Below are 111617 nucleotides of genomic sequence, written 5' to 3'. Positions count from 1 at the left end.
TTTGCGGGGCGGCTTTATCCAGATGCCAACGCAGGCTCGCTCGCCTACAAGCCCGCCGACGACATGCCGCCGCGCGTGGACATGGCGTCGGTGCAGCGGGACTGGCCATCCAGCCTTGGCGACCCGGGCGAGGGCAACCGCCTGATCGCCTATCACCGGGATATGCGCGGCAAGTCGCCCGCGCCATCCTCTGCCGCCGCCGCTACCCCTGCGGCGGCGCCAGTCGACCTTGGCACATTGCTCGCCAGCGCGGATGCGAATGCTGGCAAGGCGAAGACGCAGCTTTGCGCCAGTTGCCACGACTTTGGCCAGGGAGGACCAAACCGCATCGGGCCTAATCTGTGGGGCGTGGTAGGGCGGCCGGTCGCCAGCCATGCGGGCTTTGCCTATTCCCCTGCGATGAAAGCGCATGGGGGCAGTTGGACCTACGACCAGCTATTCGCGTTCCTCGCCTCGCCAATGCGGGATGTGCCGGGAACGAAGATGAGCTTTGCAGGGCTTCGCCGTCCGGAAGATCGGGCGGCTGTCATCAAATATCTGGCGACGTTGGGAGGCGGAGCGCCACCCTTGCCGAAACCGGCCGCCCAAGCCGGTCAATGACCTGTCCGACACCCGCTCCCGAAAAGTGGAGCAGGTGTCGTCAGCGCAACCTCAGCGCACGACCGCGCGCGTGTAGAGATGCCAGGTCGAATATCCCAGCAGCGGCAGCACGACGGCCAGTCCGACGAGCCCCGGCAATGCGCCCAGGATCAGTAGCCCCACCACGATCAGCCCCCAGGCTGCTACGGTCACGGGACTGGCCCGAGCCACCCGAACCGAAGTCCGCAGCGCGTTGCCCCAACTGACCTTTTTATCGATGATCATCGGGAAGGACACCACGCTGACCGCCAGCGTGACGATGGCAAAACACAGGCCGACAAGATTGCCGACGATGATCATCTGCCAGCCTTCGGCGGTTCCGAACACCGCGCTCACAAAGGCCCCGAAGGATGAAACGACTTCAGGTCCGAACCTGCCAACGGTCGAATTATAGATGAACCAGGCGGCGGCCAGCCACCCCAGGAACAGCAAGGCCGTAATGCTGGTGAGGTCGAACAGCGACGGTGCCGACGGCCCCCGGACCACGTCCAGGAAATGGCGCCAGCGGGAATCCAGTCCATGTTCCCGGCGCCGGGCGAGTTCATAAAAGCCGCTGGCCAAGGCAGGGCTGAACAGGACGGAGCCCGCCAGCAGGGGAAACAGCAGCGGCAGGATCGACACGCGGCTGGCGATCAGAATGGCGAACAGCACGACAACCGGATAGATCAGCCCAATGAACACCAGATCGCCGCGCTTGGCCTGGAAATCTTCCCAGCCCTGTCGCAGCGAGATACGCAGATCATCAAAGCCGATCTTGCGGATTTCATAATCGTCCCGATTGGAAGCCAGATCAGCTGGATGCGTAATCGCCATGGTCGCTCTCCCTTCGCGAAGTCACCATGACGGACGCTCAACCTTCAATCCTCAGTCGGGACCGGTGACGGGGGCAGCCTTTCGACCTGCGCAGCGCATCGTCTCGGCATGAGGGACGCCTCATGGCCAACAGCGGCAGATTACACCAAAGCGTAATGGAGCGGAACCAAAAAGCAGTCTATCCTGCCCTGGGAGCCGTCCTGACGAGCCTTCAGTGATCGCTTTTATCGATCATCATGACCAATCTTAATCGCTTCCTTAGCTAGCAGGCCGGGTTTAGCCTGCCCTCTGTACTCAAAGGAGCCAAAATCATGGACGCGAAAACTGGTGGAAGCCCGCTGGGCTGCCCGATGAAGGAGCCAGCTGCGCTGCGGTCATTGCTGGGGCGCACCAACCGCGACTGGTGGCCCAATCAATTGTCCCTCGAAATCCTTCATCAAGATGGCGCGCACGCCAATCCGATGGGCGAGTCCTTCGACTATGCGAAGGAATTCGCATCGCTCGACCTGGAAGCGGTCAAGAAAGACCTCCACGCCCTGATGACCGACAGCCAGCCCTGGTGGCCCGCTGATTATGGGCATTATGGCCCTTTCTTCATCCGCATGGCCTGGCACAGCGCGGGCACCTATCGCACGGGCGACGGGCGCGGCGGCGCATCTTCGGGCGGGCAGCGTTTCGCGCCGCTCAACAGCTGGCCTGACAATGCCAATCTGGACAAGGCGCGCCGCCTGCTGTGGCCGATTAAGCAGAAATATGGCCGCAAACTGTCCTGGGCGGACCTGATGATCCTGACCGGCAACGTCGCCATTGAGTCGATGGGCGGTCCCGTCTTCGGCTTCGGCGGCGGGCGCGAGGATGTGTGGGAACCGGAAAAGGACATCTACTGGGGCACGGAAGAACAGTGGGTCGGCAATCCCGACAACCAGACCCGCATCCAGCCCGACAAGGAAATGGCGCTGGAAAATCCCCTCGCGGCGATCCAGATGGGCCTCATCTACGTTAATCCAGAAGGACCGGGCGGCAACCCCGATCCGCTCCAATCCGCGCGCGACATCCGCGAAACCTTTGCGCGCATGGGTATGAATGACGAAGAGACGCTGGCGCTGACCGCTGGCGGCCACACCTTCGGCAAGGCGCATGGCGCGGGCGATGCGTCGAAGATCGGGGCAGAGCCCGAAGGCGCGGACATCGCGCAGCAGGGCCTTGGCTGGCAGAGCGGACATGAAAGCGGCGTTGGCGATCATACGATCACCAGCGGCATCGAGGGCGCGTGGACGCCCACCCCGATCCAGTGGGACATGAGCTTCTTCCACATGCTGCTCGACTATGACTATGAGCTGGTGAAGAGCCCGGCGGGCGCGCATCAGTGGCAGCCCATCAATCAGAAGCCGGAGGATATGGCGCCGGGCGCGCACAGCCCCGACAGGCGGCTGCCGACGATGATGACCACGGCGGACATGGCGTTCAAGGAAGACCCGGAATATCGCAAGATCGCCGAACGCTTCCGCCATGATCCGGACGCTTTCGCCGACGCCTTCGCGCGCGCCTGGTTCAAGCTGTGCCATCGCGATATGGGACCCAAGAGCCGCTACCTCGGGAGCGATGTTCCTGCCGAGGACCTGATCTGGCAGGACCCGATCCCGGCGGCGGACTATGCCCAGATCGAGGAAGCCGACATCGCCGCGCTGAAGCAGGAGATCGCGTCGTCCGGGCTGACCGTATCGGAACTGGTGCAGACGGCATGGGCGTCGGCATCCACTTTCCGGGGATCGGACAAGCGCGGCGGCGCCAATGGCGGACGCATCCGGCTCGCGCCGCAGAAGAATTGGGAGGTGAACCAGCCCGATCAGTTGGCCCGGGTGCTGGGTGTGATGGAAGGTATCAAGGCTAGGTTCGATGGCGCAGCTTCCGGCGGCAAGAAGGTCAGCATCGCCGACCTCATCGTGCTGGGCGGCTCTGTCGGCATCGAAAAGGCGGCGAAGGATGCGGGGCATGATGTGACCGTGCCCTTCACGCCGGGCCGCACCGACGCATTGCAAGAGCAGACCGATGTCGATGGCTTTGCCGTGCTGGAACCGAAGGTGGACGGGTTCCGCAACTATCTGCCAGTCAGCTATCGCGTGCCGGTGGAGGAACTGCTGATCGACCGCGCCAACCTGCTGCGGCTCAGCGCGCCACAAATGACGGTGCTGGTCGGCGGGTTGCGGGTGCTGGGCGTCAATCATGGCGGATCGAAGCATGGCGTATTCACTGATCGGCCGGGACAGCTCACCAACGACTTCTTCGTCAACCTGCTCGATATGGGCACGGCGTGGAAGGCAGAAAGCGATAAGGGCGACGTGTTCGTCGGCAGCTGCCGCAAATCTGGCGAACGGAAGTGGACGGGCACGCGCGTCGATCTGGTCTTTGGATCGAACTCACAGCTTCGCGCGCTGTCGGAAGTATATGCGTCGGCCGATGCAGGGCGCAAGTTCGTCGATGACTTCGTCGCGGCATGGGTCAAGGTGATGGACGCCGACCGGTTCGACCTGAAACGATCGGCACTAACCGCCACCGCCTGAACACAAGGCCGCCGCAGCTTTCATGAGGAAGCTGCGGCGGCCAATTTCATCTAACCTCAGTGAAGGTCGCGGCGGCCATAATCCGTGTCGCCAAAGCGGCTGGGCCGCGTCATGTGGGACATGCCGTCAGGTTCGCCAGGTTCGTGCACCAGTTCTTCGAAGAGAGCGCGATAATGGATCATCGCCTGACGCAGATCCTCGGTATCGGCTTCTCCGCGGGCGTGACGTATGGCGATGTCATGGGCCGAGCGATAATTCTGCACGACTTCCGGGTGATAAACGGACAAGTCGGCTGAACGCCTGTCGAAATCGACGATGGGATAGCCGCGCGCCTCCATTACTTCGGTCAGCAGCACGTCAGCGCGTGACACCGCACCTTGAGGATCATCAACGAACTGGTTCTGGACCTTCATCCAGCCATCGGTGAACATGTCGGTTTGCTGCGGGGAAAGTCGGCGCAGCGAAAAGCTGGCCACACGCTTTTCCCGTTCCTGCAATTCTGCTTCCGCCTTGCGGGAGCTGCCCGCCTCCTCGACGGTGCGGTCATATTCAGACCCGAATTTCGATCGCAGATTGGCATGCTGCCGGTTGCGCATGATCAGCACGGCTAATCCGGCCAGCAGGACAAGGACGACCAGCCCAAGGCCGATCTCCAGCGGAGTGAGCGTCACCATGACATCTCCTTGGCCTGTTTTTAAGGCCGTTTATGACGCCCGCCGCCGATGTTGTTAACCGGGGTGAAGGGGCTTTGTTCCCGCAGGACGAAGACGAGGAAATCGAAGCGGAGGGAACGATGCGCCGCGCCACCGGTTGCCCTCACTCCCTGTCAGGAGTGGCTCCCATGCATATCGAAACCCGCGAAGGTCATGTCATCCATGTGAAGGACATGGGGTCGGGCCACCCGGTGATCCTGATCCACGGCTGGCCCCTGACCGGCGACATGTGGGAATATCAGACGCTTGCGCTGCTGGAGTCGGGCTATCGCGTGATCACTTACGATCGTCGCGGTTTCGGGCAATCGGGTCATCCCGCCGATGGCTATAATTACGATGTTTTCGCGGATGATCTCGCGGCCGTCATTGATAGGGTGGGCGCGGCCAAGGTCTCCCTCGTCGGATTTTCCATGGGAGGCGGCGAAATCGCCCGATACTTGTCGCGCTATGGTTCGGCGAAGGTGGACCGGGTAGCGCTGATCAGCTCTGTCGTGCCGTATCTTCTGAAGGATGACAGCAATCCCGACGGTGTCGACGAATCGGCACTGGACCAGATGCAGGCGCAGGTGCGCGAAGACCGTTTCGCTTTCCTGCAGAGCTTCGCCAAGACCTTCTACGGCATTGGCCTCGTTTCCAAACCCGTCAGCAGCGCGCTGCTCGATTGGACCTTCATGCTGGCGATCATGGCGAGCCCCAAGGCGACGATCGATTGCATCCACGCCTTTGGCCGAACCGATTTCCGGCCCGACCTGGGCGCGTTCACCATACCGACGCTGATCATCCACGGGACGAGCGACAAGACGGTGCCGATCGATCCGACCGGGCGAGCGGCGGCCGCTGCGATACCGGGGGCGCAGCTCATCGAATATGATGGCGAACCGCATGGCCTGTTCGCCACTGCGCCGGATCGGTTGAACGCCGATCTGCTGAGCTTCCTCGCGCAATAACTGCAGCGCTCGTCATGCAGAAGATAAATCCGTTCGGCCTTATCATGGACAGCTGGCAACTGGGGCTGGAGGCCTGGACCGTGATCGGCCTCAGGATACCCAGGCTGCTGGCAGGCAACCCGGCCGCAGCGCGGGAAGCGCATCTCATGATCGCAGAGAAGATCGAAGCGATAGGCGTGCTGCAATGGAGGGCGATGACTGGCGATCTGGGGACCAGCCCCGATGCCGCGATGCGCAGCGCGGTCGCCCATTATCGCAAGGCCGTTGGCCGCAATCGACGACGTCTCGCCCGGCGGAGAAAATGACCCAGCCAAGCCTGTTCGACGCGCCCCTGATCCCCGGACTGGATTATCGCGAGGATATGCTGACCCGCGATGAGGAAGCGATGCTCATCATGAAGATGGACGCGCTGCCCCTGTCGCCGTTTCGTTTTCAAGGATGGACCGGAAAGCGGCTGACGCTATCGCTCGGGTGGACTTATGATTTTGACAATGGCCGCTTTGGCCCAAGCGACCCTATTCCGCCATGGCTTCAACCAATCAAGGCGCGCGCTGCCCGGTTTGCGGGCGTGGCAGATGCCGACCTGGTGCAGGCATTGTTGATCCGATACGATCCAGGGGCGGGCATAGGCTGGCACAGGGACCGGCCGGTCTTCGAACATGTTGTCGGGATTTCATTGGGCAGTCCCACGACATTGCGCTTTCGCAGACTCACGGCGAAGGGGTTCGACCGCCTGTCCGTCCCCGTTGCCGCTCGATCCATCTATCATCTGTCCGGCGAAGCCCGGCATGAATGGGAGCATAGCATCGCGGGCGTGGACGCACCCCGCTGGTCAATCACTTTCCGTTCGCTGTCCGCCAAGGGCGCTGAGATGGCGCGCGCCGGAACCACCCGGACGGCCTTTTGATTGGACGAGTTTTTGGAAACCCTCGAACCAATCGGGTCGCGAAACGTCTTGTGAAAAGCCATGAGGATCGCGACCTATAATGTGAATGGCGTGAACGGGCGCCTACCGGTGCTGCTGCGGTGGCTGGAGCAGGCTGAGCCCGACATTATATGCTTGCAGGAGTTGAAGGCTCCGCAGGAGAATTTTCCCGAGCGCGCCATCCGGGACGCGGGATATGACGCAGTTTGGCACGGGCAGAGCCGGTGGAATGGCGTCGCTATCCTGAGCCGGGTTGGCGCCATCCATGAAACCCGGCGCGGATTGCCCGGCGATCCGAATGATGTGCAGAGCCGCTATATCGAAGCGGCGGTGAACGGGATCCTGATAGCCTGCCTCTACCTTCCCAACGGCAACCCCCATCCCGGCCCCAAGTTCGACTTCAAGCTCCGCTGGTTCGATCGGCTGCACGCGCATATGGCCTCGCTCATCGACGTGGACGCGCCGGTGATCGTCGCGGGCGACTATAATGTGATGCCGACCGACCTTGACGTGTATGCGCCCGACCGGTGGCGCGACGATGCCCTGTTCGCGCCCGAGGTTCGCGCCGCCTACCAGCGCCTCCTCGATCAGGGATGGAGCGACGCGATCCGGCAGCTGCATCCCGATGAGGTGATCTACAGCTTCTGGAAATATTGGCGTGGCGCCTTTGAGCGCAATGCCGGTCTACGGATCGATCATGCGCTGCTGAACCCGGTTGCAGCTGCCAAGCTGATCGCCGCGGAGGTCGACACCCGGCCCCGCGCCTGGGAGAAGACCAGCGATCACGCGCCGGTCGTCGTCACGCTCGACTTGGGCGGAGCGAAGCCATGACGCAGGCCGAAGACCCCAAGGCTATGATCCTGCCTCTGCCGATGGAGGCGCGGCTCGTGTCCGAACTGCCATCACCACCGGGATGGCAATATGAGCCCAAATGGGACGGCTTCCGCGCCGTCGTGGGCCGCGATGGAGCGCGAGCCGACATCCGATCCAAATCCGGCAAGTCGCTGGCGCGCTTCTTTCCGGATATCATGGATGCACTGCTCGCAACGACCGAGCGCCGCTATGTGCTGGACGGCGAGTTGATCCTGCCATTGAACGGCGCGCTGTCCTTCGATGCGTTGCAACAGCGGCTGCATCCGGCGGAAAGCAGAATAGCGCGCCTGTCCCGCGAAACCCCCACGCAGTTGATGCTCTTCGACTGCCTCTCACTCGGTAAGCGCGAGTTGATGGACGCGCCGTTGCGGGAACGGCGAAAGGCACTGGAGCGCTTTCACGCGAAGGATGGGACCGAGACGCTGCTCCTGTCCCCTGCCAGCGAGCGGATAGAGGATGCCGACCGCTGGCTGGAAGGCAGCGGCGGCGCACTCGACGGGATCATCGCCAAACAACTGGACCTTCCCTATCGATCCGGCGAGCGCGCGATGATGAAGATGAAAAATTATCGCAGCGCGGACTGTGTGGTTGGTGGTTTCCGCCGCACGGCTGATGGGCACGGCGCTGCATCCTTGCTGCTGGGCCTGTATGATGAGGCGGGCAAGCTCAACCATGTGGGCTTCACCTCCGGGTTCAAGGCGGATGAGCGGCCTCTTCTGTTGCAACGCCTTGAGCCGATTGCGGGAGGCTCCGGCTTCACCGGCAAGGCGCCGGGTGGGCCAAGCCGCTGGAACAAGGGCGAGGAAAGCGTCTGGGAGCCTCTAGCTCCGAAACTAGTTATGGAAGTGATCTATGATCAGGTGACCTGCGGGCGCTTTCGCCATGGCACGCGCTTTTTGCGCTGGCGGCCCGACAAGGCGCCGCACCAATGCACATGTGATCAGTTGCAGATGGAGCTGCGCCCGGCCGAGATCGATCAATTGCTTGGCGGTTGAGTGAACTGCCAAAACCCCGGTCGACGCGCTTTTGTCCCAGTAAACACCCTCATACTGATCCCTGTTAGGCATTTTTGAGGGAACGCCGCGCTCTCCCCCGAATTGAACAGGGGTACAATCAGGAGAGTATTTTCCGTGGCTACCCGTTTCGTCGCACCCGAGTGCGCATCGCAATTTCTTCAACAAAGTTTTCAGGAACGCCTCAGTCATTGGAACCGGCAACGTCTTGCCCCCTCCTATCCGGAGGATTGGGAAAGCCGGTTCCGCCAGGACGAAGCCATGCTGCGGCTGGAGCATGGCTTTGTGGAAGAACTGCGCGCCATGGTGCGCGACCGCGCGGCGCAGGCGCCAACCGATCCCGAAGGCTTCATCCAATGGTTCGAGGCGCTGGAGCAGACTGGCCCCGGCCAGCATGACGCGCTGTTTCCCTGGCTCGCCGACCATGCGTCGCGGGACGAAATACGCTGGTTCCTGACGCAGGAAGCGGCCGGTGAAGCTGGCTTTGACGATCTCGTCGCCCTGACGCAGGTGAAGCTCCCCGACTCCGCCAAGCTGGAGCTTGCGCGCAACTATTGGGACGAGATGGGGCGCGGCCAGGAAAAGGGCATGCATGGCCCCATGCTGGCGCAGTTGGTCACGACGTTGGAACTGACGCCGACTATCGAGACCACTGTCTGGGAAAGCCTGGCGCTCGCCAACGCCATGACCGCGATGGCGACGCAGCGCTGCTATGCCTGGCACAGCGTCGGCGCGTTGGGCGCGATCGAACTGACCGCGCCGGGCCGATCGGCGCACACCGCGCGCGCCTTGCGACGAATTGGGCTCAGCCAGTCGGAGCGACGATATTTTGATCTGCATGCGGTGCTGGACGTCAAACATAGCCGCGACTGGAACGAGCTGGCGATCAAGCCGCTGGTGGCGGAGGACCCTCGCCGCGCCGTCGCAATCGCGGAAGGCGCGTTGATGCGCCTTAGCTGCGGCGAGCGCTGCTTCAACCGCTATCGAAGCCATTTCGGGCTGGAGCAAGGATAATGGCGCGATCCAACGGCCGCATCCTGATTGTTGAGGACGACCCGCTGCTGGCTGGCATGATGGTCGATTTGCTGCTGGCGGAAGATTACGAAGTGGACGGCCCCCACGCCAGCATCAGCGACGGCATGGCCGCGCTAGCCACGCATATGCCCGATGGCGCGGTGGTTGATCTGCATCATCCCAGCCGTAGCGTGAGCCTCTTGAAGGACGATCTTGAGACCTATGCCATCCCGTTGCTGGAAGGAGAGGATAGCGAGGTTCAGGATCTTCAAAGACGCTTGCTACCTTGGCTTCGGCATATGCGGCATTGAGGACGCGCGGGATAAGCAACTCTTGTCCCGCGCCATATCGCGGCTATGACCCTGCATCGTGATCGAAGCAGGAGAAGGCATGGGTCCCATCATCGGGAAAGTCATTCGTGGAGCGGGCATCGGGCTGCTGTTTCTCGTAATCGCCTTGTGCCTTGCGATCACGATCATCCCGCCTTTTCTCGACCGCATCTATTATGACGGGCCGGTCAGCGGCCATTATGACGGCGAGCACTTCTTCAATCCCGATGGCGAGATCGAGTTTTCCGGTCCTCCGGGGACGAACCGCCGGGGCTTTCTCCTTCGCTGGTTGACGGGGCAGGACGAGCGCCCCGAATGGCCGCTGACGGTTGCAGTAAAGCCCACCCGCCCGCCAGCCTTCGCCGCGCCGCGCGGCATGGTGGCGACATGGGTCGGCCATGCCACGGTGCTGGTGCAGGCAGCGGGGGTCAATATCCTTACCGACCCCACCTGGTCCGACTATGCGAGCCCCTTCCCACCTTTAGGACCAAAGCGGGTCGCGCAGCCGGGAATCCGGATGGATGATCTGCCGAAGATCGACCTGATCATCGTCAGCCACAATCATTATGACCATATGGACATCCCCACGCTCAAGAAGCTGTGGGAACGAGATCGGCCCAAGATCATCGTCAGCCTGGGCAATGAGCGCATCCTGAAGGACAATGGCATTCCGGCGATCGCGCTGGATTGGGGCCAATCCGTGACGGGGGCTGCCCTCAACAATCTGGGGACCCAAACGGTCATCCAGTGTGAAAATTACGAACATTGCCCAGACTATCGCGTCCATGTGCTGCGCAATCATCATTGGAGCAGCCGGTGGGGCACTGATCGCAACCGCGCATTATGGTCGAGTTTCCTCATCGAAACGCGCGCGGGCAACATCTTCTTCGCGGGCGACACGGGGGCTGGCGACATGGCATGGCCCACCGAAGCGGCGCGGTTCGGCCCGATCCGGCTCGCGATGATCCCGATCGGCGCCTTCCGCTTCTGGCCGGGGCAGATGGAGGCGGACTCCCACATCGGGCCGCAGCGCGCGGTCGAGGTGTTCGAAAAGCTCAAGGCATCGACTGCCATCCCCATCCATTGGGGCACATTCCGGCTGTCTTATGAAAAATGGGACACACCGCCCCGCATGCTGGAGCTTTTCCTGAAATGCGAAGGCATAGAGCGACAGCACTTTGCACCATTGCGGATCGGCCAGTCTGTCCAGGTGCCCGCCTATTCCGCCGTGCCGCATAGTCCAAAACGATGCGACCAACGCGCCATCCGGGCATTGCAATAGGTCAGGCGGGAGGCCCTGCTTCCAGCATCGCGCACCAATTGTCCGTCGTCATCGCCGTGAGATATTCGGCCTGCATATCGGCCGTCAGCATCTCCACCATCTGCCGCCCTTCGATCCACAATTCGATCACGCCGAACACGCCGCCACGCTTGCGATATTTGGCGGGCCAGCCTTCGCGCTCCGCGATCGCCATGATCTCTTCGCGGGACAGGGGCGTGGCCAGCGCGGCATGTGTCGCGGTGTAACGGGTTTCGCCCGTTCGTTCCCCGAAGCCATCGGCGTCGCCTTCCTCCTCGCGCAAGACGGTGTCGATCGGATAGACCTCTATGGCGGTGCCCCGGTCATCGCCAGCCATGGCGATCCAACTTCCCGGCGTCACGGGCGGGAAATAGAGCGCCTCGCCGCGCCACATTTCAGCAATAACCTCCGCAACATGCTTTGGATCATGCGCGGCAATCGAAAGATGAAAGAGCATGTCTCGACTCTCCGACATTCTGATGGATGCCGGGCGCGACAATGGCACAGAATCCCGTCGTCAGCATTGGAGATTCCGGACAGGAGACCCTCCGCTGGCAGGCAGCGGAGGGTTTCTTAAGACAGGCTGTTCAGGCCTTGCTGCACTCTCCGGTGCGTTTGCCGGTTACGTCATGGGTGGTGCGCAATACGGGGCTACCTGCGGCGGTCTTCGTCATGGTGCTGCCCAGCGTCAGCGTATCGGCGGTGTAGTTGCCCTCCAGCACGATTTCCGATGTCGCCCCGCCGGACTTGCAGGACAAGGTCGCGATCAACCGCCCTTTGCGCAGCAGCTTGTCCTTATAGGTGCAATCCTTGCCCTCATCCCCTGCCAGGGCATCGGCATCGGGTGCCCCCTTGGCATCGACGGCGATGCACAGCTTTTCCTCGTCAACCTGTTTCAGCGCGACCTGATATTGTTCGGGCGTGACAGTCGGCGTGTTGTAGCCCGTGGTCTTGCGGGTGATCGTCCATTCGCCCCCCTTCATCACGATCGGCGCTTCGACCGCTTCGGGTGCAGGCGCCTCATTGCCGCATCCGGCCAAGCCAAGCGTCATCGCCAGCGGCAACGCCGCGATTATCGTCTTTCGCATATCCTCTTCCCCTGTTCTCTTACGGAACAGGCAGAGGCTCGCTTGGCGCGCGGCGAAGCGCAAGAGAAAAAAGCGACGCTAGCGTTTCCTGTAGGTCGGCGCGTGGAAGTCGGGCGGCTTGGCCGCGACCCAGCCGAGAAAGCGGGCGATGCCGGGATGCGCGCGAAGGGCGGCGGGATCGCCCCGCGTTCGGGCAAGCTCCACATTGCTGAGCTGCGCATGGATGGCCCGATGACAGATTGGATGGACGGGCACCGTTTCGCGCCCGCCTCGGCTTTTCGGCACCGGATGATGCCATTCAACCCGTTTGCTTAAAGGACGCGCGCAGAGCCAGCAAAAGCCCTCCGCGCCCTCCATCATATCAGGAAGCGGCGCAGTCCGCGCCAATCCACTTGCCCGTGGTCTTCGCCTTCATGCTCATGTTCATGCCGTTGGGCGCGCCGCTCATCTTCATGTCCATGTGCATTTCATAGCTTTCCGGCGCGTAGTCGCCAGACATGACGGCGTTCATCGTGCCATTTTCCGACTTGCAGGCGATCTCACCCTTCACCGACCCGCCGCTGACGTCGAAGCCCTTGTACGTGCAATCCTTGTTTTCCTGACCCGAGAACATCTTGCCGCTGGGGTTCGCCGCTTCTTCGGGAGAGACGCAATATTTGATCGATGTGCGGCTCATCATCTTCTTCATCTGCTCTTTCATCTGATCGCCACCGCCGGGCATGTTCGGCATGTCGATATCCTCGAGCGTATAGGCGCCTTCCCACTGGCCGGGCTTCAGCTGCACCTTCTGAACTTGGGCTTTCACTTCCTCGCGCGTCTGCGGTTCGCCAGAAGGCTTGTCGCCGCAGCTGGCGAGCAACAGCGTGGCAGGAATAATGACGGCCAAGGCTTTAAGCATGATCTTCCCCCGTTGATGCCGGAATGACCCGGCCTGTCTAACCATCAGCATATCAGGACAGGCATAGAATGAAAAATGGTCCTGCGGGCTATTGAGCCAGCGCCGCAGCTTCCTGCGCGCAATCGGGCGCTGTTTCCAAGGGTTTGCCGCGCAACGCCGCGACTTCCTTGCGCGCGGCGGCAAGATCGGCGGCGAAGGCGGGTTCGGCGTTGAGACGCATCACGGTGGCGGAGGCGATGACCCGCCCTTCTTCGATATCGCTCAGCCAATGCACATTGCAGATGCGGCGGCTGTCCCCAAAGGCGCGACCCCGCGCCACCAGCCTTGCCGCGCGATCGGGCATCACTTCTGCCAGGATAAGGCCATAGCCATAGCCGATGGCGCTGTGACCCGAGGGATAGGAGCCATCACGGCGCAGAAACTTTTCCCAATCCGGCGTACAGCTTGGCTTGCCATTATCCATAAAAGGTCGGGACCGCATGTATCGCTTCTTAACGTCGGCGGTGGACATGCCGAGGTCCCCCATCGCACGGGTCAGGAGGCGCGTCAGCGCGGGTGCATGGGCCTGATCGATCAGGAAGCCCGCCGCGCAGGAAAAGGCGGTCGCCGCATGGCCGGGGCGCAGGTCCGCATCGGCCTTGGCGAAATCCCAACGTGCGCTACCCTGCATCGCGACCGCTGCGGCCGCCCCTTCCCTATCGCGCGCCTCGGTCACTGATCCTGCGGCTGGCGGTGGCGGGGAGAGCAACAGGCTGTCAGGAAGCGCGCCGCCGCCAAGATAACCGCTGCCCAGTGGGTTCTTTCCCTGCATGGCCGATGGCGGCGTCTGCGCCGAACCGGCTCCGCCGGTCGTCGTCGCGCATGCCTGCAACATGGCCAGCGTGGTGAACAGGAAAATGGCCTTGCGCATCGGGTCCTCCACTATCGTCATGTGGGATGCCTGCCCCACATTGCTGTGGTGCGGGACCATGCCCATATTGCCCCGCATGTCCATTCAGATTCGCACCACGCTGGACGAGCCCGAGACCGGCGAAGGCTTCGTCCCCCACCGTCCTGCACGCCCGGAAAAGAGCGAGGGCGGCAGGCCGTTCAAGCTGGTTTCCGACTATGAACCATCGGGCGACCAGCCCACCGCCATCGCCGAACTGGTCGAACAGGCAAGGGCGGGTGAAAAGGATCAGGTGCTGTTGGGTGTCACCGGCTCTGGCAAGACCTTCACCATGGCCAAGGTGATCGAGGCGATGCAGCGGCCCGCGCTGATCCTTGCTCCCAACAAGATTCTCGCAGCGCAGCTTTACGGTGAGTTCAAGAGCTTCTTCCCGGAGAATGCGGTCGAATATTTCGTCAGCTATTACGACTATTATCAGCCCGAAGCCTATGTGGCGCGATCCGACACCTATATCGAGAAGGAGTCGAGCGTTAACGAGGCGATCGACCGGATGCGCCACTCGGCGACACGCGCTCTGCTGGAGCGGGACGATGTGATCATCGTCGCGTCGGTGTCCTGCCTCTATGGCATCGGCTCGGTCGAGACTTATTCGGCCATGACCTTCTCGATGAAGAAGGGCGGGATCGAGGATCAGCGGGAGATCATCCGCAAGCTGGTGGCGTTGCAATATAAGCGCAATGACGCGGCCTTCGCGCGCGGCAATTTCCGGGTGAAAGGGGATAATCTGGAGATTTTTCCGTCCCACTATGAGGACACAGCCTGGCGCGTCAGCTTCTTTGGCAATGAGATCGAGGAGATTGTCGAATTCGATCCGCTGACGGGCAAGAAGATCGCGACCCTCGAATATGTGAAGGTCTTTCCCAACAGCCACCATGTCACGCCGGGGCCGACGCTGAAGCAGGCGATGGAAGCGATCCGTTTCGAGCTGACCGAGCGGCTGAAAGAGTTGCAGGCCGAAGGCAAGCTTCTGGAGGCGCAGCGGCTGGAGCAGCGCACCAATTTCGATCTGGAGATGATCGCGGCCACGGGCTCGTGCGCGGGGATCGAGAATTATTCGCGCTTCCTGACAGGCCGCCTGCCCGGCGAGCCGCCGCCGACCTTGTTCGAATATCTCCCGGAAAACGCGCTACTATTCGTGGACGAAAGCCACCAGACCGTGCCGCAAATCGGTGCGATGGCGCGGGGCGACCATCGGCGCAAGATCACGCTCGCCGAATATGGCTTCCGCCTGCCAAGCTGCATCGACAACCGCCCGCTGCGTTTCAACGAATGGGATGCGATGCGGCCGCAGACGGTCAGCGTATCCGCCACGCCGGGACCATGGGAAATGGAGCAGACCGGCGGCACCTTCTCCGAACAGGTCATCCGCCCTACTGGCCTCATCGACCCGCCGGTCGAGATCAAGCCGGTGGAGGATCAGGTGGACGACCTGATCAACGAATGCCGAAAGGTGGCCGCGCAGGGCTATCGCACCCTCGTCACCACGCTGACCAAGCGCATGGCCGAGGATTTGACCGAGTTCATGCATGAGGCGGGGATCAAGGTCCGCTACATGCACAGCGACGTCGAGACGCTGGAGCGTATCGAGTTGATCCGCGACCTGCGGCTGGGTGTCTACGACGTGCTGATCGGCATCAACCTGCTACGCGAAGGTCTCGACATTCCGGAATGTGGCTTGGTCGCGATCCTCGATGCGGACAAGGAAGGCTTCCTGCGATCGGAAACATCGCTGATCCAGACCATTGGCCGCGCCGCGCGCAACGTGGATGGGCGTGTCATCCTCTACGCCGATCGCATCACCGGCAGCATGGAGCGCGCGCTCAACGAGACCAGCCGACGCCGTGAAAAGCAGCAGGCGTATAATCTGGAACATGGCATCACGCCGACCACGATCAAGCGCAACATCGGCGACATCATCGCCCATGTCGCGAGCAAGGATCAGGTCACGGTCGATACCGGGCTGGACGACCGCCCACACCTCGTCGGCCATAACCTCCGCGCCTATATCGAGGATCTCGAAAAGAAGATGCGCGCGGCCGCAGCCGACCTCGAATTCGAGGAAGCAGGCCGCATCCGCGACGAAATCCGCAAGCTGGAGGCCGAGGAGTTGGGTCTGCCCGCCGACGAGCAGGTCGCGGCGCCGCGTGGGCGGGCGACGGAAGGCAAGCCGGGGACGCGCAAGCTGCGATACGGCAAGACCCAGCGGAAGTTCGGCCGCTGACGCAAGTTCAGCATGACGAAAGGTTCGGGGCCGTTTAAGCGGGCATCATGAAGAACTTGCCTCTCGCCCGCGCTATCGCGCTTGCCGTGCCGCTGCTGCTGCTGGGCGGCGCCTACGCTTCGCAATATGTAGGCGGCCTGCATCCGTGCGAGATGTGCTGGTGGCAGCGTTATCCGCATATGGCGGCGATCCCGCTCGCGCTGATCGCCTACGCCGTGAAAAGGCGGCCCTGCGTCAGTGCGCTGTTCGCGGGGCTGGCCGGGCTGGCGATCGGAATCAGCGGCGGCATTGGCCTCTTTCATGCGGGGGTCGAATATGGCTGGTGGCAGGGGCTGACCGCCTGCTCGACCACTCCCGCGGCGGGCAACCCTGCGGACATATTGAACCAGATCATGGCGACCCCGATCACCCGTTGCGACGTCGCGCCCTGGACACTCTTCGGCATTTCGCTCGCAGGCTTCAATGGGCTCTTGTCCGGAGCCAGCGCGCTCGCCATCTTGGCCCTGCTGATCAAGTCGAGGAAAGAGGCATGAACGCGCCCAGGGATTTCCCCCGCCCCGGCCGGAAAGTGACGGCCGATGATCGCGCGGCGATGCTGCGCGTCGATCAGGCGGGCGAGTTCGGCGCGACGCGCATTTATGCCGGGCAGCTTGCCGTCCTTGGCGATCGCCACCCCGACGCGCGCGTCATCGCGGGCATGGCGGCGCAGGAAGAACGGCATCGCAAGATATTTGACGCGATGATCGCACGGCGCGGCGTCAGGCCGACCGCGCTTCGGCCGATCTGGAACGCCGCGGGCTTTGCGCTGGGCGCGGTGACCGCCGCGATCGGCCCACGCGCCGCCATGGCCTGCACCGCCGCGATCGAGACGGAGATCGACCGTCATTATGGCCAGCAGTTGACGGAATTGGCGGGCGATGACCCGGAACTTGCCGCCACCATCACGGATTTTCAGGCGGAAGAAGTCGAACATCGCGAAACCGCGATCGCCCGTGGAGCGGAGCAGGCCCCCGCCTATCCGCTGCTTTCGGGCGTCATTCGCCTGGGGTGCCGGGCTGCAATCGCGCTGTCGAAGCGGATCTGAGGAGATAAGAACGATGATGAAGACCGCGACAGCCGCTATGCTGCTGATGGCCGCGAGCACCCTGCCCGCCATGGCGCAGCAGCAGGCCGGACCCGCGCAGGAGCAGGCACCGACCGCCGCCGCCGGCACGACGGGATCGGAGCGCGTCAATCTGGTCATCGTCTATGGCGACGACGCGTGCCCGCAAAGCGCTGGCACCGACATTGTCGTTTGCGCGCGCAAGGGCGAGGAAGAACGCTACCGCATTCCCGAACCGCTGCGCGGCGATCCCAACAAGCCGAGCAATCAGGCATGGGGCGAGCGCGTGCGGTCCATGGAATATGTCGGCCGCACCGGCACGGAAAGCTGCTCGGCCACTGGCCCCGGCGGTTTCACCGGCTGCTTCAACCAGTTGGCAAGGCTTGCCAAGGCGGAACGGCAGGCGGCGGACAATGCCAGCTGGAAGGACTTGGTCGCCGCAGAGCGGGCGCGGCGGCTTTCCACCATCGATGCTGATAGCAAGGCGATCGAAGCGCGAGCCGTAGCGGAGGAAAAGGCGCAGGCCAGCCAACCGCAGCAGACTACACCGACGCAGCCCTGACGGTTGCTCCGGGCGCTTGGCGTCTGGGTAAGGCTGGCGGAATTGGGCACTCCGCCGGTGGACAGGGGCGAAAAGAGGATATCACCTATGCGCTTCCCGGTTCATGCCTTCCTCGCCATGGCCGCGCTTGCACCCATAGCCTTACTCGCCCCAGCCTGGGCCGAGCCGCCACAGCGCGTGTTCAACCTGATCGTCTATGGGAACGACCCCTGTCCCAAAGGCGAAGGCGACGAGATCGTCGTTTGCGCGCGCAAGCCTGAGTCCGAACGCTACCGCATCCCGAAGAAATTGCGCGAAAAGCCCGCCCCGTCCGGTGGGCCGGGCTGGGGTAGCCAAGTGGCCACCATGGAAGAAGTACAGCGCCAGAATCTTCCCGGCAGCTGCTCGGCGATCGGCAGCAACGGCTTCACCGGCTGCACCGCCAAGATGCTGGAACAATGGTTTGCCGAACGGCGGATGCAGGAGTCCAAGGGCGAGCCTTGAGCTTTTGATGCTCGACGATCGCCCATCCCCCTTCACCATCTGAATTTCAGATTGCGAAACTATCCGTAGCGCGGATCAGGGCATCGAGGATGCCAGGTTCATTATAGGCGTGCCCAGCGCCCTCGATCATCTCGAACCGGGCCTCAGGCCATGCCTTGTGCAGCGCCCAGGCGGTCTCGACGGGACAGGCCATGTCCTGGCGACCCTGAACGATCACGCCGGGAATGTCGCGGAGCTTGCCCGCATCACGGATGAGCTGGCCTTCCTCCAGCCAGCCGCGATGCACGAAATAATGATTTTCGATCCGCGCGAAGGCGAGTGCGAACGCATCATCCTCATGCGTGGCTGACAGTGCAGCGTCTGGCAGCAAACGGATGGTTTCGCCTTCCCATACGCTCCACGCCTTGGCCGCCGCGACTTGCGCCAAGCGATCTTCGCCCGTCAGGATACGGTGATAGGCATGAAGCAAGTCGCCACGATCCTCCTCCGCTATGGGCGCAAGGAAGCGTTCCCACTTATCTGGATAGATGCGGCTGGCACCTTCCTGATAATACCAATCGACCTCCTGCTGGCGGAGCGTGAAGACGCCGCGCAGGATCAATTCGCTGACATGGGCAGGATGGCTCTGCGCATAGGCAAGCGCCAGCGCCGATCCCCAGCTACCGCCGAAGACAAGCCATTGACCAACGCCCATCAACTCCCGCAAGCGCTCTATGTCCGCTACGAGATGCCAGGTCGTATTCGCTTCCAGCGAGGCATGCGGCGTTGAATGGCCGCAACCGCGCTGGTCGAAGAGCAAAAGATCGTAGCGATCCGGATCGAACAGGCGGCGGTGATCAGGCGAGATGCCGCCGCCCGGCCCGCCGTGGAGAAAGACCGCAGGCTTTGCCCCCGGCGTGCCGACGCGCTCCCAATAGACGGAATGATCATCGCCAACGTCGAGGTGGCCGTGAGCGTATGGGTCGATGGCAGGGTACAAAGTGCGCATGCTCTCAGCCTAGGCGAGCCGATGAGTGAAGGGAACCGCAGTGCGTGAGGGCGTCTGCTACAATTTGCGACAAATTCGCCTTGGCCTTGCCAAGATTTTGAGACAGTTCGCCCCTAGTGACGGACCATCAAGAGTTCGCTTTTTCCAAAAGGGGTATGTTCGTGCGCCGACCGGCTTCGCTGATGCTGTTTTTCATGATGGGCGCATCGCCCGCTGCGCTGATGGCGCAGACTTCAGCCCAGGAGCCGCCTGCGCAGATGGACGAAGGCGACGAGATCATCGTCACCGGCCAGCCGCAGCGGGGCGCGGTGCTGGGCAATATCAAGCCTGAGCAGCAGCTTTCCTCCGCCGACATCCGCGCGTTAGGCGTCACCTCCATTTCGGAAATGATCACCGAATTGTCGGCACAAACGAACGGGACCCCGGTCGTGCTGCTCAACGGAAAGCGGATTTCCAGCTTTTCCGAAATCCAGGATATCCCGTCCGAGGCCGTGGCACGTGTCGACATCCTACCGGAACAGGTCGCCCTGTCCTATGGCTATGCACCAACGCAAAAGGTGGCGAACATCGTCCTGCGCCAGCGTTTTCGGGCGGAGCTAGCCGATCTGCGGGCGGCCACGACGACCGATGGCGGACGGGAAAGCGGGTCGGCCGAGGCGGGCCTGCTGCGCATCCGGGGCGACAATCGCTTTACGTTGAACGTCAAATATAATGCCGCTGCTTCACTACTGGAAAGCGAACGCGGGATCGAACGGACGGCGATCAGTCCGGCATTGATCGACGTCACCCGCTTTCGCACGTTGAGCCCAGCGACCGAGAGCGTGTCCGCGAACGCCACCTATGCGCGCGCGCTCGGCGGCGTATCGATGACCATGAACGGCCGGGTGGAGCTGTCGGACAATGACTCGCTGCAAGGACTGTCTGCCGCCGCACTTGCGGCGCCGATCGGCAACGGGCCGCTCTATGCCGAATTTCTGCGGGACAACCGGCTCGATCAGCAGATTCGCGGAACGACCGGCCATCTGGGCCTGACCTTCAACGGGCTGCTCGGCAAGGGGTGGCAATGGTCCTTCACTGGCAATGGCGACCTGTCGGATACGCGCACGCGAACCGACCGATCGACATCGACCGACCGGGCGAGCGCGCGGTCGCAGGCGGTGACGGGCGACCTGCTCCTATCAGGCCCCGTCTTTGACCTGCCTGCGGGTGCCGTCACAAGCTCCGTCCGGGTGGGGGCGTCGGCCAATGGGTTTGAGGGCTGGTCGATCCGAAACGGGTTCGAACAGGACATCGACTATGACCGGCAGATCGCCAGCGGGCAGGTCACTCTCGATGTGCCGATCACCAGCAAGGCGAGAGGCGTCCTGGGCGCGGTCGGCGATATCGGCGTCAATGTGAATGCGGCGGCGCAAGAGCTTTCGGACTTCGGCACGCTCTCCACGCTTGGCTACGGCCTGCGCTGGCGGCCGATCCCTGCAGTGCAACTGCTGGTATCCGCGAACCAGGACCGGGCCGCGCCGACGGGGAACCAGCTAAGCGATCCCGAAGTCAGAACAGAGAATGTACCCGTCTTTGATTATCAAAGCGGCCAGACCGTCTTCGTCACGCGGGTGACGGGGGGCAACGCGCAGTTGAAGGAAAGCGTGCGCGACCAGTTCCGGCTGAGCGCAACGGTGAAACCTTTCGACAAGCCCAACCTGACCCTGACAGCGACCTACCTCAACAGCCGGACGAGTAATCCGATCGCGGCTTTCCCGGAACCTACCCCCGCGATCGAGGATGCCTTCGGTAGCCGCTTTACTCGCGTCGGAGGTTTGCTGACCGAAATCGATGCGACGCCGATCAATTATCTGCGCTCGCAAAGCGAACAACTGCGCTGGGGCTTCGACCTCTCCTTCCCGCTGAAGTCGCGCATCCAGAAGTTGGCAGAGGCCTGGCGCGCCGCCGGTGCAAAGCCTGAGGATCGGCCCAAGGAGTTGCAGGATATGCGCGCACTGTTCGGCAATCGCGGCGGACGGGGCGGAGAGCGTGGCGCGCAAGCGGGTCAGGATGGCGCTCCGCCGCCTCACGGACAGGAGGGCGGAGACCGACCGCGCGGTGAGGGCGGCTTTGGCGGCCCCGGAGGCGGCGGACGGCCAGGCGGCGGTTTTGGCGGGCCGGGCGGCATGGGTGGCGGACGTGGAGGCGGAGGCGGGCGCCTCAGCTTCAGCCTCTACCACACATGGCATTTTACCGAGAGCATCCTGATCGCCCCCGGCGTGCCGGAACTCGATCTGCTGAACGGCGACGCGACGGGATCATCGGGTGGCCAGCCAAGGCATGAGGTGGAGGCGCGCGTCGGCTATACCAATAATGGCCTTGGTGCGCGGCTGGGCATCGATTGGGAAAGCGGCACGCATGTCGATGGCGCGCTAGGCGGCACTTCCCGGCTCAATTTCGACAGTCTGGCGACCGCTAACCTGCGACTATTCGCCAATCTGGGGCAGATGCCTTCGCTTGTGAAGAATCATCCCTTTCTGCGGGGCTCGCGGGTATCGATCGGGATCAACAATATCTTCAACACGCGCCGCGATGTGACGGACGCGACCGGAGGAACCCCGCTGCGCTACCAGCAGGGCTATCTCGATCCGCTGGGCCGTACGATCAGCATTTCCTTCCGGAAACTGTTCTTCTGACTCTTGCCTAAAACTCTCCATTTTCCGTCCGTTATGACCTTTGAAAACAAGGGTCGGAGGAATGCATGGCAAAGCCGATACGGATCGTGGTGGTCGATGACTCGCTGACCATTCGCGCCATGATCGAGACGCTGCTGGAACGCGATTGCCGGTTCGATGTCGTGGGCATCGCCCGCAACGGCGAAGAGGCGATCGACCTCATCCGCATGGAAAAGCCCGATGTGGTGACGATGGACATCGCCATGCCGGGCCGGGATGGGCTCAGCATTCTTGACGAGATTATGGACATCGATCCCTGCCCCGTCATCATGCTGTCCAGCCTGATGCGCGACGGAGCGCCGATCATGGCCGAAGCGCTCGACCGGGGTGCGGCCGCCTGCTTCAACAAGGCGATGATCGCTCGGGAAGCCGGACGCTTCATCGCACTGGTCAAAGATGTCGCGCGTGGCCTTGTTCAGGCTGAACAGGTAGCGATCGCCGCCTGAAACTTCCGTCACGTACAACAAAAGGAGCTGTCATCCGGCAGCTCCTTTTTTATGCGCTTGCGGGCGTCGCCGCCCGAACGGATCAGGTCAAGATGCCAAGGATCGAGGCAGAGCGCAGGCAGCGGCAATGTCGATGGCGCTGGTAAATTCAACGCCCATCCGATCCTCGCGGGACCAGCGAACCACAGCGCTCACATTCTGACTGTCACTGAACTCGATCGACAACTGGGTGCCTTGGGGCACATGCCACAGCCCCTCGATCATCGCACCGGTGGAGGAGATGTTGCGGATGCGCCCGGTATAGGCGTGACCATCGGCCTGCACCGCGATCGTCCGCAGCATCGTCTTGCGCTCAGGGCGGCTGGACTGAAAGCCCTCCACCAGCGCCACCGTGCCGTGCGCATGGTGCCGGGCCAGCACGTCGCTGGCAACAAGCGGGCGGCCATAGACATAGCCCTGTATATGGCTGCACCCCAGATCGCGGATCAGCGCCAGTTCGTCCTGCGTCTCCGCGCCCTCCGCCGTGGTGTCCATGCCCAGCGCCTCGGCCAGGCTGACGATTGCCTTGATGATCGCGCTGTTGCGGCTGCCGGTCATCACCGCGCCGCGCACAAAGCTCTGGTCGATCTTGATCTTGTCGAAGGGCGCTTTCTTCAAATAGCCAAGCGAGGAGTAACCTGTGCCGAAATCGTCGAGCGCCAAACGAATGCCAATCCCTTTAAGCCGGGCGAACATCGAATCCGTTCCGTCATTGTCGTTCAGGAACACGCTTTCGGTGATCTCCAACTCCAGCCGGTGGGGCGCGAGTTGGGAAGCGGCGAGCGCACTCATGACCGTGGCGGGCAATCCGGGATTGGCGAACTGGATCGGCGAGACATTGACGGCGACGCGAATATCTTCGTCCCAATCCGAAGCGTCGCGGCAGGCAGTGCGTAATACCCAGTCACCGATCGGGCCGATAAGTCCTGTCTCCTCGGCGATGGGCACGAAAATGGATGGCGAAATCTCGCCACGTACGGGATGGGTCCAGCGAAGCAGCGCCTCATAACCAGTGACCCTCTCCGTCCTTGAAGACACGACCGGCTGATAGACAAGGTGCAGCCCGCCCGAAGCCAGCGCGTGGCGAAGATCCTCCTCCAACTGCCGACGCCCCTCTGCATCGGCGTGCATTTCGGACGAATAGAAACGATGGACGCCGCGCCCGTCGCCTTTTGCAGCATAGAGCGCGAGATCAGCGTTGCGGATCAGCGCATCGGCCGTGTCGCCATCATGCGGGCAACAGGAAATCCCGATGGACACGCCGATGACGACCGCCTTCCCCTCAATCATATAAGGTTGCGACAGCGTGTTGATGATCATCGTAGATAGTTGGGACAGCAACGCACGATCATGTCTGCCGGGCAGCAGCACCTTGAATTCGTCACCGCCCTGCCGCCCTACAAGCCCGCGATCGCCCGCGACACGTTGAAGACGCTGGCTCACCTGCCGCAGCAGCGCGTCCCCGGCGGGGTGGCCGAGCGTATCGTTGACGGTCTTGAAGCGATCCAGGTCCAGCATCAGCAGCGCGCAATCGCCCGACTTGCCGGGGGAGCCAGCCAGGGCATCTTCCAGCGCCCGCAGCATCTGTACGCGATTGGCAAGGCCAGTCAGCGAATCGAACTGGGCAAGCCGCTTCACCTCCGCCTGGCTCCGGCGGATTTCGGTAAGGTCGGCGCCGCTCCCGCGGAAGCCGTGGAACTGGCCAAATTCGTTGAAAACCGGCTGGCCGGATATCGACCACCAGCGCTCGTCGCGGGTAGCCGCGGCTCGAACATGGATGTCCGAAAAGCCGGTGCGCGTCGATAAATGGAAGCCGAGCGTGCGCTCACCCCCGCCATTTTTATGATCACCCGCAGAGACAATGTCGGTAATCAGTCGACCGACAAGTTCATCCTCCGCAATATCCAGTGTTCGCGCGAGCGTTTCTGATAGGTAGGTTAAGCAGCCTTGCCGGTCGGTTTCCCAGAACCAGCCCTGCCCCGACTGCTCATATTCCTGCAGCAGGCGGTCGGATCGTTGAGCACGCAAATCCTGCTGATGTTGCGCGATTGCCCGTTCGAAGTCAGACGTTGCTTGGCGCACCGCAGCGATCATCATGACCGCGATGCAACTTACCAACAAACCCAGCTGCGCAAAGCCCGCTTCCTGAAACGCTGAAACGATCAATGTGCCCAGAAAATAACTGACGCCCAGCAACCGCCGGTCGCCGAATATAGACACGGCGATCAACGCCATCGCGACTTCTGCCGCGAGAGAAATCGACAATGGTCCTGCAAATTGCGCCGGACCCAGCAGCATGCTGAAGCTCATGCTCGACAGCAATACCATCGGCAGCATCAGCCATTTCTGCACATGCGGCCGTAGATTCTGGAATCGTTCCGCGCGCGGAGCGGCGATCAGCATGCCATCTGTCAGCAACATCGTTAGGAATGTGAGGAAGTGGAGAATGTGGCCAAAGGTAAACAGAGGCACATGGAGCAGCGTGATGGTGCACAGCTTGCCCAGCAGCACCAGCGGCCAGAGGCGGGCGATATGGGCGAAGGCTCCGGATATCCAGAAGGCCGACGCCTGCGTCCCGCCCTCAGCCAGACCCAGCGCGACCGCAAGATCGGCGGGTCGATACGATGTATCGTTCAGCTTGGTGCGCGACGGGGCCATATGACGTGCGTAACGCACAGATGTTGAAAGAAACTTACCCGACCGGCTGGCAAAGCATAACGGGATTGGAACGCCCCGCTCGCGACGCCAAACGGCCCCGGCGTCCGTCCACAGACGCTTAGACAGATTGAGCAGGAAAGGAGCGGCCCCGCAAAACCGCTCACCCTTCTCTCAACTAGACGCGCATCGGCATCAGGACATAGAGCGCAGGGCTGCGATCATTTTCCCGGATCAGCGTCGGCGCTGCCGCGTCGGCAAGGTGCAGTTCGACCGTTTCGCTGTCGATCTGGCCCAGAATGTCGAGCAGGTAGCGCGCGTTGAAGCCGATATCGAAGCCCTCGCCCTGAAACGCACCCGGCACTTCTTCGGCCGCCGTGCCGTTTTCGGGGCTGGTGACCGACAGGGTGATCTTGTCGCGATCGAGCGTCATCTTGACCGCCCGAGTCTTTTCCGTAGCGATCGTGGCGACGCGGTCCACGCCTTCCTCGAAGCTGCGCGGGTCGATCTTGAGCAGCTTGTCGTTCGCGGTGGGAATGACGCGGCTGTAATCGGGGAAAGTGCCGTCGATCAGCTTGCTGGTGAGGATCGCGCTGCCAAGCCCGAAGCGGATCTTGCTCGCCGACAGGGTGATCTGCACCGATCCTTCGACCTCATCGAGCAGCTTGCGCAGTTCGCCGATGCACTTGCGCGGAATGATGATGCCCGGCATGCCATCGGCGCCATCCGGACGCGGCACGGTGACGCGAGCGAGGCGGTGGCCGTCGGTGGCCGCGGCCTTCAGGACCGGCTGACCATCATCCGACACGTGGAAATAAATGCCGTTCAGATAATAGCGCGTCTCTTCGGTCGAGATGGCGAAGCGCGTCTTGTCGATGATTTGCTTCAGCGTCTCTGCGGGCAGTTCGAAGCTGGTCGGCAGGTCGCCTTCCGCGATCACCGGGAAGTCGTCGCGCGGCAGGGTCGACAGGTTGAAGCGAGCGCGGCCCGCCTGGATCAGCATCTTGCCTTCCGCCGCTTGCAGCGACACCTGCGACCCTTCGGGCAGCTTGCGGGCGATGTCGAACAGGGTGTGGGCCGAAATGGTCGTCGCGCCGGGCTGTTCCACCTGCGCGGACACGCTTTCGACGATCTGGAGGTCGAGGTCGGTCGCCATCAGCTTGATCGCGCCATCGGCAGACGCTTCGATCAGCACGTTGGACAGGATCGGAATCGTATTGCGCCGCTCGACCACCGACTGGACGTGGCTGAGGCTCTTGAGGAGCGTGGCGCGTTCGATGGTGGCCTTCATGTCCCTGTTTGTCCGTTTCTTTTCTGCGCAAAGCCCGGATGCGGTCGAATCCGGGCGACAATGATGGATGATCCTTCATAACCACTGTTGCGGCGGCGGCAAGCACCTGCTGATCGTTTCGTGACGGCAAGGGTTGCAAAAGAGGACATGATGGGCTTTGCCAGCGTCATGAAGCGCTCCTGGTTCCTGCTCCTGCTGATCGCGACGCCGGCATTCGCCAAGGATTCGCTCGGCATGTTCGAAGCTTGGGGGGCGTTCCGTGACCCGGCGGCACCGCGTTGCTATGCCATCTCCAAACCCGTGAGCCGCGCTGGCAATGGTTTCGCCGCCGTTGGGAACTGGCCGCGCCAGCGCGTACGCGGACAGGTGCATTTCCGGCTGAGCCGGGTGCGGGCGGATGGTTCTCCCGTTATCCTGAATGTTGGGGAGAGACGCTTCCCGTTGGTCGCGGGACAGGCTGATGCGTGGGCGCCCGACCCTCGCGCGGACGCGGCCATCATTGCGGCCATGCGATCAGCAGGCAGCATGAGCGTACAGACGCAGGGCGCAAATGGGCGCGGTTTCGCGGACACCTATACGCTGCGCGGCGCCGCAACAGCGATCGACGCGGCGGCTCTGGGCTGCGCACGGCTGCGGTGACAGGCGGGCGCTCGACGCTCCCTTTATAATTTTCGAAAAATCCGCTATGGGCGCTGCCATGCATTCATCCGCCAGCCCCTTGATGCCGATTCCCGGCGCTATCGACCCTGTGCCCGTCCCGCGCGCGGTGACGCCTCGCGAAGATGGGCGCACCGACCTGATGGGCCTGTCGCGCCCGCAAATCAAAAGCGCGCTGGAGGAAGCAGGGCTGGATGCCAAGCAGGCAAAGCTGCGGTCGAAGCAGCTGTTCCACTGGCTCTACCATCGCGGCGAAACCGATTTCGATGCGATGACCGACCTTGCCAAGCCGATGCGCGGCTGGATGGCGGAACGCTTCATCGTGGGACGTCCCGAGGTCGTCGAAGCGCAGGTGTCGAGCGACGGCACCCGCAAATGGCTGCTCCGGTCGGACGACGGGCAGGATTATGAGATGGTGTTCATCCCGGACGCCGATCGCGGAACCCTCTGCGTATCGAGCCAGGTGGGCTGCACGCTCAACTGCCGTTTCTGCCATACGGGCACGATGCGCCTCGTGCGCAACCTGACGCCGGGCGAAATTGTCGGGCAGGTCATGCTGGCCCGCGATGCGCTGGGCGAATGGCCCAAGGGCAGCATGGCGTCCGCCAACGATGACGAAGCGGACGATAGTTCGCAATATAGCCCCGATGGACGCATGCTGACCAACATCGTGATGATGGGCATGGGCGAGCCGCTCTATAATTTCGATCATGTACGCGACGCGCTGAAGGTCGTCATGGACGGCGACGGCCTCGCTCTGTCGAAGCGGCGGATCACCCTCTCCACGTCCGGCGTAGTGCCGATGATGGCGCGCGCGGGGGAAGAGATTGGCGTCAACCTCGCCGTGTCGCTCCATGGCGTGACCAAGGATGTGCGCGACGAACTGGTGCCGCTCAACAAGAAATTCGGGATCGAACAGCTGCTGCAAGCCTGCGCCGACTATCCGAACGCGAATAATGCGCGCCGCATCACGTTCGAATATGTGATGATCAAGGACAAGAATGACAGCGATGAAGATGCGCGCGAACTGGTTCGCCTGCTGCGTCACTATAAGCTGCCTGCCAAGGTCAACCTGATCCCCTTCAACCCATGGCCGGGCACCGACTATGAATGTTCGACGCCCGAGCGGATCAAGCGCTTTTCCGAGATCGTGTTCGAAGGCGGCATCTCCGCCCCGGTACGCACGCCGCGCGGACGGGACATCATGGCCGCCTGCGGGCAACTCAAGTCGGCGAGCGAGAAGAAGAGTCGGGCGGAACTGGACCGGCTGGCGGCGGAAAAGCAGGCGGCACTGGGGTAACCCCGCGTCTCAGCGCGGCGCGCCGGGCTCGCTGATCTTTTCTTCCGCGTTCCGTTCATTCTCCTCGGGCTTGAGCGGCGCCATGACCCAGAAAGTCAGTAGCGTGAAGCCGGTGAGAACCACCGCCACATCATAGGCGCCAAGCCCCGCCGCAACGCCAATCGCCCCCGTGATCCACAGGCTTGCGGCGGTCGCGGTGCCCTTGACAGCATGTCTCTGCTGCAGGATCGCACCACCGCCCAGAAATCCGATGCCCGCGATCACGCCTTCCAGCACCCGGGCAAGCGCCGCCGGGTCCTGCGCCATCATTCCTTCCACCGTCTGGACAAAGCCACAGCTCGCGACGGCGACCAGCGGAAAGGTGCGCAGGCCAGCGCTGCGTTCCGCTCGCTCCCGGTTCCAGCCGATAGGCAAAGCCAGGCAATAGGCGATGACGATAGGGACCAGATGCGGCAGCACCGAAAAATTGTCGCTCATCCACCCGAAACGCACAAAGATGAATTCGGATGCGCAACGATGCAGTTAGCTGTTGCCGGGCGCTTCCAGCAGGCCGGGAATCAGCGGCAGCAATTCGCGCGCCAGAAATCCGACAGGCCCCATGGTGCGGGCGAGTTCGCGCCCTGCCTGGCCGTGCAACCAGCTGCCCCAGGCAGCCGCCCGCAAAGGGTCCGCGCCGCGCGCCGCCAAACCGCCGACGATCCCAGCCAGCACATCGCCCGAACCGCCGGTGGCCAGGCCGACGCAACCGCCCTCATGCAACAGGCAGGCGCCGTCCGGAGCCGCGACCACGCTGCGGTCGCCCTTCAGGATGACCACCGCCTGAAATTCCGCCGCCACTTGCAGCGCAATCTTCAGGGGATCGGCCGAAACGGCCTCGACGCTTTGCCCGGTCAGGATAGCCATCTCGCCATGATGAGGCGTCAGGATGATATGTCCCTCATGCCCGGCGACGGTGGATCGCAACTCGCGTGCGGATGTCAGCGCCGCCGCGTCGAGGACGATGGTAACCGGCGGATCGGTGGCGGCCAATATGGCCGCGACCAGTTCATCCGTCTGGGAACTCACGCTCATGCCCGGCCCCAGAACCAGCGCGTCACAGCGGGCGAGCTGCGGCGCCAGACGCTCAGCTGCTCCGGCGGCGATCTCGCCATTCTCCTCCGCAGGCAGCGCCGTCATCGCGGCTTCGGGAACCAGCACGCCCAGCGACATGGCGGCAGAACGGACAGTCGCCATCTGCAACTTGCCAGCACCTGCCCGCAGTGCCGCCTCGCCCGTCAGGCGCAGCGCACCGGGCACGAATTCCGCGCCACCGACGACCAACACACGACCCCGCCCATCCTTGTCGGAGTCATGGTCGGGAATCGGGAGGGGGTGCGTCCGCAACCATGCGCTATCGAGAGTCTCTGGCGTCATCCCCGTGCTCCGGCGATGGCATCGGGTTCGCGTGTGACAGGGGTTTCCTCTTCCTCCATCGGCGCGGTCACATTGTAACGGCGCAGTACCAGCCCGCCATTGCGCCCGTGGGAAGGGTCATAAACATAGTCGCTGATCGCGCAGTTCGCGACATCGCCAGCCCGGTCGATCGCCAGTATTTCCGCTTCATTCAACCCTTCGATGATATAGCGAAGGCACAGAACCACGACCTGATGCGTGAAGATCATCACGCGCCGTCCGGCATAGTGCAATGATATGGTGTCCATCACCGATCGGAGCCGCAGGATGACGTCGCACCAGCTCTCTCCGCCCGGCGGCCGGTGATAGAATTTTCCGAGCATCTGGCGGAATTCATACTGGTCGGCCTCCAGATTGCGGATGCCCGTCGTCGTCAGCCCGTCCAAAATGCCGAATTCCTTTTCGCGCAGCCGTTCATCGAAGCAGATCGGTTCCTCGGCGGCGGCTCCGCCAACCTCGCGGAAAATCTGCGCGGTCTGAAACGCCCGCAGATAGGGGGACGACAACAGAACCTCCGGCCTTTGATCTTCCTCCTCGCTGCCGAACCAATGGCCTAGCGCCTGCGCCTGCTCACGGCCCAATCCACTTAACGGAACGTCCGCATCCCGCACGGACAAGGCTATGCGATCGGACTGTGCTTCGGTGGCGGCGTCGCGCGCCACATTTCCGGCGCTCTGGCCATGACGTACGATGATGAGCTGGCTCGGCCAATGAAGTGACGCCACGAGTCCTGCTGCCTTCCATGCCGGTTGCTAAGGCATGAAGAACGGCCGCGTCGCCGCTTTGATCCCGGCGGAACGCGGCTTATGATGAAGGCTGCGCTTGGAAAATGGTGACCCCTACGGGAATCGAACCCGTGTTTCAGCCGTGAAAGGGCCGCGTCCTAACCGCTAGACGAAGGGGCCACATGCAGAACCGCTTGGGCGGCGCTGCGAAGCGAGGGCGGCTTTAGGGGGGGAGCTTGCGGCGGTCAACCCCTTTGGGGCAGGAAAACGACCACTTCTTTCAATCGACCCAGGCGGCATCTTCCAGATGCAGTTCAGCGGCGGGCCGGCTGCCCCAATCGTCTATCTTTGCACGGCCCGCGACCCACAGGCGGCGGTCGCGCGGTGCGCCAAGGATAGCTTGCCCCAACTCGCTCTCCGCCTGGCGGAAGGCGATGGTCTTGATGGAGCGGCCATCGTCCCCCGCCATGACGGCGCGCAGATGACCATTGCCGACGACATCGGCCTTGATGACGCGCATCGGTCCAGCCGCGATGAGCGGGGATGGCCAGCCAGCGCCATAGGGGCCGCCTGCCTCGATCGCGGCCACGAAGTCCGGATTGACGCCCGCGGGGGCAAGCACGGCGTCGATCAGCAATGCTCGATCATCGCGGGCGCGGGCGACGGCGGGGGCAAGCCTTTCGTCCAGAAAATCAGCCAGCGCGTCCAGCTTATCAGCCGCGACGGTCAGCCCTGCCGCCATGGCGTGGCCGCCACCAGCAACCAGCAAGCCGCTATCCTTGGCCGCCAGCACGGCCGCGCCAAGATCAACGCCGGAGATCGAACGGCCGGAGCCCTTGCCCGTACCTGCATCGTCAATCGCCACGACGATCGCGGGACGCCCCGCCTTTTCCTTGATGCGTCCGGCAACGATGCCGATCACGCCCGGATGCCAGCCCGCTCCAGCGATCAGCGCCACGGCCCGGTTGCCCTGCGCCGCCAGCAGTTCCTCCGCCTCGGCCTGTACCGCCGCCTCGATCACGCGACGTTCCTCGTTGAACTGGTCCAACTCGGCAGCGATGCTCGCGGCCTCGATCGGGTCTTCCGTAGTCAGCAGGCGCACGCCCAGATCAGCCTTGCCTACCCGCCCGCCCGCGTTGATGCGGGGACCGAGCGCAAATCCCAGGTCGTGGCAAAGCGGCGCGCGGCTAAGGCGGCTGGCGTCGATCAGCGCGGCGATGCCGATGTTGCGGCGCTTGGCCATGACCTTGAGGCCCTGTGCGACAAAGGCGCGGTTAAGCCCCTTGAGTTGCGCCACGTCTGCCACGGTGCCCAGCGCCACGATGTCGAGCAATTCCATCAGGGCAGGCTCGGCACGCTGCGCGAACCATCCCCGCTTGCGCAACACGCGGATAAGCGCGGCGCCCAACAGGAAGGCAACCCCCACCGCCGCCAGATGGCCATGAGCGGCCGCCTCTTCCGCTTCGTCTAGCCGATTGGGATTGACCAGCGCGAACGCCTCGGGAAGCGCGGCGGCGCATTTATGATGATCGACCACCACGACATCGACGCCCACAGCCTTCGCCATGGCAAGCGCCTCGAACGCCTGGGCGCCGCAATCGACGGTGACGATCAGCGTTGCCCCCTCCCCGGCCAGCCGCACCAGCGCTTCGCCAGACGGCCCATAGCCTTCCATCAGCCGATCCGGGATGTAGGGCCGGGCGGACAGGCCAAGATCACGCAGCAGGCGGATCAGCAAGGCCGCGCTGGTTGCGCCGTCCACGTCATAGTCGCCGAAGATACGGACATGCTCGCCGCTCTGCACCGCATCCGCCAGCCGTTCGGCAGCGCTGTCCATGTCGCGGAACAAGCTGGGATCGGGCATGAAGTGTCGGATGGTCGGATTACGATGCGCTTCCACGGCTTCGCGCGGACAGCCGCGGGCCAGCAGCAACTGCGTAACCAGGTCGTCGGGCAGATAGCCCGGCTCGCGCGCATCCGCGCCTGCGCCCCGCCAGCGCCACGGTTGTCCAAGGATAGAGCGGGATACATTCAGCGCTATGGTCATTTCTGATCCCTAAACCGGGCCGACGCCCGAGGGAAGCGGTTCACGGCCGACGGCGGAACCGAAACAAGGCCTTGCGCGTATTCGTCTTCCCCGCGTGCACGGCGGACGGAAAGGGGCAGCTGAATTTACATGGGTTTCAGGCAGGCGAAACGCGCCCGGCGTGCCTTGGGCGTTCTGATGATCGCTGCGTCACCCCTGTCGCTGCAAGCCCAGACATCTGCTGGTACGGTTGCTGCCGGGCAGGAGCCGCCGATCCTGCCCGACGAGGAATTTGAAGCGCGGTTGCCCAAAGCTGGCGAAAGTGACCCCGCCAACCCTTCCGCTCCGCTGCCGTCGATAGACAGCTGGATCGATGATCAGCAAATGCCGCAGGCCAGCGCGCCCGTCGAACTGCCGCCCGCCACCGAACCAGCGGCGGAAGCGGAGTTGGCACAGCCCCTGGCCCCGCTCGACAGCGTGACCGTGCCTGCGCAAGTGGCAAACGATAGCCCTCACGAGAAGACGCCGGAAATCCGCTATGCGGTCGAAATCGAAGGCTTCGGCAAGACCGGCCTTGAAGATGAGTTCCGGGGTGAGTCAGCGCTAGTTGATGGCAAGGGACGCGCCGACACTGCCGCCATGGTGCAGGCCCGCGCGCATGAGGATGAAGCGCTCGCCGTGCGGCTGCTGTATTCGGAGGGTTATTATGACGCGACCGCGCTCGCCTCGCTCGACCAGACGGGCGACGGGACGCTGAAGGCGGTGCTGTCGGTCACGCCGGGCAAACGGTACAAGATCGGCGACATCGTCATCAACGCCGGGCCGACGGTGCCGCCGGGGCTGGTCCGCGACAGCCTGCCGCTCAAGACCGGCGACTATATCGTGGCCGCCGATGTCGAAAGCGCGGAGGCCAATGTCGGGGTGAAGCTGCCCGAAAATGGCTTTCCCTTCGCCAAGGTCGGGGAACGGGACATATTGCTCGACCCCGCGACGATCACCGGCGACTATACCTTGCCGGTCGAGGTCGGCCCGCGCGGATCGTTCCGTGGGATCACAACCTCGGGCCGCAAGCAGGCCTTTGGCGCTGACCATCTGAAGGTCATCAGCCGCTTCAAACCCGGCGAGCTATATGACAGCCGCAAGGTGGATGACCTGCGCCGCGCCCTCGTCGCGACCGGCCTCTTCTCCAGCGTCGCGGTCGACCCGGTGCGCACGAACGAGCCCGGCCCCGACGGCACCGAGTATGTCGACCTGCATGTCGATCAGGAGGCGGGTCCGCCCCGCACGCTGGCGGGCGAGCTTGGCTATGGCACGGGGCAAGGCTTCCGCGCCGAAGGCACATGGACGCACCGCAACCTCTTCCCGCCAGAAGGCGCGCTGATCGCGAAGGTGATCGCCGGCACGCAGGAACAGGGCGTCTCCGGCACCTTCCGCCGCTCCAACGCGGGGAAGCGGGACAAGACCTTCCAGGCTGGCGCGCTGCTTAACCACCAAAATTATGATGCCTATGAAGCCTTTACGGCGGGCCTCAACATCAGCTGGTCGCGCCAGTCGACGCCGATCTTCCAGAAACGCTGGACCTACACTTATGGCGCCGAAATCCTGCTGTCGAACGAGCAGACGACGGTCGATCCCGCCACGGCGGAAAAGCGGCGGCTGACCTATTTCATCGGCTCGCTGCCGGTCCAGCTTGGCTATGACCGGTCGAACGATCTGCTCAATCCGACCAGGGGTTTCCGCGCCAATCTGCGCCTGTCGCCCGAAGCATCGTTGCAGGGCAATCTGTCACCCTATGTCCGCGGGACCTTCGACCTTAGCGGCTATTATCCGGTTTCCGATGCGCTGGTGATCGCGGCTCGGACGCGGCTTGGCACGATCAGCGGTGCATCACGCGACCAGATCGCGCCCTCGCGCCGGATCTATGCAGGCGGCGGCGGATCGGTGCGCGGCTTTGGCTATCAGGAATTGGGACCAAAGGACGTCAATGACGACCCGATCGGCGGCCGATCCGTCAACGAGTTCGCCGTCGAAGGTCGCTACCGCTTCGGCAATTATGGCGTGGTCGCCTTCGTCGATGCGGGACAGGTCTATGAAAGCGCCATCCCGAAATTCTCCGACATTCGCTATGGAGTAGGCTTGGGCGGCCGCTTCTATACCGACTTCGGCCCCTTCCGGGCGGACATCGCGATGCCGATCAACCGGCAGCCCGGCGAGTCCAAATTCACCCTCTATATCGGCATTGGACAGGCATTCTGATGGCCGAAGACCCGCCTCCACCCGCTCCCAAAAGCCAGACGATCATTGTCCGCGAAGGACGGCCGCTCTGGCAGAAGATCGTGCTGGGCGTTGCGGCCTTGATCCTCGGCTTGGTCGTGCTTGCCGCCGGATTGCTGCTTTCCCTGAACACGCAGCCCGGCAAGAAATTCCTCATCCGCCAGATCGCGGCGCTGAAGTTGGAATCCGGCATGGCGATCGAGGTCGGCCGTATCGAGGGGTCAGTCTATAGCGACATGGTCATCCATGACCTTGTCCTGCGCGACCCCAAAGGCCCGTTCGCCGCATCCCCGCGCGTCCATGTCGTGTGGAGTCCCTTCCGATACCTCAACAACCATATTTCCGTGCGGCTGCTGGAAAGCCCGCTGGTCGTGCTAGCCCGCAGCCCGCAGTTCAACGTCACGGAAAGCGACCCCAACGCGCCAATCCTTCCCGACCTCGACATCGATGTCGATCGGCTGAAGATCGCCAAGTTCGTGCTGGCAAAGCCGGTTATCGGCCAGAAGCGCGAGATCGCCATCGACGGCGTGACCCACATCGCCGATGGCCGCGCGCAGCTTAGCGCCAATGCCGTCGTGGACAGCGGCGACCGGCTCCAGGCCTCGATTGACGCCGTACCCGCACAGAACCGCCTCGCCATGAAGGGCACGCTGACCGCTCCAAAGGGTGGCGTCATCGCAAAGATGAGCGGGCTCACGGATGGCCTGACCGCAACGCTCGATGGTCGCGGCACATGGCAGGCGTGGAACGGCCGCATCGTTGCGACCTCGCCCAAGGGGCAGCTTGCGAACATCGCGCTCGCCGCGCGCGACGGTAACTTCACGGCCAAGGGCCCGGTGCGCCCGGGCCTCGTCTTTGCCGGAACCGTAGACCGACTGACCACACCCGCCCTTGATATCGATCTCTTCGCCGGGCTTAACGAGCGGCGCGTGAACCTGAAGGGCACGTTGCGCTCCCCCGCACTCGCCGCCACAGCGCAGGGCCTCATCGACCTCAGCAAGAGCCAGTTCAGCGGCCTCAAGATCGACGCCGCGCTACTGACCCCCGGCGCGATCATGGAAAAGGTGCGGGGCAAGGATGTACGCGCCTCGATCATCCTTGACGGCCCGATGGCGACGCCGTTCATCGATTATGATCTGAGCGCCGCAATGCTCGCCTTCGACCAGACCGGCATTGAGGGGCTGAAAGCCAGCGGCCGGGCGGTGATTGACGCCGATCGCATCCGCATCCCCGTCAACGCGGCCGCGCGGCGGGTCACCGGCCTTAACGCCGCAGCGGGCGGGCTCCTTCAGAACCTGCGGGTCAAGGGCGACTTCGCCTATGCTTCTGGCAAGCTGATCAGCGACAACCTCAAGATCGACAGCGACCGGGTGGACGCCACCGCCATCGTGCTCGCCGACCTGGACAACGCCATCTACCGGGGGGCGCTCAAGGGGCGAGTAAACGACTACAAGATCGACGGCGTAGGCATCGTCAACCTCAACACCGATGTGAAGCTAGTGCCCGGACCGAAGGGCGGCTGGGGCCTTGCGGGCAAGTTCGGCGTCCGCACGGCGCGCTGGGAAAGCGCCTCCGTGCGCGATTTCCTGGGCGGCGATGCCGTCGCATCGGGCCGCATCGGCATGACGCCGGAAGGCAAATTCACCCTTGCGGACCTGAAGGGCGCGGCACCCAATTTCCGCATCCATTCCGGATCGGGCAGCTACGACACCAATGGCGCCATCACCTTCGACGCCTCCGCCACGTCGAACCAATATGGCCCGCTGGCGCTCAGCGTGCGCGGAACAATGGAGAGGCCTCAAGCGGTCCTGCGCGCCGCCCGGCCCAATGTCGGCGTGCAGCTCTCCAATGTCGTCGCAAAACTGAATGGCGAGGCTGGCGGCTACCGGCTGGAGGCAACCGGCGGCTCCGCTTATGGCCCCTTCTTCGCCAATATGCTGATCCGCACGGCGCGCGGCCCGCTCACCATAGATATCACACGGGCACGTTTCGCGGGCGTGGACATGAACGGCCGTCTCCAGCAGACCGCAGCCGGACCTTTCGCCGGACAGCTCGCCATGAACGGGTCCGGCATCACCGGCGCCGCGCGGCTTGCCGCAGTAGGCAAGGCGCAAGGCATCACAGTGAACGCCAGGGCGAGCAACGCCCGCCTGCCCGGTGAGGCTGATGTAGTGATCGGCCGAGCGATCGCGACGGCGGACATCTTACTCACCGACCAGCCCCGCATTGCCGCCGATATCCAGATGGCGAACGCCGCCTATGGCGACTATGTCGTGCGAAAAAGCCGCGCCCGGATCAATTATCAAGGCGGCCGGGGCCGCGCGCAGCTGGTTGCCGACGGATCGACCGGCGTGCCCTTCTCGATCGCCGTCAATGCGGCGCTCCGCCCCAACCTTTACGCCGTCGCGCTGGAAGGCAAGGCAAGCAACATCCCCTTCCGCTTCGCCCAACCCGCAATCATCCGCATCGAACCGCAGGGCTATCGGCTCGAGCCAGCAACGCTCGTTCTGCCTCAAGGACGGGTCGATCTCGCCGGACGCTTCGGCAACCAGACCGCTCTTCAGGCGCGCTTCAAGGATTTCGATCTCGCCATTATGAACATCGCCAGCCCCGGCCTCGGCATCAGTGGCAAGGCGACCGGCGCGATCGACTTCAACCAGAGCGGCAACGCCTTCCCCAACGCCACGACCCGCATCGCGATCAATGATTTCCGCCGCTCCAGCCTGTCCGCTGTCTCCGATCCCGTCTCCATGGCGATCGAAGGCCGTCTTTCGGGGCGCGGCGGAGACCTGCGCGGACTCATCCGGCGCGGCAACGCGCCATTAGGGCGCTTCATCGCCACCCTCGCGTCTCCCGGCCCCGGATCAAGCTGGACAGAGCAGCTCCAATCCGCACCCCTCGGCGGCGGCATCCGCTATGCCGGGCCTGCCGACGTGCTCTTTTCCTTCTCTGGTCTCGCTGACCAGCAACTCACCGGCCCCATCGCCGTAGCCGCAGACTTCAGCGGCCGCCTCGCCGCGCCGCGCCTCAACGGCCTCGTCCGCGCCAACGCGCTGACATACGAGAATGAAACCTTCGGCACGCGCCTGACGCAGATGCGTCTCGATGGCCGCTTCACCAACGACCGGCTGGAAATACGCGACTTTTCCGGCCGCGCTGGCGACGGCACCGTGCAGGCGAGCGGCTCGGTCGGTCTCGCGGCCGAAAGCGGCTACCCCATGAACATCGCCGTCAAGCTGGACCGCGCCCGCATCGCGCGCAGCGAAGCGATCACCAGCGTCGTCACCGGCACGATCAACGTAACGAACAGCGTGGCAGACGGCGGACTGATCAAGGGCAACCTGTCGCTTCCCGAAACCCGCTACCGAATCGCCTGGCAGGGCGGCGCCGACATCCGCCAGCTTCAGGGCGTTCGGCGTAAGGGCGAGGGCACCGACCTGCTCGACCAGCGCGTCGCGTCCCGGCAGGCGGCTGCCAAGCCCGCCGACTGGAAGCTCGACATCCGCGTCCGCGCGGACAATGAAATCTACCTGACCGGCATGGGTCTCGATTCCGAATGGAAGACCAACATGCGGGTGACCGGCACCACCAAGGCCCCAAGCGTAGTCGGCAAGATCGAGGTGATACGCGGCCGCTACAGCTTCTCAGGCCATCAGTTCGACCTTGAACAGGGGATCATCACCTTCAACGGGCCGATGATGAACCCGGTGCTGGCGATCCGCGCCGAAACCCGGATAAACACGGTGGCGGCAGGCATCGCCGTCGGCGGCACGGCGCAGAAGCCGGACATCAGCTTCATTTCGACACCTACCCTGCCTCAGGACGAGATATTGGCACGCATCCTGTTCGGCGACAATGTCGCGAACCTGTCCGCCACGCAGGCGATCCAGCTCGCCGCCGCGCTCAACGGCCTGCGCGGTGGTGGTGGTGGCCTCAACCCCATGGGCAAGCTACAGAACGCGTCCGGCGTCGATCGCATAGGCATCGTCGGCGGCGACAAGGATACGGGGCGCGGCGCATCGCTGGCTGTGGGTCAGCACATTTCCAACAATATCTATGTGGAGGTGATCACCGATCCCAAGGGCTTCACCGCCACTCAGCTGGAAATCTCCCTGTCAAAGACGCTCAGCCTGCTGTCGAAGACCGGCACCAACGCCGGATCATCAGCGAACCTGCGCTATTCGAAGGATTATTGAAGCCGCTCGGCGCGGTAGCGGGCGATCAGCCCTTCATATTCGCCCATTCCGGGGAAGCGTTCAAAGCTGACACCGCCCCGGTCTGCGCCCAAGGCAACTTCTCCGCCGTCTGCGTCTCCATCCACGGCGCGAACCAGCTGGCATCGTCCAGCATGGTTGCCCGCACATTGACGAAGCCCATGTCGGCGGCGGGCTTGGTAAAGACCCAGCTCTTGCACCAGTCGCAATGATGATGGTGCACGTCTTCGCCATGCAGCCCACCGATCACAGTCTCTCCCGCAATCAGTTCAAAGCCGCCCGAAGGCATGATGATCGTGGTGGAAAAGGCGCTGCCGGTCATCTTCTGGCACCCGGTACAATGACAAGCCGCCTCACCCCAAGGCGCTTCGCTCAACCGGAAACGCACACGCCCGCACCGACAACCGCCTTCGATGGGGAGATCGGGAATGGACATGGGATTCTCCTTGGCTTCGGGATGAAAGTTTATCCTCCCCATCGACAGATGGGGAGGGGGACCAGCCGCAGGCTGGTGGAGGGGAGCGCCCGTAGGCGCCGCAGGTCATGCCAGTTGCCCTCCACCACCGCTACGCGGCGGCCCCCCTCCCCACGCTCCGCGCAGGGAGGATTTTGCTCTTATCCTCACCCTCAATGAAAGTCCCGAGACCTCGGCAATATCCGCACATTGCGCGGATGACTGGCCGTCCGGGGATGCTGAGGATGCACAAACTCATCCGCCCGGGACAAGGTGATCTGTGGCCTATGCGTATCCGACAGACGCGACATCTCGGCGGTGCGATCATGCACCCGGCTCGCCATCAGATGCACGACGCCCTCCTTGCTCCGCTGCACTTCGCCCTCGACCAGCATCAGCCGCGACGCCATGACAGGCCGCCGCTGCATTTCGAACAGCCGCGCCCACAGCAAAATGTTGGTGATCCCCGTCTCATCCTCGATCGTGATGAAGACGGCATTGCCCTTGCCCGGCCGCTGCCGCACCAGCACCACGCCCGCCGTCCGCACCTTCGTCCCGTTCTTCGCAGCCGATGTCTGCGCGCAACTCAGTACCCCCTCGGCGGCAAAGACCGGCCGCAGGAACTGCATCGGATGCCCTTTGAGCGACAGGCGCGTCATCTGATAATCGGCCGCGACCTGTTCAGCGAGCGGCATGGCGGGCAACATCGCATCCGGTTCCTGCCCCAATTCTCCCGCCGCCTTCTGGCCCCGCCTCCGGGCAGCAGCGAACAGCGGCAGTTCATTGGAAGGCGTGCGCCGCGCTTCCCACAGCGCCGCCCGCCGGTCCTGCCCGAGCGACCGGCAAGCGTCCGCATCCGCCAACAAGCGCAGCGCCCGCGCAGGCAACCCAGCCCGCCGCGCCAGATCCTCCAGGCTGGTAAATAGGCCCCCCTCCCGCGCCTCCACCATCTGCGCAGCCCAAATCTCGCGAAAACCATCAATCTGGCGAAAGCCCAGCCGCAGTGCCAACGCCCGTCCCTCGCCTTCGCCACGCCTCCTATTGCGCGACCGCAGCAGCGGTTCGAGCGCATTGTCCCACCCGCTCATATTCACATCCACATCGTGCACGGCAACGCCATGCTCCCGCGCATCACGCACGATCTGCGCCGGGGCATAAAAGCCCATCGGCTGAGAATTCAGCAGCGCACAGGCAAAGACGGCAGGCTGGTGGCACTTGATCCAGGCCGACACATAGACCAGCCGGGCAAAGGACAGAGCATGGCTTTCAGGAAAGCCATAACTGCCGAACCCCTCGATCTGGCTATAGCAACGCTCGGCGAAATCGCGTTCATACCCCCGCCGCACCATGCCGCCGATCATCTTCTCCTTGAACTTGTCCATGCCACCCACATGGCGGAACGTCGCCATCGACCGCCGCAGCTGGTTAGCCTCCGATGGCGTAAATTCAGCAGCGACGATGGCGAGCTTCATCGCCTGTTCCTGGAACAGGGGGACGCCGTAGGTTTTGCCTAGCAGCAACTTAAGTTCGTCGTAGGACCCATATGCAGGATCGGGCGCGGGAAATTCCACCGCCTCTTCCCCACATCTCCGCCGCAGATAGGGATGCACCATGTCGCCTTCGATCGGCCCAGGCCGCACGATCGCTACTTGCACCGTCAGGTCATAAATGGATCGGGGGCGCAAACGCGGCAGCATGTTGATCTGCGCCCGGCTTTCCACTTGGAACACGCCGATGCTGTCGCCCTTTTCCAGCATGTCATAAACGGCCGGGTCATCTGATTTAAGGTCAATATTCAGATCATGATCGCCCAGCCTATGGAGCCTCATCAGATCATAAGCCTTGCGGATGCAACTCAACATGCCCAGCGCCAGAATGTCGACCTTCATCAATCCCAGCGCATCGATGTCATCCTTGTCCCATTCGATGAAACTGCGATCCGCCATCGCCGCATGATGAAGCGGCACGGTTTCATCGAGCCGGTTCTGGGTCAGCACGAAACCGCCGACATGCTGCGACAGATGCCGGGGAAAAGGTGCGTCAAGCAATTGATCTACCACTGCCCGCAACCGCACGATCTGCGGATTGTGAAGGTCAAAGCCCGCCTCGGTTATCCGCGCTTCAGGAAAATCGCCCGAATAGCTGCCCCATACCGTACTCGACAGGCGCGCCACCACATCTTCGCTAAGCCCCAATACCTTGGCCGCCTCCCTTACAGCGCTGCGTGATCGGTAATGGATAACGGTCGCGGCGATCCCGGCACGATGGCGGCCATAGCGATCGTAGATATATTGCATCACCTCTTCGCGCCGCTCATGCTCGAAATCGACGTCGATATCCGGTGGCTCGTCCCGCTCTTCCGACACGAAGCGGGAAAAGAGCAGTTCATGCCGTTCCGGATCGACCGAAGTGACTCCCAGCAAAAAACAGACCATGGAATTGGCTGCCGATCCACGCCCTTGGCATAATATGCCCTTCATTCTGGCAAAGGCGACGATGTCGTAAACCGTCAAGAAATAATAAGCATAATTGCGCTCGCGAATAAGCTCGAACTCGTCATCCAGCAACTTGCGCACCTTGGCCGGAATATGCGGGCCATAGCGCGCATGGGCGGCCGATACGGTCAGTTCCTCCAGCCATTGCTGCGCCGTCCAACCTTCGGGCACAGGCTCATGGGGGTATTCATAGGATAGCTGATCCAGCCTGAAACGCACTTTGCCAAGCAAGCGCATGCTTTCGGCCAGAGCTTCAGGGCAGTCGCGAAACAACCGCGCCATCTCATCGGGTGCATGAATGTGCCGTTCGGCATTGGCCTCCAGCAAGCGTCCAGCCTTGCCGATCGTCACGCCTTCGCGAATGCAGCTTAGCACATCCTGCAAGGGCCGCTCGTCAGGCTTGGCATACAGCACGTCCATGGTCGCGATCAGCGGCACGCCGGTGCGGGCGCTAAGCCACTTGAAGCCCGCGATCCGGCGCGCGTCCCGGCCATCCCGGCATAGCGCCGCACCCAGCCAGATCCGGCCTGGCGCCAATCGGGCCAGCCGCCGAAGATAGGATTTAAGATCGGCAGGACGCGGCGGCGGCACCAGGCTCAAATGCCCTTGCCGGATCGCCTCCTTGGAGGGCCTGTCGTCATACTCATACTCCACCGGCTTTCGATGAGCGGCCTGCTTTGTGGCGGTGGAGGACGGCAGGACGATCAGCAGCAGGTCATCAAGATATGCCGTCAGATCCTCATAGGTGAGGATGCAGTTCCCCTTCACCGATCGCAAATTGCCCACTGTCAGCAGCTTGGTCAGTTCGCCCCACCCGCGCCGTGTCGACGGATAGGCGACTATGTCAGGGGTGCCATCGGCAAAGACCAGGCGCGCGCCGACAACGAGCTTGAGGTCGGTTTGGCAGGATTGCTCCTCTTCCTCACTCAATGCCAGCGGCTGCCCAGCCTCCTTTTTTGCCTCCAGCAAGTCGGCCCGCGCCTTTTCAGGCGCGCGCTTGAGCGCAGACCAAGCCCGCACCACGCCCGCGACCGTGTTGCGGTCGGCGATTCCCAGTCCTTTTAGGCCGAGGTCGATCGCCTGCCCCACCATGTCCGAGGCATGGGATGCGCCTCGCAGGAAGGAAAAGTTGGTGGCGGCCACCAACTCTGCAAAAGCGGACCCAGCCCTGCGCGGCGGAGGAGGTCGTGCTTCCTTTATCCGCGCGCTTTCCCGCACCGCTTCCACCGCATCCAATTCCCGCCGATCCATCGACTTGGGCTTGGACGGATCAGGCCCCTTGCCGCGCTTCATGCGAACAGGCCGTGGATGTACCAGCCGGGATGCCGCGCCTCCCTGCCGTAAAGGCCATGGCGGAAGATCCAGTAGCGGCGGCCGCGCGCATCCTCGATCCGGTAATAGTCGCGCGTCATGCCTGCGCTTTCGCCCGCCAGCGCACCGTCCTTCGCCTTCCACCATTCGGGCGCGATCCGCTCTGGCCCCTCATAGCGGGTCACTTCATGCGCGCTGCGCCGCCAGCGGAAATGATGCGGCGGACCGTCTGGCACCTCCGCCACTACCTCGATCGGCTGGGGCGGGTCGAACAGATGGATGGGGCGCATCGGCGGATCGCCTGGTTCTCCTTGACGCGGCCAACTGGACGGTGTGCGGCTTTCGATCGCGGGCAGCGCAAGCTGCGCCTGCTCGGGAATATGGCTGTCGCGCGGCTCCAATCGCTGGATGCGGTTGCGGCCAGCGCGGACGGACAGCCGGTCGACCAGCGCCGCGACCGCTTCCTCGCGACGCGCCTCTCCCCCTTCCAGCGCCAACTGGGTCGCGGCCATCGGCTCGGTCTGCGGCACGGTAAGGCGCAGCATGTCGAAGCCGAAGCCGGGATCGAGCGGATCGGACAGGCTGCCGATCCGCTCCCGCACCAGCCGCATGATCGCGGGCGCATCGCGCACCGGCAGGCCGGTTTCCACCCGCAGCGGAAAGGCGAGACCATCGGTGCGGAAGAACAACAGTTCGAACCGCCGCCCGCCCTCGCCCCGCTCGGTCAGCCGCTCGCCCGCTTCGGCCGCCATCTCCTCAACCCGTTGCAGCGCATAGGCGGTGCTGCCTACAGGCTCGGCGAAACGGCGCTCGATCCGCAGGACAGGGCGCGGGCGGCGGGGGCTAAGCGGGCGATGGCCCAGACCCAGCAGACGGTGCAGCGCATCCACCGCCGCCTCGCCAAAGCGCGCGGCCAGCGCCGCTGCCGGACGCGCAGCAAGATCGCCGATGGTGCGCAGCCCCGCGCGCCGCAACGCCACCCCGCTCTCCTGCTCCAGTTCCAGCGCCTCGACCGGCAGGCGGCGCAAGGCAGCCTCTTCATCGGGCGCTGGCCCTGCGGAAAAGCGGCACAATGCATGCGCGCCCTCCGGCGTGCCCGCTATCGCATGGCGCACCTCCATGCCGTGCCGCTCGAACCGGTCCACCGCCTCGCGCGCCAGGGCTTCCTCCCCGCCCCACAGATGTGCACAGCCGGTGATGTCCAGCATCAGCCCATGCGGCGGATCGATCGCAGCCGCAGGCGTATAGCGCGCGCACCCATCGCACAGCCGCTCCAGCCAATCCTGATCAGTATGATGATCCGCTTCGAAGCTGACAAGATCGGGCTCTTGCGCCCGTGCATCGGCCAGCGTCATGCCCGCGTTCAGGCCCAGAGCCAGTGCATCGGCATCCGGTGTCACAAGACGCATGGCCCCGCGCACAGCCTCCACGATGACGACCGGCCCGGCACCGGCCTGCGCTTGCCACAGGTCAGGCCGCGCGATGCGCAGCCGATCGACCGGCAGGAAGGGGAACCACAGCGCCAGGTAGCGCCGCCCCCTCAGCGCGTCCTCCGCTTGCCCATCCATGCTCATGGCGTTCATCGCACTCTTCTCCAAAATCTCCCCGCTCGGCATTCCACACCATCCGCCATGTCATGCCGTCTGCCCCCGAACGGCGGCGCAACAGGTGGAGTGAAAAGGCGCTCATGCCCGGCGCATTGCCCGGCAACGGCACGGATGGCGCAGCCTCCACCCGCCACCGCGTCTCCGCCGCGCTCGGCACCGGATCGCCACCAATCCGCAGCACGAAGGCCGTGACCCCCGACGCCTCCGCCGCCAGCGCCAGACGGCGGCTCGCGGTCAAGTCCAGCAGCGGCGCGCGCCCGCGCAGTTCGATGACCAGCGCCCCCAGCGCCGGACACCGCAACGCATCGACCGCCGCGCGCAGCAGCAGCGCCTCATCTTTCATGACGCCGATCAGCAAATGGGCTGGATCTATTCCAAGCGCGGCAAGCCCCGGGCCATAAGGTTGTCCCGCCGTTCCATTTGGAAGGCGCAACCAGAACAGAGGAGCCTCACGCGCCGCAAGATGGGCAAGGATCAGGGAAAGACCGGCAGTGGCGCCCTCATCTTCAGCATTCCCGAACAATTCATGCACCCGCCCCCTGGCAAGGCCACCCTGCAATGCCTGATCAAAAGCCGCATGTCCCGTCGTGATACGCGCATCTGCTTTGACGGCCGGAATCCCTTCCAGTGATGCAATGTGCCGCCTGAGGGCTGCAAGCCTGTTCACCGAATCCACCATAGAATGTTCTCTATATGTTCTTTTCAGCGATAGCGCACCCCCTGTCAATCAACTTGGCTGCCATCAGAAAAAAGGGAGGATGGTTTCAGCTTCTTACACACATTGGCCATCATCCGGAAAAGTTTCACACCCGGCTTTCTGCCAAGCTAATCTGTGTTGATGGACACGCCCCACATCGCTTCGCTGGCTCATGCGCCCTTCATTCTGGCGCGCCGTATCGCTTCGGCTCGCAGCCTGCGTCTTGTTTCCAGCGCTGCGACTGCGCTCCTCGCCTCCTACCCGAAGTCGGGCAGGACCTGGCTCAGGTTTATCCTGGCGCAATATTTCCTCGCGTCGCGTGCATATCCGCCCATTACGACCCAGAGCATGTTCACCTTTGCTCCCAATTTCGACTTGGATCCGGTGCGCGGCATACCGGCCTTTGTCCGGAGATCAGAGGAGGCCTCTTTCCCCCTGATCCCTTCCACTCATCTGCGCTTCAAACCAACCCTGCCCGGCCGCCTTCCCATCATATTCCTGATCCGGGATCCGCGGGCCGTACTCATTTCCGACTATCACCATGTGACCCGGCACAAGATGTCGTTTCAAGGCAGCGTTGATGATTTTCTCATGGATGACAATAGAGGCCTGCCACATTATATCAAATATATGAACAGCTGGGCCAATGGCCTCGAACGGCATGACCATCACATCATATATTATGAGGATCTACTGCTTCAAACGGAGGCAGAAGTCGAAAAGATGCTCAGTTTTATGGATGAGCCGGTCAATAGCCGTGCTCTTGGATATGCGGTGGAAAACTCATCCTTCGAAAAACTCAAGGCATTGGAACTCGCCCAGGGCATTCCCGGCCATGAATATGACCGATCGGATTCAGATGCTCTGCGGATGAGAAAGGGACAATCCGACAGCTTCCGTCAGGAACTGACGATCGAGCAGCAAAAATTCATCGAGGATAGCTGCAAGTCTCAGTTGAACCCCCGGATGCTGGCCAAGCTGGATCGATACGGCTTTTCGGCCCCGCCTTCGTCATCCACCGTGAGACCGATCGGGATATCGCAATCCGCAGCGCCCGAAAGGCAGGTGCATGATCCTGCAACCAAGCACCGCCTCCTCTCTCTTGGCGTACAGCTCTTGAGCGAAGCGATGGTCATGATCGGCCTCGCCGCCATGCTCATCGCCCCGACCATTCTGGCGATAGAAGTAGGCGAATGGCTTTTCCGGCGAGAATGGGATGGTCATTCCCTTGAAGACGGCCTCGCCCTGTTCGGGATCGACCGGGTGGGGCCTGTGGAAACGCCGACCGAACAAATACTCGACGTCTTTCTCGCGCTGCCCCTCACCATCGCCTTGTTCATGAACGGCCTCCTCATATTCCTGGCTGCCGTACATTTCGGAGACTGGGGTCTTCAGGGCGTACGGCTCAAGAAAAAGCTCGCCGTCGAGCAGAGCAAAAGGCGCCAGCGGAGCCACGCCAAAATTCCGGCCTCTGACCTTAAGCCGACAGGAATGATAAGCCCCAGCCGCTGATCAATGTTCATTTGCCCTGCTGGGAAAGCCACGCCCAGTCGCGCCTTATAACGGTAAAAGGCCCGCCCCGCGAAAATGCGCGGGCGGGCCTTTTCAGTGCGTGAAACGAAAGGCGAGCAGAGCCGCGCGGCTATCCTGCGGCTGATCCGGCCGCAGGCGTTAACCGTGCTTATTCGCCATCATCCTCCGCTTCGGGTCCGGTCATCATCCCTTCGGCAACCTCTTCGGTCTTGCCCCGGATCACCTTTTCCAGGCGCTCCGCCATTTCGGGATTTTCCTTGAGGAAGGTCTTGGCATTCTCACGACCCTGGCCAATGCGGACGGAGTCGTAGGAGAACCAGGCGCCCGACTTTTCGACCACGCCAGCTTTGACGCCCAGATCGAGTATCTCGCCGATCTTCGAAATCCCCTCGCCATACATTATGTCGAATTCCACCTGCTTGAACGGCGGCGCCACCTTGTTCTTCACCACCTTCACGCGGGTCGCGTTGCCGACGATATCGTCGCGATCCTTGATCTGGCCAGTACGGCGGATGTCGAGGCGAACCGACGCATAGAATTTGAGCGCGTTGCCGCCCGTCGTCGTTTCCGGATTGCCGTACATGACGCCAATCTTCATGCGCACCTGGTTGATGAAGATCACCAGACACTTAGAACGCGAGATCGAGCCGGTAAGCTTGCGCAGCGCCTGGCTCATCAGGCGCGCCTGCAGGCCGACATGGCTATCGCCCATCTCACCTTCGATTTCCGCACGGGGCACCAGCGCCGCGACGGAGTCGATCACCAGCACGTCGATGGCGTTCGACCGCACCAGCGTATCGACGATTTCCAGAGCCTGTTCACCGGTATCGGGCTGGGACACGATCAGCTCGTCAATATCGACGCCCAGCTTCTTGGCATAAGCGGGGTCGAGGGCATGCTCGGCGTCGACGAAAGCCGCAACGCCGCCGGTCTTCTGCGCCTCTGCAATAGCATGCAGCGCCAGCGTGGTCTTGCCTGAGCTTTCCGGGCCATAGATTTCGATGATGCGGCCGCGTGGCAGGCCGCCAATGCCAAGCGCGATGTCGAGCCCCAGCGATCCCGTCGAAATCGCTTCGATCTCGATCTTCTCGCGGCTGCCCAGCTTCATGGCCGAACCTTTACCGAAGGCGCGGTCAATCTGGGAAAGGGCCGCTTCCAATGCTTTCTGTCTGTCCATTGTCCCTGTCTTCTTGGAATCGATGAGTGAGAGCATTGCTGTCATCGGCCTATCCCCTGTCAAGCGGAAGCGCCGATTAAGTGGCGCCTGGGCCACCATGTATCCCCTTTGTTCTCAAAGAACAAGAGGGGAACGGAAATTTCCTATTTAGGCGGAAAGAACCTTCGTCAACGCCCGCTCAACAGCGCCAATCGTATAAGGTTTTGCCAAAGTCGGCCGATCCGAATGCCCTGACGGCACATCGTCAGCCATGCCGCCCGTCGCGAAAATAAAGGGGATGCCGCTTTGCGCCAGCAGGTCCGCGACCGGCCAGCTTTTCTCACCTTGCAAATTGCAGTCCACCAATGCGGCGTCGAAGCCGCCCTGACGCGCATGCTCACACGCCTCATCCACCGAGACGGCGATGGCATACAGGCGATATCCCAATGTTTCGAGATAATCTTCCAGCATCATGCCGATCATCGCTTCATCCTCGACCACTAGGATGGTCTTGCCGTCCGACATGTGCGATCCCCTATTTCGTTACGCTCGCTATCTTATCATCGGCGCGCGGACCAGCATAAACGCCTGATCGTTCAAGAAGTTCATTCCACCCCTGCGCCCATGGCCAGCGCGTCACGTGCGGCCTCCGCCAACTGACTGACGGAAAAGGGTTTTGGCAGGAAGGCGACATTGGCAAGGTCGATCGACTTGCGCAGTTGCTCCTCGGCATAGCCCGACATGAACAGCACGGGAAGGTCGGGATGCGTATCCCGTGCCCGCGCGACCATGGACGGGCCATCCATATTGGGCATGACCACGTCGGAAATCAGCAGGTCGATCTTCTCACCGCTCGCCAGCACCTCCAGCCCCTGCTCGCCATCATTGGCGGTCAGCACCTTGTAGCCCTGACGCGAAAGGGCGCGTTCGGCGACGGCGCGGACCATATCCTCGTCCTCGACCACCAATACCGTGCCCGTGCCCCATGTCTCGCTGCGTTTGATCGGCAGCTTGGCGGGAACCGCCTGCTCCATGTCCGCGCCCTGATAGACGGGCAGATATATAACGAAGCTCGCTCCCCGGCCAATTTCAGACTCTGCGAAGATATAGCCGCCCGACTGCTTGACGATGCCATAGACGGTCGAGAGGCCGAGCCCCGTGCCCTTGCCCAATTCCTTGGTAGTGAAGAAGGGCTCGAATATCTTGGAAAGAATGTCGGGCGGGATGCCAAGCCCCATGTCCGACACCCGCAGCGCGGTATAATCGGCGGCAGGCAATATCTCCTGCCGCATCTCGCGCACCTTGCCGGCCGGAACCGCATAGGTCTGGATATTGAGGATGCCGCCTTCCGGCATAGCGTCGCGCGCATTGACCGCCAGGTTGACGATCACCTGCTCCAGCTGGCCCGGATCAGCACGCACCGCGCCCAGGTTGCGGCCGTGGCTCACCTCCAGCTTCACGCTCTCACCCAGCAGGCGCTTCAAGAGGTTGGAGACGTCGGCAACGATGTCGGGCAGTTGCAGCACCTGCGGACGCAGTGTCTGTTGCCGCGAAAAAGCGAGCAGCTGGCGCGTCAGTCCCGCCGCGCGATTACTGTTCGACTTGATCTGCTGAATATCGTCATAGTCGCTGTCGCCCGGCGTATGGCGCATCAGCATCAGGTCGCAATGGCCGATGATCGCGGTCAGGATATTGTTGAAGTCATGCGCGACGCCCCCGGCCAGCTGGCCGATCGCCTGCATCTTGGTCGCCTGCGCGACCTGCCGCTTGAGCTTGCTTTCCTCGCTATTGTCCTTGAGGCTGAGCAGCACCGCCGCCTCGCCAAGGCCCCGAACGCCCGCCAGGCTCAGCGCCGTCGGCTCCTCCGGTTCGTTGCGCAGCCTGATGGCGATATCGCCCGACATTTGCGGGCCAACGGCAAAGCGGCGCACGGCGTCGGCGACCGCCGCCTGATCCTCGCGCACGACCAGATCACCGGGATAGCTCGGCCGTTCGCTACGCTTGAGTCCCGCCGCGCGGGAGAAGGCATTGTTGAGGAACAGCACCCGACCATCGCGATCCGCCATGGCGAGGCCGAAGGGCAGCAGGGACAGCAGCGTTTCGATATAGGAAAGCGCCGATGTGCCGCCCGCGCTGCCCGCTGGCTCATCGATCAGCAGCAGCAGCATAGGACCATCCTGACCGGACACCTGATTACCAGCAGGCTGAGCCGTCCGACGCAAGGGCACCTGCAGCAACCGCAGCGGCAGCCCGCCCGATTCCTCGCGCGCCAGAAATAGCCGCCCCTTGTCATCGACGCGCATATGGGCGGCAAAGTCGCGGCCGGTGATGTTGGCGTCGATCCGGCCAGCGGCACGCAGCAGGAAAGCCCCGTTCGCCGCGCGGATACGCCCTTCACCGCCGATCATCACCGCCATGATCCCGGCCTCGCCCATCTGCCGCCCCGCGTCCCCGGTCAGCAGGCGGTGCACATCATCCAGCGCGTTGGGCTGGCGAACCGGGGTAAAACGCCACAGCAGATAATCTTCCGACCGGCCGGTGCGGCACAAATCGACATCCAGCCGGAGAGCGCCCTGCGCCACGCCTTCGACCCGCGCCTCACCATCGCGCCAGGCCGCGCGGGCGGCAGCGCTCAGGCTTTCCGTCAGGCCAGGCTCAGCGGTGAGATTGGGGGGCGTCGGAAATCCGGGAAACCATTCGCCGAACAGGTCGCTGGCGCAGACAAGCCGCCCGGCCCGGTCGGTCACGGCAATCGCCATGTTGGACGCATCCGCTGCGGCGCGCGCTACCGTCCAGTCCGGCACCGCCTCGCCATCGGCGGCTTCTTCCGGGAAAATACGCCGATACCAGCTGAGCAGCGCGGCGATGGCAAGGATCATCGCGCCGAACCCTGTGGCCATAGCGGGGTTGCCGGTCGCATAGATGACGAGAACCGCCGAAAGCAGCGCCGCCAGTATCAGCAGCGGCAGGGACAGCCGGGAAGGGCGCTCGCCCGTCCACGCTTCCTCATCCCTTTTGACGCGCGAGGCCATCGGCCGGCCTTCCCCCTGAAAACGCCTGGACTATTCGCCCTGCGTCAGACGCGGGCGACTTCTTCCAATGCGCTGCTTTCGGGTGCCTTGCCAATCCTCAATTTACGCGCATGCCATTTCCGGCCCATCCGATGGCGCCAGATCCAGTCGGCAAGGAAATATCCGACCACCGCGAACGCGATCGAAATCAACGCCAGCCCAAACAGCATGGCGGGCGCCGCTTCGGAAAAGAGCCAGCCGCACCATTCGCGGATCGACGCATGCTTATCGACCAGCGCCATGAAACCGGACGCGTCAGCGCTGCGGCCCAGGAACCAGTTGCCGATATAGACCGAAGCCATAAGGAACAGCGGTGTAGTCGCCGGGTTGGACAGGAACGTCATGGCTGCCGCCAGCGGAATATTGGCCCGGAAAGGCAGCGCCAGCAGCGCCGCGCCCGCAATCTGCACGCCGGGGATCAGCAGGAATATCCCCACCAGCAGCCCTAATGCCACGCCTCGCGGCACGGAACGGCGGGTGAAGCGCCACAGCGAGGGTTCCAGCACGCGATGCGCCACGGGGGCAATGAAGCGGTTGTCCTCCAGCGATTCACGGGTCGGCGCGTTGGCGTGCCACCAGCGGGCAAGACGGCCCATGCTCGCCTTCGGACCCATCAGCGATGGTCCTTCATGATGCGCTGCTGATCACGTTTCCAGTCGCGTTCCTTGATCGTTTCACGCTTGTCGTGCGTCTTCTTGCCCTTGGCCAGCGCCAGCTCGACCTTCGCCTTGCCACGGCTGTTGAAATAGACGCTCAAGGGGACGAGCGTCATGCCCTTGCGCTCGACCGCACCATGCATGCGCGCGATCTCCCGCTCGTGCAGCAGCAGCTTGCGGGGCCGCTTGGGCTCATGATTATAGCGATTACCGTGGCTGAATTCGGGGATGTTGCTGTTGACCAGCCACACCTGATCGCCCTTCACCTCGGCATAGCTCTCGGCGATGTTGCCCTCGCCGAAACGGAGCGATTTCACCTCCGTGCCTTGCAGCGCGATGCCCGCTTCGAACACATCCTCAAGGAAATATTCAAAGCGCGCGCGCCGGTTCTCGGCGACGATCTTCTTCTTGTCGAACAATTCGGGACGGGGGCGGGCCATGGGACTCTTAACTAACTCACTTCACCATATAAGGCCGCAGCCCATTTAGACGAGACCCGCAATTTCCAAAGCCCGATCGACAGCGGCGCGGCTGGATTCCGAAGGCCAGGTGATCGGCAGGCGCAACTCACCGGGCATGTCGGACCGCACGCGGCTGAGCGCATATTTAACTGGCCCGGGTGAAGAATCGCTGAACAATGCGTCATGCAGCGGGTAGAGCCGGTCCTGTAGCGCCAGTGCACCAGCCCAGTCACCCGACGCGCAAGCTGCCTGGAATTCCGCGCAGAGACGCGGCGCGACATTGGCCGTGACGGAGATACAACCCCTACCCCCCATGGCGTTAAATCCCAGCGCGGTTTCGTCATTGCCGGACAGCTGGCAGAAATCATCCCGGCAGGCGAGCCGCTGCGCGGTGACCCGCCCCAGATTCCCGGTGGCGTCCTTTATGCCGACGATCGTCTGATATTCTTCTGTCAGGCGATGGATGACCGGCACCCCAATGTCGGTGATCGTGCGGCTCGGCACATTATAGAGGACGATCGGCAGCTGGCAGCGTTCGGCCAGATAGGCGAAATGCTGATACACGCCGTCCTGGTTCGGCTTGTTATAATAAGGCGCGACCACCAGCGCCGCGTCCGCGCCAGAGGCCTGCGCCGCGAACATATGCTCCAGAGCGATTCGCGTGTCGTTGGACCCGCAGCCCGCGATCACCGGCACCCGGCCCGCGGCTTGATCCACACAGATAGCGACGACGCGATTATGCTCCTCGACCGTCATGGTCGCGCTTTCGCCGGTGGTGCCGCATGGCACCAAAGCGCTGCTTCCTTCCTCGATCTGCCAGTCCACAAGGGCGCGAAACGCGGCCTCGTCCACGCTTCCGTCGCGAAATGGGGTGACCAGTGCCGGAATCGACCCGGAAAACATCAACAAACTCCTTCAATTCACCGGCATTCCGGGGCACACTGTCGAGTGTAGGCGTCGGCGCGCTATAGCGCGTCATTCAGGGCCTGATAAGGATGGAATTGCGATGATGTCCAGTAGGCTGTCAGCTCGCCGCCCCGAAACAGCATTGGTCCGTATGCCCTTGATCGCTCTTCTTCTTTTTACCGCCGGCGCCAGCGCCCAGACAGAAGCCCCCGTCGCGACGCCCTATCCGGCTGGCGCGGTGGTCCAGCAACTGCCCGCCACGACTCAGTCATCGCCTCAGCCATCGCCCTGGAATCAGGTAAGCAGCCGAATCGGCGTCGCGTCCGATCCGTCCATCTCCGCGACGATCAGCCAGTGGCGCGCCTTGCAGCAGAGCGACGGCCTGGGCTTCTCCTCCTATGCCAGTTTCATCCTCGCCAATCCCGGTTGGCCGGGGGAAGACCGGATGCGGCGGCTGGCGGAAACCGGCATCAATCCCAACAGCTATGATCCGCGTCAGGTGACGGCCTTCTTTGCCCGCTTCCCCGCGCGCACCGCCACCGGCCATGCGCGCAATGCGCTGGCGCTGATGCAGATGGGTCGCATGCCCGAAGCGCGCGTCGCCGCACGCAGCGCCTGGGTCGGCGGCACGCTTTCGCCCGATGACGAGGCTCGGCTGCTATCGCTCTTCGGCAGCAGCTGGACGAGTGCGGACCATGATCAGCGCGCCGACGTGCTACTGTGGGGCGGTGACATCGCCGGGGCGCAACGGATGCTCGCTTATGTGACGCCCACGCGACGGCCGGTCTACGAAGCGCGCATCGCCTTCCGCCAGAAGGCTCCGGACGCCGCCGCCCGGATGCAAGTCGCGGAGCCGGTCGGCATATCCGACGCTGGCTTCGTCGCGGACAAGGCGACCTGGCTGTTGAACACGGGCAATTGGATCGCCGCGCGGCAATATCTCGCCAACCGTCCCCAGCTGACCTTCCGCCCGGGCAACGCGGAAAAATGGTATGAGACATTGCTCGGCCAGGCGCGCGCCGCCGCCAATGACAGCCAGTGGAGCTTCGCCTATGGCATCGCCAGCAAGCTCGACGACGCCTATGCGCCCGGCACCGACGTTTCCAGCCGCCCGATCGGGGAGCGCGATGACTATACCAGTCTCGCCTGGCTGGCGGGAACGACCGCCTTCTACAATCTAAACCGCCCATCGGACGCGGCGGCGATGTTCCGGCGCTACGCAACGGCTGCCAAATCCCCCCAGACCCAGTCAAAGGGCTATTATTGGGCAGGCCGCGCAGCACTGGCAGCCGGTGATACGGCCACCGCGACCAGCTATTTCGCCCAGGCTTCGGTGTTCCCGGATCAGTTCTACGGCCAACTTGCCCTGGAACGCGTCGGAAAGCCGGTGCCCGCGCCTGCCCTCGTGGAACGGGCCGTGGAGATTTCCGCCGCCGATCGCACGTCCTTCAACAATCGCTCGGTCGTCCGCGCCGTGAAGGCGCTGGGGCAGATGGGCTATTGGGAAGATCAGAGCAAATTCGCCCGCGCCATCGCCAATAATGCCGACAGCGACAGCGATCATTATCTCGCCGCCGAACTCGCCAAGAGCATCGGCAGGCCCGACATGGGCGTAATGGTCGGCCGCCGCGCCGTGTCCAGCGGCCTCACCGGCTATGGCGAAAGCGCCTTCCCCCGCGTGCCCGTGCCGCCGACCGCGCAATCCAACTGGACGATGGTGCATGCCATCGCGCGGCAGGAAAGCCAGTTCGACCGCCAGATCGTCAGCCATGCGGGCGCGCGCGGCCTGATGCAGCTCATGCCCGGCACCGCGCGGGAACAGGCGGGCAAGCTCGGCCTCGGCTATGATCCCGGCTCGCTCAACGACCCGAGCTACAACATCATGCTCGGTTCATCCTATTTCCAGCGCATGCTCAACTATTATGGCGGCAGCTACCCGCTGGCCGTCGCGGCCTATAATGCCGGCCCCGGCAATGTGAACCGCTGGATTTCGGCCAATGGCGACCCGCGCCTGCCGGGCGCCGACATGTTGCGCTGGATCGAGCAGATCCCGCTTTTCGAAACGCGCAACTATGTACAGCGCGTGCTGGAAAATGCGGTTGTCTATGAAGCGATGAACCCCGAACGCGCCCGCTTCCGGGGTTCCAATACCCCACTCTCCAAATATCTGGGCAAGCAAACCCCGGGCTGACCGCCCTTATTCTCCGTTCGGGCTGAGCCTGTCGAAGCCCCCCACTTCTCTTCGTTGAGATGAGGACTTCGACAAGCTGCATTCGAAGGGATAGGAACGTCTGGTCATGACCCCTCACCCTAATTACATCAGCCCTGAAGGCTTCGCGAAGCTGCGCGCCGAATATGACCAGTTGCTTGGGCAGGAGCGGCCCCGCATCGTAGAGATCGTCAGCTGGGCAGCGGGCAATGGCGACCGCAGTGAGAATGGCGACTATCTCTACGGCCGCAAGCGCATGCGTGAGATCGACGGCCAACTCCGCCGCCTATCCAAGAAGATGAAGGACGCGAAGGTTGTCGATCCTCGTCAGCACCCCGACAAGAGCCGCGTCTTCTTCGGCGCGACCGTGACGATCGCCGACGAAGACGACAATCACCGCACCGTCACTATCGTCGGCAATGACGAAACCGACGCCAGCGCGGGCCGGATTGGCTGGAGCTCCCCCATCGCGCGCGCCCTGCGCAATGCCGCGGTGGGTGATCTACGCCGCGTCGTGCTGCCCGCCGGGGAAAAGGAATATGAGGTGATGGAGATCGGTTATCCGGAGTGACGCGAAGCTCGTTAAGGGTTCGAACCATTCCCTCTCCCCTTCAGGGGAGAGGGTGCCGAGCTTAGCGAAGGCGGGAGAGGGGACTGTTAGGACGCCGTTTACTCATTCCCCTCTCCCCGGCCCTCTCCCCTGAAGGGGAGAGGGAGGAAGTCCGCTACTCGTCCAACGCATTCCTCGCCCGCTCGCCGAAAGGGAAATGACTGGCCCCTCGAAAGGCGAAACCAACCGGCCCGCTCACCGCGCCGCGTTCTTCCCCATCGGCTGCGCCTGCGCGATCACCGCACCGGGCTTCGCCGCCAGCCGCGCGATCGTCTTCAGCGCATAATCCAGCTGGAAATCCTCAATCCCCTTCTTCTTCAGCTCGTCAGCCGACATGGCGAAGCGGGGATCTTCCTTGGTGTCCTCTTCCAGCGCTGCATTGTCCGTCTTGATCTCGTTGATCAGGTGACGGCGCAGGTCGCTTTCGCGGAACTTCGGCCGGTTCTTGTAATCGGGGTCCGACAACTGCGGCACGCGCACGTCAGGCTCGATCCCGCCTTCCTGCACCGACCGCCCGGACGGGGTGTAATAGCGCGCCGTCGTCAGCTTGAGCGCGGTCGTATTGGTCAGCGGCAGCATCGTCTGCACGCTGCCCTTGCCAAAGCTGCGCTCACCCATCACGAGTGCGCGATGCTGGTCCTGAAGCGCGCCCGCGACGATTTCGGACGCTGAAGCAGACCCCGCATCGACCAAAACAACGACCGGCAGGCCCTTCGCGTCGTCGCCGGGCTTGGCATAATAGCGCTCGACATCGCCCTTGTTGCGGCCGCGCTGCGAAACGATCTCGCCACGCTCCAGGAACGCGTCACTCACCGATACAGCTTCATCCAGCAACCCGCCCGGATTGGACCGGAGGTCTAGGATATAGCCCGTCGGCTTATGTCCAAGGCTCTTGTCGATGCTGCGGATCGCCTGCCGCAGGTCAGCGCCGGTATTGGCGGAGAAGCTAACGATATTGATCACGCCAACGCCGTTCTTCACTTCCCACTTCACCGGCTTCAGCTGGATGATCTCGCGCGTCAGCGTCACTTCGATCGGCTTGTCGCGGCCTGCGCGCACAATGGTCAGCTTGATCGACGTGCCCGGCGCGCCGCGCATCTTGTCGACCGCTTCATCCAGCGTGCCGCCATAGATCAGCTGCCCGTCCAGATGGGTGATATAATCGCCCGCCTTGATCCCCGCGCGCCAGGCGGGAGTGTCCTGCGTCGGCGCGATCACCTTGACCGCGCCATCCTCCTGCGTGACGGACAGGCCCAGGCCGCCATAGCTGCCCTCCGTCTGGGTGCGCAGATTCTGGAAATCGCGCGCGTCGAGGAAGCTCGAATGCGGATCGAGGCTGGCAAGCATGCCGTCGATCGCGCCCTTGATCAGCTTTTCGTCATCCACCTTCTCGACATAGTCGCTGCGGACTTTCTGGAAGACGTCCATGAACTCGTCGAGCGCCTTGTAGCTACTCGCTTCCCCGTCCGCGAGCGCGGCCGTGGTGGCGGGGATGAGCGCGAGTGCGCCAAGGGCAACGGCGCCCCGGAAGAAATTGGATTTCATTGCTGTCCTGAGTCCTGGCATCAAGCCATCAGTATAGGATGCTTCTCAGGCATACGCAAAGCATCGGTTACGGCGTAGCGCCCGCAGCGGCGCTATTCGTGCGGCCGCAATGCCTGATTGAGATCCTCCATCACCTGGGCGATCGGTTCGACCACGGTGACGCTACGGCCTTCACCAAAGCGGATGCGGGTGCCGTCCGTGACGGACGATACGAAGGTGACCTGCGCGGCATTGATGGCGGTTTCGGTCCGGTCGGCGCCCACGAACATCACGAGCATGGCTTTCCTCTCCTTCTTGTTGGATGGAAAGGTTAGCCGCATTTGCGCATGGCGCCAGCCATTTTTCCTGAAGCCGACGTCAATCCAATCGAATAGCCTCGATAAAGAGGCTGGCCCGCGCGTCCAACCGCTGCGCTTCGCCCGCCAGTTGGCCGGCCGCATGACGGATGTTGCGCGCGCCATCGACTGCCGCGTCGGCATTCCCGCTGATCTGGCTGGCGCTCGACCGGACATGATCGCTGGACTCGCCCGCTTCGGACAGGCTGGCGGCGATGCCCCGGCTGAAGGCGCCATGGCGGGCCACCGCATCGAACACGGAAGCCGACAGCCGATCCGCCGTCTCAATCGCGGACCCCATCAGCTCATGGCCCTGCGCCACATGACCGACAGTCGCGCGGATATGGTCTATCCGATCGGCAATTTCCGCTGCGGCTTCGCGGGTCTGCCCCGCAAGCAGCTTCACCTCGCGCGCGACAACGGCAAAGCCTTGCCCCGCCTCCCCCGCTCGCGCGGCCTCTATGCCCGCATTCAGGGCCAGCGTGGCCGTCGCCCGCGCCACCGCGTCGATCAGCGCCGTCACCTGTCCGATGCCATCTGCCTGAATGCGCAATTGTTGGGTCTGTGCTGACCCCAGCCGCGTCTGTTCGACCGCCGCCTTGATCGCGGCACCAGCCTGACGCACCTCATCCTCGATCGACTGGAACAGCAGGCCAAGGTCGTTAGCCGACCCAGCGATGCCGGACAGATTGTCAGCGGTTTGCGCGGCGGCCACCGCCATGCCCGCAGCCGCCTGCCCATTATGGGCCGCGCGTTCCGCGGCGTCGCTCGCCAGCCGGGACAGCATGTCCGCCATCCCCACCAGATCGGCGATCAGCGTCGCGATATCGTCGCGAAAGCTGCCGCTCTCCCGCGTCACGCGCTCCAATCGCTCCGCCCGCGCGATCGCCACGCGTGCATCCCGCTCCGCCGCCAGCTTCAGCAGCAACTGCCCGCCGACCATCCCGGCATAACGGCCACCTTCTATGACGATCAGCCCTTCGCATTTCTGCCCCTGCGCTGCGTAAAGGTCGATCAGCATCTCGATCGTGGCGCTCCGCTCGACCGAGGCGCAGGGCCGGATATGGTCATCCAACCGCCCGCCAAAGCTCGGGTTACGCAGCAGCGCATGGCCAAAGGGATTGAACAGAATCCGTCGCATGTCCCGCTCGTAGATCGCGCCCTTGGGCCGATCCGCTTCGTCCAGAACGGGCAGGAGCCGCAGCGAAGGATTTTGCTGAAAATGCTCCACCGCTTCGCTCAACGGCCGTCCGATCCGGATCGCCGGACTGGTGGAGACGAAGGGCAAGCCCTGCCAGCGAGGCAGCGACGGCGAAGGATCGAGCATCATGGGCGCGTACATGAGTTGCTGGTAGCGCCCGAATGGTAAATGAGCAGTTAGATTTTGATGACAGATTTATGACAACGCACTGTTTTGTCTTGGTTTTTTACGGCATTTGATAGTTGAATGCTTCCTTGGCGAGCTTGACCACCTCCGGGTCGGCCTCAGGAAAATCCATCGGCACCAACTTTTCCAATGACTTGGCGACATATTTCAGCGCGGCGATACGCCCGGCCGCACGGTGATTATTGTCGATCACCTGCCAAGGCGCATATTTGCTGTCCGTCTTCTTGAACATGTCGTGCATAGCGTCGAGATAATCGTCACGCCGCGCCCGGTTGCGATAATCCTCCGCGCCCGTCTTCCACCGCTTCCACGGCGTATCGAGCCGCTGCGCCAGCTGCTTGTCCTGCGTTTCCTGGGTAATGTGGACGAACAGCTTGATGATGTTGGTACCCGCGTCCTCCTGCTGCTTTTCAAAGGCGTTTATCTCGTCATAGGCGCGCTTCCATTCGCCCTTGGAGCAGAGCCCCTCCACCCGCTCGACCAGCACGCGTCCGTACCAGCTGCGGTCGAACACCGCGATATTGCGGCCCGCGGGCAGCCGGGTCCAGAAACGCCAGAGGAAATGATGGTCGCATTCTTCGGCGGACGGCGCGGCGATGGGCCAGACGCGATAATAGCGTGGGTCCCATTGCGCCGTCATCCGCTTGATGATGCCGCCCTTCCCCGCCGCGTCCCAACCTTCGAACAGGATGACCGACCGCCGGTCATGGATCACATGGGCAACCTGAATCTTCGCCAGCCGCTCCTGCAGCTTTTCCAGCTCCGCCTCATAGTCGCCTTTGAGAGGCTCGCCCTTCTCATAATCGGCAAGGTCAATCGCCATGCGCGTCATCCTTCCTGTCCAGCTCAGGAAAGCAACGCCCGAAGCGGCGAAAAGTCAAATCTGCCTTGCCCCTGCCCCGTCATCCCAGCGAACGCTGGGATCTCAGGAGGCGAAGTGCAATCTCGACCGAGATCCCAGCTTCCGCTGGGATGACGATAGGGTGATCAAGCCTTGGCCTGCGGCTCCACGACCCGGACATGCAGTTCACGCAGCTGCTTGAACTCGGCCGCACTCGGCGCGCCCATCAGCAGGTCCTCGGCGCGCTGGTTCATCGGGAACAGCGTCACTTCGCGCAAATTCTGCGCCCCGCACAGCAGCATGACGATGCGATCCACGCCAGCCGCCATCCCACCATGCGGCGGCGCGCCATATTGAAACGCGCGATAGAGGCCGCCGAAACGCTCCTCCACATCCTGCTGCGACAAGCCGACCTTCTCGAAAGCCTTCACCATCAGCTCAGGCGATTGGTTACGGATCGACCCCGAAGCAATCTCATAGCCGTTGCAGACCATGTCGTACTGGAACGCCTTGATCGTCAGCGGGTCCTGATGCTCCAGCGCATCCATCCCGCCCTGCGGCATGGAGAATGGGTTGTGCGCAAAGTCGACCGATTTCGATTCCTCGTCATATTCGTAGAAGGGGAAGTCGACGATCCAGCACAGTTCGAACCGATCCTTGTCGATCAAGTCCAGCTGCTCACCCACGCGGATACGCGCCAGACCGGCCAGCTTGGCGGCCTGCGATTCCTTGCCAGCCGCAAAGAACACGCCGTCATTGGGGCCAAGACCCAGCGCCTCGATCAGCTTTGCCGTCCGCTCCTCACCATGATTCTTGGCGATCGGGCCACCGGGCACGCCATCCTTGATGTTGATATAGCCAAGGCCCGAATAGCCCTCGCCCCGCGCCCAATTGTTCATGTCGTCGAAGAACTTCCGGCTGCCCGCGCCAGCGCCGGGAGCCGGGATAGCGCGAATGACGCTGCCGCTTTCCACCAGCGACGCAAAGATGCCGAAGCCCGAGTCATGGAAATGCTCGGTCACGTCCTGGATCAGGATCGGGTTACGCAAATCCGGCTTGTCCGATCCATATTTCAGGATCGCCTCGTCATGAGGAATGCGCGGGAAGCTGCCCGCTGGCGTCACCGGCTTGCCGTCGGCGAACTGCTCGAACACCTCAGCAATCACCGGCTCCATCGTGTTCCACACATCCTCCTGCGTGACGAAGCTCATTTCCAGGTCAAGCTGGTAGAACTCGCCCGGCAGGCGGTCGGCGCGCGGGTCTTCGTCGCGGAAGCAGGGCGCGATCTGGAAATAGCGATCGAAGCCCGCCACCATCAGCAGCTGCTTATATTGCTGCGGCGCCTGCGGCAGGGCGTAGAATTTCCCCGGATGGATGCGGCTCGGCACCAGAAAGTCCCGCGCGCCTTCCGGGCTCGACGCGGTTAGGATCGGCGTCGAATATTCGGTGAAGCCAGCCCCTTCCATGCGGCGGCGCATGTCGGAGATGACCTTGGTCCGCTTGACGATGTTCGCATGCAGCGTTTCGCGCCGCAGGTCGAGGAAGCGGTAGCGCAGGCGGATATCCTCGGGATATTCCTGCTCCCCCGCGACCGGCAGCGGCAGGTCAGCGGCGGCCGACAGCAGCACCGCGTCAAGCGCCCGGATTTCGATCTCGCCCGTCGGCAGGTTGGGGTTCACCGCCTCGGGCGCGCGCGCCACCACCTTGCCCGTCACCGTCACCACGCTCTCGGCGCGCAGCGATTCGATCACCTTGAAGACGGGACCGTCGACCTCGGTGACGATCTGCACCATGCCATAATGATCGCGCAGGTCGATGAAGACCAGGTCACCATGATCGCGCTTGCGATGCACCCATCCGGACACGCGCACTTCATTGCCAACTTCGGCCGAAGTGAGGGCGCCGCAAGTATGAGTGCGATAGGCGTGCATGGCGATTGTATCTTTCAGCTTCGTTTTACGGAAATGACAAAGTGCCGCGGCCCCGCTATGGGCGGTCTTGTCAAGCATTGACGAGCCCGTGAGCGACGGGCCAGCCCATAATAAGATCGAAGACCATATGCAAATCCATCCGCTGATCACCGACAGCAAGACACTCGCCCAATTCTGCGCCCGTATCGCCAAATCACCCTACATCGCGGTCGATACGGAGTTCATGCGCGAAAACAGCTACTGGCCCGACCTCTGCCTCGTCCAGGTGGCCGACAGCAACGAAGCCGCCGCGATCGACCCCAAGGCGCCGGGCCTTGACCTTAGCCCCCTGCTCGACCTGATGGTCGATAATGAGGATGTGCTGAAGGTCTTTCATGCCGGCGGGCAGGACCTGGAGATTATCTACAACCTGACCGGCCGCACCCCGCATCCGATGTTCGACACGCAGATCGCGGCGATGGCCTTGGGCCTTGGCGAGCAGATCGGCTACGGCAACCTTATCGACGCGTGGCTCGGCGTACAACTCGACAAGGGCGCGCGTTTCACCGACTGGGGACGCCGCCCGCTCGACAAGCGGCAGATCGATTATGCCATCGGCGATGTCACCTACCTCATCCAGATTTTCCCGATGATGCTGGAAGAACTGCGCAAGACCGGACGGGGCGACTGGCTCGACCAGGAAATGGAGCGCGTCTGCGACCCTTCCAACTATGTGAACGAGCCGCATGAGGCCTGGAAGCGCGTCCGCATCGCCAGCCGCAAGGCTGATGTGCTCGGCCGTCTGAAGGCGCTCGCCGCGTGGCGCGAGATCGAGGCGCAGGACAAGAATCTTCCCCGTGGCCGCATCGTCAAGGATGAGACACTGGCCGACATTGCCAGCCACCCGCCCCGCTCTCAGGAAGACCTTGGCAAGGTACGCGGCCTGTCCGCCACCTGGAAGACCAACGACATCGGCGCACGCCTGATGGCGGCGCTCGGCGGCCACACGCCGCTCGACAAGGATGAGATGCCCGAACGCGATCCCAAGCGTCCCGGCCTTGGCAAGGACGGCGCGCTAGTCGCGGATTTGCTAAAGCTCCTCCTCAAGATTCGCTCGCGCGACATCAACGTCGCCGCCCGCCTCTTGGCCCGCAGCGACGATCTGGACGCGCTGGCCGCAGGTGTTCGCGATGACCTGTCGATCCTGGAAGGCTGGCGCTATGAACAATTCGGCCGCGATGCCGTTGACCTTGTGGAAGGACGCCTCGCCTTCGCGGTGAAGGGCGGCCGCCTCAAGATGACACGCACCGAATAGGAGCAATTATAATGCGGGCAGCGGCGCTGATGATTCCCCTTCTGTTGGCGGCCTGTACCGCCGCTGACGGACAAGGCCCCGGCACCACGCCAGCGACAGCCGAGGGGCCTTGCCGCAACCACGGCCTTGACCGCTTCGCCGGCCAGACCGCCAGCGCCGACATCGGCGCACAACTGCTGGAAGCATCCGGCGCCCGCACCCTCCGCTGGGGCGCCCCCGGCATGGCCATGACCATGGACTTCCGCCCCGATCGCCTGACCGTCAGCTACGACGAAAAGATGGCAATCACCTCCGCCAGGTGCGGTTAGGCACACTGCTCCCCCTCCCGCAAGCGGGAGGGGGCCGGGGGGTGGGCCAGCGCAACGCCAGTCTCTAATGAAGAAGCTCGCTAAGCTCGCCCCACCCCTAACCCTTCAAACGAGTCACGTGCCTCGTTTGAACGCATGCGGGAGGGGAACAACGCAGACGACCACAGTCACCCAAACACCACACCCCCTTCAAAAACCATCCTATTCCCAACACCAGCCCAAAATTCGCCTGTCCTATTCCCCCACAACAACCCTATCCGGCCCCTCTCTTTGAAACGTCCCACATCACCCCCTCGCGCCCACGCGCGCCTGCCCTCGCGCGCGCATACACTGTGAACTTCGACGGAAATCCGCCATTTCTGGCGCATCACCTCAACATTCCAGTCCTACAAGCGCGCCGCTACCGATCCGGTTCACATGGCGCTTACCGTCGATCTCCAGCCAATCCGGCGTCACCTCCAGCCGCCGCCCCCGGATGGTCGTGCGCAGATGCTCCACGGCGATCCGGTTACGCGCCACGATCCGCAAAATGGCTAGGCCCTCGCCCCGCGCCGCCATGACGCTGTAGCGATCACCACGCAGCAGGAACCGCCAGCTACCATTGGCGGCCAGCCATTCATTGCCTTGAATCACCTGCACCGGATTGCCGTCCGGATCACCGAGCCGCAGGCTAATCCGCGTCGCGCCCCGGCTGCGGCGTGGCGGCGCGAACATCAGGATCGGCTCCCCATCCAGCACCAGCGGAATCGGCGTATCGCGCAGCGGCCGTGAGCCTCCGACGATCAAAGTCGGCAACTCCGAGGAAAATGGCATGCGGTCCCGGGCGAAGTGCCGCTGCCGAACCACCGGATTGGTATGAAATCCCTGCACCTGCGCCGTGGTCAGCCGCCCCTCCTCCACCAGCACGTGGCAAGTCGGGCAGAGCAATGTCGCTTGGGGCGAATCGGGCAGGCGAAGATAGCGATAGATGGTGACGCCGCATCGGACGCAGGCAAAGCCACAGGCCTCACGAACGGCCTCACGCTGCGGCTCAGTTAATTCAGGCAGCGAAAGCATCACCGGCAAGGCCATGAAGGACACCCTTTGCAACCGCGCCCCGCGCCATTGCGAAGCAGCGTCACCCAGCGGCATCCTTCCCCGGATACAGGCTTTTCATTGTCCCTTCAGTCAGGGCATATGGTCGAAATAAATTGGCGTCAGGTCAAGGGGGCGCGAACGCCCGTCAACGCTGTGGCAGCAAATCCAGATTGCGCGACGCCGCGATGTTCCGGATGCGCCCCGGCCGGGGCATGGACTTGACCGCGATTTCCGCGATGTCGCCCGCGCTGAACAGTTCGACATTGCCGACATCGAAGATGCGCTGGCCGAACGTCTGCGTGATGCGCACGCTGCGAATGCTCGACAGCGCGATCTCGGTCCGCTGCTTGGCCAGCAGCCCGCGCTCCATCAGAACCTCCCGGTCGGACAATGCCAACCGCTCCCCCTTCGTCCGCAGCCACCAGACCCCGATCGCCAGCAGCCCCACGACAGAAATCAGCAGCAGGATGAACAGAAATGGATGCGCGCGAAACATCGCAGGATGCTCGTCATACAACCAGGCGTCGCTCATCATTCGTCCCATCAAGAAGTGCGCACGGACATGATCATGGATGCGCCGCCCGCGTCAATCCTTGGCTAACGCGGCCCTCCACGAAAGGAGGGGGCTTGGAGGAGGTCACCCCGAACGAAGGAGTGTTTAGCTCTCATCCCCCATCCGCAGCGCCGCAATGAATGCCTCCTGCGGGATCTGTACAGACCCATATTCCCGCATCCGCTTCTTGCCCTCTTTCTGCTTCTCCAGCAGCTTCTTCTTACGCGTGATGTCGCCGCCATAGCATTTCGCCGTGACGTCCTTGCGCATCGCCGCGATCGTCTCCCGCGCGATCACCTTACCGCCGATCGCCGCCTGGATCGGAATCTTGAACAGGTGACGAGGGATCAGGTCCTTCAGCCGCTCGCACATATGCCGCCCGCGCGCTTCGGCCGCGCTGCGGTGAACAATCATCGACAGCGCATCGACCGGCTCATTGTTGACGAGGATGCTCATCTTGACCAAGTCGCCTTCGCGCGTCCCGATCTGATGATAGTCGAAGCTCGCATAACCGCGCGAAATCGACTTCAAGCGATCGTAAAAGTCAAACACCACTTCGTTGAGCGGCAGCTCATAAGTCACCTGCGCGCGCCCGCCGACATAGGTCAGGTTCTTCTGGATGCCGCGCCGGTCCTGGCAGAGCTTCAGGATCGAGCCGAGATATTCGTCAGGGCAGTAGATCACTGCCTCGATCCATGGTTCCTCGATCATCTCGATATGGTTCGGATCGGGCATGTCGGCCGGGTTGTGCAGATGGCGCACCTCCCCGTCCTTCATGTGCATCTCATAGACCACCGAAGGCGCGGTGGTGATGAGGTCGAGATCATATTCGCGCGTCAGCCGCTCCTGGATGATTTCCAGATGGAGCAGCCCCAGGAAGCCGCAACGGAAGCCGAAGCCGAGCGCCGCAGACGTCTCCATTTCGAAGGAGAATGACGCATCGTTCAGCCGCAGCTTGGAAATCGAATCGCGCAGCTTCTCGAAATCATTGGCGTCGACCGGAAACAGCCCACAGAAGACCACCGGCTGCACTTCCTTGAAGCCCGGCAGCGGATTGGCGGCAGGGTTCTTGACCGTGGTGATGGTGTCGCCCACGCGGGTCTGGCTGATGTCCTTGATCTGCGCCGTGATGAAGCCGATCTCGCCCGGCCCGAGTTCAGGCAGTTGCTCGATCTTGGGTCGCATGCAGCCCACTCGGTCGATCAGATGCTCGGTCTCGCCGATCATGAACTTGATCTGCTGCCCCTTCTTGATGACACCGTTGACGACGCGAACCAGGATAACAACGCCGAGATAAGGGTCGTACCAGCTGTCAACCAGCATCGCTTCCAGCGGCGCGTTGCGATCACCCTTGGGCGGCGGGATCTTCGCGACGATAGCCTCAAGGATGTCATCGATGCCAATGCCAGACTTGGCGCTGGCCAGCACCGCTTCCGAAGCGTCCAGGCCGATGACTTCCTCGATTTCCGCGCGTACCTTTTCCGGTTCGGCGGCGGGCAGATCGATCTTGTTTAGCACCGGCACGATCTCATGGTCATGCTCGATCGACTGATAGACATTGGCCAGCGTCTGCGCCTCCACGCCCTGCGCCGCATCGACCACCAGCAACGCGCCCTCGCAGGCGGCGAGGCTCCGGCTCACTTCATAGGCGAAGTCGACATGGCCTGGCGTGTCCATGAGGTTGAGCTCATACGTCTCACCATTTTTCGCGACATAGTCGAGGCGCACGGTCTGCGCCTTGATCGTGATGCCGCGCTCCTTCTCGATATCCATATTGTCGAGGACCTGCGCCGACATCTCGCGATCGGTCAGCCCCCCGGTGCGTTGGATCAGCCGGTCGGCCAGCGTCGACTTGCCATGGTCGATATGCGCGATGATCGAGAAATTACGGATGTGCGAAAGGTTGGTCATGGACCGCGCCGATAGCAGCCATTTGCCGGCCTGTCAGCAGAGCTTACAAACAGCCTGACCATCAGTAGGAAAAGCCCGCGAGCTATGGTAATTGACGCAAGCCTTAAACGGGTCGTACCATAATAAAAATTCCATAATTAACCGCTCGAAAGGGATTTGGGGCAATGTTCAAGACGGTTTCCGCGCTCGTCGCGACAGCATCGATGCTTGCGACGCCGATGTCTGCGATGGCGCAGACGAATATGAGTTCTTCTGGCAAGACCTATAAGGATGGCACCACCAAAGGCGCCTCCTCGGGCCGCAGGTCGCAGGAGCGCGCTCAGCAGGAGATTCCCCGCTGTACCCGCCGCCTTGGCACTGTCGCGATCGTCGAACCCGACAACCAGTGGTGGCGCGAGTTGAACCTGGGCAGCCCGGAAGCGATCCTCAAGGTGTTCATCCAGCAGTCTGGCTGCTTCGGCATCGTCAACCGCGGCCGCGCCATGCAGAGCCGGGCGATGGAACGCGCCATGGCGGACTCGGGCGAATTGCAGGCTGGATCGAACCTGGGCCGGGGCCAGGTCAAGGCAGCCGACTATTATCTGGAGCCTGACATTGTCTCGTCCAACCGCAACTCTGGCGGGGGGGGCTTTGGCGCTGCACTTGGCGGCCTGATGGGCGGCACGTTCGGCGCACTTGCTGGCGGCCTGAACATCAAGAAGAAAGAAGCGAACGTCACGCTTTCCATCGTCAACGCCCGCACGACTGAAGAAGAGGCGCTGACCGAAGGCTATGCGCGCAAGACCGACATCGGCTTTGGCGGCGGCGGCGGTGCCGGATGGTGGGGTGGCTTTGCTGCTGCCGGTGCGAGCGGCTACCAGAATACCGAGATCGGCCAGGTGATCGTGCTGGCCTATCTGGATGCCTATACCAAGCTGGTCACGCAGATGGGCGGGTTGCCGGCCAACGCGGCAGCAGCAGCCCCCCGCGCGCAGTAAAATCTTAATGTAGGGGCTTGGCTCCAATGCCGAGCCCCTGTCCTTCTCCTTCCGCTCACCACCACTGTCGGTGCGACGGAATAGACATCGTCATTAAATAGGCCGGGACGAGGCTTCAGCGTGCACAAACCTCTTCCCACGCCGCCGTCGCCACCACGATATTATCGCCTCGCCTGCGGGACGCTCCACCAGCCTGTTAATGCCCGTGCCCAAAGTTAGTGCGACAAGAAACGCGGAGAAGAAGGCGAGCCACGGGCTGTAGCCCTGCTCCGCCATTTTCAGCATCACGACAAAACCCACATGCTGATGGATGAGGTAGAAGGAATAGCTGATCCCACCCATCCAGAGCAGTGGACGTGACGCGATCCACTGCAAATGCCCTCGGATCAGCGCCGCAAAGCCTGCAAGCAGAATACAGGCCATCAGCGTGACGTCCCAGCTTTCCATGAAGGCGACCGACAGCAGTGCAAGGGCGGCGTAGGGAGATTGCTGGCGCCAGCTTCGCTGACCGGACCAGACACGGTACGACAGCATCCCGATGATGAAGAAGGGGAGATAGCGTAATACCAAGAGCATGACGATGCGTTCTGGTATGTCGGGCCATAACCCATAAATCGCGCGAACCGCGAGCCACAATGCCAGCATCGGTTCGAGCCGTTTCAATCCAGCCCATTTCCAGATGGATATCATGCAGAAGTAAAAGGCGATTTCGACGGTCAATGTCCAATAAGCGCCGTCTACTTCAGGGAGAAACGCGAACCCCTGCAACATCGTGAAGTTAGCCAGGATCGCGCTGGGACCCACCAGCAATTGGGACTCCTTTGCCGCATATTCGATCGACAAGGTCAGCAACATCGCGACGATATAAGCCGGATAAAGCCGGGCGATCCGGTTTACCGCGAAGTCGGCGACGCTACCGATCCGATCCAGCGTGAAGAATATGGCGAAGCCCGAGATCGTGAAAAACAGCAGGACGCGATAATTGCCTCCGGGAAAGCTGAATGGCACGTGCGCCGCTTGAGGAAAAAGCTCGTGGAAACGCGTGGAATAATGAAAAACCAGCACACACAGTGCACCGATGCCTCTTAAGGCATCCAATTCCGCCAAGCGGTTTCGAGTAGGCAATGCAGTCACTCGAATTCATTAGCAATGAAACAGCAATCAATCGGTTAAGATATTAGGGTCGGATATATATTGTTGCTGGCACCTCCATGCGGAGTCCAGCTTGGAAGGTCAGCCGCCCTGCTCCGCTGTGCGCTTCAGCCGTGCAAGTTGCTTAGAAACAGCCTCCCGCTTTTGTATCCCGGCTAAGGTTGGCGGCATCGCCCCTGCAGGTGTGTTCGCTGCTCCACCAGCGCGCCGATGAAGCAATCAAGGATATATTGTTTGCACGTCGCCCGGGATTTCGACGCTGCTGACTACCTCGAAGCCGAATCGTTCGCAGACTTAACTTCCGCTTGGACGGCCGTTCCGCCAGCGAGCGCAGTGACCAGGATGGCCCGAATAGAGTTCCGCATGCCTTCCTCCCGCCTCTGAAAGACGGGAGAAATTATCTCAGCCTTTAGCGTGATCCAATATGCCCGCGATTGCCGCAGTCACATCGTCCATGTCAGCCATGCCGTCCACACGAGACACAATCCCTCGCGCCTCATAGATTGGAAGGATGGGGGCGGTCTTAGCGCGATATTCCGCCATCCGGGTGCGAACCGTTTCTTCATTATCGTCGGGACGGCGCTTGAACTCATGCCCATGACATTTGTCGCACTCATCAGCGACCTTGGGCTGCTTGAAGCTGTCGTGATAGCCCTCACCACAGGTCGCGCAGGTGAAGCGGCCCGTGATACGCTCAACCAGAGCGTCCTCATCGACGTCGAGTTCGATGACATGGTCCAATGTACGGCCGCGATCGGCAAGAATGGCGTCGAGCGAATGGGCCTGAGCTTCGGTGCGCGGATAGCCGTCGAAGATCACGCCAGTGCTGTCGGCCAACCCATCCAATGCTTCGCCGATGATGCCGGAAACGATTTCATCCGAAACCAGTTCACCCGCCTCCATCACCGCCTTGGCCTTGAGGCCAATCGGCGTCTGCGCCTTTACCGCCGCCCGGAGCATGTCACCCGTCGACAGCTGAACCATGCCACGGGTTTCGACCAGGCGGCTCGCCTGCGTGCCCTTCCCTGCTCCTGGAGGACCCAGCAGAATGATATTCATTTTGCGCATACTCCCCTGTTCTTGCGCCGCGCCTCGATGCGCTTTTAGCGAAGGCGTCCCTTCAGCTTCGCCTTCTTGATCAGATCCCCATATTGGTGAGCCAGCAAATGGCTCTGGATCTGCGTCACGGTATCCACCGTGACATTGACCACGATCAGCAGACTCGTCCCGCCCAGATAGAAGGGAATACCCGCCCGGGCGATGGCAAATTCCGGCACCAGGCATATGATGGCCAGATAGGCAGCACCAATCACCGTGATCCGGGTCAGCACATAGTCCAGATAATTTTCGGTGTTCTTGCCGGGACGGATGCCCGGTATAAACCCGCCATTCCGCTTGAGATTATCTGCCGTCTCCTCAGGATTGAACACAACCGCGGTGTAGAAGAAGCAGAAGAACACGATACCCAGGCCATAAAGGCCCATGTAAACCGGGCTGCCGTGCGACAGATATTGGTTCAGCGTCAGTACGAAATCCCCAAGCCTGCTCTCACCGGCAATGGTTCTACCCGCGAACTGGGAAATGGTGAGTGGCATCAGCAGAAGCGAACTGGCGAAGATCGGCGGGATAACGCCGGCGGTATTTACCTTGAGCGGCAGATGGCTGCGATCCGCCTGCATCAATCCCTGACGAGTCTGGCGCTTGGGATACTGGATCAGCACGCGGCGCTGCGCGCGCTCCATGAAACAGATCAGCAAGATCAAGCCGACCGCCAATGCGATGACCATCACGATCAGCAGACCCGAGATCGATCCCTCGCTGCCCGATTTGAAAAGATTGCTTAGGGTGACCGGAAGCTGAGCAACGATACCAGCCATGATTATTAGGCTGACGCCGTTGCCGATACCGCGCGACGTGATCTGTTCACCCAGCCACATCAGGAACATCGTGCCCCCGATCAACGAAACGACCGCTGCGATCCGGAACAGAAAACCGGGATCAACCACTGCTTGCACACCCGATTGCGCGCCGAAGCTTTCGAGGCCGACCGCGATGAAATACCCCTGCACCGCAGTCAGGCCAACCGTGCCGTAACGCGTATACTGGTTGAGCTTTTTGCGACCGCTCTCGCCTTCCTTCTTGATCGCGGCGAGCTGCGGCGAAAGGCTGGCCGCGAGCTGTACGACGATCGAGGCAGTGATATATGGCATCACCCCGAGCGCGATCAGGCTCATGCGTGACAGAGAACCACCCGAAAAGGTGTTGAAGATGTCCAGGACACCACCGTTCGTCTGCTTGTAAAGCTGAGACAGCGCGGTCGGGTCGACGCCCGGTAGCGGCACGAAACTCAGGAAGCGAAACACGATCAAGGCGCCCAGTGTGAACCATAGGCGTTTCTTGAGGTCGGTCGCCTGGCTGAACTTTGCCAGGCTGAGATTGGATGCGAGCTGGTCGGCTCTCGATGCCATCTTGGCTGCCCTTCAAAACATCTTGGCCAAGGTCACGCCCCAGCCTGAATCGCTAATCCCTTAGCGGGGTCATGGGGCGCTGTCGAACCGGGATTTGCGGATGATGCGACAAAGTGCGCCTTCAGCGTCCCGCCCTTCCTTGCGTTCCCCATTTCCTTTCGAGCGGAGTCGAGAAACGGGTGATGTCCTGACGGTACCGAGACAGTGCGCGACACGATCTGACGAAAGGAAGGCTGCCGGAACATTGCCCGAAACACATAGCCCCGCTCACCCATATCGGGCAGCGGGGCCATGCTTGCAAGCCTTGGCGGCTTGATTAGGCCTTGGCCGCGGCCTTCTTGGCAGCCAGGGCCGTGCCCTTCTTGGCCTTCGCCTTATCGGCAGCGGGAACGACTTCGATCACCTGGACCTTGCCGCCAGCCTTCTCGACCGCCTCGACAGCGCCCTTCGAGGCACCGGCGACCAGCAGGTTGACCTTGGCGGTCAGTTCGCCCTTGGCGAGCAAACGGACGCCGTCCTTGCCGCCGCGAGCCAGCGCAGCAGCCTTCAGCGCCGCATGGTCGATGGTCGCATTGGCGTCGAGCTTGCCGGCGTCGATCGCCTTCTGCACCGCGCCCAGGTTCACGATCGCGTAATCCTTGGCGAAAATGTTGTTGAAGCCGCGCTTCGGCAGCCGCATGTGCAGAGGCATCTGGCCGCCTTCGAAGCCGTTGATCGCAACGCCCGAACGCGCCTTCGCACCCTTCTGGCCGCGACCAGCGGTCTTGCCCTTGCCCGAGCCGATACCACGGCCGACGCGCATCCGACCCTTACGGGCACCGGCATTGTCATTGAGTTCGTTAAGCTTCGTCATTGTGCACTCGCTTTCGCTATGTTCGCGCGAGGCATGATTGCTCTTTGAGCAGTCATGCCGAAGTCCCAGCGAAGGCTGGGACCGCTGGCGGCTGAACGCGACTTCTCGGGTCGCGCCTAGCCAAATGAAACCGGGGGTCTCCTCACAAGAGAACTCGCCATCCGGCATGATATCCCAGCCTATGCTGGGATTTTGGAAGTCGCGCCTTTAGCGCGTCTTCCAAAAAAACGAAAGAGGGGTTTCCCCCTCTCCCGCTTCATTCCATTGTGATCGGAAGGCTCAGCCCTCGACCACTGCGACCATGTGGGGAAGCTTGGCAATGGCACCGCGAACTTCCGCTGTGTCTTCCAGTTCAACCACGCGGTGCATCTTGCCAAGGCCGAGGCCGATCAGAATCTTCTTCTGGTCGGCGGGACGGCGGATCGGTGAGCCGATCTGCTTGATCTTGATCTTCGCCATATCCGTTACTCCACGATCGCTTCGGCATCAGCCTGCGCGACTTCGGCCGAGGCGCCACCACGACGAAGCAGGTCAGCAACCTTCTTGCCACGACGCTGCGCCACCGACTTCGGACTGGTCTGTTCGCCCAGCGCCGAGAAGGTCGCACGAATCATGTTGTACGGGTTCGACGTGCCGTTCGACTTCGTCACGACGTCTGCAACGCCGAGGCTTTCGAACACCGCGCGCATCGGACCACCGGCGATGATACCCGTACCGGCCGGGGCCGAACGAACCGTCACCTTGCCCGCGCCGAAATGGCCGAGGCCATCATGGTGCAGCGTGCGGCCTTCCTTCAGCGGCACGCGAACCATCGCCTTCTTGGCCGAAGCGGTCGCCTTGCTGATGGCTTCAGGCACTTCACGCGCCTTGCCATGGCCGAAGCCCGCACGACCCTTGCCGTCGCCGACAACCACCAAAGCAGCAAAGCCGAAGCGCTTACCGCCCTTGACGGTCTTCGAGACGCGGTTGATGTGAACCAGCTTCTCGATCAGCTCTTCGCCCTGTTCCTCGTCACGGTTACCACCGCGACGATCGTCACGACGGCCACGGCCGCCACGCTCACCACGGTTGCGGTCACCGCCGCGACCACGGCCACGACCAGGACCACGGCCCTCGGTCGGTGCATTCTCGCCGCCTTCGACAGCAGCAGGTGCGCCCGCCTGGGCCTGGATTTCGTTTTCGTCAGCCATGATCAGAACTCCAGCCCGCCTTCGCGGGCGGCATCGGCCAGCGCCTTGACGCGGCCATGGAACAGGAAGCCACCACGATCGAACACGACCTTGGTGACGCCGGCAGCGGTCGCCGCAGCGGCAACGCGCTTGCCGACTTCGGCAGCGGCTTCCGAAGAGGCGCCAGTCTTACCCAGAGCCTTCGACCCGACGTCCTTGTCCAGGGTCGACGCGGCGGCCAGGGTCTTGCCCTGCGCATCGTCAATGACCTGGGCGTAGATGTGACGGCCCGAACGGTGGACGCTGAGGCGAGGTTTGTGGCCCGATACTGCCTTGAGCGCGGTGCGAACGCGGCGACGACGCCGCGCGAAGAGGGAAAGCTTTGCCATCTTACTTCTTCTTCCCTTCCTTGCGGAAGATGAACTCGCCGGCGTACTTGATACCCTTGCCCTTATAGGGTTCGGGCTTGCGCCAGCGGCGGATCTCGGCCGCAACCTGACCCACCTTTTGCTTGTCAATGCCGCTGATCTCGACCGTCGTGTTATCCGGGGTCTTGATTTCGATACCTTCCGGGATCGCGAAATCGACGTCGTGCGAATAGCCGAGCTGCAGCTTCAGGGTCTTGCCCTGCGAGTTGGCGCGGTAGCCGACACCGGTGATGAGCAGCTTCTTGGAAAAGCCCTCGGTCACACCGGTGATCAGGTTCGCGATCAGCGTGCGCTGCATGCCCCAGAAAGCGCGGGCGCGCTTGCTATCATTGGCAGGCTTCACGGCGATCGATCCGTCTTCGATGCTGTAGGTGACTTCGTCGGCCAGCGGAATGGCGAGGGTACCCTTGGGCCCCTTCACCGACAACTGACCGCCTTCGATGGCGGCGGTGACGCCCGCAGGGACGGCAACCGGTTTCTTACCAGTGCGGCTCATCAGAACACCTCCGCCAGCACTTCGCCGCCGACATTCTGCTCACGCGCTTCAGCGTCGGACAGAACGCCGCGAGGCGTCGAGACAATGGTGATGCCCAGGCCGTTACGGACCACCGGCAGTTCCTTGGAACCCGAATAGACGCGGCGGCCAGGCTTGGACACGCGGGCGACATGCTTGATCGCGGGCTGGCCCTCGAAATATTTCAGCTCGATGCGCAGGCCCGGGTGCTTGCCGAGAGCTTCCTCGGAATAACCACGGATGTAGCCTTCGCGCTGCAGCACGTCGAGCACGCGGGCACGCAGCTTCGAAGCGGGGGACATAACGCTGTCCTTCTTCGCCTGCTGCCCGTTGCGGATGCGGGTGAGCATATCACCCAGGGGATCGGTCAATGCCATCTCAAATGATCCTTACCAGCTCGACTTGGTGACGCCGGGGATCAGGCCCTTGTTGGCCAGATCACGCAGCTGCACGCGGCAGAGGCGGAATTTGCGGTAGTAAGCGCGGGGACGCCCCGTCAGTTCGCAACGGTTCCGAACGCGCGTCGGGTTGCCGTTGCGGGGGATCTCCGCCATCTTCAGACGCGCGATCAGACGATCGCTGTCGTCGGCCGCGGTATCATTCGCGATCGCCTTGAGCTTCGCATAGCGGCCGGCATATTTCTTGACCAGCTTCTTGCGGCGCTCATTTTTGTTGATCGAACTCAGTTTCGCCATGACTTAAGTTCTCTTTCCTTGGGTGTCTTTGGAAAGAGAAGCGGGACCTGGTTCAGGCCGCCTGCTTCTCTTCGATCGGGAAGGGGAAGCCAAAGAGACGCAGCAGTTCGCGCGCTTCCTCGTCCGTCTTCGCCGTGGTGGTCACGATGATGTCCATGCCGCGCACCTTGTCGATGCGGTCATAGTTGATCTCCGGGAAGATGATCTGCTCCTTGATGCCAAAGGCATAGTTGCCACGGCCGTCGAAGCTCTTCGGGTTGAGACCACGGAAGTCGCGCACGCGGGGCAGAGCAACGTTGATCAGGCGATCAAGAAACTCGTACATGCGCTCACGACGCAGCGTGACCTTGGCGCCGATCGGCATGCCTTCACGCAGCTTGAACTGCGCGATCGACTTGCGAGCCTTGGTGATCACCGGCTTCTGGCCAGCGATCAGTTCCATTTCCTCGGCGGCCGACGTGACCTTCTTCTTGTCCTGGGTCGCTTCGCCCACGCCCATGTTGAGCGTGATCTTCTCGATCTTCGGGACCTGCATGACGTTTTCGTAACCGAACTTCTCGGTCATCGCCTTGGCGATTTCAGCGTCATACTGCGCCTTGGAGCGCGGAGTGTACTTGTCGCTCATTACAGCACCTCACCGGACTTGACGGCGACGCGGACCTTCTTGCCGTCGCGGTCCTCGAAACGGACGCGGGTCGGCTTGCCATCCTTGTCGGCGACAGCGACATTCGAAATGTGGAGCGGCGCGGGCTTGCGCTCGATGCCACCCTGCGGGTTCGCCTGGTCGGGCTTGCGGTGACGCGCATGCACGTTGATGCCTTCCACCAGGACCTTGTCGTCCTTGGGCAGCACAGCCAAGACAGCGCCGGTACGGCCCTTGTCCTTGCCAGCGAGCACGACGACCTTGTCGCCCTTCTTGATTCTAGCAGCGCTCATTACAGCACCTCAGGAGCAAGGCTGATGATCTTCATGTGCTTCTTGGCGCGCAGTTCGCGAACGACCGGGCCAAAGATACGGGTGCCGATCGGCTCCTCGTTCTTGTTGATCAGCACGGCGGCGTTGCCGTCAAAGCGAATCACGCTGCCATCAGCGCGACGCACGTCCTTGGCGGTGCGCACGATGACAGCGCGATGCACGTCACCCTTCTTCACCTTGCCACGAGGCGCAGCCTCCTTGATCGAGACGACGATGATGTCGCCCACGCTCGCGAAGCGACGCTTCGAGCCGCCCAGCACTTTGATGCACTGGACGCGCTTGGCGCCGCTGTTGTCAGCAACGTCAAGATTGGATTGCATCTGGATCATTGATCCGGTTCCTTCTTGTCTGGCCTACCGAGACTGTCCCGGCGGTTCCGAATTCGGGTTTCGACCGGAAGATTCGAAACACGAAGCGCGGGCCTGTAACCTCTCCGACAAGAAAAGGCCAGCCCCGCGTCCGAAATTTCGACCCTCAAGGCCGGTGACTAACCTCAGGCCGCCGTTTCAGGCGACTTGTGGGTGTCCACGCGCTCGATGACCTTCCAGGTCTTGAGCTTGGAAATCGGAGCGGTCTCTTCGATGCGGACCGTTTCGCCTTCCTTGTAAACATTGCCCTCGTCATGGGCATGGTACTTCTTGGAGCGGCGGATGATCTTGCCGTAGAGCGCATGCTTAACCTTGCGCTCTACGCGAACCACCACCGTCTTGTCGGTCTTGTCGGAAACCACCGTTCCCGTCAGCACGCGCTTGGGCATCGTGTGTTTCCTTTACTTCGCGGCGGAGCTGTTACGCTCCGTCTGCAGGGTCTTGATCTGCGCGATCGAACGGCGGACTTCCTTCACGCGGCTGGGCTTTTCCAGCTGGTTGGTGGCCGCCTGGAAACGCAGGTTGAACTGCTCGCGCTTCAGGTTGTTGAGTTCGGTCGACAGTTCGTCGTCCGTCTTGGTCTTGAGGTCGGCAACGTTGGCCACGGCTTAGCCCTCCAGGTGCGAGGTGTCGCCGAGGCGGGCAACGACCTTGGTCTTGATGGGCAGCTTCATCGCGGCGCGCGAGAATGCCTCTGCTGCGAGCGGGCCAGGAACGCCGTCGAGTTCGAAAAGGATACGGCCTGGCTTGACGCGAGCCGCCCAATATTCGACCGAGCCCTTGCCCTTACCCTGACGGACTTCGGCAGGCTTCTTCGACACCGGAACGTCGGGGAACACGCGGATCCACAGACGACCCTGGCGGCGGATGTGCCGGGTGATCGCGCGGCGGGCCGCTTCGATCTGACGCGCGGTAACGCGCTCGGGTTCCAGAGCCTTCAGGCCATAGGAGCCGAAGTTCAGGTCCGAACCGCCCTTGGCGTCGCCCTTGATCCGGCCCTTGAAGGTCTTGCGGAACTTCATTTTTTTCGGTTGCAGCATGACGCTATACCTACCTTATTCTCAGCGCGCCGGGCGTACGCCGGAGGTCTGAGCCTCCAGCATCAGCCGGTCGGTAGCCATCGGATCATGACCAAGGATTTCGCCCTTGAAGATCCAGACCTTGATGCCGCAAACGCCATAGGCGGTGTGCGCCGTGGCTTCAGCATAGTCGACGTTCGCACGGAGCGTGTGCAGCGGAACGCGGCCTTCGCGATACCATTCCACACGTGCGATCTCCGCGCCGCCCAGACGGCCGCCGCAAGTGATCTTGATCCCTTCCGCGCCGAGACGCAGGGCGGACTGCACCGCGCGCTTCATCGCACGGCGGAACGCCACGCGACGCTCCAGCTGGTCGGCAATGCCCTGTGCCACGAGCTTGGAGTCTACTTCCGGCTTGCGGATCTCGACTATGTTCAGGCTGACATCCGAAGAAGTCAGGCTGCCCAGCTTCTTGCGCAGCTTCTCAATGTCCGCACCCTTCTTACCGATGATCACACCGGGACGAGCAGCATATACCGACACGCGGCACAGCTTAGCCGGACGCTCGATCACGACCTTGGAGATCGCGGCCTGCGGCAGGTTCTTCATGATATACTGGCGGATCTTCAGATCCTCCAGCAGCAGGCGACCATAGTCGGCGCCTTCCGCGTACCAGCGGCTATCCCAGGTGCGGTTGATCTGCAGGCGCAGACCGATCGGATTGCTCTTGTGACCCATAGTCTTACGCCTCCGCTTCTTCAGCTGCTTCGCGAACGACGATGCGCACGCGGCTGAAGGGCTTCAGGATCCGGGTCGACTTGCCGCGGCCGCGGGCGTGGAAGCGCTTCAGGGTGAAGCTCTTGCCCACCGATGCTTCCGCGACGACCAGCGAGTCGACGTCCAGATTGTGATTGTTTTCCGCATTGGCAATGGCCGAAGCCAACACCTTGCGCACGTCGACAGCCATCGCCTTCTTCGAGAAGGCAAGGATGTTCAGCGCCTCTTCGACCTTACGGCCGCGGATGAGCGTGGCGACCAGGTTCAGCTTCTGGGCCGAACCACGGATCTGCGTGCCAACGGCCAGCGCCTCATTGTCGGCGACGCGACGGGGAGCCTTTTCCTTGCTCATTAGCGCTTGCCCTTCTTGTCGGCAGCGTGGCCGGGAAAGTAGCGGGTCGGGGCGAATTCGCCCAGCTTGTGACCCACCATATCCTCGTTCACCGAAACCGGCACATGCTTGCGGCCGTTATAGACGTTGAACGTCAGGCCAACGAACTGCGGCAGGATGGTGGAACGGCGCGACCAGGTCTTGATCGGACCCGAACGGCCACCGGCGTCCTGCGCCACTTCCGCCTTCTTCAGAAGGCTGAGGTCCACGAAAGGACCTTTCCAGACGGAACGAGCCATCTCGCTTACCTCTTCTTCTTCGCGTGGCGGCTACGGATGATGAACTTGTCCGTCGCCTTGTTGTGGCGGGTGCGCGCACCCTTGGTCGGCTTGCCCCAGGGAGTAACCGGATGACGGCCGCCCGAGGTCCGGCCTTCACCACCGCCATGGGGGTGATCGACCGGGTTCTTCGCCACACCGCGCGTCAGCGGACGGATGCCGTTCCAACGGTTGCGGCCTGCCTTGGCGAGATTGGTGTTGCCATTGTCCGGGTTGGACACGGCACCGATGGTGCCCATGCAATCGGAACGGATGTAGCGCTGCTCGCCCGAAGACAGGCGGACCATCACCATGCCGCGATCGCGGCCGACCAGCTGGGCGTAGGTGCCCGCCGACCGGCAAAGCTGACCGCCCTTGCCCGGCTTCATCTCGATGTTGTGGATGATCGTGCCAACCGGCATCTGACCCAGTTCCATCGCATTGCCCGGCTTCACGTCGGTCTTCTTGCCCGCGATGACCTTGTCACCCGGCGCAAGCCGCTGCGGTGCCAGGATGTAGGCCTGGGTGCCATCGGGATAGTTCACCAGAGCGATGAAGGCTGTGCGGTTGGGGTCATATTCCAGACGCTCGACCGTACCTTCGACATCCCACAAGCGGCGCTTGAAGTCGATGATGCGATAGCGCTGCTTGTGACCGCCGCCGATACCGCGCGAGGTCACATGGCCCTTGTTGTTACGGCCACCAGTCTTGCGCTTGCCTTCGGTCAGCGCCTTGACGGGCTTGCCCTTGTGCAGGCTGGACTTGTCGACCAGGATCAGGCCACGCTGCGCGGGGCTGGTCGGGTTGTAGCTCTTAAGCGCCATGATCAGCGCACTCCTTCGGTGATGTCGATCGACTGGCCGTCAGCCAGACGAACGATCGCCTTCTTCACGTCCGAACGAGTGTAGGGCTTGCCCTTCCACTTCTTCGTCTTGCCCTTGGCGACCAGCGTGTTCACGCTCTTGACGGTCACGCCCCAGAGCGCCTCGACGGCCGCCTTGATCTCCGGCTTGGTCGCATCATTGGCGACCTTGAAGACCACGGCGTTATTCTCGGAGAGAAGCGTCGACTTCTCGGTGATGACCGGGGCGACAACGACATCATAATGATGATTGTCGACCTTCGCGGCTTCTTTCTTAGCCATTGAAACGCGCCTCCAGCTTTTCGACCGCGGCACGCGTCAGCACCAGCGAATCGGCCTTCAGGATGTCGTAAACGTTGGCGCCCACAGCGGGCAGCAGGTTCACGCCGATGATGTTAGCCGAAGCCTTGGCGAAGCTGATGTTCACGGCGTCACCGTCGATGAACAGCGCCTTGGTGAGGTTCAGCTTGGCGAGGCTGGCGACCAACTCGCGGGTCTTGCCGTCCTTGACGTCGAGGCTGTCGATGATGGTGAGCGATCCGCTCTTGATCTTAGACGACAGCGCCATCTTCAGGCCCAGCGCACGAACCTTCTTGTTCAGCGAGGGATTGAAGTCGCGGACGCGGGCACCGTGAGCCTTACCACCGCCGATGAATACCGGCGCGCGGCGATCGCCGTGACGGGCGGTGCCGCCACCCTTCTGGCGGCCGAACTTCTTGCCGGTGCGGGCAACGTCGCTACGCTCGCGCGTGCCGCGGGCAGTGCCGCGACGCTTTTCGAGCTGCCAGGTGACGACGCGGTGCAGGATGTCGGCGCGAGGCTCGAGGCCGAACACGGCATCGTTGAGCTCCAGTTCGCCAGCAGTCTGCGCGTCGAGGGTCTGTACATTGACCTTCATGGTTTAGCCCTCCTGGCCTTCGGTGACTTCGGGAGCCGCAGCTTCTTCAGCCGGGGTGTTCGCCGGAGCGCTATTGCTGTTCGCAGCCTGCTTCAGGCTGGCGGGATAGGGTGCGTCCGCCGGGCGAGCGACCTTGACGGCGTCGCTGACGGTGAGCCAGGTCCCCTTCGCGCCCGGAACGCTGCCCTTCACGAAGAGAAGGCCGCGCTCGACATCGGTGCGCACGATTTCGAGGTTCTGCTGGGTCCGCTCACGGTCGCCCATATGACCTGCCATCTTCTTGTTCTTGAAGACGCGGCCCGGATCCTGACGGTTACCGGTCGAACCATGGGCACGGTGACTGATCGACACGCCGTGGGTGGCGCGCATACCTCCGAAGCCCCAGCGCTTCATGGCGCCGGCGAAACCCTTACCTTGGGTGTGACCGGCAACATCGACCAACTGGCCAGCGATGAAATGATCGGCCGCGATCTCGGCGCCGACATCGAGGAGCGCGTCCTCGGCGACACGGAATTCGACCAGACGCGCCTTCGGCTCCACTTCCGCCTTGGCGAAGTGACCGCGCTGCGGCTTGGCGACATTCTTGACCTTCGCGACGCCCGCACCAAGCTGAACCGCGACATAACCGTCACGATCAACTTCCTTGCGAGCCACGACCTGATTGCCCTCAAGGGCCAGAACCGTAACCGGTACATGCCGTCCGTCCTCCTGGAACAGACGGGTCATCCCGACTTTCTTAGCGATCACGCCTGTGCGCATCACTGATTACTCCCATAGAGGCCCGCCTTAGCAGCGGGCGTATCCAACGAAAAAACCGCTCAGGATCCCTCCTTCGCGGCCAACCCAAATAACAAATCACCCCGTCCGGGTTGGTTGCCACTCCCTACTCGGGAACAGCGACGGGGGACCAGGACCACGAGCCATTTCCAGTTTACCGGAGAGGCCGTGCGGTATCCCTTGTGTCGTTTGAGCTTCCGGTCTCCCGGAATGCCCGATACCCTGCCATCCTTGCGGAAAAGCAGGGACTTGCCAGCTTAAGCCAGCTTGATTTCCACGTTCACGCCGGCAGCCAAGTCCAGCTTCATCAGCGCGTCGACCGTCTGCGGCGTCGGCTGCACAATGTCAAGCATACGCTTGTAGGTGCGGACCTCAAACTGCTCGCGTGACTTCTTGTCGATGTGCGGACCACGGTTGACCGTGAACTTTTCGATGCGCGTCGGAAGGGGAATCGGACCGCGAATAAGGGCGCCGGTGCGGCGGGCGGTTTCGGCGATGTCGCCGGTCGCCTGATCAAGCACGCGATGATCGAACGCCTTGAGGCGAATGCGGATGTTGCTGTCCATTGTTCCTGTACCGATGCGAAAGAGCCAAAAACCTGGAGCATTTTCAGAAATCAGCTGGAGCAGCCGATGACTTGTGAGAATGCACCACCAAAAAATATCCGCCCCGTTTCCGGCCCTTCTAGCTCAGTCGAGCCGGAGAAAGGCGATCCGGGGCGGTAGAAATTCCGAGCGGCGCGAATCAGGCGATTCGCGCCGCTGCGGTCCTATATTACTTCGAGATCGTGCCGACAACCCCGGCGCCGACGGTACGACCGCCTTCGCGGATGGCGAAGCGCAGACCCGAGTCCATCGCGATCGGCGCGATGAGCTTGATGTTCAGCTTCACATTGTCGCCGGGCATGACCATCTCGGTGCCTTCGGGCAGGATAACTTCGCCGGTGACGTCCGTGGTGCGGAAGTAGAACTGCGGACGATAGTTCGCGAAGAACGGGGTGTGACGGCCGCCTTCTTCCTTCGACAGAACATAGACTTCCGCGTCAAACTCGGTGTGCGGCGTAACCGAACCGGGCTTGGCCAGAACCTGACCACGCTCAACGTCTTCACGGCCAACGCCACGAACCAGAGCACCGATGTTGTCGCCCGCACGACCTTCGTCGAGCAGCTTGCGGAACATTTCCACGCCCGTGACGGTGGTCTTGCGGGTGTCCTTGATGCCGACGATCTCGACTTCTTCGCCAACCTTGACGATACCGGTTTCGACGCGCCCAGTCACAACGGTACCACGACCTGAGATCGAGAACACGTCTTCGATTGGCATAAGGAAAGGCTTGTCGATCGGGCGCTCCGGCTGCGGAATGAAGCTGTCAACAGCAGCCATCAGCTTCAGGACGGCTTCCTTGCCGATTTCATCGTTCGAGCCATCCAGCGCCTTCACGGCCGAGCCGGGGATGACAGGGATGTTGTCGCCGTCGAAGTCGTAGGACGACAGCAGTTCGCGGATTTCCAGCTCGACCAGCTCGAGGATCTCCGGATCGTCAACCAGATCGACCTTGTTCATGAACACGACGAGCTGGGGAACGCCAACCTGCTTGGCGAGCAGGATGTGCTCACGGGTCTGCGGCATCGGGCCGTCGGTGGCCGAAACGACGAGAATCGCGCCGTCCATCTGGGCCGCACCAGTGATCATGTTCTTGACGTAGTCAGCGTGACCCGGGCAGTCGACGTGCGCGTAGTGACGGGCTTCGGTCTCATATTCAACGTGCGCCGTCGAAATGGTGATGCCGCGCTCGCGCTCTTCGGGAGCCTTGTCGATGTTCGCGTAGTCAACGAAGGTCGCGCCGCCGGTTTCGGCCAGCACCTTGGTGATCGCCGCGGTCAGCGAGGTCTTGCCATGGTCAACGTGACCGATGGTGCCGATGTTGCAGTGCGGCTTGTTCCGCTCAAACTTAGCCTTAGCCATTTTATCCTACCTTCTAATCAAATCAGCTTTGGTCTGACCGCTCGGCCGCGCCTCGCGAAGGCGCGTCCATAGCAGCAAATTCACAGATTACCAGCCCCTAACCGAGCCGTGTGCACGGCTCGATTAAGGAAAATCATCAGGCCATCTTCGCCTTGACTTCGTCCGCCACATTCTGCGGCACTTCGTCATAGTGGGAGAAGATCATCGAGTAGTTCGCGCGGCCTTGGGTGAAGGAACGCAGCGAGTTCACATAGCCGAACATGTTGGCCAGCGGCACCATGGCTTCGACCACCTGGGCATTGCCGCGCGTGTCGGTGCCTTGAATCTGACCACGACGGCTGTTCATGTCGCCAATGACGTCGCCCAGATATTCCTCCGGGGTGACGACTTCGACCTTCATGACCGGTTCGAGCAGCGTGATGCCCGACTTCTGCGCCGCTTCGCGCATTGCTCCGCGAGCACAGATTTCGAACGCCAGTGCCGACGAGTCGACGTCATGGTACGCGCCATCATAAAGCACGATGTCGAAATCGATAATCGGGAAGCCGATCAGCGAGCCGGTTGCCGCCGTCTCACGGAAGCCCTTTTCAATAGCGGGAATATATTCCTTGGGAATGTTACCGCCCTTGATCTCATCCTTGAACTGGATCCCCGCACCGCGCTCGCCCGGGGTCAGCTTCACCTTCACGCGGCCGAACTGACCGGTACCACCCGACTGCTTCTTGTGTGTGTAGTCGATGTCGACCGGCTTCTTGAGATATTCGCGATAGGCCACCTGCGGCGCGCCAACATTCGCCTCGACCTTGAATTCGCGCTTCATGCGGTCGACCAGGATTTCGAGGTGAAGTTCGCCCATGCCCTTGATGATGGTCTGGCCCGATTCGTGGTCGGTCGTGACGCGGAAGGACGGGTCTTCAGCGGCCAGGCGGTTGAGCGCGACGCCCATCTTTTCCTGGTCCGCCTTGGTCTTGGGTTCAACCGACAGCTCGATCACCGGCTCGGGGAATTCCATTCGCTCCAAGATGATCGGCTGGCGCTCGGCGCACAGCGTATCACCGGTGGTGGTTTCCTTCATGCCGGCCAGCGCGACGATGTCGCCGGCATATGCCGCGTCGATATCTTCACGGCTGTTCGCATGCATCAGCAGCATGCGGCCGATCTTTTCCTTCTTGTCCTTGACCGAGTTCAGATAGGTGCCCTTGGTCAGGGTGCCCGAATACACGCGCAGGAAGGTCAGCGAGCCGACGAACGGATCGTTCATGATCTTGAACGCCAGACCCGAGAAGGGCGCGTCGTCGGCGGTCGCGCGGCTGTCGGGCTGGTCGTTGTCGGGGTTGATACCCTGAACGTCCTCGATGTCGAGCGGCGAAGGCAGATAGTCGACGACGGCGTCGAGCAACGGCTGAACGCCCTTGTTCTTGAACGCCGAGCCACACAGCACCGGCACGAACGCCTGGCCCAGCGTACCCTTGCGGATCAGCTTCTTGAGGGTTGCGGTGTCGGGCAGGTTGCCTTCAAGATAGGCTTCCATCGCTTCGTCGTCCTGCTCGACGGCAAGTTCGATCAGCTTTTCACGATATTCGGCAGCCTTGTCAGCCATGTCTGCCGGAATTTCTTCGTAGGTGAACTCCGCGCCCAGATTCTCATCCTTCCAGATGATCGCGCGGTTTTCGACCAGATCGACCAGGCCCTTGAAATCCGACTCAGCGCCGATGGGCAGATAGAGGACGGCTGGGGTAGCGCCCAGACGATCAATGATCGTCTGCACGCAATAATAGAAGTTCGCGCCGGTACGGTCGAGCTTGTTGATGAAGCACATGCGCGGCACGCGATACTTGTCAGCCTGGCGCCACACGGTTTCCGACTGCGGCTCAACGCCAGCAACGCCGTCGAACGCGGCGACCGCACCGTCGAGCACGCGCAGCGAACGTTCAACTTCGATGGTGAAGTCGACGTGGCCGGGGGTGTCGATGATGTTCAGGCGATGCTCAGGACCCTTGCCCTCTTCGGCCTTCCACACACAAGTGGTGGCCGCAGACGTGATGGTGATACCACGCTCCTGCTCCTGCTCCATCCAGTCCATGGTGGCGGCGCCGTCATGGACTTCGCCGATCTTGTAGGACTTGCCGGTGTAATAAAGGATACGCTCGGTCGTGGTGGTCTTGCCGGCGTCAATATGCGCCATGATACCGAAATTGCGATAGCGTTCGAGCGGATGGCTGCGGGCCATGATGCTTCTCCGTTGCCGGCGCACCGGCGATGAGTGAGTGAGTCTTGCGGCTGGCCCCTAAACCAATCCGTCCGCCATGGGTAGCCCCACGGCGAACGGACCGACATTCAAAACCAGATAGAAAAAGCGGGCACCAAAGCGCCCGCCTTTCTTTACCAGCGGTAGTGCGAGAAGGCGCGGTTCGCTTCCGCCATGCGGTGCGTATCTTCGCGCTTCTTGACCGCGTTACCACGGTTGTTGGCAGCGTCCAGCAGCTCACCCGACAGGCGCGCGGCCATGGTGGTTTCGCTGCGGTTGCGCGACGCAGTGATCAACCAGCGGATCGCCAGCGCCTGGGCGCGCTCGGGGCGCACTTCGACGGGGACCTGGTAGGTCGCACCGCCGACGCGGCGGCTGCGGACTTCGATGCCGGGCTTCACATTGTTCAGCGCGTCATGGAACATGCCGATGGGGTCCTTCTTGGACTTAGTCTCGACAGTTTCGAGCGCACCGTACACGATGGACTCAGCGACGGCCTTCTTACCATCCTGCATGATGCTGTTCATGAACTTCGACAGCACGATATCACCGAACTTGGGATCGGGCAGGATAACGCGCTTTTCGGGGCGACGACGACGTGACATATTCTAGTCTCCCTTACTTCGGACGCTTCGCGCCGTACTTCGAACGGCTCTGCTTACGGTCCTTGACGCCCTGGGTATCCAGAACGCCGCGCAGCACGTGATAGCGCACACCGGGAAGGTCGCGTACGCGGCCGCCACGGATCAGCACAACGCTGTGCTCCTGAAGATTGTGGCCTTCACCCGGAATGTAGGTGATGACTTCGCGCTGGTTGACCAGACGCACCTTCGCCACCTTACGGAGAGCCGAGTTCGGCTTCTTCGGGGTCGTCGTGTAAACACGGGTGCAAACGCCGCGCTTTTGCGGGTTCGCTTCCATTGCAGGGACCTTCGACTTGGTCTTCTGCAGTTCGCGGCCCTTGCGGACCAGCTGGTTGATTGTTGGCATGAAGCCCTTCACCTTTTCAGTTACTTTACCGCAAGCATTCCCGCGTTCTTCACGGCCTGAAAAGGATGACCTTTCAAACAGCAAAGGCCCCGACGGGCATTAACCCGCCTGGAGCCGCAAGAGCACCGGCAATGTTCAGCTCTATATCGCCTGGCATGTCACCGACCAGAAAGACCGAATCTTCGCAGGTGGATCGCCGCTGGGCAGGCGCGCCTATAGCGAGGCACGGTAATCCGGTCAAGAACGGCGGCCCGCCACCTCGTTTCGGTTTCGTTCCAAGATGGCGAAGCCTTCATTAGCAGATTGATAACCGACATTATTCTATTGATTTCCAGTGGCGCCACCGGGTGCGCCGACGTGGATTGGCCGTGACCCATCTTTCTCTCTTCACGGGTGAGTTTCTCAGCCGACCACAGGAAGCCGCTTTTCAAGCGAAGCGCCTCACCGAGTCGCGTCGGCACGCCCGTATACTCTTCCTCTGCTCGGCCGCCCTGAATGCGCTTTTCCTGCTGAGTGATTGGCGCTTTTTCGGCACGCCCCATTTCTGGGTCGCAGTACCGGCGCGCCTCATTGTGGTGCTATGGTCACTTGGATGCCTGTATTTCAGCCGGAAGCTGGAGTCCTTCCAGAAGGTCGAGCGGCTCTGCTTGGCCTGGCAGATCGTAACCGCAATCGGTGTGGCATTCCTGGTCAGTTCCCGCAGTGATATCGCGATTTTCGTGCTCGTCATGCTGCCGCTGATCTTTTACTTGGGCGTGCCTACCAGCTTCCGGGGCAATTTCGGCGGCGGGCTGGGATGTGGAGTTGCGCTACTCATCGGCTATCTGGCGCCTGCGCCCTTATCCCCCACCGCCCCCGGCATGATCATGGCCGTGCTGATCCTTCACTGCGGCATGTGGATCACGATCATGCGGACAAACCGCCTCCAGCGCCTCGAGTGGGTGGCGAGCCAAGCCGCCGGTACGGCTCGAGCCGCGTTGGCGCGCAACAGCGAAACGCTAGAGCGCATGTTCATGAGCGTCCCCATCCCGCTGCTGGTCACGCGTCAGGACGGCACAGTAATCCGCTTCAACGATGCTGCTGCTCAGGCATTTGGATCAGACAGCGACATTTCGCGCGCTCACCTGCTTGGCGAGGGCTCCGCCGCGCAGGCGAGCCTGCGGGACCAGATCGCAAGCGGAGATGCGCTCAACAATCAGGAATGCCGGATCGTCGGAAAGGATGCGGTGGTCCACGATGTGTTGCTCGCGACGCGCCCGATTCAGATAGACGACGAAGACTGCATCCTTTCCAGTATCGTCGATATCACAGACCGCAAGGATGCCGAGCGGCATCTTGCCCATCTCGCCATGACCGACGCGCTGACAGGCTTGGCAAACCGCTCGCATTTCATGGCGACGCTGGCGCAGGCGGCAAGTGCGACAGGGCATGCGGGCGGACAGATGGCCGTTGTGCTGATCGACGTCGATGAGTTCAAACGAATCAACGACAGCGCCGGGCATGCGGTCGGCGATGCGCTCCTTTGCGCTGTAGCCGAGCGCCTGCGGCGCGCGGTTCGGCCGGGAGATCTGGTCGCGCGCATGGGCGGGGACGAATTTGCCGTTCTGTTGACGCGTCTGCGCAATGGACCGGATCTGGAAGCGATCCTGGCGCGCATGATGGCTCAACTTCATCAGCCACTCGCCTACGGCCATCGTGACGTCGATTGCCGCGTCAGCATGGGCGTTGCACTTTTTCCAGAACATGCCGGGGACATTGCGGACCTTATAAAATTCGCAGACATCGCCCTGTATGAAGCGAAAAATGGCGGACGAGGTCGCGCGTGTCTGTTCGAGCCCTCGCTGCTCGAACGCTGGCAGCAGGAAGCCCGAATGCTGGATCGCGCACGCCACGCCTTGGTCCATGCCCCACCCGTCCCCTGGTATCAGCCCAAGATCGATCTATCGACGGGCGCCATCATCGGCTTCGAGGCGCTGCTTAGATGCGTTCGTACTGACGGCTCAATCATCATGCCGTCCGAGATTGCCGCTGCGTTCGAACATTCCGAGCTAGGCCGGACAATCAACGAGCGGATGCTGGATCGGATTCTGGCCGATTGTCGACGCTGGCAGGATCAGGGACTGGATTTCGGTCATGTCGCCATCAATGTGCCAGGGGTTGAGCTTCACGATGGCAGCTTCCCTGATCGTTTGCTCTCCCGACTCGCCGCGACGGGGGTATCCATTGCAAGGATCGAATTGGAGGTGACGGAGTCGGTTTTTCTTGGCCGGAATGCGGAGGTCGTGGAACGCAGTCTTCATCAATTGAGTACAGCGGGCCTGTCCATCGCGCTGGATGATTTCGGCACCGGCTATGCGTCACTCTCGCATCTGAAGCAGTTTCCAATAGATATCATCAAGATAGATCAGCGTTTCGTCCGGGACCTGGAAACCGATCCGGATGACGCCGCCATTGTGCGAACATTGCTGAACCTTGCCTACAGCCTTGGCATTCGAACGGTCGCCGAGGGCGTCGAGAATGTTCATCAGATTGATTATCTGCGTGCTGGTGGATGCCATTATGCGCAGGGCTTTCATTTCGGGGCAGCTGTCCCGGCTAGCGAAGTTCCCGCGCTACTGGGGTTGCATGTCGCAGCTCGTCCCACCGAGGCATAATTTTACTTTTCGTCAGGAACCGGAACGGCCGAAGCACGTTTCGCCCCGATCTGATTTCGACTCGTCACGAGTCTGCCTTGGCGGATTCGCGTGCTGCTCTTTCCCTTGCTAACGGGCCGATTCTCTAAGAATTGAGCACGGGGTCGTCATTGTTGCAGCGGTGTAGATTGGGCATTTTCAGCCTATGGGAGAGGATTGCCGCTTTGTGCCCGGAGCGGCAATTTCTCTTCCAGTCTGGCGGAAAGCTGCAGCGTGTCCGCATCTCGAGCCGCACCCAGGTATCGACGCTTCTCCTATCCGCAGCGCTGATTATCGGCGCGGCCACGCTGGCTCTGTCGCTTTCTTGGAACCGGTCTGAAATGGAGAGGGAAAGCGCCGCGATCAATGCGAAAACCAGGGCTATAGCTGAGTACAAGAAATCCATTGAACAACGTGCGCGCGACCTGGAAGCGCGGCAAGACTTCATGGACGATCTTTATCACGCTCATTTTGGCGAGGACGCTTCCCAAGCTGGCGTGGCACTGAAAAACCTGTCCGGACAAGCTTCCACGCAAGGCGGGGCCGATTCATCAAAGGTGCGCATCAGTGCCGCGCAAGACATTCATCCTCTGAGAGCGATTGACGCGAGACAGCGCCAGTTCGCGGCGCTTCTTACTCATGCGGTCAAGCGCCGGGCGGACGAAACGGCGCATGCAATTCGCCGCCTGGGTCTTAATCCCGACCTATTGGCGCGTGCCGCTCCCCGGGCGCAAGGCGGTCCCTTCGTGCCCTGGCCTGATGGGCAGAGGCCGATGCCCCAGGAATTCGAACGTCTTTCTGATGCTCTTGCCCGGATGGAATCTCTGGAGACCAGTCTGAAGACCATTCCATCTGGCCTCCCGACGATGGCCCCGATGCAATCCAGTTCCTATGGCTATCGCCGCGATCCGTTCAATGGCCATGCCGCATTCCATGCGGGTATCGACTTTCCCGGCCGTCACGGCGAACCCATATTGGCCGCCGCGACAGGCAGGGTCAGCTTCGTTGGTCAGCGGAGCGGCTATGGCAATGTGGTGGAGATCACCCATGGTAACGGCTTGATGACGCGATATGCCCATCTGTCCGGTTTCAATGCCCGTATTGGGCAAGAGGTGCTCCGTGGACATCAGATCGCGCGCATGGGTTCAACCGGCCGCTCAACGGGTGACCACCTTCATTTCGAAGTGCGCTTGAAGGGGGAGCCCGTCAATCCGCGACCTTTCCTGGAAGCCGCCCGAAACGTCCAGCAAGTCGCCGCTGCCCGGAACGCTGATATCCGAAGCCGCGGCTGAATCTCCGCGACTTCAACGGTTGATGCTTCGGCAGTTTCACCCACAAGCGTCAGACTAGCCGAACCGGTTCGGGTCAGTTGACTGGCGCCCGCCGCCTGTAGCTGAGCGCTTCGGCCACATGTACGCGGCCGACCTGTTCCGCGCCCGCAAGGTCGGCGATTGTCCGGGCCACACGCAATACCCGGGTATAGCCCCGGGCAGAGAGCTTCATCGCCGCTGCCGCCTGCGCCAGTAGTTCCCGCCCAGCGGCATCAGGACCGGCAACTTCCTCAAGCCGCTCTCCGTCGACTTCCGCATTGGTTCGGACGCGGGTTCCGGCATAGCGCTGCGTCTGCCGGTCTCGCGCGGCCGCCACCCTGCCCGCCACTTCCACCGAACCTTCAGTTGGAGGAGGCAGGACGAGATCTGCCGCCGTCACGGCCTGAACCTCGACATGCAGATCGATACGGTCAAGCAGTGGCCCCGAAACCTTGGCCTGATAATCCGCGGCACAGCGCGGCGCGCGTGAGCAGGCGAGAGCTGGATCAGCAAGATGGCCGCAGCGACAAGGGTTCATCGCTGCAACAAGCTGAACCCGCGCCGGGAAAGTGACATGGGCGTTGGCGCGAGCAACCGTAACCTCGCCTGTTTCCAGCGGCTGACGCAGCGAGTCGAGTACAGTGCGCTGGAACTCGGGCAGCTCATCGAGGAAGAGGACGCCAAGGTGCGCCATGCTGACCTCACCCGGCCGCGCCTTGTGCCCGCCGCCGACCAACGCCGCCATCGATGCGCTATGGTGTGGAGTGCGAAACGGCCGTGCGCGGCTGATGCGGCCGCCTTCCAGTGACCCTGCGACGCTTGCCACCATGGACGTTTCCAGCGCTTCGGCCGGGGTGAGTTGTGGCAGGATGCCGGGCAGGCAACTTGCCATCAACGACTTACCTGCGCCCGGTGGCCCCACCATCAACAGGTTATGCCCCCCGGCTGCGGCGATCTCCAGCGCGCGCTTTGCCGTCTCCTGGCCCTTCACCTGGCGCAGATCTGCCGTACGATGTGGAACCTCCACGACGCCCGGCTGTGGCGGGGAAAGCGCGGCATTACCTTTGAAGTGGTTGAGCAGACTCAGCAGATCGGGGGCCGCGATGACCTCCACCTGACCAGCCCAGGCTGCTTCCGGCCCCTGAGCGACAGGGCAGATGAGGCCCAACTCCTTTTCGCCAGCATGCAATGCGGCGAGCAGCACGCCGGGGGTAGAAGCGATGCGGCCATCAAGCCCCAATTCTCCCACGACCACATAGCCCGACAGCGTCTCGGCATCGATCACCCCCATGGCGCCGAGCAGCGCAAGTGCAATGGGGAGGTCGAAATGCGATCCTTCCTTGGGGAGGTCCGCAGGTGAAAGATTTACCGTGATCCGCTTGGGCGGAAGGGACAGGCCGATCGCGGCGATGGCATTGCGCACCCGCTCGCGGCTTTCCGCCACGGCCTTGTCCGGCAAGCCGACAAGAATGAAGTTGGGGAGGCCCGGAACGAGCTGACACTGCACCTCCACGCTGCGCGCGTCCAGCCCGAGATAGGCGACCGTCGATACCGTCGAAACCAATGTGCCCCCATTTTTTTGAAAACGCCGCGCTTAGCTGCGTCAGCCCTGTTCGTCAGGCCGTCCCTTGAAACCCTGCGCCACGACATACCATTCCACGCTGCCTTTGCGACTGGCGGGCGGCTTCGCGTGCTTGATCGTCGTAAAATGCTTTTTCAACACCGCAAGCAGATCGGCGTCAGTACCGCCCGCGAACACCTTGGCCACGAACGTTCCACCTTTGCGCAGATTTTCCACTGCAAACCAGGCCGCTGCCTCGACCAATGCCATGGTGCGCAAATGATCGGTCTGCGGATGGCCAACTGTGTTCGCGGCCATGTCGGAAATCACAAGATCAGGCGCATCGCCCAGAGCTTCGGCGAGAGCAGCGGGCGCCTTGTCATCCATGAAATCCATCTGGAACAGCGTGACGCCGGGGATGGGGTCGGTCGGGAGCAAATCTATCCCCACGACCTTCGCCTTGGGCGACAGCTTGCGTACCACCTGAGCCCAGCCACCGGGCGCGACGCCCAGATCGACGACGGCGCGTGAACCCTTCACGAAATGGAACTTCTCATCCAGTTCGATCAGCTTGAAGGCGGCCCGACTTCTCCACCCCTCAGCCTTTGCCTTGCGAACATAGGGGTCGTTCAGCTGCCGCTCCAGCCAGCGGGTGGATTGCGCCGTCCGCCCTTTTGCCGATTTGACCCGAACCTTGCCGGCGCCCGCGCCTCTCACATCATTGCTCCATCGCGATCCATAAGGCCGCGCAATATACCCTCGCGAATGCCGCGATCAGCTACGCCCAACCGCTCGGCGGGCCAGATGTCCAGGATGGATTCCAGGATGGCGCATCCGGCCACTACCAGATCGGCTCGCTCAGAACCAATACAGGGTAATTTTTGCCGTTCGGCCAACGACATGGTGGACAGCCTGCCAGAAATCGACCGCATCGATGTCGAAGGTACAATTAGCCCATCGATCGCCTGCCGATCGTAGCGCGGCAGATTGAGATGCACGCTGGCCAGTGTCGTCACCGTGCCCGATGTACCCAGCAAACGTATCGAGGAAGTTTGTCGCGGTAAGCGGCGGGCGAGTGGCGCAAAAGCATCCGCCACACGCGATCGCATTCGGCCGTAGGCAGCCAGACGCTCATTCTGATCGGCATGATCGAACAACTCGCTTTCGGTGAGCGACACCACGCCCCATGGCGCGCTGACCCAATCCACGATGTGCGGCGCGCCCGCCCGGTTTGCATCGACGAGCACCAGTTCGGTCGATCCGCCGCCTATGTCGAAGATCAATGCAGGACCGTCGCCAGGCTCCAGCAGTGCGTGACAGCCCATGACGGCAAGCCGCGCCTCTTCTTGCGCACTGATGATGTCGAGAGCGATCCCCGTCTCCCGATAGACGCGCTGGATGAATTCCGCGCCGTTAACAGCACGGCGGCATGCCTCCGTGGCGACGGATCGCGCCAACGTCACATGCCTTCGCCGCAGCTTGTCAGCGCATACGGAAAGCGCGGCGATCGCTCGGTCAATCGCGGCATCGCTGATCCGTCCGGTCGCAGCCAGGCCTTCACCCAATCGCACGATACGGGAAAAGGCATCGACGACGATGAAACCGTCAGCCGATGGCTTGGCGATCAGCAGTCGGCAATTGTTGGTGCCCAAATCTATCGCAGCATAAGACCGCCTGCCACGCGGTGGATGAGGCAATGAGCCCCGCTGCTTCGACGGGGGAGGTATGGCCGCAGCCGTGCTCCCATTACCCTGGCCGGAGCGGGCAGCTTTGCCCGAAACACCCCCGGCGGGACCGGAACTCTGCGGCGATGGGCGGCTTTGCTGCACCATGGCCGGATCACTTTTCTTCTTCGCCGACACCGACAGGTGGCGGAACTTGATGCCAAACTATGCGGATGCCGCGCAAAGCGCAAGACGGCGCCAGAAAAGCCAATGACATAGCGCGCTGCCGAGCGCCGCACCCGTCAAAGCGGGAGCAAGGCCGCCACGATCCAGCGCTCTTCGGCCCGCAACACGCCCCAGGCGCGGGCTGCGGCACGGCTGTCCATCACTTCCACGCCGATGCCCATATTTTCGAGTTCGCGAACGAAAACCCGAGGCGGCTGGCGCAAACCTCCCCCGGTGCCGAGCAAGAGAAATTCCGGCAGGGGATCGATCCTCAGCAGGTCACCCAGGGAGGCAAGCGTTAGCTTCTCCGAAGAGGGCGCCTCGCTCCACTTCGATGCGCGGACCGGGGTGAGCAACAGCCCTTCGGGAAAGACGTCATCCCTGACGCGAAAGCCTCTGCCCGAAAAACCGGTTACGATCGGCCCCTGCCCCGTCTCATCTCGGCGGACCTCGATACCAGTGCGCTTGTCGGTCAGGGCCGCGCCCCGTCATCACGCGGACCCATGCGCTCTGCCTGCGCGGCGATGTTCGGCTTGCCCGCTTTCCGTTCCGTCAGCTGCGGCGAGAGCCCCAGCGTGATCAGCAGCGACGACGAAACATATACCGATGAATAGGTGCCTACGACGATGCCCAGCATCATGGCAGCGGTGAAGCCACGCAACACATGACCGCCGAACAGCAACAGCGCGCCCAGGGCGAGCATGATCGTGAGCGACGTCATCACGGTTCGAGGCAGCGTTTCGTTGACGGAAAGGTCGATCAGCGCCTTCATATCCATCTTACGATATTTCCGCATATTTTCGCGGATACGGTCGTCGATCACCATCTTGTCATTGATAGAGTAGCCCACGATCGTGAGAACCGCAGCGACGATATTCAGGTCGAATTCCAGCTGGGTGATCGCGAAGAAGCCGAGAGTCATAAGAACGTCGTGCATGATCGCCACGAAGGTGGACACGCCGAACTGCCATTCATAGCGGAACCAGGAAAAGATCGCGATACCGATCACCGCCAGCATCACCGCCAGCACGCCATTCTGGATCAACTCGCCGGACACCTTACCCGACACTGTGTCGTAGCGGGAGAAAGTAACACCGGGAAATTCAGAGGTCAGCGCCTTGCGCGCCTTTTCGACGATCGCATTGGCTGCGCCTGCCCCGCCCTGCTCCGGTAGCGGCAGACGGATCTGTACGGTCTTGGGATCGCCGAACTGTTGCAGCGATCCATCGCCTACGCCGAGCCGGTCAATCGTCGTGCGAACCCGATCGAGCTGCGCTGGTTGCTGGAACCGGGCCTCAATCATCAGGCCGCCGACGAAATCGACGCCAAGGTTGAGGCCACGATGGATCGTCGCACCCACGGCGAGCACGGTCAGCAGCGCGGTAAGGGCGAACGCCCAATGGCGCAGCTTCACGAAGCCGATGTTGGTATTGTCGGGGACGAGCTTAAGAAGTTTCATGGGTTTTCTCCCGGCCCCTTAAATGTGGATCTCGGTCGGACGCTTGGCACGAAGCCAGCGAGACGCGAGCAGGCGGGTGAAGGTGACGGCGGTGAACACGCTGGTCGCTATGCCGATCAATAGCACGATCGCGAAGCCCTTGACCGGGCCGGAGCCGAGCGCGAGCATGATGCCGCCGGCGATCGCATGGGTCACATTCGCCTCGAAGATAGTCCGGCTTGCTTCTTTGTAGCCGAACTCGATTGCCTGGACCACGCCGCGCCCTCGCCGCCGTTCTTCACGGATGCGCTCATAAATAAGGACGTTCGCATCGACGGCCGTGCCGATGGTCAGGACGAAGCCGGCGATCCCCGGAAGCGTCAGCGTCGCCCCCAGCATCCCCATGACACCAAGGATAACAAGCACGTTGATGGCGACCGCGAGGTTCGCATACATGCCAAAGCGGCCATAGCTGGCGAACATGAAGACGGCGACCGCCGCTACCGCGATCACCGAAGCCAGCAATCCGGCGCGGATTGAATCGGCCCCGAGTTGTGGGCCAACCGTGCGTTCTTCCACTACGGTCAGGGCGACGGGCAGCTTGCCCGATCGTAGGGCGATGGCGAGTTGATTGGCGCTTTCAACGGTGAAATTGCCGCTGATCTGAGCGGAGCCGCCAAGGATCGGTTCATTGATGTTCGGCGCCGACAGGACCTCGCCGTCCAGGATGATAGCGAAGGGCCGATTGACATTCTGGGACGTCACTTGGCCGAACTTGCGCCCGCCTGACCCATTGAAACGGATGTTGACGATCGCCTGGTTGTTCTGGTCGTAGCCCTGCGTCGCGTCGGTCAGGTCTTCGCCGGACACCATGACCTGGCGCTTGACCGCGATCGCCGGAACGCCGGATGGGTTGCCCGGATAAGGCAACACTTCGCTGCCGACCGGCGCGCGGCCCTGAGCGACTTCGGATGGATTGGCGCTGGTATCGACCAGCTTGAACTCCAGCTTGGCGGTCTGGCCAAGCAGGTCCTTCAATGCCTTCGGATTTTGAAGGCCTGGCACCTGCACGACAATGCGATTGCCGCCCTGCTGCTGAATGGTCGGCTCGCGCGTGCCCATTTCGTCGATGCGCTTGCGGATGACCTCTGTCGCCACCTCCATCGCGCTTTTGACCGCATTGTCGACCCCCGCCTCGGTCGGCGTGATCACGATCGTCGAACTGTTGACCACCTCGACATTGAAGTCGCGCTGCCCTGTGAGGCCCGCGCCCTGCGTCAGCGGGCGGATGCGCTCGACCGCAGCATCGACCTGCGAGGGATCGCGGACCATGAAGCTGAGCTTCCCGTCGCGGCTGGAAATGTCGCCGACCGAGATACGCGGGCTGCCGCGCCGAAGCTCGGTGCGGACCTGCTCCTCCATGTTGGTGAGACGCTGCTTAGCCACGTCCTGCGTCGATGCTTCGAGCAGAAGATGACTACCACCGGAAAGGTCGAGGCCAAGGTTCACCCGGGTCTGCATGAACCCGGGCAGCCGTTGAACCGCAGAGTCCGGCAGGAAGCTGGGGACGGCGCAGGTGATGCCGATCAACAGGGGCAGCAGGATCGCTGCGATAGTCCAGCGCGAGAAGTTCAGCATCGGCCGATCAGTCGTTCGCAGGCTTGGCGGTCGCCGGGTCGATGACATCGGTAAGCGTCGATTTGACCGCCTTCACCTTCATCCCCGGCGCGAGTTCGACATCGACGTAGAATTCATCGACGCGGGCTACCTTGCCGACAAGGCCCCCACCGGTCACGACCTGATCGCCCTTTTTAACCGCGCCAATCTTCGCCTTATGGTCTTTCATCCGCTTCTGCTGGGGACGGATCAGAAGGAAGTAGAAGACGACGAAGATGAGAACGAGCGGCGCCATCTGCACCAGCATGGAGGCACCGGACGACTGTTCGCCCGCGGTCTGGGCAAAGGCTGGGGTAATGAACATGGTGGGACTTTCGCCTTATCTCTTGTCCAGCCGCAGACAGGCAAATGCCTGCGGATCAAAGGCGCGCGGCTAACACAGATCGGGATAGGGAGGCAACATGATTAGGGAAGGAAGAAAGCGGCAAAAAGCGCGCGCCGAAACGCTTGCATGTTCTGAAACATGCTTCTATGTGCCGCCGCTCCGGTCGGGACGTAGCGCAGCCTGGTAGCGCATCACACTGGGGGTGTGGGGGTCGGAGGTTCGAATCCTCTCGTCCCGACCAAAATTCATGAAGGAAATGGCGAAAAGAACGCGCTTTTGCGGGTTCGCCTTTCCTCCCCCGGGCAAATCCTATTTTTCCTATTTTTGCGCCAGACGCGAAATATTGCTGTCCTACAGCTAACCAAATGGGATAAATACCCTGCCTCATTCGACGAGGGAGGCGGGTTCATGGATATTTCGGCACTGATTGACGAGGTGATCGCGCGCGAAGGGGGCTATTCCCATCATCCGGCGGATCGGGGCGGGCCTACGAATTTCGGAATCACCCAGGCCGTCGCGCGGGCCAATGGCTATGCGGGCGACATGCGGAAATTGCCGCGGACGCTGGCCGAGACGATCTACCGAAGGCTTTACTGGGAACGGCCGGGCTATGCCTTTGTCGCGGAGGTCGCGCCGGACATCGCCGCCGAATTGTTCGACAACGCGGTGAATATGGGGCCGGGCACGGCGACCGGCTTCCTGCAACGGGCGCTCAACGCGCTTAATCGCAATCAGAAGGACTATCCCGACCTGAAGGTCGACCGCACGATCGGCGCCAAGACGTTGGCGGCGCTGCGCGCATTCATGGCGCTGCGGGGCAAGGCAGGGGAGAAGGTGCTGCTGAAGGCGATCGAGGCACTGCAAGGGGAACGTTATCTGGCGCTGGCGGAGAGCAGGCCTGCCAACGAAGCCTTCCTCTATGGCTGGTTGGCGAACCGACTTGGTTAGAGGCGGGACGGCTGCGGGCAATCGGAGGCGGCGCGCCGATCGCTGGACGCTGCGGGCGCGGCCAGCCTTTCTATACGTCATGTACGCCCTGCTGCTGTGGTCGGTGCCGGTGGGGCTGATCGGGGGTATGTGGCCGGAGGGGGCGGCGGCGATCGTCCGGGCGATGCGGGGCTATTTCGAGGCGTTGCCGGAGCCGCTCTATGCGCTGTTTGGCACGGGGTATCTTGGATATACGGCGGCGCGGACGTGGGGGCAGGTGCGAGGGGTGGAGCGGTAGGGGAGAGTTGCGCTTCGGATCGGGCGTTGCGCAGCCCCTCTCCCTAACCCTCTCCCCTAAAGGGGCGAGGGAACTAGGTCGCGCTCAAACCCACAAAAATGAGAGGGGCCGCTGGGTAGATAAGTCCCAGCGGCCCATCATTGACATGGTCACAGCGGCCGGAAGTGCCGCCACACGGAAACGTTGATCGCGCTATCTTTGCAGGCAAGGAAGGCCCGTTCGCGACTGGTCGCGGCAGAGGCTGTTCCAATGTCTGTAAAACCGACGTTATGACGTCGCTCAGCGGCGCGTTTCCCGAATGGACTTGACCGACCTCACTGCTGAACCATGAGACATCGGATCACCTCCTTTCGCTTGTTAAAGCCCGCGCAGCCCGCCCTGGAAAACCCTTTTTGACCTGGCCACGACATGGACTGTGAATCAGACGGGAAGCATGATCAAGACTTGTAAAATTCTTTTTTCGAATCATAATGGCGCGTCCGCTTGAAAAGCTGATCTGGTGCTTTTCAGTCGATCCCCCCACAAGATGTACGGCAAGCGGTCGGAAACCGACCCTTTAGCGACGGCAGTCCTCTATGACCCGGCCGACCTCTGCCCAGGCGGGCAGGATCAGGGTTTCGAGCCCCTGCACCTCGACGGCGAAATGGCCCCGGCTGTAGGCAATCTGATCCAGCACTGTGTCGCTGGCGGCGCGGACTGCGAGGGTTCCCGAACCGTTCGGCGTGGCGGGCCAGCTGACCGCGCCATAGCTGGTGCGGAGGGTGACGTTCCCCTTCCCTGTCCCGGCGCGCAGAAGACTGATCCGGCCTGCGGCGGGATCGCATCGCAAGGAAAGCAGCGTGCCGGATGCGGGGCTGGCGAAGGAGGCGACGGATCCCGATCCTTCCGCGCGATAGCTCCAGTTGCCGGGCGTCGCGGGACGATATTGCCATTCGACCGGTCCGGGAGCGGGTAGAGGTGGCCTTGCCGAGGGGGCGGGCGCAGGGCGCGGAGCTGGCGGCGGGGGCGCTTCTGGGGCGCCGACGCAGGCGGGGAGGAGGAGCAGGGACGCGAGGATGGCGGAGGCGGGGAATATGCGCATGTGCCCCTCAATGCCCGAGGGGGTGGAACGGGTTCAACCGGAAATGCATTTTTTGGGCTGGTGGATTGCGATTTTGTATCGGCGTTGCGCTGGCCCACCCCCCGGCCCCCTCCCGCATGCGGGAGGGGGAGCAGGAGTGTGCTATCCCTAGAACGCAGCCCTAAACACCCTTGCCAATTGACAGTTTCCCGCCGAATCGCTAGGGGCGGACGCATCCCGGACACGCTGGTGAGCGGCAGTGCATGGCACTGGCCGTCTTTTTTGCGTCTCGGGGGCTATCGAATCGGCCGAAGTCCTTCTAGGGCTCGGCCCGGACGCTTTGAGATGGGGTGGCGCCAACCGCCCCGTGGAGCAGGAGTACAGATTACCATGGCACGTATTGCGGGTGTTAACATCCCGACCAACAAGCGCGTGATCATCGCGCTCACCTACATCCACGGCATCGGCCGCAAGACCGCCGTCGACCTCGCCGACAAGCTGGGCATCGATCACAGCCGCCGCGTTCAGGACCTGTCGGACGCCGAAGTCCTGCAGATCCGCGAAGCCATCGACGCCGACCTCACCGTTGAAGGTGACCTGCGTCGTGAAACCGCGATGAACATCAAGCGCCTGATGGATCTGGCCTGCTATCGCGGCCTGCGTCACCGCAAGGGTCTGCCGGTTCGCGGCCAGCGCACGCACACCAATGCGCGCACTCGCAAGGGCAAGGCTAAGCCGATCGCCGGCAAGAAGAAGTAATCGTTGAGGGTCAACCTTTCGGCATGGCCCTCCGGTGACTTCCGCTTTCAACGATTTCAGTAGGATAGAGCAACATGGCACGCGAACCCCAGCGCATTAAGCGGCGCGAGCGCAAGAACATCTCGGCCGGCGTCGCGCACGTCAACGCCAGCTTCAACAACACGATGGTCACCATCACCGATGCCCAGGGCAATGCGATCAGCTGGTCCTCGGCCGGCATGATGGGCTTCAAGGGCAGCCGCAAGTCGACCCCGTACGCCGCGCAGGTTTGCGCCGAAGACGCGGGCCGCAAGGCTGCGGAACATGGCGTGCGCACCCTGGAAGTCGAAGTAAAGGGTCCCGGTTCAGGCCGTGAATCGGCTCTGCGCGCCTTGCAGGCCGTCGGTTTCCACATCACCTCGATCCGCGACGTGACGCCGATCCCGCACAATGGCGTGCGTCCTTCCAAGCGCCGCCGCGTCTAACCGCTGCGCTTGAGTTTTCCGGGCGGCGGACGCGCCGCCCGCTAACCCATCTACATCGCCGAGCGGTCCTGTCGGGTTCAGGATTTCAAACGTTCCGGCCTATCCCCAGGGGAAATACATGACTGTCAACATGAAGAACTGGCAGGAATTGAAGAAGCCCAACAGCCTTGAGATCAAGGCGACGGGCGACGGCAAGCGGAAGGCGACTTTCGTTGCCGAACCGTTGGAGCGTGGTTTCGGCCTGACGCTTGGCAACGCGCTGCGCCGGGTTCTTCTGTCCTCGCTCCAGGGCGCGGCGGTCACCTCGATCAAGATCGAGAACGTGCTCCACGAATTCTCGTCGCTGGCCGGCGTGCGTGAAGATGTGACGGACATTGTCCTCAACATCAAGCAGGTTGCGCTCCGCATGGAAGGCGACGGTCCCCGCCGCCTGCAGCTGTCCGCGACTGGCCCGGGCGAAGTGCGCGCCGGTGACATCACCACCGTGGGCGACATCGAAGTGATGAACCCCGACCTGGTGATCTGCCACCTGGACCAGGGTGCGACGCTGAACATGGAACTGACCGCTGACGTCGGCAAGGGCTATGTCCCCGCCGTCGCCAACCGTCCGGCGGACGCCCCGATCGGCCTGATCCCGATCGACGCGCTCTATTCGCCGGTGCGTCAGGTTGCCTACAAGGTCGACAATACCCGCGTCGGCCAGGAACTGGACTATGACAAGCTGTCGCTGACCGTCGAGACCGACGGCACCGTCACGCCGGAAGACGCGGTGGCCTATGCTGCCCGCATCCTGCAGGACCAGTTGCAGCTGTTCGTTCACTTCGAAGACGCGCTGCCCGTGGCCGCTCCGGCTGCTGGCACCGCTGCGGCTGCTGCCGCCGAGGGCGAGAGCGACACCAACCAGATCAACCGCTACCTGCTCAAGAAGGTGGACGAACTGGAACTGTCGGTTCGCAGCGCAAACTGCCTCAAGAACGACAACATCATCTACATCGGCGATCTGGTCCAGAAGACCGAAGCCGAGATGCTGCGCACCCCCAATTTCGGCCGCAAGTCGCTGAACGAAATCAAGGAAGTGCTGTCGTCCATGGGCCTGCGTCTGGGCATGGACATCCCCGGCTGGCCGCCGGAAAATATCGAGGAAATGGCCAAGAAGCTCGAACAAGAGCTGCTTGGGTAAGCGTCATCCCAGCGAAAGCTGGGATCTCGTGCCTCATGGCAAAACATCGGGCCTGAGACCCCAGCTTTCGCTGGGGTGACGGTCCAATCTAGGTGGAATGGGCGACGACCTCTAACGGTCGCCTGGTCTGGGGTACCTGAAACGGCCCCTTAACGAACGGAAGGAAAGAGATATGCGTCATAAGGTTGGTCATCGTAAGCTGCAGCGCAGCGCCGGGCATCGTAACTCGCTGCTCCGCAACCTCGCGGCTTCGCTCATCAAGCATGAGCAGATCCTGACGACCACGCCCAAGGCGAAGGAACTGCGTCCCTACGTCGAAAAGCTGATCACCCTCGCCAAGAAGGGTGGCCTGTCGAACCGCCGTCTGGCCCACGCCCGCCTGCAGGACGACACGCAGCTGATCAAGCTGTTCGAAGTTCTGGCCGAGCGTTACAAGGATCGCAACGGCGGCTACACCCGCGTGATCAAGGCTGGCATCCGCGCTTCGGACGCTGCGCCGATCTCGATCATCGAGCTGGTCGACCGCGACGTCGATGCGAAGGGCAAGGATTCAGGTCCGGTCCAGAACGCCGACGCGGACGAGCTGGAAGCGGCCTGATCAAGGCAAGGCGCTCCTTTTAGGGGCCGCCGGATAAATCGAAACAGGCTGCGGCTCGATGGAGCTGCGGCCTGATTTGTTTTTGCGCTGTCTACCTCTGCCTCGACGATGCCCCGGCCACGTTCAGCCGTGCGACAGCCGATCGAGCCTAGACACGTCCCGCAGCTGACAAGGAGTGATGGGATGACCGGCAAGGCGGGTTGGATGAGGGGAGCGATGCTGGGCGTGGCGGCACTGGTGCCCGGCAGCGTGGTCCACGCACAGACGCAGCCGGATTATGGCTATCCTGGCGCGAACGACCGGCAGGCGCAGGATGATCCTTATGCGGATGACGATGTGACCGGCGGCGAGGAGCGGGGCAGCCAGGCGCAGGCGCAGCAGCGGGCTGACGATGATTTTTCCGATGTAACGGGCGGGATGGATGAGCAGGCCGGTTCCCCTTCGCGCGGTCAAGCTTATGCCCGTCCGGGCGAGCGGGCTGAAGACGCGCGGGTCGACCGGGAGCGCGAGGAGGCGATCACCGAATGCGCGGTCGCGGCCCGTGACGAGGCAGAGCGGGACGGCGGCTTTGCCGAGGTACGGCAGGTGCAGGAGCCGGTGGAGACGCGCGGGCGCTATCAGGTCGAGGGCGACATCGACGCCCGTTCCAGCTGGCGGTCGGAGGACGGCCGGACGCTGCATTTCACCTGTTCTGTGCAGAATGGCCGGATCGCCAATCTTCAGTTTCCCCGGAACCCGGCGGCGCGATAGCCGGGGCCGGAGCAAACCCCTTTTTTTCGGTCAGCGAAGCCGCTAGGAGGTCGGGCTTCGTCATGGCGTGATTGAACCGAGAGCGTCAGGAGAGTCCCCGATCCAATGCATGCGCTGAGCTGGTGGCGTCTTCTGCTTTTGAAGGCTTAAGGCCGTCGCAGCGCGAGGAGCCATCATGTCCCCGCCGCCCGTCCCGCCCCGTACCGCCGCCATCGCGTTCATCCTCCTGACGGCGATGCTCGACGTCATGTCGATGGGCATCGTCATCCCGGTCGTGCCGCAACTGATCGAGGAGCTGACCGGATCGACCACGGGCACGGGCTTGTGGAACGGTCTGCTCGTCGCGCTGTGGGCGGTGATGCAGTTCCTGTGTTCGCCGATCATTGGATCGCTGTCCGATCGCTTCGGGCGGCGGCCGGTGATCCTGATTTCCGTTGCCGGGCTGGCGCTGGATTTCCTGCTGATGGCGCTCGCGCCCAATCTGTGGTGGCTGGCGCTGGGGCGGATATTGGCGGGGGTTACGTCGTCGAGCTTCACGTCGACCTTCGCCTATATGGCCGACATCATGCCGCCCGAGAAGCGCGCGCGAGGCTATGGGCTGATCGGCGCGGCGTTCAGCGGTGGGTTCGTCGCCGGGCCGCTGCTGGGCGGCATGCTGGGGGAGATTTCCGTGCGGGCGCCTTTCTGGGCGGCGGCGGGTTTTTCCGCCCTCGCCTTCCTCTATGGCCTCGTCATATTGCCTGAGTCGCTGGCGCCGGAAAAGCGGATGGCCTTTTCGTGGAAGCGGGCCAATCCGTTCGGCGCGCTGAAACTGCTCAGGTCGCATCCCGAATTATCGAGCCTCGCCACCGTCAACTTCCTGCTCCATTTCGCGCATCACCTGTTTTCGGCGGTGTTCGTTCTTTATGCGGGCGATCGTTATGGCTGGGGGCCTTGGCAGGTCGGCACATTGTTCGCGCTGGTCGGGGTACTGGACATGAGCGTGCAGGGACTGCTTGTCGGGCCAATGGCCAAGCGACTGGGCGATCGGCGGACGATGATCATCGGACTTTCCTTTGGCGCGCTGGGGTTGGCGGCCATGGGCCTGGCGTCCACGGAGGCATTGTTCATCGCGGCCGTGTTCCCCAATGCGCTGTGGGGGCTTGCCATGCCAACGATCCAGTCGCTGATGACGCAACGCGTTTCGGAGTCCGAGCAAGGGCAGTTGCAGGGCGCGAACAACAGCGTCGGATCGATCGCCGGGGTTCTGTCACCGATCTTCTTTGGCGCTGTATACAGCTTGTCGGTGGGCGAGCGGCCGGTGTTGCCCTTCATCGGTAGCCCGTTCCTGATCGCCGCAGCGGTTCTGGCGGGCGCGGCGCTGCTCGGCTGGGCGGCGGGGCGGGCGCAGCACGTCCCTTCGCTGGACAAGCGAGGCCAAGCGCACTAACCGCGCCCCATCCCATTTCTCTCGGCTCATAAAGGCGATTCGATGACGCTGCCCCTTCAGGATTCCATCCTTATCGTGGACTTCGGCAGCCAGGTGACGCAGCTGATCGCGCGCCGCGTGCGCGAGGCGGGCGTCTATTCCGAGATCGCCCCCTTCAACAGCGCCGACGCCGCGTTCAAGCGGATGCAGCCCAAGGGCATCATCCTGTCGGGCGGTCCTTCGTCGGTGATGTGGGAGGACAGTCCGCGCGCGCCGCAGAGCTTCTTTGACGCGGGCATACCGATCCTGGGCATCTGCTATGGCCAGCAGACGATGATGCAGCAGATGGGCGGCAATGTCGAAGGCGGCGAAAGCGGCGAGTTCGGTCGGGCCTTCATCGAAATCAAGAAGCGTTGCGCCCTGTTCGATGGCCTGTGGGCCGAGGGCGAGCGGCATCAGGTGTGGATGAGCCATGGCGACAAGGTGACGCAGCTGGCTCCGGGCTTTGAAGTGGTGGCGGTGAGCGAGGGTGCGCCCTTTGCCATGACGGCGAACGAGGAAAAGCGCTTCTACGCCACGCAATTCCATCCCGAGGTGGTGCACACGCCCGACGGCGGCAAGCTGATCGCCAATTTCGCGCGCCATGTCTGCGGCCTGAAGGGCGACTGGACCATGGCGGAATTCCGCGCGACCAAGATCGCCGAAATCCGCGAACAGGTCGGCGACGGCAAGGTGATCTGCGGCCTGTCCGGCGGTGTCGACAGCGCGGTGGCCGCCGTGCTGATCCACGAAGCGATCGGCGACCAGCTGACCTGCGTGTTCGTCGATCATGGCCTGATGCGCAGTGGCGAGGCCGAGCAGGTCGTGTCGCTGTTCCGGGGCAGCTATAATATTCCGCTGGTCCATGTGAACGCGGAGACGCTGTTCATGAAGGGGCTGGAAGGCGTCACTGACCCCGAAGCCAAGCGCAAGTTCATCGGCAAGACCTTCATCGACGTGTTCGAGGATGAGGCGAAGAAGATCGGCGGCGCGGCTTTCCTGGCGCAGGGAACGCTCTATCCGGACGTCATCGAGAGCGTGAGCTTTACCGGCGGGCCTTCGGTGACGATCAAGAGCCACCATAATGTCGGCGGCCTGCCCGATCGTATGAACATGAAGCTGGTCGAGCCGCTGCGCGAACTGTTCAAGGACGAGGTGCGCGCGCTGGGTCGTGAATTGGGGCTGCCGGAGATTTTCGTCGGCCGCCACCCCTTCCCTGGTCCGGGCCTTGCCATTCGCATTCCCGGCGAGGTGAACAAGGAACGGTGCGACATCCTGCGCAAGGCTGACGCGGTATATCTGGAGGAGATCCGTAACGCGGGTCTCTATGACGCGATCTGGCAGGCCTTCGCCGTGCTGCTGCCAGTGCGGACGGTGGGCGTAATGGGCGACCATCGCACTTATGACAGCGTCTGCGCGCTTCGGGCGGTGACATCGACCGACGGCATGACGGCGGATATCTATCCGTTCGATGCCGCGTTCCTGAGCCGGGTGGCGACGCGGATCATCAATGAAGTCAAGGGCATCAACCGGGTATGCTATGACTTTACGTCCAAGCCGCCGGGGACGATCGAGTGGGAATAGACCGGATTGAATGACCGTCCGGGGGACGGTCATCCGGTTTATTCGGCACCGTAAGGTGCCGTGCGTTACAGGCTGACGGTTCAGCGATATCGCTTCTTCCCTCCGCTCGTTGGGCGTGGAGAAGGGAAGGGCTTCGACAGGCTCAGCCCGAACGAGGGAAATGCTGAATCCCGCGCTAGAGCGCGCGCTATACTCGGGCGGTTGCAGGCTTTAGGCTGACGCGATGACCAGCGCGCTCCTTGGCCATCCCGTCTATCGGGACATGCCCGCCACGATCTTCGAGAAAATGTCGGCCCGCGCGCGGGATACGGGGGCGATCAACCTCGGCCAGGGCTTTCCCGATGCGCAGGGGCCGGAGGACATATTGCGCGCCGCCGCCGACGCCCTGATGACCCGGTCCAACCAATATCCGCCAAGCGGTGGTCTGCCGGAATTGCGATCGGCAGTGGCGGCGCATTATGGGCGGCATCAGGGGCTGGCGTTAACCCCGGAAGAGATCATCATCACCTCCGGCGCGACCGAGGCGATTGCGGCCAGCCTGTTTGCGCTGGTGCAGCCGGGGGACGAGGTGCTGTTGCTGGCGCCGCTTTACGATGCCTATCTGCCTTTGGTGGAGCGCGCGGGCGGGGTGGCGCGGGTGATCAGGCTGACGCCGCCAGACTGGCGCGTGACGCGCGAGGTACTGGAAGCGGCGGTGGGGCCGCGCACGCGCCTGCTCATCCTCAACAACCCGCTCAATCCCAGCGGCAGCGTGATGGACGAGGCGGCGTTGGCCATGCTGGCGGCCTTTTGCGTGGAGCATGACCTGATCGCCATTTGCGACGAGGTGTGGGAGCATGTGACGTTCGATGGCCGGATGCATCAACCGTTGATGGGGTTTCCCGGCATGGCCGAACGCACGGTGAAGATCGGATCGGCGGGCAAGATCTTTTCGGTCACCGGCTGGAAGATTGGCTGGATGTGCGCGGCGCCGCCGGTGGCGAGGCTGTTGGGGCGAGCGCACCAGTTTCTGACCTTTACAACCGCGCCTAATCTGCAATGGGCCGTGGCGGAGGGGCTGGCCAAGCCGGATGCGTGGTTTGCGGACATGCGGGCGGGTTATCAGGCTTCGCGTGACCGGCTGGTCGAGGGCTTGCGGCGGGCGGGCTATGACGTGCAGGCGAGTGCGGGCACCTGGTTCGTGACGGTCGATCTGGCCACCTCCGGGATCGCGCTCGACGATGTCGGCTTTTGCGAACGGATCATCGACGAAGCGGGCGTGGCGGCCATCCCGATATCGGCATTTTATCCGGACGCGGCGGTCACGCATCTGGTGCGGCTTTGCTTTTCCAAAAGCGATGCGGTGATCGATGAGGCGGTCGCGCGGCTTGGCCGTTTTCGCCTTATGCTCGGGTGAGGCGCAACTAGCGCTTGCGGCACCGTGCAGCGGCCGCTAGGTTCACCTTTCGTTCCACGGGGGATCATTAATGGACAGCCTTGCCATCATCCTCAGTCTGGCCGCCCTGATAGCAGGGTTGGCGCTGGGCTGGCTGTTGCGTGGGAAGGCAGTGGCGCCGCTGGCGGCGGAAAAGGCCGAGCTTGTTGCGAAGCTGGCGCAGGCGGAAGCGCAGCGCAACGGCGCGTTGCAGGAACTTGTGGTGGCGCAGGAGCGGGCGGCGCAGGCGGGCGTCCTCGCGCAGCGGCTGGAGGATGAGCGGGCGGCGCGGGGCCTTGCCGAGCGGGAATTGGCGGCGCTGCAATCCGACACGCAGGCACGGGCCGAGGCTTTCGAGGCGCAGATCGTGGCGCTGAAGGATGCGAAGGAGCAGTTGTCGGCGCAGTTCAGCGAGATTGGCGGCAAATTGCTGCATCAGGCGCAGAGCCATTTCCTGGAGCGGGCGGACCAGCGGCTGGCGCAGGCGCATGAGAAGAGCGAGGCGCAGCTCAAGCAATTGCTGCATCCGGTCAACGAGACGATCCAGCGGTACGACCAGAAGATCAGCCAGATCGAACAGCAGCGCACCGAGGCTTACGGCATCTTGCGCGGTGAGATTGAATCGATGAAATCGGGGCAGGAAGCCGTGCGCGCGGAAGCGCAGCGGCTGGTCGATTCGCTGCGCCATGCGCCCAAGGCGCGCGGCCGCTGGGGCGAGCAGCAGTTGCGCAACGTGCTGGAGACGTGCGGGCTGTCCGAACATGTCGATTTCCGCACCGAGGTGAGCGTCGAGGGTGAGGATAGGCGGTTGCGGCCTGACGCGATCGTACGGATTCCGGGCGGCCGCGCTCTGGTGATCGACGCCAAGGTGTCTTTGAACGCCTATCAGGATGCTTATAGCGCGGAGGGCGAGGAGGAGCGCAAGCGGCTGCTGTCCGCCCATGCCGCCGCGATGCGCGCGCATGTCGAGACGCTGGGGCGCAAAAGCTATGCCGACCAGTTCGATGAAGCGCCGGATTATGTCATCATGTTCGTGCCGGGCGAGCATTTCCTGTCGGCGGCGCTGGAGCATGATCCGCAGCTTTGGGATCACGCCTTCGGCAAGCGGGTGCTGCTGGCGACGCCGACCAACCTCATCGCCATCGCCCGCACGGTCGCGGCGGTGTGGCGGCAGGAGAAGATGGCCGACGAAGCCAAGCGGATCGGCGCGCTGGGCAAGGAGCTGTATGAACGGCTGGCGGCTGCGGCGGGGTCGCTCAAGAAGCTGGGCAACCGGCTGACCGGGGCGGTGAGCGATTATAACAGCTTCGTCGGCAGCTTCGAGGGACGCGTGCTGGTGACCGGGCGAAAGCTGCGTGACCTCAATATCGAGACGGGCGGGCGCGAGCTGGAGGAGCTTGAGCCGGTCGAGGCGCTGGTGCGCGAGCCTGCTTCGCCCGAGGCGGTGCGGGCTTTGCCCGAGGCCGTGGCCGACGCGGCGGAGTGAGACTTTGTCGGCCGGGGCCTGTTGGTTCCGGTTATCGTGAACAAGTGGCCGACACCGGCTGACAAGGGTGCGGCAGGCTTTCCCAGCGCGATTGGAGCATGATCCAATCAGGCTGAATCGGATCATGCTCCATTTGTCTTCTTTCCCGCATTTTCCGGGCCAGCGGATGATGCCATCCGCTTTGAAAAAGCTTTAGACGCCTTTGCTATCGTTCCTGATGGGTTGGTAAACCATGGGGATGCGTCTCGCGGTCAATGCCGCTGACGGCTCGCCGGACATCCGGGCTGCGCCGCCATTGCCCGCTCTCGGAGACGGGGGGTCGGTCATCCCACCGCCCGGAATTGCCATGTTGGTCAAGGCTCTTTCGGGACAGAATGCCTCTGATCCGTATCCAAATGCGTCGCGCTTCTGCCCCCTTTGAACCGGGGGCGCCACTGGCCTGACCCAGGTCCCTATGGCAATAATATCGGCAACATCGTGGACGATAATGGACAGCAAGTAACGCCCGTTTCGCCGCCCAATGCCGCGAACGGGATGAGCTTATCTGCATGCCCCGAAGGAGCAGTAAGTGATGATCAACCAGTCTGACGCCACCGCCCGTGGCGCCATTGCATCCCAGGCGTCGCTGCGCGATTATCTTTCGATCGCGCGCTTCGACCATATGACGAAGCATGTCTTCATCATTCCGGGTATCGTGTTGGCCTATGCTGTCCACCACAACGCGGCACATCTTTCGATCGACCGGCTGCTATTGGGGTTTGCGAGCGCCATCCTGATCGCATCGGCCAATTATGTGATCAACGAGTGGCTGGATCGGGAATTTGATGCCTTTCATCCGGTCAAGTCGCAGCGCACGGCGGTCCATCAGGCGCTTTCCCCGACGCTGGTCTATGCCGAATATCTCGCCTTGCTGCTGCTCGGGCTGTTGCTCGGCTACCAGTTGGGGCAGTTGTTCTTCGTCGCTTCGGTGGCGTTCGGGCTGTCGGGCATCACCTATAATGTCGAGCCGATCCGGACGAAGGACAAGGTCTACCTGGATGTCATCAGCGAGTCGGTGAACAATCCGATCCGTCTGGTGCTGGGCTGGGCCATGGTGGACCCGACCGCCCTGCCCCCGGCCAGCCTGTTCATCGCCTATTGGGCAGGGGGCGCGTTCCTGATGGGCGCCAAGCGGCTGAGCGAATATCGCGATGTCGTGGCGGATCAGGGCGTCGAGATGCTGCACCGCTATCGCAAGTCGTTCCGCAGCTATACGAGCGAGAACCTGACCGTATCCTGCTTTCTCTATGCCATGCTGTCGGCCTTTTTCATTGCGGTGTTCCTGATCAAATATCGTCTTGAATATATCATCGCCTTTCCCTTCATCGCGGGCCTGTTCGCCATCTATATGTGGCTGGCATTGCGGCAGGGATCGGTGGCGCAGCGGCCGGAACGGC

The 111617-nt window shown here is 62.5% G+C and carries 110 protein-coding genes and 2 tRNA genes (2 of these 112 running past the window's edge); 42 read left to right on the top strand and 70 right to left on the bottom strand.

Annotated elements, in window-relative coordinates:
- Window positions 1-600: the 3' portion of a c-type cytochrome gene (locus tag ACZ5TH_RS12705; protein WP_464794131.1), read on the top strand. Its footprint begins 75 nt before the window's first position; the window shows 600 of its 675 coding nt (coding positions 76-675); its start codon lies off the left edge, out of view; the stop codon is at window positions 598-600.
- Between the two features lie 51 nt (window positions 601-651).
- Here ACZ5TH_RS12705 and ACZ5TH_RS12700 read toward each other — a convergent pair whose 3' ends face one another.
- A complete protein-coding gene (locus ACZ5TH_RS12700) occupies window positions 652-1452 on the bottom strand; it encodes a DUF2189 domain-containing protein (protein WP_464794130.1) in 801 nt (266 codons plus the stop codon).
- Window positions 1453-1763: 311 nt separating this feature from the next.
- Between ACZ5TH_RS12700 and katG the strand changes: the two genes are divergently transcribed.
- The gene (katG, locus tag ACZ5TH_RS12695) at window positions 1764-4013 is read left to right on the top strand and encodes a catalase/peroxidase HPI (RefSeq protein WP_464794129.1); all 2250 of its coding nucleotides are present in this window, start codon (window positions 1764-1766) and stop codon (window positions 4011-4013) included.
- Between the two features lie 56 nt (window positions 4014-4069).
- On the opposite strand, the gene ACZ5TH_RS12690 is transcribed toward katG, so the two are convergent.
- Window positions 4070-4687, bottom strand: a complete 618-nt coding sequence (locus ACZ5TH_RS12690; RefSeq protein ID WP_196225163.1) for a hypothetical protein — start codon at window positions 4685-4687, stop codon at window positions 4070-4072.
- Window positions 4688-4719: 32 nt separating this feature from the next.
- On the opposite strand from ACZ5TH_RS12690, the gene ACZ5TH_RS12685 reads away from it, so the two are divergent.
- From ACZ5TH_RS12685 to ACZ5TH_RS12650, 8 genes are all read left to right on the top strand, one after another.
- Window positions 4720-5673, top strand: coding sequence for an alpha/beta fold hydrolase (locus tag ACZ5TH_RS12685; RefSeq protein WP_464794128.1), 954 nt, complete (start codon window positions 4720-4722; stop codon window positions 5671-5673).
- Window positions 5674-5687: 14 nt separating this feature from the next.
- Window positions 5688-5978 (top strand): hypothetical protein, encoded by a 291-nt coding sequence (locus tag ACZ5TH_RS12680; RefSeq protein ID WP_464794127.1) that lies wholly within the window; start codon window positions 5688-5690, stop codon window positions 5976-5978.
- Window positions 5975-6580, top strand: a complete 606-nt coding sequence (locus ACZ5TH_RS12675; RefSeq protein WP_464794126.1) for an alpha-ketoglutarate-dependent dioxygenase AlkB — start codon at window positions 5975-5977, stop codon at window positions 6578-6580. Before ACZ5TH_RS12680 ends, ACZ5TH_RS12675 begins: the two co-directional genes overlap by 4 nt.
- Window positions 6581-6640: 60 nt before the next feature.
- Window positions 6641-7429 (top strand): exodeoxyribonuclease III, encoded by a 789-nt coding sequence (gene xth, locus ACZ5TH_RS12670; protein WP_464794125.1) that lies wholly within the window; start codon window positions 6641-6643, stop codon window positions 7427-7429.
- Window positions 7426-8466 (top strand): ATP-dependent DNA ligase, encoded by a 1041-nt coding sequence (locus ACZ5TH_RS12665; protein ID WP_464794124.1) that lies wholly within the window; start codon window positions 7426-7428, stop codon window positions 8464-8466. Before xth ends, ACZ5TH_RS12665 begins: the two co-directional genes overlap by 4 nt.
- Before the next feature lie 135 nt (window positions 8467-8601).
- Complete coding sequence (locus ACZ5TH_RS12660; RefSeq protein WP_464794123.1) at window positions 8602-9498, top strand: iron-containing redox enzyme family protein; 897 nt, start codon at window positions 8602-8604, stop codon at window positions 9496-9498.
- A complete protein-coding gene (locus ACZ5TH_RS12655; protein ID WP_464794122.1) occupies window positions 9498-9809 on the top strand; it encodes a response regulator in 312 nt (103 codons plus the stop codon). Before ACZ5TH_RS12660 ends, ACZ5TH_RS12655 begins: the two co-directional genes overlap by 1 nt.
- Window positions 9810-9888: 79 nt before the next feature.
- A complete protein-coding gene (locus tag ACZ5TH_RS12650) occupies window positions 9889-11109 on the top strand; it encodes an MBL fold metallo-hydrolase (RefSeq protein ID WP_464794121.1) in 1221 nt (406 codons plus the stop codon).
- 1 nt (window position 11110) lies between these two features.
- Here the strand turns inward: ACZ5TH_RS12650 and ACZ5TH_RS12645 are convergent, their stop codons facing one another.
- The 5 genes from ACZ5TH_RS12645 to ACZ5TH_RS12625 form a co-directional block, all read right to left on the bottom strand.
- Window positions 11111-11584, bottom strand: a complete 474-nt coding sequence (locus tag ACZ5TH_RS12645; protein WP_464794120.1) for a hypothetical protein — start codon at window positions 11582-11584, stop codon at window positions 11111-11113.
- A 130-nt stretch (window positions 11585-11714) separates the two neighbouring features.
- Complete coding sequence (locus tag ACZ5TH_RS12640; RefSeq protein ID WP_464794119.1) at window positions 11715-12215, bottom strand: DUF3617 domain-containing protein; 501 nt, start codon at window positions 12213-12215, stop codon at window positions 11715-11717.
- Window positions 12216-12293: 78 nt separating this feature from the next.
- Complete coding sequence (locus ACZ5TH_RS12635; RefSeq protein WP_464794118.1) at window positions 12294-12572, bottom strand: HNH endonuclease; 279 nt, start codon at window positions 12570-12572, stop codon at window positions 12294-12296.
- A gap of 4 nt (window positions 12573-12576) precedes the next feature.
- Window positions 12577-13113, bottom strand: a complete 537-nt coding sequence (locus tag ACZ5TH_RS12630) for a DUF3617 domain-containing protein (RefSeq protein WP_464794117.1) — start codon at window positions 13111-13113, stop codon at window positions 12577-12579.
- 88 nt (window positions 13114-13201) lie between these two features.
- Window positions 13202-14101: an acid phosphatase gene (locus ACZ5TH_RS12625; protein WP_464794116.1), complete on the bottom strand. Its 900-nt coding sequence runs from the start codon at window positions 14099-14101 to the stop codon at window positions 13202-13204.
- Between ACZ5TH_RS12625 and uvrB the strand changes: the two genes are divergently transcribed.
- The 5 genes from uvrB (at window position 14100) to ACZ5TH_RS12600 (ending at window position 18430) form a co-directional block, all read left to right on the top strand.
- The gene (uvrB, locus tag ACZ5TH_RS12620) at window positions 14100-16283 is read left to right on the top strand and encodes an excinuclease ABC subunit UvrB (RefSeq protein ID WP_464794115.1); all 2184 of its coding nucleotides are present in this window, start codon (window positions 14100-14102) and stop codon (window positions 16281-16283) included. The two genes, ACZ5TH_RS12625 and uvrB, sit on opposite strands and share 2 nt — an antisense overlap.
- A gap of 47 nt (window positions 16284-16330) precedes the next feature.
- Complete coding sequence (locus tag ACZ5TH_RS12615; RefSeq protein WP_464794114.1) at window positions 16331-16816, top strand: disulfide bond formation protein B; 486 nt, start codon at window positions 16331-16333, stop codon at window positions 16814-16816.
- Window positions 16813-17367: a demethoxyubiquinone hydroxylase family protein gene (locus ACZ5TH_RS12610; protein ID WP_464794113.1), complete on the top strand. Its 555-nt coding sequence runs from the start codon at window positions 16813-16815 to the stop codon at window positions 17365-17367. The genes ACZ5TH_RS12615 and ACZ5TH_RS12610 overlap by 4 nt, the downstream gene beginning before the upstream one ends.
- A 13-nt stretch (window positions 17368-17380) precedes the next feature.
- Complete coding sequence (locus tag ACZ5TH_RS12605) at window positions 17381-17947, top strand: hypothetical protein (protein WP_464771707.1); 567 nt, start codon at window positions 17381-17383, stop codon at window positions 17945-17947.
- Between the two features lie 87 nt (window positions 17948-18034).
- Window positions 18035-18430, top strand: a complete 396-nt coding sequence (locus tag ACZ5TH_RS12600; RefSeq protein ID WP_464771706.1) for a hypothetical protein — start codon at window positions 18035-18037, stop codon at window positions 18428-18430.
- Between the two features lie 46 nt (window positions 18431-18476).
- Here the strand turns inward: ACZ5TH_RS12600 and pip are convergent, their stop codons facing one another.
- A complete protein-coding gene (pip, locus tag ACZ5TH_RS12595) occupies window positions 18477-19418 on the bottom strand; it encodes a prolyl aminopeptidase (protein ID WP_464794112.1) in 942 nt (313 codons plus the stop codon).
- A 155-nt stretch (window positions 19419-19573) separates the two neighbouring features.
- Here pip and ACZ5TH_RS12590 point away from each other — a divergent pair, with 155 nt between their 5' ends.
- Both ACZ5TH_RS12590 and ACZ5TH_RS12585 read left to right on the top strand, forming a co-directional pair.
- A complete protein-coding gene (locus tag ACZ5TH_RS12590) occupies window positions 19574-22093 on the top strand; it encodes a TonB-dependent receptor (protein ID WP_464794111.1) in 2520 nt (839 codons plus the stop codon).
- Between the two features lie 65 nt (window positions 22094-22158).
- Window positions 22159-22578 carry a response regulator gene (locus tag ACZ5TH_RS12585; RefSeq protein WP_464794110.1) on the top strand — a complete coding sequence of 140 codons (420 nt, stop codon included), beginning with the start codon at window positions 22159-22161 and terminating at the stop codon, window positions 22576-22578.
- Window positions 22579-22665: 87 nt separating this feature from the next.
- Here ACZ5TH_RS12585 and ACZ5TH_RS12580 read toward each other — a convergent pair whose 3' ends face one another.
- The 3 genes from ACZ5TH_RS12580 to ACZ5TH_RS12570 form a co-directional block, all read right to left on the bottom strand.
- Complete coding sequence (locus ACZ5TH_RS12580) at window positions 22666-25275, bottom strand: EAL domain-containing protein (protein WP_464795113.1); 2610 nt, start codon at window positions 25273-25275, stop codon at window positions 22666-22668.
- Between the two features lie 175 nt (window positions 25276-25450).
- Window positions 25451-26563: a DNA polymerase III subunit beta gene (dnaN, locus tag ACZ5TH_RS12575; protein ID WP_449470860.1), complete on the bottom strand. Its 1113-nt coding sequence runs from the start codon at window positions 26561-26563 to the stop codon at window positions 25451-25453.
- On the bottom strand, window positions 26560-26733 hold the full coding sequence (locus ACZ5TH_RS12570; RefSeq protein ID WP_196225143.1) for a hypothetical protein: 174 nt from the start codon (window positions 26731-26733) through the stop codon (window positions 26560-26562). Before ACZ5TH_RS12570 ends, dnaN begins: the two co-directional genes overlap by 4 nt.
- Here ACZ5TH_RS12570 and ACZ5TH_RS12565 point away from each other — a divergent pair.
- Window positions 26732-27202, top strand: coding sequence for a hypothetical protein (locus tag ACZ5TH_RS12565; RefSeq protein WP_464794109.1), 471 nt, complete (start codon window positions 26732-26734; stop codon window positions 27200-27202). The genes ACZ5TH_RS12570 and ACZ5TH_RS12565 overlap by 2 nt on opposite strands.
- Before the next feature lie 58 nt (window positions 27203-27260).
- Window positions 27261-28520: a dual-specificity RNA methyltransferase RlmN gene (gene rlmN / locus ACZ5TH_RS12560; RefSeq protein WP_449470859.1), complete on the top strand. Its 1260-nt coding sequence runs from the start codon at window positions 27261-27263 to the stop codon at window positions 28518-28520.
- 9 nt (window positions 28521-28529) lie between these two features.
- Here rlmN and ACZ5TH_RS12555 read toward each other — a convergent pair whose 3' ends face one another.
- The 5 genes from ACZ5TH_RS12555 to recJ form a co-directional block, all read right to left on the bottom strand.
- The gene (locus ACZ5TH_RS12555) at window positions 28530-28997 is read right to left on the bottom strand and encodes an MgtC/SapB family protein (protein WP_464771701.1); all 468 of its coding nucleotides are present in this window, start codon (window positions 28995-28997) and stop codon (window positions 28530-28532) included.
- Between the two features lie 45 nt (window positions 28998-29042).
- Window positions 29043-29933 (bottom strand): NAD(P)H-hydrate dehydratase, encoded by an 891-nt coding sequence (locus tag ACZ5TH_RS12550; protein ID WP_464771700.1) that lies wholly within the window; start codon window positions 29931-29933, stop codon window positions 29043-29045.
- Window positions 29930-30697: a histidine phosphatase family protein gene (locus ACZ5TH_RS12545; RefSeq protein ID WP_449470854.1), complete on the bottom strand. Its 768-nt coding sequence runs from the start codon at window positions 30695-30697 to the stop codon at window positions 29930-29932. Before ACZ5TH_RS12545 ends, ACZ5TH_RS12550 begins: the two co-directional genes overlap by 4 nt.
- Window positions 30698-30802: 105 nt before the next feature.
- A tRNA-Glu gene (locus tag ACZ5TH_RS12540) sits at window positions 30803-30877 on the bottom strand.
- 100 nt (window positions 30878-30977) lie between these two features.
- The gene (gene recJ, locus ACZ5TH_RS12535; RefSeq protein ID WP_464794108.1) at window positions 30978-32744 is read right to left on the bottom strand and encodes a single-stranded-DNA-specific exonuclease RecJ; all 1767 of its coding nucleotides are present in this window, start codon (window positions 32742-32744) and stop codon (window positions 30978-30980) included.
- A 129-nt stretch (window positions 32745-32873) separates the two neighbouring features.
- On the opposite strand from recJ, the gene ACZ5TH_RS12530 reads away from it, so the two are divergent.
- Window positions 32874-34979, top strand: a complete 2106-nt coding sequence (locus tag ACZ5TH_RS12530) for an autotransporter assembly complex protein TamA (RefSeq protein WP_464794107.1) — start codon at window positions 32874-32876, stop codon at window positions 34977-34979.
- Window positions 34979-39193, top strand: a complete 4215-nt coding sequence (locus ACZ5TH_RS12525) for a translocation/assembly module TamB domain-containing protein (RefSeq protein ID WP_464794106.1) — start codon at window positions 34979-34981, stop codon at window positions 39191-39193. Before ACZ5TH_RS12530 ends, ACZ5TH_RS12525 begins: the two co-directional genes overlap by 1 nt.
- Window positions 39194-39218: 25 nt before the next feature.
- Here the strand turns inward: ACZ5TH_RS12525 and ACZ5TH_RS12520 are convergent, their stop codons facing one another.
- From ACZ5TH_RS12520 to ACZ5TH_RS12505, 4 genes are all read right to left on the bottom strand, one after another.
- The gene (locus tag ACZ5TH_RS12520; RefSeq protein ID WP_464794105.1) at window positions 39219-39647 is read right to left on the bottom strand and encodes a GFA family protein; all 429 of its coding nucleotides are present in this window, start codon (window positions 39645-39647) and stop codon (window positions 39219-39221) included.
- A gap of 191 nt (window positions 39648-39838) precedes the next feature.
- Window positions 39839-43453 (bottom strand): error-prone DNA polymerase, encoded by a 3615-nt coding sequence (locus tag ACZ5TH_RS12515; protein WP_464794104.1) that lies wholly within the window; start codon window positions 43451-43453, stop codon window positions 39839-39841.
- Window positions 43450-45045 (bottom strand): Y-family DNA polymerase, encoded by a 1596-nt coding sequence (locus ACZ5TH_RS12510; protein ID WP_464795112.1) that lies wholly within the window; start codon window positions 45043-45045, stop codon window positions 43450-43452. The genes ACZ5TH_RS12515 and ACZ5TH_RS12510 overlap by 4 nt, the downstream gene beginning before the upstream one ends.
- The gene (locus tag ACZ5TH_RS12505; protein ID WP_464794103.1) at window positions 44942-45757 is read right to left on the bottom strand and encodes an ImuA family protein; all 816 of its coding nucleotides are present in this window, start codon (window positions 45755-45757) and stop codon (window positions 44942-44944) included. Before ACZ5TH_RS12505 ends, ACZ5TH_RS12510 begins: the two co-directional genes overlap by 104 nt.
- Window positions 45758-45916: 159 nt before the next feature.
- Between ACZ5TH_RS12505 and ACZ5TH_RS12500 the strand changes: the two genes are divergently transcribed.
- Window positions 45917-47287 carry a sulfotransferase domain-containing protein gene (locus tag ACZ5TH_RS12500; protein WP_464794102.1) on the top strand — a complete coding sequence of 457 codons (1371 nt, stop codon included), beginning with the start codon at window positions 45917-45919 and terminating at the stop codon, window positions 47285-47287.
- A gap of 169 nt (window positions 47288-47456) precedes the next feature.
- Here ACZ5TH_RS12500 and recA read toward each other — a convergent pair whose 3' ends face one another.
- From recA to dapA, 6 genes are all read right to left on the bottom strand, one after another.
- Entirely contained in the window at window positions 47457-48530 is a 1074-nt protein-coding gene (gene recA, locus ACZ5TH_RS12495) for a recombinase RecA (RefSeq protein WP_449470841.1), read from the bottom strand.
- 102 nt (window positions 48531-48632) lie between these two features.
- On the bottom strand, window positions 48633-48989 hold the full coding sequence (locus ACZ5TH_RS12490) for a response regulator (RefSeq protein WP_464771694.1): 357 nt from the start codon (window positions 48987-48989) through the stop codon (window positions 48633-48635).
- An 80-nt stretch (window positions 48990-49069) separates the two neighbouring features.
- Complete coding sequence (locus tag ACZ5TH_RS12485) at window positions 49070-51496, bottom strand: hybrid sensor histidine kinase/response regulator (RefSeq protein WP_464794101.1); 2427 nt, start codon at window positions 51494-51496, stop codon at window positions 49070-49072.
- 44 nt (window positions 51497-51540) lie between these two features.
- Entirely contained in the window at window positions 51541-52149 is a 609-nt protein-coding gene (locus tag ACZ5TH_RS12480; protein WP_449470838.1) for a DUF2062 domain-containing protein, read from the bottom strand.
- The gene (smpB, locus tag ACZ5TH_RS12475; protein WP_196225111.1) at window positions 52149-52631 is read right to left on the bottom strand and encodes an SsrA-binding protein SmpB; all 483 of its coding nucleotides are present in this window, start codon (window positions 52629-52631) and stop codon (window positions 52149-52151) included. Before smpB ends, ACZ5TH_RS12480 begins: the two co-directional genes overlap by 1 nt.
- A 45-nt stretch (window positions 52632-52676) precedes the next feature.
- The gene (dapA, locus tag ACZ5TH_RS12470) at window positions 52677-53555 is read right to left on the bottom strand and encodes a 4-hydroxy-tetrahydrodipicolinate synthase (protein ID WP_464794100.1); all 879 of its coding nucleotides are present in this window, start codon (window positions 53553-53555) and stop codon (window positions 52677-52679) included.
- Between the two features lie 154 nt (window positions 53556-53709).
- Here dapA and ACZ5TH_RS12465 point away from each other — a divergent pair, with 154 nt between their 5' ends.
- On the top strand, window positions 53710-55749 hold the full coding sequence (locus ACZ5TH_RS12465; RefSeq protein WP_464794099.1) for a lytic transglycosylase domain-containing protein: 2040 nt from the start codon (window positions 53710-53712) through the stop codon (window positions 55747-55749).
- Between the two features lie 106 nt (window positions 55750-55855).
- Window positions 55856-56338: a transcription elongation factor GreB gene (greB, locus tag ACZ5TH_RS12460; RefSeq protein WP_464794098.1), complete on the top strand. Its 483-nt coding sequence runs from the start codon at window positions 55856-55858 to the stop codon at window positions 56336-56338.
- 234 nt (window positions 56339-56572) lie between these two features.
- Here greB and ACZ5TH_RS12455 read toward each other — a convergent pair whose 3' ends face one another.
- From ACZ5TH_RS12455 to aspS, 5 genes are all read right to left on the bottom strand, one after another.
- Window positions 56573-57922, bottom strand: a complete 1350-nt coding sequence (locus ACZ5TH_RS12455) for a S41 family peptidase (protein ID WP_449470834.1) — start codon at window positions 57920-57922, stop codon at window positions 56573-56575.
- A 92-nt stretch (window positions 57923-58014) separates the two neighbouring features.
- Window positions 58015-58200 (bottom strand): hypothetical protein, encoded by a 186-nt coding sequence (locus ACZ5TH_RS12450; protein ID WP_196225106.1) that lies wholly within the window; start codon window positions 58198-58200, stop codon window positions 58015-58017.
- A 79-nt stretch (window positions 58201-58279) separates the two neighbouring features.
- The gene (locus ACZ5TH_RS12445) at window positions 58280-59599 is read right to left on the bottom strand and encodes a methyl-accepting chemotaxis protein (protein ID WP_464794097.1); all 1320 of its coding nucleotides are present in this window, start codon (window positions 59597-59599) and stop codon (window positions 58280-58282) included.
- Between the two features lie 85 nt (window positions 59600-59684).
- On the bottom strand, window positions 59685-60467 hold the full coding sequence (locus ACZ5TH_RS12440; protein WP_464794096.1) for a polyphosphate kinase 2 family protein: 783 nt from the start codon (window positions 60465-60467) through the stop codon (window positions 59685-59687).
- A gap of 164 nt (window positions 60468-60631) precedes the next feature.
- Window positions 60632-62416 (bottom strand): aspartate--tRNA ligase, encoded by a 1785-nt coding sequence (gene aspS / locus ACZ5TH_RS12435; RefSeq protein ID WP_464794095.1) that lies wholly within the window; start codon window positions 62414-62416, stop codon window positions 60632-60634.
- 127 nt (window positions 62417-62543) lie between these two features.
- On the opposite strand from aspS, the gene rnd reads away from it, so the two are divergent.
- Window positions 62544-63710, top strand: coding sequence for a ribonuclease D (gene rnd / locus ACZ5TH_RS12430; RefSeq protein ID WP_464771685.1), 1167 nt, complete (start codon window positions 62544-62546; stop codon window positions 63708-63710).
- An 11-nt stretch (window positions 63711-63721) separates the two neighbouring features.
- A complete protein-coding gene (locus ACZ5TH_RS12425) occupies window positions 63722-64018 on the top strand; it encodes an I78 family peptidase inhibitor (protein ID WP_464794094.1) in 297 nt (98 codons plus the stop codon).
- 372 nt (window positions 64019-64390) lie between these two features.
- Here the strand turns inward: ACZ5TH_RS12425 and ACZ5TH_RS12420 are convergent, their stop codons facing one another.
- From ACZ5TH_RS12420 to lepA, 3 genes are all read right to left on the bottom strand, one after another.
- Entirely contained in the window at window positions 64391-65089 is a 699-nt protein-coding gene (locus tag ACZ5TH_RS12420) for a hypothetical protein (protein WP_464794093.1), read from the bottom strand.
- A 151-nt stretch (window positions 65090-65240) separates the two neighbouring features.
- Window positions 65241-65627, bottom strand: coding sequence for a PH domain-containing protein (locus ACZ5TH_RS12415; protein ID WP_196226667.1), 387 nt, complete (start codon window positions 65625-65627; stop codon window positions 65241-65243).
- Between the two features lie 126 nt (window positions 65628-65753).
- Window positions 65754-67559: a translation elongation factor 4 gene (lepA, locus tag ACZ5TH_RS12410; protein WP_449470824.1), complete on the bottom strand. Its 1806-nt coding sequence runs from the start codon at window positions 67557-67559 to the stop codon at window positions 65754-65756.
- Between the two features lie 164 nt (window positions 67560-67723).
- Here lepA and ACZ5TH_RS12405 point away from each other — a divergent pair, with 164 nt between their 5' ends.
- Window positions 67724-68536 carry a CsgG/HfaB family protein gene (locus ACZ5TH_RS12405; RefSeq protein WP_464771682.1) on the top strand — a complete coding sequence of 271 codons (813 nt, stop codon included), beginning with the start codon at window positions 67724-67726 and terminating at the stop codon, window positions 68534-68536.
- A gap of 93 nt (window positions 68537-68629) precedes the next feature.
- On the opposite strand, the gene ACZ5TH_RS12400 is transcribed toward ACZ5TH_RS12405, so the two are convergent.
- From ACZ5TH_RS12400 to rpsL, 28 genes are all read right to left on the bottom strand, one after another.
- A complete protein-coding gene (locus ACZ5TH_RS12400; protein ID WP_464795111.1) occupies window positions 68630-69634 on the bottom strand; it encodes an acyltransferase family protein in 1005 nt (334 codons plus the stop codon).
- A 456-nt stretch (window positions 69635-70090) separates the two neighbouring features.
- Complete coding sequence (locus tag ACZ5TH_RS12395; protein WP_449470821.1) at window positions 70091-70747, bottom strand: adenylate kinase; 657 nt, start codon at window positions 70745-70747, stop codon at window positions 70091-70093.
- Window positions 70748-70791: 44 nt separating this feature from the next.
- Complete coding sequence (gene secY, locus ACZ5TH_RS12390) at window positions 70792-72156, bottom strand: preprotein translocase subunit SecY (protein ID WP_196225099.1); 1365 nt, start codon at window positions 72154-72156, stop codon at window positions 70792-70794.
- Window positions 72157-72472: 316 nt separating this feature from the next.
- Window positions 72473-73009, bottom strand: a complete 537-nt coding sequence (rplO, locus tag ACZ5TH_RS12385; RefSeq protein WP_196225098.1) for a 50S ribosomal protein L15 — start codon at window positions 73007-73009, stop codon at window positions 72473-72475.
- A gap of 279 nt (window positions 73010-73288) precedes the next feature.
- Window positions 73289-73468 (bottom strand): 50S ribosomal protein L30, encoded by a 180-nt coding sequence (gene rpmD / locus ACZ5TH_RS12380; protein ID WP_196225097.1) that lies wholly within the window; start codon window positions 73466-73468, stop codon window positions 73289-73291.
- A gap of 5 nt (window positions 73469-73473) precedes the next feature.
- Window positions 73474-74199 carry a 30S ribosomal protein S5 gene (gene rpsE, locus ACZ5TH_RS12375; protein WP_449470819.1) on the bottom strand — a complete coding sequence of 242 codons (726 nt, stop codon included), beginning with the start codon at window positions 74197-74199 and terminating at the stop codon, window positions 73474-73476.
- Window positions 74200-74201: 2 nt separating this feature from the next.
- The gene (gene rplR, locus ACZ5TH_RS12370; protein ID WP_449470817.1) at window positions 74202-74567 is read right to left on the bottom strand and encodes a 50S ribosomal protein L18; all 366 of its coding nucleotides are present in this window, start codon (window positions 74565-74567) and stop codon (window positions 74202-74204) included.
- 1 nt (window position 74568) lies between these two features.
- A complete protein-coding gene (rplF, locus tag ACZ5TH_RS12365) occupies window positions 74569-75102 on the bottom strand; it encodes a 50S ribosomal protein L6 (protein WP_460987202.1) in 534 nt (177 codons plus the stop codon).
- Window positions 75102-75497, bottom strand: coding sequence for a 30S ribosomal protein S8 (rpsH, locus tag ACZ5TH_RS12360; protein WP_087574637.1), 396 nt, complete (start codon window positions 75495-75497; stop codon window positions 75102-75104). The genes rplF and rpsH overlap by 1 nt, the downstream gene beginning before the upstream one ends.
- Before the next feature lie 12 nt (window positions 75498-75509).
- Entirely contained in the window at window positions 75510-75815 is a 306-nt protein-coding gene (rpsN, locus tag ACZ5TH_RS12355) for a 30S ribosomal protein S14 (RefSeq protein ID WP_007707881.1), read from the bottom strand.
- A gap of 52 nt (window positions 75816-75867) precedes the next feature.
- Window positions 75868-76440: a 50S ribosomal protein L5 gene (gene rplE / locus ACZ5TH_RS12350; protein WP_449470813.1), complete on the bottom strand. Its 573-nt coding sequence runs from the start codon at window positions 76438-76440 to the stop codon at window positions 75868-75870.
- Window positions 76440-76751 carry a 50S ribosomal protein L24 gene (gene rplX, locus ACZ5TH_RS12345; protein WP_196225092.1) on the bottom strand — a complete coding sequence of 104 codons (312 nt, stop codon included), beginning with the start codon at window positions 76749-76751 and terminating at the stop codon, window positions 76440-76442. The genes rplE and rplX overlap by 1 nt, the downstream gene beginning before the upstream one ends.
- Complete coding sequence (gene rplN / locus ACZ5TH_RS12340) at window positions 76751-77119, bottom strand: 50S ribosomal protein L14 (RefSeq protein ID WP_007686569.1); 369 nt, start codon at window positions 77117-77119, stop codon at window positions 76751-76753. Before rplN ends, rplX begins: the two co-directional genes overlap by 1 nt.
- A gap of 164 nt (window positions 77120-77283) precedes the next feature.
- Window positions 77284-77547 carry a 30S ribosomal protein S17 gene (gene rpsQ, locus ACZ5TH_RS12335; protein WP_006960320.1) on the bottom strand — a complete coding sequence of 88 codons (264 nt, stop codon included), beginning with the start codon at window positions 77545-77547 and terminating at the stop codon, window positions 77284-77286.
- 12 nt (window positions 77548-77559) lie between these two features.
- Window positions 77560-77763, bottom strand: a complete 204-nt coding sequence (gene rpmC, locus ACZ5TH_RS12330) for a 50S ribosomal protein L29 (RefSeq protein WP_056691689.1) — start codon at window positions 77761-77763, stop codon at window positions 77560-77562.
- Between the two features lie 3 nt (window positions 77764-77766).
- Window positions 77767-78198: a 50S ribosomal protein L16 gene (gene rplP, locus ACZ5TH_RS12325; protein WP_267249803.1), complete on the bottom strand. Its 432-nt coding sequence runs from the start codon at window positions 78196-78198 to the stop codon at window positions 77767-77769.
- A 21-nt stretch (window positions 78199-78219) separates the two neighbouring features.
- Window positions 78220-78915: a 30S ribosomal protein S3 gene (gene rpsC, locus ACZ5TH_RS12320; protein ID WP_196225090.1), complete on the bottom strand. Its 696-nt coding sequence runs from the start codon at window positions 78913-78915 to the stop codon at window positions 78220-78222.
- 4 nt (window positions 78916-78919) lie between these two features.
- Window positions 78920-79306 carry a 50S ribosomal protein L22 gene (rplV, locus tag ACZ5TH_RS12315; RefSeq protein ID WP_449470811.1) on the bottom strand — a complete coding sequence of 129 codons (387 nt, stop codon included), beginning with the start codon at window positions 79304-79306 and terminating at the stop codon, window positions 78920-78922.
- The gene (gene rpsS / locus ACZ5TH_RS12310) at window positions 79306-79584 is read right to left on the bottom strand and encodes a 30S ribosomal protein S19 (protein ID WP_007686576.1); all 279 of its coding nucleotides are present in this window, start codon (window positions 79582-79584) and stop codon (window positions 79306-79308) included. The genes rplV and rpsS overlap by 1 nt, the downstream gene beginning before the upstream one ends.
- Before the next feature lie 5 nt (window positions 79585-79589).
- Window positions 79590-80426, bottom strand: a complete 837-nt coding sequence (gene rplB / locus ACZ5TH_RS12305) for a 50S ribosomal protein L2 (protein WP_196225088.1) — start codon at window positions 80424-80426, stop codon at window positions 79590-79592.
- A gap of 2 nt (window positions 80427-80428) precedes the next feature.
- On the bottom strand, window positions 80429-80746 hold the full coding sequence (locus ACZ5TH_RS12300) for a 50S ribosomal protein L23 (RefSeq protein WP_464794092.1): 318 nt from the start codon (window positions 80744-80746) through the stop codon (window positions 80429-80431).
- Window positions 80739-81362 (bottom strand): 50S ribosomal protein L4, encoded by a 624-nt coding sequence (rplD, locus tag ACZ5TH_RS12295; RefSeq protein WP_449470809.1) that lies wholly within the window; start codon window positions 81360-81362, stop codon window positions 80739-80741. The genes ACZ5TH_RS12300 and rplD overlap by 8 nt, the downstream gene beginning before the upstream one ends.
- A gap of 3 nt (window positions 81363-81365) precedes the next feature.
- Entirely contained in the window at window positions 81366-82121 is a 756-nt protein-coding gene (gene rplC, locus ACZ5TH_RS12290) for a 50S ribosomal protein L3 (RefSeq protein WP_449474571.1), read from the bottom strand.
- Window positions 82122-82396: 275 nt separating this feature from the next.
- On the bottom strand, window positions 82397-82705 hold the full coding sequence (rpsJ, locus tag ACZ5TH_RS12285; RefSeq protein WP_004208724.1) for a 30S ribosomal protein S10: 309 nt from the start codon (window positions 82703-82705) through the stop codon (window positions 82397-82399).
- A 208-nt stretch (window positions 82706-82913) separates the two neighbouring features.
- A complete protein-coding gene (gene tuf, locus ACZ5TH_RS12280) occupies window positions 82914-84104 on the bottom strand; it encodes an elongation factor Tu (RefSeq protein WP_464771678.1) in 1191 nt (396 codons plus the stop codon).
- A 136-nt stretch (window positions 84105-84240) separates the two neighbouring features.
- Window positions 84241-86334 (bottom strand): elongation factor G, encoded by a 2094-nt coding sequence (fusA, locus tag ACZ5TH_RS12275; protein WP_464771677.1) that lies wholly within the window; start codon window positions 86332-86334, stop codon window positions 84241-84243.
- A 152-nt stretch (window positions 86335-86486) separates the two neighbouring features.
- Entirely contained in the window at window positions 86487-86957 is a 471-nt protein-coding gene (gene rpsG / locus ACZ5TH_RS12270) for a 30S ribosomal protein S7 (protein ID WP_066560556.1), read from the bottom strand.
- Between the two features lie 13 nt (window positions 86958-86970).
- On the bottom strand, window positions 86971-87342 hold the full coding sequence (rpsL, locus tag ACZ5TH_RS12265) for a 30S ribosomal protein S12 (protein ID WP_007686591.1): 372 nt from the start codon (window positions 87340-87342) through the stop codon (window positions 86971-86973).
- A 368-nt stretch (window positions 87343-87710) separates the two neighbouring features.
- Between rpsL and ACZ5TH_RS12260 the strand changes: the two genes are divergently transcribed.
- A complete protein-coding gene (locus ACZ5TH_RS12260) occupies window positions 87711-89996 on the top strand; it encodes a putative bifunctional diguanylate cyclase/phosphodiesterase (protein WP_464794091.1) in 2286 nt (761 codons plus the stop codon).
- A gap of 167 nt (window positions 89997-90163) precedes the next feature.
- Window positions 90164-91306, top strand: coding sequence for a M23 family metallopeptidase (locus tag ACZ5TH_RS12255; RefSeq protein ID WP_464794090.1), 1143 nt, complete (start codon window positions 90164-90166; stop codon window positions 91304-91306).
- Window positions 91307-91379: 73 nt separating this feature from the next.
- On the opposite strand, the gene ACZ5TH_RS12250 is transcribed toward ACZ5TH_RS12255, so the two are convergent.
- From ACZ5TH_RS12250 to yajC, 7 genes are all read right to left on the bottom strand, one after another.
- Window positions 91380-92888, bottom strand: coding sequence for a YifB family Mg chelatase-like AAA ATPase (locus ACZ5TH_RS12250; protein WP_464794089.1), 1509 nt, complete (start codon window positions 92886-92888; stop codon window positions 91380-91382).
- Window positions 92889-92927: 39 nt separating this feature from the next.
- Complete coding sequence (locus ACZ5TH_RS12245) at window positions 92928-93602, bottom strand: RlmE family RNA methyltransferase (protein ID WP_460987190.1); 675 nt, start codon at window positions 93600-93602, stop codon at window positions 92928-92930.
- Window positions 93599-94717: a Ppx/GppA phosphatase family protein gene (locus ACZ5TH_RS12240; protein ID WP_196225081.1), complete on the bottom strand. Its 1119-nt coding sequence runs from the start codon at window positions 94715-94717 to the stop codon at window positions 93599-93601. The genes ACZ5TH_RS12245 and ACZ5TH_RS12240 overlap by 4 nt, the downstream gene beginning before the upstream one ends.
- A gap of 134 nt (window positions 94718-94851) precedes the next feature.
- The gene (locus ACZ5TH_RS12235; RefSeq protein ID WP_464794088.1) at window positions 94852-95130 is read right to left on the bottom strand and encodes an MTH938/NDUFAF3 family protein; all 279 of its coding nucleotides are present in this window, start codon (window positions 95128-95130) and stop codon (window positions 94852-94854) included.
- Between the two features lie 116 nt (window positions 95131-95246).
- The gene (gene secF / locus ACZ5TH_RS12230; RefSeq protein ID WP_464794087.1) at window positions 95247-96233 is read right to left on the bottom strand and encodes a protein translocase subunit SecF; all 987 of its coding nucleotides are present in this window, start codon (window positions 96231-96233) and stop codon (window positions 95247-95249) included.
- A gap of 18 nt (window positions 96234-96251) precedes the next feature.
- Window positions 96252-97850 carry a protein translocase subunit SecD gene (gene secD / locus ACZ5TH_RS12225; RefSeq protein ID WP_464794086.1) on the bottom strand — a complete coding sequence of 533 codons (1599 nt, stop codon included), beginning with the start codon at window positions 97848-97850 and terminating at the stop codon, window positions 96252-96254.
- A gap of 7 nt (window positions 97851-97857) precedes the next feature.
- Window positions 97858-98193: a preprotein translocase subunit YajC gene (gene yajC, locus ACZ5TH_RS12220; protein ID WP_196225079.1), complete on the bottom strand. Its 336-nt coding sequence runs from the start codon at window positions 98191-98193 to the stop codon at window positions 97858-97860.
- A 185-nt stretch (window positions 98194-98378) separates the two neighbouring features.
- On the opposite strand from yajC, the gene ACZ5TH_RS12215 reads away from it, so the two are divergent.
- From ACZ5TH_RS12215 to ACZ5TH_RS12205, 3 genes are all read left to right on the top strand, one after another.
- A tRNA-Pro gene (locus ACZ5TH_RS12215) sits at window positions 98379-98455 on the top strand.
- Between the two features lie 167 nt (window positions 98456-98622).
- Complete coding sequence (locus ACZ5TH_RS12210) at window positions 98623-99162, top strand: glycoside hydrolase family 108 protein (protein WP_464794085.1); 540 nt, start codon at window positions 98623-98625, stop codon at window positions 99160-99162.
- Entirely contained in the window at window positions 99134-99439 is a 306-nt protein-coding gene (locus ACZ5TH_RS12205) for a 3TM-type holin (RefSeq protein ID WP_464794084.1), read from the top strand. Before ACZ5TH_RS12210 ends, ACZ5TH_RS12205 begins: the two co-directional genes overlap by 29 nt.
- Window positions 99440-99995: 556 nt before the next feature.
- Here ACZ5TH_RS12205 and ACZ5TH_RS12200 read toward each other — a convergent pair.
- Window positions 99996-100520: a hypothetical protein gene (locus tag ACZ5TH_RS12200; RefSeq protein WP_464794083.1), complete on the bottom strand. Its 525-nt coding sequence runs from the start codon at window positions 100518-100520 to the stop codon at window positions 99996-99998.
- A 369-nt stretch (window positions 100521-100889) separates the two neighbouring features.
- Here ACZ5TH_RS12200 and rpsM point away from each other — a divergent pair, with 369 nt between their 5' ends.
- From rpsM to ACZ5TH_RS12150, 10 genes are all read left to right on the top strand, one after another.
- Complete coding sequence (gene rpsM / locus ACZ5TH_RS12195; RefSeq protein ID WP_007707977.1) at window positions 100890-101258, top strand: 30S ribosomal protein S13; 369 nt, start codon at window positions 100890-100892, stop codon at window positions 101256-101258.
- 74 nt (window positions 101259-101332) lie between these two features.
- The gene (gene rpsK, locus ACZ5TH_RS12190) at window positions 101333-101722 is read left to right on the top strand and encodes a 30S ribosomal protein S11 (protein WP_004208752.1); all 390 of its coding nucleotides are present in this window, start codon (window positions 101333-101335) and stop codon (window positions 101720-101722) included.
- Between the two features lie 118 nt (window positions 101723-101840).
- A complete protein-coding gene (locus tag ACZ5TH_RS12185) occupies window positions 101841-102902 on the top strand; it encodes a DNA-directed RNA polymerase subunit alpha (protein ID WP_449470787.1) in 1062 nt (353 codons plus the stop codon).
- Between the two features lie 172 nt (window positions 102903-103074).
- Entirely contained in the window at window positions 103075-103500 is a 426-nt protein-coding gene (gene rplQ, locus ACZ5TH_RS12180; protein ID WP_449470786.1) for a 50S ribosomal protein L17, read from the top strand.
- A gap of 183 nt (window positions 103501-103683) precedes the next feature.
- Window positions 103684-104250, top strand: coding sequence for a hypothetical protein (locus ACZ5TH_RS12175; protein ID WP_464794082.1), 567 nt, complete (start codon window positions 103684-103686; stop codon window positions 104248-104250).
- Window positions 104251-104425: 175 nt separating this feature from the next.
- Window positions 104426-105679, top strand: a complete 1254-nt coding sequence (locus tag ACZ5TH_RS12170; protein WP_464794081.1) for a TCR/Tet family MFS transporter — start codon at window positions 104426-104428, stop codon at window positions 105677-105679.
- 42 nt (window positions 105680-105721) lie between these two features.
- Window positions 105722-107281: a glutamine-hydrolyzing GMP synthase gene (guaA, locus tag ACZ5TH_RS12165; protein WP_460987176.1), complete on the top strand. Its 1560-nt coding sequence runs from the start codon at window positions 105722-105724 to the stop codon at window positions 107279-107281.
- 223 nt (window positions 107282-107504) lie between these two features.
- Complete coding sequence (locus tag ACZ5TH_RS12160) at window positions 107505-108677, top strand: aminotransferase (RefSeq protein ID WP_464794080.1); 1173 nt, start codon at window positions 107505-107507, stop codon at window positions 108675-108677.
- 70 nt (window positions 108678-108747) lie between these two features.
- Complete coding sequence (rmuC, locus tag ACZ5TH_RS12155) at window positions 108748-110181, top strand: DNA recombination protein RmuC (protein ID WP_464794079.1); 1434 nt, start codon at window positions 108748-108750, stop codon at window positions 110179-110181.
- Between the two features lie 571 nt (window positions 110182-110752).
- Window positions 110753-111617 carry the 5' portion of a UbiA family prenyltransferase gene (locus ACZ5TH_RS12150; protein WP_464794078.1) on the top strand. 125 nt of this gene lie beyond the right edge of the window, so only the first 865 of its 990 coding nucleotides appear in the window; its start codon is at window positions 110753-110755; its stop codon lies off the right edge, out of view.

The organism is Sphingobium sp. TomTYG73, from assembly GCF_055394245.1.
The sequence above is the reverse complement of the archived record's forward strand: the minus strand, read 5'-3'. Positions and strand labels throughout refer to the sequence as shown.

Excerpts from the sequence above, each read along its gene's own strand:
- ACZ5TH_RS12700 (WP_464794130.1), bottom strand. The coding sequence starts at position 1,452 with ATGGCGATTACGCATCCAGCTGATCTGGCTTCCAATCGGGACGATTAT.
- katG (WP_464794129.1), top strand. The coding sequence starts at position 1,764 with ATGGACGCGAAAACTGGTGGAAGCCCGCTGGGCTGCCCGATGAAGGAG.
- ACZ5TH_RS12690 (WP_196225163.1), bottom strand. The coding sequence starts at position 4,687 with ATGGTGACGCTCACTCCGCTGGAGATCGGCCTTGGGCTGGTCGTCCTT.
- ACZ5TH_RS12685 (WP_464794128.1), top strand. The coding sequence starts at position 4,720 with ATGACGCCCGCCGCCGATGTTGTTAACCGGGGTGAAGGGGCTTTGTTC.
- ACZ5TH_RS12680 (WP_464794127.1), top strand. The coding sequence starts at position 5,688 with ATGCAGAAGATAAATCCGTTCGGCCTTATCATGGACAGCTGGCAACTG.
- ACZ5TH_RS12675 (WP_464794126.1), top strand. The coding sequence starts at position 5,975 with ATGACCCAGCCAAGCCTGTTCGACGCGCCCCTGATCCCCGGACTGGAT.
- xth (WP_464794125.1), top strand. The coding sequence starts at position 6,641 with ATGAGGATCGCGACCTATAATGTGAATGGCGTGAACGGGCGCCTACCG.
- ACZ5TH_RS12665 (WP_464794124.1), top strand. The coding sequence starts at position 7,426 with ATGACGCAGGCCGAAGACCCCAAGGCTATGATCCTGCCTCTGCCGATG.
- ACZ5TH_RS12655 (WP_464794122.1), top strand. The coding sequence starts at position 9,498 with ATGGCGCGATCCAACGGCCGCATCCTGATTGTTGAGGACGACCCGCTG.
- ACZ5TH_RS12650 (WP_464794121.1), top strand. The coding sequence starts at position 9,889 with ATGGGTCCCATCATCGGGAAAGTCATTCGTGGAGCGGGCATCGGGCTG.
- ACZ5TH_RS12645 (WP_464794120.1), bottom strand. The coding sequence starts at position 11,584 with ATGCTCTTTCATCTTTCGATTGCCGCGCATGATCCAAAGCATGTTGCG.
- ACZ5TH_RS12640 (WP_464794119.1), bottom strand. The coding sequence starts at position 12,215 with ATGCGAAAGACGATAATCGCGGCGTTGCCGCTGGCGATGACGCTTGGC.
- ACZ5TH_RS12635 (WP_464794118.1), bottom strand. The coding sequence starts at position 12,572 with ATGGAGGGCGCGGAGGGCTTTTGCTGGCTCTGCGCGCGTCCTTTAAGC.
- ACZ5TH_RS12630 (WP_464794117.1), bottom strand. The coding sequence starts at position 13,113 with ATGCTTAAAGCCTTGGCCGTCATTATTCCTGCCACGCTGTTGCTCGCC.
- uvrB (WP_464794115.1), top strand. The coding sequence starts at position 14,100 with ATGTCCATTCAGATTCGCACCACGCTGGACGAGCCCGAGACCGGCGAA.
- ACZ5TH_RS12625 (WP_464794116.1), bottom strand. The coding sequence starts at position 14,101 with ATGCGGGGCAATATGGGCATGGTCCCGCACCACAGCAATGTGGGGCAG.
- ACZ5TH_RS12615 (WP_464794114.1), top strand. The coding sequence starts at position 16,331 with ATGAAGAACTTGCCTCTCGCCCGCGCTATCGCGCTTGCCGTGCCGCTG.
- ACZ5TH_RS12610 (WP_464794113.1), top strand. The coding sequence starts at position 16,813 with ATGAACGCGCCCAGGGATTTCCCCCGCCCCGGCCGGAAAGTGACGGCC.
- ACZ5TH_RS12605 (WP_464771707.1), top strand. The coding sequence starts at position 17,381 with ATGATGAAGACCGCGACAGCCGCTATGCTGCTGATGGCCGCGAGCACC.
- ACZ5TH_RS12600 (WP_464771706.1), top strand. The coding sequence starts at position 18,035 with ATGCGCTTCCCGGTTCATGCCTTCCTCGCCATGGCCGCGCTTGCACCC.
- pip (WP_464794112.1), bottom strand. The coding sequence starts at position 19,418 with ATGCGCACTTTGTACCCTGCCATCGACCCATACGCTCACGGCCACCTC.
- ACZ5TH_RS12590 (WP_464794111.1), top strand. The coding sequence starts at position 19,574 with ATGTTCGTGCGCCGACCGGCTTCGCTGATGCTGTTTTTCATGATGGGC.
- ACZ5TH_RS12585 (WP_464794110.1), top strand. The coding sequence starts at position 22,159 with ATGGCAAAGCCGATACGGATCGTGGTGGTCGATGACTCGCTGACCATT.
- ACZ5TH_RS12580 (WP_464795113.1), bottom strand. The coding sequence starts at position 25,275 with ATGGCCCCGTCGCGCACCAAGCTGAACGATACATCGTATCGACCCGCC.
- dnaN (WP_449470860.1), bottom strand. The coding sequence starts at position 26,563 with ATGAAGGCCACCATCGAACGCGCCACGCTCCTCAAGAGCCTCAGCCAC.
- ACZ5TH_RS12565 (WP_464794109.1), top strand. The coding sequence starts at position 26,732 with ATGAAGCGCTCCTGGTTCCTGCTCCTGCTGATCGCGACGCCGGCATTC.
- ACZ5TH_RS12570 (WP_196225143.1), bottom strand. The coding sequence starts at position 26,733 with ATGACGCTGGCAAAGCCCATCATGTCCTCTTTTGCAACCCTTGCCGTC.
- rlmN (WP_449470859.1), top strand. The coding sequence starts at position 27,261 with ATGCATTCATCCGCCAGCCCCTTGATGCCGATTCCCGGCGCTATCGAC.
- ACZ5TH_RS12555 (WP_464771701.1), bottom strand. The coding sequence starts at position 28,997 with ATGAGCGACAATTTTTCGGTGCTGCCGCATCTGGTCCCTATCGTCATC.
- ACZ5TH_RS12550 (WP_464771700.1), bottom strand. The coding sequence starts at position 29,933 with ATGACGCCAGAGACTCTCGATAGCGCATGGTTGCGGACGCACCCCCTC.
- recJ (WP_464794108.1), bottom strand. The coding sequence starts at position 32,744 with ATGACCATAGCGCTGAATGTATCCCGCTCTATCCTTGGACAACCGTGG.
- ACZ5TH_RS12530 (WP_464794107.1), top strand. The coding sequence starts at position 32,874 with ATGGGTTTCAGGCAGGCGAAACGCGCCCGGCGTGCCTTGGGCGTTCTG.
- ACZ5TH_RS12525 (WP_464794106.1), top strand. The coding sequence starts at position 34,979 with ATGGCCGAAGACCCGCCTCCACCCGCTCCCAAAAGCCAGACGATCATT.
- ACZ5TH_RS12520 (WP_464794105.1), bottom strand. The coding sequence starts at position 39,647 with ATGTCCATTCCCGATCTCCCCATCGAAGGCGGTTGTCGGTGCGGGCGT.
- ACZ5TH_RS12515 (WP_464794104.1), bottom strand. The coding sequence starts at position 43,453 with ATGAAGCGCGGCAAGGGGCCTGATCCGTCCAAGCCCAAGTCGATGGAT.
- ACZ5TH_RS12510 (WP_464795112.1), bottom strand. The coding sequence starts at position 45,045 with ATGAGCATGGATGGGCAAGCGGAGGACGCGCTGAGGGGGCGGCGCTAC.
- ACZ5TH_RS12505 (WP_464794103.1), bottom strand. The coding sequence starts at position 45,757 with ATGGTGGATTCGGTGAACAGGCTTGCAGCCCTCAGGCGGCACATTGCA.
- ACZ5TH_RS12500 (WP_464794102.1), top strand. The coding sequence starts at position 45,917 with ATGGACACGCCCCACATCGCTTCGCTGGCTCATGCGCCCTTCATTCTG.
- recA (WP_449470841.1), bottom strand. The coding sequence starts at position 48,530 with ATGACAGCAATGCTCTCACTCATCGATTCCAAGAAGACAGGGACAATG.
- ACZ5TH_RS12490 (WP_464771694.1), bottom strand. The coding sequence starts at position 48,989 with ATGTCGGACGGCAAGACCATCCTAGTGGTCGAGGATGAAGCGATGATC.
- ACZ5TH_RS12485 (WP_464794101.1), bottom strand. The coding sequence starts at position 51,496 with ATGGCCTCGCGCGTCAAAAGGGATGAGGAAGCGTGGACGGGCGAGCGC.
- ACZ5TH_RS12480 (WP_449470838.1), bottom strand. The coding sequence starts at position 52,149 with ATGGGTCCGAAGGCGAGCATGGGCCGTCTTGCCCGCTGGTGGCACGCC.
- smpB (WP_196225111.1), bottom strand. The coding sequence starts at position 52,631 with ATGGCCCGCCCCCGTCCCGAATTGTTCGACAAGAAGAAGATCGTCGCC.
- dapA (WP_464794100.1), bottom strand. The coding sequence starts at position 53,555 with ATGTTTTCCGGGTCGATTCCGGCACTGGTCACCCCATTTCGCGACGGA.
- ACZ5TH_RS12465 (WP_464794099.1), top strand. The coding sequence starts at position 53,710 with ATGCCCTTGATCGCTCTTCTTCTTTTTACCGCCGGCGCCAGCGCCCAG.
- greB (WP_464794098.1), top strand. The coding sequence starts at position 55,856 with ATGACCCCTCACCCTAATTACATCAGCCCTGAAGGCTTCGCGAAGCTG.
- ACZ5TH_RS12455 (WP_449470834.1), bottom strand. The coding sequence starts at position 57,922 with ATGAAATCCAATTTCTTCCGGGGCGCCGTTGCCCTTGGCGCACTCGCG.
- ACZ5TH_RS12450 (WP_196225106.1), bottom strand. The coding sequence starts at position 58,200 with ATGCTCGTGATGTTCGTGGGCGCCGACCGGACCGAAACCGCCATCAAT.
- ACZ5TH_RS12445 (WP_464794097.1), bottom strand. The coding sequence starts at position 59,599 with ATGTACGCGCCCATGATGCTCGATCCTTCGCCGTCGCTGCCTCGCTGG.
- ACZ5TH_RS12440 (WP_464794096.1), bottom strand. The coding sequence starts at position 60,467 with ATGGCGATTGACCTTGCCGATTATGAGAAGGGCGAGCCTCTCAAAGGC.
- aspS (WP_464794095.1), bottom strand. The coding sequence starts at position 62,416 with ATGCACGCCTATCGCACTCATACTTGCGGCGCCCTCACTTCGGCCGAA.
- rnd (WP_464771685.1), top strand. The coding sequence starts at position 62,544 with ATGCAAATCCATCCGCTGATCACCGACAGCAAGACACTCGCCCAATTC.
- ACZ5TH_RS12425 (WP_464794094.1), top strand. The coding sequence starts at position 63,722 with ATGCGGGCAGCGGCGCTGATGATTCCCCTTCTGTTGGCGGCCTGTACC.
- ACZ5TH_RS12420 (WP_464794093.1), bottom strand. The coding sequence starts at position 65,089 with ATGGCCTTGCCGGTGATGCTTTCGCTGCCTGAATTAACTGAGCCGCAG.
- ACZ5TH_RS12415 (WP_196226667.1), bottom strand. The coding sequence starts at position 65,627 with ATGAGCGACGCCTGGTTGTATGACGAGCATCCTGCGATGTTTCGCGCG.
- lepA (WP_449470824.1), bottom strand. The coding sequence starts at position 67,559 with ATGACCAACCTTTCGCACATCCGTAATTTCTCGATCATCGCGCATATC.
- ACZ5TH_RS12405 (WP_464771682.1), top strand. The coding sequence starts at position 67,724 with ATGTTCAAGACGGTTTCCGCGCTCGTCGCGACAGCATCGATGCTTGCG.
- ACZ5TH_RS12395 (WP_449470821.1), bottom strand. The coding sequence starts at position 70,747 with ATGAATATCATTCTGCTGGGTCCTCCAGGAGCAGGGAAGGGCACGCAG.
- secY (WP_196225099.1), bottom strand. The coding sequence starts at position 72,156 with ATGGCATCGAGAGCCGACCAGCTCGCATCCAATCTCAGCCTGGCAAAG.
- rplO (WP_196225098.1), bottom strand. The coding sequence starts at position 73,009 with ATGACGAAGCTTAACGAACTCAATGACAATGCCGGTGCCCGTAAGGGT.
- rpmD (WP_196225097.1), bottom strand. The coding sequence starts at position 73,468 with ATGGCGAAGATCAAGATCAAGCAGATCGGCTCACCGATCCGCCGTCCC.
- rpsE (WP_449470819.1), bottom strand. The coding sequence starts at position 74,199 with ATGGCTGACGAAAACGAAATCCAGGCCCAGGCGGGCGCACCTGCTGCT.
- rplR (WP_449470817.1), bottom strand. The coding sequence starts at position 74,567 with ATGGCAAAGCTTTCCCTCTTCGCGCGGCGTCGTCGCCGCGTTCGCACC.
- rplF (WP_460987202.1), bottom strand. The coding sequence starts at position 75,102 with ATGAGCCGCACTGGTAAGAAACCGGTTGCCGTCCCTGCGGGCGTCACC.
- rpsH (WP_087574637.1), bottom strand. The coding sequence starts at position 75,497 with ATGGCATTGACCGATCCCCTGGGTGATATGCTCACCCGCATCCGCAAC.
- rpsN (WP_007707881.1), bottom strand. The coding sequence starts at position 75,815 with ATGGCGAAACTGAGTTCGATCAACAAAAATGAGCGCCGCAAGAAGCTG.
- rplE (WP_449470813.1), bottom strand. The coding sequence starts at position 76,440 with ATGAGCGACAAGTACACTCCGCGCTCCAAGGCGCAGTATGACGCTGAA.
- rplX (WP_196225092.1), bottom strand. The coding sequence starts at position 76,751 with ATGAGCGCTGCTAGAATCAAGAAGGGCGACAAGGTCGTCGTGCTCGCT.
- rplN (WP_007686569.1), bottom strand. The coding sequence starts at position 77,119 with ATGATCCAGATGCAATCCAATCTTGACGTTGCTGACAACAGCGGCGCC.
- rpsQ (WP_006960320.1), bottom strand. The coding sequence starts at position 77,547 with ATGCCCAAGCGCGTGCTGACGGGAACGGTGGTTTCCGACAAGACCGAC.
- rplP (WP_267249803.1), bottom strand. The coding sequence starts at position 78,198 with ATGCTGCAACCGAAAAAAATGAAGTTCCGCAAGACCTTCAAGGGCCGG.
- rpsC (WP_196225090.1), bottom strand. The coding sequence starts at position 78,915 with ATGGGTCACAAGAGCAATCCGATCGGTCTGCGCCTGCAGATCAACCGC.
- rplV (WP_449470811.1), bottom strand. The coding sequence starts at position 79,306 with ATGAGCAAGGAAAAGGCTCCCCGTCGCGTCGCCGACAATGAGGCGCTG.
- rpsS (WP_007686576.1), bottom strand. The coding sequence starts at position 79,584 with ATGGCTCGTTCCGTCTGGAAAGGTCCTTTCGTGGACCTCAGCCTTCTG.
- rplB (WP_196225088.1), bottom strand. The coding sequence starts at position 80,426 with ATGGCGCTTAAGAGCTACAACCCGACCAGCCCCGCGCAGCGTGGCCTG.
- ACZ5TH_RS12300 (WP_464794092.1), bottom strand. The coding sequence starts at position 80,746 with ATGGCTAAGAAAGAAGCCGCGAAGGTCGACAATCATCATTATGATGTC.
- rplD (WP_449470809.1), bottom strand. The coding sequence starts at position 81,362 with ATGAAGGTCAATGTACAGACCCTCGACGCGCAGACTGCTGGCGAACTG.
- rplC (WP_449474571.1), bottom strand. The coding sequence starts at position 82,121 with ATGCGCACAGGCGTGATCGCTAAGAAAGTCGGGATGACCCGTCTGTTC.
- rpsJ (WP_004208724.1), bottom strand. The coding sequence starts at position 82,705 with ATGGACAGCAACATCCGCATTCGCCTCAAGGCGTTCGATCATCGCGTG.
- tuf (WP_464771678.1), bottom strand. The coding sequence starts at position 84,104 with ATGGCTAAGGCTAAGTTTGAGCGGAACAAGCCGCACTGCAACATCGGC.
- fusA (WP_464771677.1), bottom strand. The coding sequence starts at position 86,334 with ATGGCCCGCAGCCATCCGCTCGAACGCTATCGCAATTTCGGTATCATG.
- rpsG (WP_066560556.1), bottom strand. The coding sequence starts at position 86,957 with ATGTCACGTCGTCGTCGCCCCGAAAAGCGCGTTATCCTGCCCGATCCC.
- rpsL (WP_007686591.1), bottom strand. The coding sequence starts at position 87,342 with ATGCCAACAATCAACCAGCTGGTCCGCAAGGGCCGCGAACTGCAGAAG.
- ACZ5TH_RS12240 (WP_196225081.1), bottom strand. The coding sequence starts at position 94,717 with ATGGTGCAGCAAAGCCGCCCATCGCCGCAGAGTTCCGGTCCCGCCGGG.
- secF (WP_464794087.1), bottom strand. The coding sequence starts at position 96,233 with ATGAAACTTCTTAAGCTCGTCCCCGACAATACCAACATCGGCTTCGTG.
- secD (WP_464794086.1), bottom strand. The coding sequence starts at position 97,850 with ATGCTGAACTTCTCGCGCTGGACTATCGCAGCGATCCTGCTGCCCCTG.
- yajC (WP_196225079.1), bottom strand. The coding sequence starts at position 98,193 with ATGTTCATTACCCCAGCCTTTGCCCAGACCGCGGGCGAACAGTCGTCC.
- ACZ5TH_RS12210 (WP_464794085.1), top strand. The coding sequence starts at position 98,623 with ATGGATATTTCGGCACTGATTGACGAGGTGATCGCGCGCGAAGGGGGC.
- ACZ5TH_RS12205 (WP_464794084.1), top strand. The coding sequence starts at position 99,134 with ATGGCTGGTTGGCGAACCGACTTGGTTAGAGGCGGGACGGCTGCGGGC.
- ACZ5TH_RS12200 (WP_464794083.1), bottom strand. The coding sequence starts at position 100,520 with ATGCGCATATTCCCCGCCTCCGCCATCCTCGCGTCCCTGCTCCTCCTC.
- rpsM (WP_007707977.1), top strand. The coding sequence starts at position 100,890 with ATGGCACGTATTGCGGGTGTTAACATCCCGACCAACAAGCGCGTGATC.
- rpsK (WP_004208752.1), top strand. The coding sequence starts at position 101,333 with ATGGCACGCGAACCCCAGCGCATTAAGCGGCGCGAGCGCAAGAACATC.
- ACZ5TH_RS12185 (WP_449470787.1), top strand. The coding sequence starts at position 101,841 with ATGACTGTCAACATGAAGAACTGGCAGGAATTGAAGAAGCCCAACAGC.
- rplQ (WP_449470786.1), top strand. The coding sequence starts at position 103,075 with ATGCGTCATAAGGTTGGTCATCGTAAGCTGCAGCGCAGCGCCGGGCAT.
- ACZ5TH_RS12175 (WP_464794082.1), top strand. The coding sequence starts at position 103,684 with ATGACCGGCAAGGCGGGTTGGATGAGGGGAGCGATGCTGGGCGTGGCG.
- ACZ5TH_RS12170 (WP_464794081.1), top strand. The coding sequence starts at position 104,426 with ATGTCCCCGCCGCCCGTCCCGCCCCGTACCGCCGCCATCGCGTTCATC.
- guaA (WP_460987176.1), top strand. The coding sequence starts at position 105,722 with ATGACGCTGCCCCTTCAGGATTCCATCCTTATCGTGGACTTCGGCAGC.
- ACZ5TH_RS12160 (WP_464794080.1), top strand. The coding sequence starts at position 107,505 with ATGACCAGCGCGCTCCTTGGCCATCCCGTCTATCGGGACATGCCCGCC.
- rmuC (WP_464794079.1), top strand. The coding sequence starts at position 108,748 with ATGGACAGCCTTGCCATCATCCTCAGTCTGGCCGCCCTGATAGCAGGG.